The sequence below is a fragment of the Erwinia sp. S38 genome, assembly GCF_016624545.1.
Lineage (GTDB): Bacteria > Pseudomonadota > Gammaproteobacteria > Enterobacterales > Enterobacteriaceae > Erwinia > Erwinia coffeiphila.
Map to the genome: position 1 here is coordinate 57,672 of NZ_JACVTS010000007.1, position 115,343 is coordinate 173,014.

The 115,343-nt window shown below is 55.2% G+C and carries 91 protein-coding genes and 1 pseudogene (2 of these 92 cut by a window edge); 32 read left to right on the forward strand and 60 right to left on the reverse strand.

Translation table 11 applies throughout. The annotated features are described in order from the left end of the window. The 6 genes from IBT46_RS10050 to IBT46_RS10075 form a co-directional block, all read left to right on the forward strand. Positions 1-67: the end of a beta-glucoside-specific PTS transporter subunit IIABC gene (locus IBT46_RS10050; RefSeq protein ID WP_200545563.1), read on the forward strand. 1,841 nt of this gene lie to the left of the window's left edge; only the last 67 of its 1,908 coding nucleotides appear in the window; its start codon lies off the left edge, out of view; it ends in the stop codon at positions 65-67. Between the two features lie 10 nt (positions 68-77). Continuing rightward, positions 78-1,550, forward strand: a complete 1,473-nt coding sequence (locus tag IBT46_RS10055) for a glycoside hydrolase family 1 protein (RefSeq protein WP_200545564.1) — start codon at positions 78-80, stop codon at positions 1,548-1,550. Between the two features lie 108 nt (positions 1,551-1,658). Then, positions 1,659-2,582: an AEC family transporter gene (locus tag IBT46_RS10060; protein WP_200545565.1), complete on the forward strand. Its 924-nt coding sequence runs from the start codon at positions 1,659-1,661 to the stop codon at positions 2,580-2,582. Between the two features lie 133 nt (positions 2,583-2,715). Next, complete coding sequence (locus IBT46_RS10065; protein WP_200545566.1) at positions 2,716-3,090, forward strand: ArsC family reductase; 375 nt, start codon at positions 2,716-2,718, stop codon at positions 3,088-3,090. A 2-nt stretch (positions 3,091-3,092) separates the two neighbouring features. Continuing rightward, the gene (gene dapE / locus IBT46_RS10070; protein WP_200545567.1) at positions 3,093-4,220 is read left to right on the forward strand and encodes a succinyl-diaminopimelate desuccinylase; all 1,128 of its coding nucleotides are present in this window, start codon (positions 3,093-3,095) and stop codon (positions 4,218-4,220) included. Between the two features lie 18 nt (positions 4,221-4,238). After that, the gene (locus IBT46_RS10075) at positions 4,239-4,427 is read left to right on the forward strand and encodes a YpfN family protein (RefSeq protein WP_200545568.1); all 189 of its coding nucleotides are present in this window, start codon (positions 4,239-4,241) and stop codon (positions 4,425-4,427) included. Positions 4,428-4,532: 105 nt separating this feature from the next. Here IBT46_RS10075 and ypfH read toward each other — a convergent pair whose 3' ends face one another. The 6 genes from ypfH to dapA all read right to left on the reverse strand — a co-directional run bounded on the left by ypfH (position 4,533) and on the right by dapA (position 11,145). Next, positions 4,533-5,210: an esterase gene (gene ypfH / locus IBT46_RS10080; RefSeq protein WP_200545569.1), complete on the reverse strand. Its 678-nt coding sequence runs from the start codon at positions 5,208-5,210 to the stop codon at positions 4,533-4,535. An 81-nt stretch (positions 5,211-5,291) separates the two neighbouring features. Next, positions 5,292-7,283, reverse strand: a complete 1,992-nt coding sequence (locus tag IBT46_RS10085) for a tRNA(Met) cytidine acetyltransferase TmcA (RefSeq protein ID WP_200545570.1) — start codon at positions 7,281-7,283, stop codon at positions 5,292-5,294. 6 nt (positions 7,284-7,289) lie between these two features. After that, on the reverse strand, positions 7,290-8,147 hold the full coding sequence (locus IBT46_RS10090; protein WP_200545571.1) for a neutral zinc metallopeptidase: 858 nt from the start codon (positions 8,145-8,147) through the stop codon (positions 7,290-7,292). Positions 8,148-8,319: 172 nt separating this feature from the next. Next, positions 8,320-9,033, reverse strand: coding sequence for a phosphoribosylaminoimidazolesuccinocarboxamide synthase (gene purC / locus IBT46_RS10095; RefSeq protein ID WP_200545572.1), 714 nt, complete (start codon positions 9,031-9,033; stop codon positions 8,320-8,322). Positions 9,034-9,222: 189 nt separating this feature from the next. Continuing rightward, positions 9,223-10,251 carry an outer membrane protein assembly factor BamC gene (bamC, locus tag IBT46_RS10100; RefSeq protein WP_200545573.1) on the reverse strand — a complete coding sequence of 343 codons (1,029 nt, stop codon included), beginning with the start codon at positions 10,249-10,251 and terminating at the stop codon, positions 9,223-9,225. A gap of 15 nt (positions 10,252-10,266) precedes the next feature. Further along, entirely contained in the window at positions 10,267-11,145 is an 879-nt protein-coding gene (dapA, locus tag IBT46_RS10105) for a 4-hydroxy-tetrahydrodipicolinate synthase (RefSeq protein ID WP_200545574.1), read from the reverse strand. Positions 11,146-11,282: 137 nt separating this feature from the next. Here dapA and IBT46_RS10110 point away from each other — a divergent pair, with 137 nt between their 5' ends. Beyond that, the gene (locus tag IBT46_RS10110; RefSeq protein ID WP_370569431.1) at positions 11,283-11,840 is read left to right on the forward strand and encodes a glycine cleavage system transcriptional repressor; all 558 of its coding nucleotides are present in this window, start codon (positions 11,283-11,285) and stop codon (positions 11,838-11,840) included. Between the two features lie 76 nt (positions 11,841-11,916). Next, a complete protein-coding gene (gene bcp / locus IBT46_RS10115) occupies positions 11,917-12,384 on the forward strand; it encodes a thioredoxin-dependent thiol peroxidase (protein ID WP_200545575.1) in 468 nt (155 codons plus the stop codon). 63 nt (positions 12,385-12,447) lie between these two features. Here bcp and IBT46_RS10120 read toward each other — a convergent pair whose 3' ends face one another. Both IBT46_RS10120 and IBT46_RS10125 read right to left on the reverse strand, forming a co-directional pair. Then, positions 12,448-13,506: an AI-2E family transporter gene (locus IBT46_RS10120; RefSeq protein WP_105593257.1), complete on the reverse strand. Its 1,059-nt coding sequence runs from the start codon at positions 13,504-13,506 to the stop codon at positions 12,448-12,450. A gap of 82 nt (positions 13,507-13,588) precedes the next feature. Next, positions 13,589-15,196 carry a sensor domain-containing diguanylate cyclase gene (locus IBT46_RS10125; protein ID WP_200545576.1) on the reverse strand — a complete coding sequence of 536 codons (1,608 nt, stop codon included), beginning with the start codon at positions 15,194-15,196 and terminating at the stop codon, positions 13,589-13,591. 344 nt (positions 15,197-15,540) lie between these two features. Here IBT46_RS10125 and IBT46_RS10130 point away from each other — a divergent pair, with 344 nt between their 5' ends. Next, positions 15,541-17,004: a M48 family metallopeptidase gene (locus IBT46_RS10130; RefSeq protein ID WP_105593255.1), complete on the forward strand. Its 1,464-nt coding sequence runs from the start codon at positions 15,541-15,543 to the stop codon at positions 17,002-17,004. 38 nt (positions 17,005-17,042) lie between these two features. Further along, complete coding sequence (gene arsC, locus IBT46_RS10135; RefSeq protein ID WP_200545577.1) at positions 17,043-17,396, forward strand: arsenate reductase (glutaredoxin); 354 nt, start codon at positions 17,043-17,045, stop codon at positions 17,394-17,396. 101 nt (positions 17,397-17,497) lie between these two features. Here the strand turns inward: arsC and hda are convergent, their stop codons facing one another. The 3 genes from hda to upp form a co-directional block, all read right to left on the reverse strand. Further along, positions 17,498-18,205, reverse strand: a complete 708-nt coding sequence (gene hda / locus IBT46_RS10140) for a DnaA inactivator Hda (RefSeq protein ID WP_123335939.1) — start codon at positions 18,203-18,205, stop codon at positions 17,498-17,500. A gap of 296 nt (positions 18,206-18,501) precedes the next feature. Then, the gene (uraA, locus tag IBT46_RS10145) at positions 18,502-19,791 is read right to left on the reverse strand and encodes a uracil permease (protein WP_200545578.1); all 1,290 of its coding nucleotides are present in this window, start codon (positions 19,789-19,791) and stop codon (positions 18,502-18,504) included. 61 nt (positions 19,792-19,852) lie between these two features. Further along, on the reverse strand, positions 19,853-20,479 hold the full coding sequence (gene upp / locus IBT46_RS10150; protein ID WP_200545579.1) for a uracil phosphoribosyltransferase: 627 nt from the start codon (positions 20,477-20,479) through the stop codon (positions 19,853-19,855). A 248-nt stretch (positions 20,480-20,727) separates the two neighbouring features. On the opposite strand from upp, the gene purM reads away from it, so the two are divergent. Then, positions 20,728-21,768, forward strand: a complete 1,041-nt coding sequence (purM, locus tag IBT46_RS10155) for a phosphoribosylformylglycinamidine cyclo-ligase (RefSeq protein ID WP_200545580.1) — start codon at positions 20,728-20,730, stop codon at positions 21,766-21,768. Next, entirely contained in the window at positions 21,765-22,403 is a 639-nt protein-coding gene (gene purN, locus IBT46_RS10160; RefSeq protein WP_200545581.1) for a phosphoribosylglycinamide formyltransferase, read from the forward strand. The genes purM and purN overlap by 4 nt, the downstream gene beginning before the upstream one ends. 34 nt (positions 22,404-22,437) lie before the next feature. Here the strand turns inward: purN and pstB are convergent, their stop codons facing one another. Genes pstB through IBT46_RS10175 form a run of 3 tightly spaced genes read right to left on the reverse strand, consistent with a single transcriptional unit; the run spans position 22,438 to position 27,089 of the window. Continuing rightward, positions 22,438-23,214, reverse strand: coding sequence for a phosphate ABC transporter ATP-binding protein PstB (pstB, locus tag IBT46_RS10165; RefSeq protein ID WP_105593248.1), 777 nt, complete (start codon positions 23,212-23,214; stop codon positions 22,438-22,440). A 12-nt stretch (positions 23,215-23,226) separates the two neighbouring features. Next, on the reverse strand, positions 23,227-24,873 hold the full coding sequence (pstA, locus tag IBT46_RS10170) for a phosphate ABC transporter permease PstA (protein WP_200545680.1): 1,647 nt from the start codon (positions 24,871-24,873) through the stop codon (positions 23,227-23,229). Then, on the reverse strand, positions 24,873-27,089 hold the full coding sequence (locus IBT46_RS10175) for an ABC transporter permease subunit (protein ID WP_234480065.1): 2,217 nt from the start codon (positions 27,087-27,089) through the stop codon (positions 24,873-24,875). The genes pstA and IBT46_RS10175 overlap by 1 nt, the downstream gene beginning before the upstream one ends. Before the next feature lie 211 nt (positions 27,090-27,300). On the opposite strand from IBT46_RS10175, the gene ppk1 reads away from it, so the two are divergent. The 3 genes from ppk1 to tehB all read left to right on the forward strand — a co-directional run bounded on the left by ppk1 (position 27,301) and on the right by tehB (position 31,573). Then, positions 27,301-29,361 carry a polyphosphate kinase 1 gene (gene ppk1 / locus IBT46_RS10180; RefSeq protein ID WP_200545582.1) on the forward strand — a complete coding sequence of 687 codons (2,061 nt, stop codon included), beginning with the start codon at positions 27,301-27,303 and terminating at the stop codon, positions 29,359-29,361. Positions 29,362-29,370: 9 nt separating this feature from the next. Then, positions 29,371-30,897 carry an exopolyphosphatase gene (gene ppx, locus IBT46_RS10185; protein WP_105593246.1) on the forward strand — a complete coding sequence of 509 codons (1,527 nt, stop codon included), beginning with the start codon at positions 29,371-29,373 and terminating at the stop codon, positions 30,895-30,897. A gap of 70 nt (positions 30,898-30,967) precedes the next feature. Next, complete coding sequence (gene tehB, locus IBT46_RS10190; protein ID WP_200545583.1) at positions 30,968-31,573, forward strand: tellurite resistance methyltransferase TehB; 606 nt, start codon at positions 30,968-30,970, stop codon at positions 31,571-31,573. On the opposite strand, the gene IBT46_RS10195 is transcribed toward tehB, so the two are convergent. Further along, on the reverse strand, positions 31,574-33,805 hold the full coding sequence (locus IBT46_RS10195; protein ID WP_200545584.1) for an EAL domain-containing protein: 2,232 nt from the start codon (positions 33,803-33,805) through the stop codon (positions 31,574-31,576). A 603-nt stretch (positions 33,806-34,408) separates the two neighbouring features. Here IBT46_RS10195 and mgtE point away from each other — a divergent pair. From mgtE to denD, 3 genes are all read left to right on the forward strand, one after another. Then, on the forward strand, positions 34,409-35,842 hold the full coding sequence (gene mgtE / locus IBT46_RS10200; RefSeq protein WP_200545585.1) for a magnesium transporter: 1,434 nt from the start codon (positions 34,409-34,411) through the stop codon (positions 35,840-35,842). A 259-nt stretch (positions 35,843-36,101) separates the two neighbouring features. Continuing rightward, positions 36,102-37,421, forward strand: a complete 1,320-nt coding sequence (locus IBT46_RS10205; protein ID WP_200545586.1) for an MFS transporter — start codon at positions 36,102-36,104, stop codon at positions 37,419-37,421. Between the two features lie 17 nt (positions 37,422-37,438). Further along, positions 37,439-38,416 (forward strand): D-erythronate dehydrogenase, encoded by a 978-nt coding sequence (denD, locus tag IBT46_RS10210; RefSeq protein ID WP_200545587.1) that lies wholly within the window; start codon positions 37,439-37,441, stop codon positions 38,414-38,416. A gap of 35 nt (positions 38,417-38,451) precedes the next feature. Here the strand turns inward: denD and IBT46_RS10215 are convergent, their stop codons facing one another. From IBT46_RS10215 to IBT46_RS10220, 3 genes are all read right to left on the reverse strand, one after another. After that, complete coding sequence (locus IBT46_RS10215) at positions 38,452-38,946, reverse strand: AlpA family transcriptional regulator (protein WP_200545588.1); 495 nt, start codon at positions 38,944-38,946, stop codon at positions 38,452-38,454. Then, on the reverse strand, positions 38,925-39,218 hold the full coding sequence (locus tag IBT46_RS27285; RefSeq protein WP_234480066.1) for a hypothetical protein: 294 nt from the start codon (positions 39,216-39,218) through the stop codon (positions 38,925-38,927). The genes IBT46_RS10215 and IBT46_RS27285 overlap by 22 nt, the downstream gene beginning before the upstream one ends. Before the next feature lie 229 nt (positions 39,219-39,447). Then, positions 39,448-40,224 (reverse strand): DUF3750 domain-containing protein, encoded by a 777-nt coding sequence (locus tag IBT46_RS10220; RefSeq protein WP_105593352.1) that lies wholly within the window; start codon positions 40,222-40,224, stop codon positions 39,448-39,450. A 332-nt stretch (positions 40,225-40,556) separates the two neighbouring features. Here IBT46_RS10220 and IBT46_RS10225 point away from each other — a divergent pair, with 332 nt between their 5' ends. Together IBT46_RS10225 and IBT46_RS10230 are read left to right on the forward strand one after the other, a co-directional pair. Then, complete coding sequence (locus tag IBT46_RS10225) at positions 40,557-41,429, forward strand: AraC family transcriptional regulator (RefSeq protein ID WP_200545589.1); 873 nt, start codon at positions 40,557-40,559, stop codon at positions 41,427-41,429. A 39-nt stretch (positions 41,430-41,468) separates the two neighbouring features. Beyond that, on the forward strand, positions 41,469-41,876 hold the full coding sequence (locus IBT46_RS10230; protein ID WP_200545590.1) for a DUF2000 domain-containing protein: 408 nt from the start codon (positions 41,469-41,471) through the stop codon (positions 41,874-41,876). Between the two features lie 186 nt (positions 41,877-42,062). Here the strand turns inward: IBT46_RS10230 and IBT46_RS10235 are convergent, their stop codons facing one another. Continuing rightward, a complete protein-coding gene (locus tag IBT46_RS10235) occupies positions 42,063-43,478 on the reverse strand; it encodes an FAD-binding oxidoreductase (protein ID WP_200545591.1) in 1,416 nt (471 codons plus the stop codon). 1,001 nt (positions 43,479-44,479) lie between these two features. On the opposite strand from IBT46_RS10235, the gene murP reads away from it, so the two are divergent. Then, positions 44,480-45,922 carry a PTS N-acetylmuramic acid transporter subunit IIBC gene (gene murP / locus IBT46_RS10240; RefSeq protein ID WP_200545592.1) on the forward strand — a complete coding sequence of 481 codons (1,443 nt, stop codon included), beginning with the start codon at positions 44,480-44,482 and terminating at the stop codon, positions 45,920-45,922. A gap of 152 nt (positions 45,923-46,074) precedes the next feature. On the opposite strand, the gene guaA is transcribed toward murP, so the two are convergent. Continuing rightward, entirely contained in the window at positions 46,075-47,655 is a 1,581-nt protein-coding gene (guaA, locus tag IBT46_RS10245) for a glutamine-hydrolyzing GMP synthase (protein WP_105593233.1), read from the reverse strand. 81 nt (positions 47,656-47,736) lie between these two features. Beyond that, positions 47,737-49,203 carry an IMP dehydrogenase gene (gene guaB / locus IBT46_RS10250; protein ID WP_200545593.1) on the reverse strand — a complete coding sequence of 489 codons (1,467 nt, stop codon included), beginning with the start codon at positions 49,201-49,203 and terminating at the stop codon, positions 47,737-47,739. 170 nt (positions 49,204-49,373) lie between these two features. Here guaB and xseA point away from each other — a divergent pair, with 170 nt between their 5' ends. After that, entirely contained in the window at positions 49,374-50,756 is a 1,383-nt protein-coding gene (gene xseA / locus IBT46_RS10255; RefSeq protein WP_200545594.1) for an exodeoxyribonuclease VII large subunit, read from the forward strand. A gap of 817 nt (positions 50,757-51,573) precedes the next feature. On the opposite strand, the gene IBT46_RS10260 is transcribed toward xseA, so the two are convergent. Beyond that, positions 51,574-54,006: a glucose/quinate/shikimate family membrane-bound PQQ-dependent dehydrogenase gene (locus tag IBT46_RS10260; protein WP_200545595.1), complete on the reverse strand. Its 2,433-nt coding sequence runs from the start codon at positions 54,004-54,006 to the stop codon at positions 51,574-51,576. 305 nt (positions 54,007-54,311) lie between these two features. Further along, the gene (locus IBT46_RS10265; protein WP_200545596.1) at positions 54,312-56,207 is read right to left on the reverse strand and encodes an ATP phosphoribosyltransferase regulatory subunit; all 1,896 of its coding nucleotides are present in this window, start codon (positions 56,205-56,207) and stop codon (positions 54,312-54,314) included. 369 nt (positions 56,208-56,576) lie between these two features. On the opposite strand from IBT46_RS10265, the gene hdcC reads away from it, so the two are divergent. From hdcC to hisS (IBT46_RS10280), 3 genes are read left to right on the forward strand one after another with little or no spacing between them, the layout of a single operon-like run. After that, the gene (gene hdcC, locus IBT46_RS10270; RefSeq protein ID WP_200545597.1) at positions 56,577-57,929 is read left to right on the forward strand and encodes a histidine-histamine antiporter; all 1,353 of its coding nucleotides are present in this window, start codon (positions 56,577-56,579) and stop codon (positions 57,927-57,929) included. A gap of 38 nt (positions 57,930-57,967) precedes the next feature. After that, a complete protein-coding gene (locus IBT46_RS10275) occupies positions 57,968-59,104 on the forward strand; it encodes a histidine decarboxylase (protein WP_200545598.1) in 1,137 nt (378 codons plus the stop codon). A 27-nt stretch (positions 59,105-59,131) separates the two neighbouring features. Beyond that, positions 59,132-60,406, forward strand: a complete 1,275-nt coding sequence (gene hisS / locus IBT46_RS10280) for a histidine--tRNA ligase (RefSeq protein ID WP_200545599.1) — start codon at positions 59,132-59,134, stop codon at positions 60,404-60,406. A 30-nt stretch (positions 60,407-60,436) separates the two neighbouring features. Here hisS (IBT46_RS10280) and der read toward each other — a convergent pair whose 3' ends face one another. The 11 genes and pseudogenes from der to IBT46_RS10335 form a co-directional block, all read right to left on the reverse strand. Further along, the gene (der, locus tag IBT46_RS10285; protein ID WP_200545600.1) at positions 60,437-61,942 is read right to left on the reverse strand and encodes a ribosome biogenesis GTPase Der; all 1,506 of its coding nucleotides are present in this window, start codon (positions 61,940-61,942) and stop codon (positions 60,437-60,439) included. A 172-nt stretch (positions 61,943-62,114) separates the two neighbouring features. Continuing rightward, positions 62,115-63,296: an outer membrane protein assembly factor BamB gene (bamB, locus tag IBT46_RS10290; RefSeq protein ID WP_123336797.1), complete on the reverse strand. Its 1,182-nt coding sequence runs from the start codon at positions 63,294-63,296 to the stop codon at positions 62,115-62,117. A 104-nt stretch (positions 63,297-63,400) separates the two neighbouring features. Continuing rightward, entirely contained in the window at positions 63,401-64,021 is a 621-nt protein-coding gene (locus IBT46_RS10295; RefSeq protein WP_200545601.1) for a YfgM family protein, read from the reverse strand. A gap of 36 nt (positions 64,022-64,057) precedes the next feature. Next, positions 64,058-65,335 carry a histidine--tRNA ligase gene (gene hisS / locus IBT46_RS10300; protein WP_200545602.1) on the reverse strand — a complete coding sequence of 426 codons (1,278 nt, stop codon included), beginning with the start codon at positions 65,333-65,335 and terminating at the stop codon, positions 64,058-64,060. An 82-nt stretch (positions 65,336-65,417) separates the two neighbouring features. Next, the gene (ispG, locus tag IBT46_RS10305; protein WP_200545603.1) at positions 65,418-66,539 is read right to left on the reverse strand and encodes a flavodoxin-dependent (E)-4-hydroxy-3-methylbut-2-enyl-diphosphate synthase; all 1,122 of its coding nucleotides are present in this window, start codon (positions 66,537-66,539) and stop codon (positions 65,418-65,420) included. Between the two features lie 39 nt (positions 66,540-66,578). Then, positions 66,579-67,580, reverse strand: coding sequence for a cytoskeleton protein RodZ (rodZ, locus tag IBT46_RS10310; protein WP_200545604.1), 1,002 nt, complete (start codon positions 67,578-67,580; stop codon positions 66,579-66,581). Then, a complete protein-coding gene (gene pilW, locus IBT46_RS10315) occupies positions 67,570-68,286 on the reverse strand; it encodes a type IV pilus biogenesis/stability protein PilW (protein WP_370569434.1) in 717 nt (238 codons plus the stop codon). Before pilW ends, rodZ begins: the two co-directional genes overlap by 11 nt. A 110-nt stretch (positions 68,287-68,396) precedes the next feature. Beyond that, positions 68,397-69,566, reverse strand: coding sequence for a bifunctional tRNA (adenosine(37)-C2)-methyltransferase TrmG/ribosomal RNA large subunit methyltransferase RlmN (locus IBT46_RS10320; RefSeq protein WP_200545606.1), 1,170 nt, complete (start codon positions 69,564-69,566; stop codon positions 68,397-68,399). Between the two features lie 203 nt (positions 69,567-69,769). Beyond that, the gene (gene ndk, locus IBT46_RS10325) at positions 69,770-70,201 is read right to left on the reverse strand and encodes a nucleoside-diphosphate kinase (protein ID WP_062744669.1); all 432 of its coding nucleotides are present in this window, start codon (positions 70,199-70,201) and stop codon (positions 69,770-69,772) included. Between the two features lie 216 nt (positions 70,202-70,417). Continuing rightward, on the reverse strand, positions 70,418-72,757 hold the full coding sequence (pbpC, locus tag IBT46_RS10330) for a penicillin-binding protein 1C (protein WP_200545607.1): 2,340 nt from the start codon (positions 72,755-72,757) through the stop codon (positions 70,418-70,420). Positions 72,758-72,765: 8 nt separating this feature from the next. Further along, a pseudogene (locus IBT46_RS10335) lies at positions 72,766-78,735 on the reverse strand (alpha-2-macroglobulin). A 240-nt stretch (positions 78,736-78,975) separates the two neighbouring features. Between IBT46_RS10335 and sseA the strand changes: the two are divergent. Then, positions 78,976-79,833, forward strand: a complete 858-nt coding sequence (gene sseA, locus IBT46_RS10340; protein WP_200545608.1) for a 3-mercaptopyruvate sulfurtransferase — start codon at positions 78,976-78,978, stop codon at positions 79,831-79,833. Between the two features lie 61 nt (positions 79,834-79,894). Here the strand turns inward: sseA and sseB are convergent, their stop codons facing one another. The 5 genes from sseB to trmJ form a co-directional block, all read right to left on the reverse strand. Further along, positions 79,895-80,671, reverse strand: a complete 777-nt coding sequence (gene sseB / locus IBT46_RS10345) for an enhanced serine sensitivity protein SseB (RefSeq protein ID WP_200545609.1) — start codon at positions 80,669-80,671, stop codon at positions 79,895-79,897. 70 nt (positions 80,672-80,741) lie between these two features. Beyond that, positions 80,742-82,034 (reverse strand): aminopeptidase PepB, encoded by a 1,293-nt coding sequence (pepB, locus tag IBT46_RS10350; protein WP_200545610.1) that lies wholly within the window; start codon positions 82,032-82,034, stop codon positions 80,742-80,744. A gap of 222 nt (positions 82,035-82,256) precedes the next feature. Further along, entirely contained in the window at positions 82,257-83,456 is a 1,200-nt protein-coding gene (locus IBT46_RS10355) for an IscS subfamily cysteine desulfurase (protein WP_200545611.1), read from the reverse strand. Positions 83,457-83,574: 118 nt separating this feature from the next. Further along, positions 83,575-84,072 carry a Fe-S cluster assembly transcriptional regulator IscR gene (gene iscR, locus IBT46_RS10360; protein WP_105593213.1) on the reverse strand — a complete coding sequence of 166 codons (498 nt, stop codon included), beginning with the start codon at positions 84,070-84,072 and terminating at the stop codon, positions 83,575-83,577. Between the two features lie 164 nt (positions 84,073-84,236). Then, complete coding sequence (trmJ, locus tag IBT46_RS10365) at positions 84,237-84,962, reverse strand: tRNA (cytosine(32)/uridine(32)-2'-O)-methyltransferase TrmJ (RefSeq protein ID WP_105593212.1); 726 nt, start codon at positions 84,960-84,962, stop codon at positions 84,237-84,239. Positions 84,963-85,137: 175 nt separating this feature from the next. Between trmJ and suhB the strand changes: the two genes are divergently transcribed. Then, positions 85,138-85,941: an inositol-1-monophosphatase gene (gene suhB, locus IBT46_RS10370; protein ID WP_105593211.1), complete on the forward strand. Its 804-nt coding sequence runs from the start codon at positions 85,138-85,140 to the stop codon at positions 85,939-85,941. A 52-nt stretch (positions 85,942-85,993) separates the two neighbouring features. Here suhB and IBT46_RS10375 read toward each other — a convergent pair whose 3' ends face one another. Both IBT46_RS10375 and IBT46_RS10380 read right to left on the reverse strand, forming a co-directional pair. Then, entirely contained in the window at positions 85,994-87,004 is a 1,011-nt protein-coding gene (locus IBT46_RS10375) for a nickel/cobalt transporter (protein ID WP_200545612.1), read from the reverse strand. Then, a complete protein-coding gene (locus tag IBT46_RS10380; protein ID WP_234480075.1) occupies positions 86,995-87,603 on the reverse strand; it encodes a DUF1007 family protein in 609 nt (202 codons plus the stop codon). Before IBT46_RS10380 ends, IBT46_RS10375 begins: the two co-directional genes overlap by 10 nt. A 169-nt stretch (positions 87,604-87,772) precedes the next feature. Here IBT46_RS10380 and csiE point away from each other — a divergent pair, with 169 nt between their 5' ends. After that, on the forward strand, positions 87,773-89,044 hold the full coding sequence (gene csiE, locus IBT46_RS10385) for a stationary phase inducible protein CsiE (RefSeq protein ID WP_200545614.1): 1,272 nt from the start codon (positions 87,773-87,775) through the stop codon (positions 89,042-89,044). Here the strand turns inward: csiE and IBT46_RS10390 are convergent, their stop codons facing one another. Both IBT46_RS10390 and glyA read right to left on the reverse strand, forming a co-directional pair. Next, positions 89,045-90,181: a 3-phenylpropionate MFS transporter gene (locus tag IBT46_RS10390; RefSeq protein WP_200545615.1), complete on the reverse strand. Its 1,137-nt coding sequence runs from the start codon at positions 90,179-90,181 to the stop codon at positions 89,045-89,047. A 122-nt stretch (positions 90,182-90,303) separates the two neighbouring features. Next, the gene (gene glyA / locus IBT46_RS10395; protein WP_105593206.1) at positions 90,304-91,557 is read right to left on the reverse strand and encodes a serine hydroxymethyltransferase; all 1,254 of its coding nucleotides are present in this window, start codon (positions 91,555-91,557) and stop codon (positions 90,304-90,306) included. Between the two features lie 319 nt (positions 91,558-91,876). On the opposite strand from glyA, the gene hmpA reads away from it, so the two are divergent. Beyond that, a complete protein-coding gene (gene hmpA, locus IBT46_RS10400; protein ID WP_200545616.1) occupies positions 91,877-93,058 on the forward strand; it encodes an NO-inducible flavohemoprotein in 1,182 nt (393 codons plus the stop codon). 81 nt (positions 93,059-93,139) lie between these two features. Here hmpA and glnB read toward each other — a convergent pair whose 3' ends face one another. The 5 genes from glnB to purL form a co-directional block, all read right to left on the reverse strand. Then, positions 93,140-93,478 carry a nitrogen regulatory protein P-II gene (gene glnB, locus IBT46_RS10405; RefSeq protein WP_056238873.1) on the reverse strand — a complete coding sequence of 113 codons (339 nt, stop codon included), beginning with the start codon at positions 93,476-93,478 and terminating at the stop codon, positions 93,140-93,142. 137 nt (positions 93,479-93,615) lie between these two features. After that, positions 93,616-94,950, reverse strand: a complete 1,335-nt coding sequence (gene glrR / locus IBT46_RS10410) for a two-component system response regulator GlrR (RefSeq protein ID WP_105593204.1) — start codon at positions 94,948-94,950, stop codon at positions 93,616-93,618. Beyond that, the gene (qseG, locus tag IBT46_RS10415; RefSeq protein WP_200545617.1) at positions 94,947-95,687 is read right to left on the reverse strand and encodes a two-component system QseEF-associated lipoprotein QseG; all 741 of its coding nucleotides are present in this window, start codon (positions 95,685-95,687) and stop codon (positions 94,947-94,949) included. Before qseG ends, glrR begins: the two co-directional genes overlap by 4 nt. Positions 95,688-95,689: 2 nt before the next feature. Continuing rightward, positions 95,690-97,117, reverse strand: coding sequence for a HAMP domain-containing sensor histidine kinase (locus IBT46_RS10420; RefSeq protein ID WP_200545618.1), 1,428 nt, complete (start codon positions 97,115-97,117; stop codon positions 95,690-95,692). A gap of 1,321 nt (positions 97,118-98,438) precedes the next feature. Beyond that, positions 98,439-102,323, reverse strand: coding sequence for a phosphoribosylformylglycinamidine synthase (gene purL / locus IBT46_RS10425; RefSeq protein WP_200545619.1), 3,885 nt, complete (start codon positions 102,321-102,323; stop codon positions 98,439-98,441). Positions 102,324-102,592: 269 nt separating this feature from the next. Between purL and mltF the strand changes: the two genes are divergently transcribed. Beyond that, positions 102,593-104,050, forward strand: a complete 1,458-nt coding sequence (gene mltF, locus IBT46_RS10430) for a membrane-bound lytic murein transglycosylase MltF (protein WP_105593200.1) — start codon at positions 102,593-102,595, stop codon at positions 104,048-104,050. Positions 104,051-104,052: 2 nt separating this feature from the next. Here the strand turns inward: mltF and tadA are convergent, their stop codons facing one another. The 3 genes from tadA to murQ form a co-directional block, all read right to left on the reverse strand. Beyond that, on the reverse strand, positions 104,053-104,547 hold the full coding sequence (tadA, locus tag IBT46_RS10435; protein ID WP_105593199.1) for a tRNA adenosine(34) deaminase TadA: 495 nt from the start codon (positions 104,545-104,547) through the stop codon (positions 104,053-104,055). Between the two features lie 61 nt (positions 104,548-104,608). Beyond that, the gene (gene yfhb, locus IBT46_RS10440; RefSeq protein ID WP_105593198.1) at positions 104,609-105,247 is read right to left on the reverse strand and encodes a phosphatidylglycerophosphatase C; all 639 of its coding nucleotides are present in this window, start codon (positions 105,245-105,247) and stop codon (positions 104,609-104,611) included. 182 nt (positions 105,248-105,429) lie between these two features. Continuing rightward, the gene (gene murQ / locus IBT46_RS10445) at positions 105,430-106,326 is read right to left on the reverse strand and encodes an N-acetylmuramic acid 6-phosphate etherase (RefSeq protein WP_200545620.1); all 897 of its coding nucleotides are present in this window, start codon (positions 106,324-106,326) and stop codon (positions 105,430-105,432) included. A 276-nt stretch (positions 106,327-106,602) separates the two neighbouring features. Here murQ and IBT46_RS10450 point away from each other — a divergent pair, with 276 nt between their 5' ends. Both IBT46_RS10450 and IBT46_RS10455 read left to right on the forward strand, forming a co-directional pair. Then, positions 106,603-107,442 carry a MurR/RpiR family transcriptional regulator gene (locus tag IBT46_RS10450; protein WP_105593196.1) on the forward strand — a complete coding sequence of 280 codons (840 nt, stop codon included), beginning with the start codon at positions 106,603-106,605 and terminating at the stop codon, positions 107,440-107,442. Between the two features lie 181 nt (positions 107,443-107,623). After that, positions 107,624-107,878 (forward strand): YfhL family 4Fe-4S dicluster ferredoxin, encoded by a 255-nt coding sequence (locus IBT46_RS10455; RefSeq protein ID WP_105593195.1) that lies wholly within the window; start codon positions 107,624-107,626, stop codon positions 107,876-107,878. Here the strand turns inward: IBT46_RS10455 and acpS are convergent. From acpS to rseB, 9 genes are all read right to left on the reverse strand, one after another. Continuing rightward, complete coding sequence (gene acpS / locus IBT46_RS10460; RefSeq protein WP_105593194.1) at positions 107,875-108,255, reverse strand: holo-ACP synthase; 381 nt, start codon at positions 108,253-108,255, stop codon at positions 107,875-107,877. The two genes, IBT46_RS10455 and acpS, sit on opposite strands and share 4 nt — an antisense overlap. Next, positions 108,255-108,986, reverse strand: coding sequence for a pyridoxine 5'-phosphate synthase (gene pdxJ / locus IBT46_RS10465; protein ID WP_200545621.1), 732 nt, complete (start codon positions 108,984-108,986; stop codon positions 108,255-108,257). The genes acpS and pdxJ overlap by 1 nt, the downstream gene beginning before the upstream one ends. Positions 108,987-109,058: 72 nt before the next feature. Next, a complete protein-coding gene (gene recO / locus IBT46_RS10470) occupies positions 109,059-109,796 on the reverse strand; it encodes a DNA repair protein RecO (protein ID WP_200545622.1) in 738 nt (245 codons plus the stop codon). 5 nt (positions 109,797-109,801) lie between these two features. Further along, on the reverse strand, positions 109,802-110,707 hold the full coding sequence (era, locus tag IBT46_RS10475) for a GTPase Era (RefSeq protein ID WP_200545623.1): 906 nt from the start codon (positions 110,705-110,707) through the stop codon (positions 109,802-109,804). Continuing rightward, a complete protein-coding gene (rnc, locus tag IBT46_RS10480) occupies positions 110,704-111,384 on the reverse strand; it encodes a ribonuclease III (protein WP_105593190.1) in 681 nt (226 codons plus the stop codon). Before rnc ends, era begins: the two co-directional genes overlap by 4 nt. 140 nt (positions 111,385-111,524) lie before the next feature. Continuing rightward, complete coding sequence (gene lepB, locus IBT46_RS10485) at positions 111,525-112,478, reverse strand: signal peptidase I (protein ID WP_105593189.1); 954 nt, start codon at positions 112,476-112,478, stop codon at positions 111,525-111,527. A gap of 30 nt (positions 112,479-112,508) precedes the next feature. Then, positions 112,509-114,308 (reverse strand): translation elongation factor 4, encoded by a 1,800-nt coding sequence (gene lepA / locus IBT46_RS10490; protein ID WP_200545624.1) that lies wholly within the window; start codon positions 114,306-114,308, stop codon positions 112,509-112,511. A gap of 238 nt (positions 114,309-114,546) precedes the next feature. Further along, positions 114,547-115,011: a SoxR-reducing system protein RseC gene (gene rseC, locus IBT46_RS10495; RefSeq protein WP_105593187.1), complete on the reverse strand. Its 465-nt coding sequence runs from the start codon at positions 115,009-115,011 to the stop codon at positions 114,547-114,549. Then, positions 115,008-115,343 carry the end of a sigma-E factor regulatory protein RseB gene (gene rseB / locus IBT46_RS10500; RefSeq protein ID WP_200545625.1) on the reverse strand. It continues 618 nt past the right edge of the window, so 336 of the gene's 954 nt are visible here — the last part of the coding sequence; its start codon lies beyond the right edge, outside the window — the gene reads right to left on this strand; it ends in the stop codon at positions 115,008-115,010. Before rseB ends, rseC begins: the two co-directional genes overlap by 4 nt.

Below are 115,343 nucleotides of genomic sequence, written 5' to 3' on the forward strand. Positions count from 1 at the left end.
TAGTTTGATGGCGAAGGGCGATATTAAATCACAGGAAGAATTCTTAAAACTTTCCGTTGCGGCTTAAGGAGTAAATAATGACTTTCTCTAAAAATTTCCCCGATAACTTTCTATGGGGCGGCGCCACCGCGGCCAATCAGCTTGAAGGCGCGTTTGATGTTGACGGTAAGGGCCTGTCGGCCTCTGATGTTTTCATTTTTGATATTAATTCACCGAAAGAGCGCTGGCTCGATCAGTGGGCCGGAATGACCCATGCGCAGGTTGCCGAAGCGCAAAATCCTGACAGCAAAAAATATTATCCCAAGCGTCGCGGTAATGACTTTTATCACCACTATGAGAAAGATATTGCGCTGTTTGCCGAGATGGGATTCAAGTGTTTCCGCATGTCGATTGCCTGGACACGCCTTTTCCCACGTGGGGATGAAGCCGAACCGGTAGAGGCAGGTCTGGCCTTTTACGATAGGGTATTCGATACGTTGCGCTCCCACGGGATCGAGCCGGTGGTTTCGCTTTCTCATTATGAAATGCCGCTGACGCTGGTAACAGAGTACGGCGGCTGGCCAAACCGCCAGGTGATTGATTTTTACCTGAAGTTTGCCACCACCGTTTTCACCCGCTACCGGGAAAAAGTGAAATACTGGATGACGTTTAACGAAATCAACTGCGTTAAACACCATCCGTACGTCAGCGTCGGCGTGATTGAAGAGAACCACCCTGACCTTGAGCAGGCCAAATATCAGGGTGCACACCACCAGTTTGTGGCCAGCGCGCTCGCCACCAAAGCCTGCCACGAAATCATCCCTGGTTCACAGGTCGGCTGCATGATCAGCTACCAGATCCTCTATCCGCATACCTGCCATCCGGACGATCTGCAGGCCTGTGAGGAAGCCCAGCGCGTGTCATTGTTCTTTAGCGACGTGCAGGCGCGCGGTGCTTATCCGGCGTGGACGGAAAGAATGCTGGCCGCTAAAGGCGTAACGTTACAGATTGAACGCGGCGATGAGGAAATTCTCAAGCTGTATCCTGTTGATTTCGTCTCGTTCAGCTACTACATGTCCAGCACCATCAGCGCGCACCCGGAAAGGCTGGAAGGGGTCAAAGGCAATCTGATCACCGGTGGCATCCGCAATCCGCATTTGCCGGAAAGCGACTGGGGCTGGCAGATCGATCCGAAAGGCCTGCGGCTGGCGCTGAATCAGCTTTATGACCGCTACAAAAAGCCGGTGTTCGTGGCTGAAAACGGCCTGGGAGCTGTGGATAAGGTCGAGCCGAATGGCGAAATCCATGATGACTACCGCATTGATTATCTGCGCCTGCATATTGAGCAGATGCAGGAAGCCATCGCTGACGGCGTTGAGCTGTTTGGCTATACCTGGTGGGGGCCTATCGATATGGTCAGCGCCAGCACCTCACAGATGTCAAAGCGCTATGGCTTTATCTATGTCGATCAGGACGATATGGGGAATGGATCGCTGGCGCGCTCGCGTAAGAAGAGCTTTTACTGGTATAAAAAGGTCATTGCCTCTAACGGTTCCGACCTGAGCAATTAATTCTTAGGAAAGTACGCTACATGGACTGCATCCCAAACGTTGGTTATCCGACGGAGTAAGGTGCAGTTTTTATTTGAGTATTTTGATTTTTCAGGGATACCTGAGTTAATGATTGTCATCAACGTTCTGCTGCCTATTTTTGCCCTGATCCTGATTGGCTATGTCTGCCGTAAAACCCTGCGTCTGGGAGCCACGGCGGCCTCCGAGCTTAACCGTTTTGTGGTCTGGCTTTGCCTGCCTGCCCTGCTGTTTAAATCAACGGCGACGGCAACCCTGAGCCAGATCTGGCATCCGCAGTTTATTGCCGTTTTCTGTCTGAGCACTCTGTCGGTATTTATCGTTACGCTCTTAATACGCTTTCGGGCAAAGAAAAACCTCGCCGAAGCCAGCCTTGATGGCCTGAGTGCCTCCTATGCCAACACCGGGTATATCGGCATCCCGCTCTGCCTGCTGGTCGCCGGACCTGCGGGCCTTGAACCCGCGCTGATTGCCACGCTGATTGTGGTTTGCCTGCTATTTTCCCTGTCGGTTATCTGCATTGAAGTTGCGCTGCAAACGGAAAGCAGCTGGCATCAGGCGGCGCGAAAAGTGCTGATTTCACTGTGTAAAAACCCGCTGGTGGTCTCGCCTATTCTGGGGGCGTGCTGGGGCGTTTCCGGGGCTGAACTTCCTGCCGCTTTATTGCAGTTTCTGACCATGCTGGGTGTGGCAACCACGCCATGCGCGCTGGTTTCGCTCGGCGCGTTTTTAGCCCACAGGCAGACAGGGTCCGGCAGAGGTTCCATGCAGCTGGTCGGGATAAAGCTGATTGTTCACCCGCTCATGACCTGGGTCCTCGCCTTTTATGTGTTTCACTTGCCGCCGCTGTGGGCTAAAACGGCCCTGCTGCTCAGTGCTCTGCCGACCGGCACCGGTCCATTTATGCTGGCGGAATACTACCGGCGTGAAGCGTCCGTTGTATCTCGCGTGATTCTGCTGTCCACCCTCGGTTCGCTGATTACGCTTTCGCTCTGTATTTATCTTATTGGGTAAGTGCGCCTCAACGGCCGCCCGATGGATTTTTCGGACGGCAATCCTTGATACATATAGCGATTCCGCCATCCCAACAGCGTGATTCTGTGGAATAATACCTTTTTGAACGTTTCCCGATGACAGGTAGAGTTTTATGACCTCTGAAAATACGCTGACCATGTACGGCATTAAAAACTGCGACACCATTAAAAAAGCGCGCAAGTATCTGGAAGCCAACAATACCGACTATCGGTTCCATGATTACCGTGCCGACGGGCTGGACGCGGCGCTGCTGGGCCAGTTTATTGCGGTTCTCGGCTGGGAGCCGCTGCTGAACACGCGCGGCACCACCTGGCGCAAACTGGATGAAGCCACGCGCGAAGCGGTGAATAATGCAGCAGCCGCACAGGAACTGATGCTGGCAATGCCCGCAATCATTAAACGCCCGTTGCTCTGCGCCGCAGACGGCTCTATGCTGCTGGGCTTCAGTGAAGCCACGTATCAGCAGTTTATTCAGGAGAAGTGTTAATTATGTATTGTCCGGTCATTGAGTTGACGCAGCAGCTTATTCGTCGCCCTTCCCTCAGCCCGGATGATGCCGGTTGCCAGGCTATTCTCATTGCTCGCCTTGAGGCACTGGGCTTTACCGTTGAGCCAATGAACTTTGGCGATACCCTGAATTTCTGGGCGTGGCGCGGTCAGGGCGAAACGCTGGCCTTTGCCGGACACACCGATGTGGTCCCAACCGGCGATGCCAACCGCTGGATCAATCCTCCGTTCGAACCCACTATTCGCGACGGCATGCTGTTTGGCCGTGGTGCCGCGGATATGAAAGGTTCGCTGGCGGCGATGGTGGTTGCAGCCGAGCGATTTGTTGCCGCACATCCGCGACATAAAGGTCGCCTGGCCTTCCTGATCACCTCCGACGAAGAAGCCAGCGCCGCCAACGGCACCGTTAAGGTGGTTGAGGCGCTGATGGCGCGCAACGAGCGCCTGGACTACTGCCTGGTCGGCGAACCTTCCAGCACCGAAGTCGTGGGTGACGTGGTGAAAAACGGCCGTCGCGGCTCGATTACCGCTAACCTGACCATCCACGGCGTGCAGGGCCACGTTGCCTATCCGCACCTCGCCGATAACCCGGTGCACCGTGCGATGCCTGCGTTGAACGAGCTGGTCGCCACTGAGTGGGATCGCGGCAACGAGTTCTTCCCTCCTACCAGTATGCAGATTGCCAACGTGCAGGCGGGAACCGGCAGCAACAACGTCATCCCAGGTGACTTTTTCGTGCAGTTCAACTTCCGCTTCAGCACCGAACTGACCGATGAGCTAATCAAACAGCGAGTACAGGAACTGCTCGATCGCCACCAGCTGCGCTACAGCATCGAGTGGAAACTTTCCGGTCAGCCGTTCCTCACTTCACGCGGCAAGCTGGTTGATGCGGTAGTTAACGCGGTTGAGCACTATAATGAAATCAGGCCACAGCTTGAAACAACCGGCGGTACGTCCGACGGGCGCTTTATTGCCCGCATGGGTGCTCAGGTGGTGGAGCTGGGACCGGTGAACGCCAGCATTCACAAAATCAACGAGTGCGTGAAGGCCGCCGATCTCCAGCTGTTGAGCCGTATGTACCAGCGCATTATGGAACAGCTGATCGCGTAAGCGTTCTGAGGTGAGGATATGGAATTTTTTAAAGAGTACTGGTGGGTCCTGGTGATCCTGCTGATGGTCGGCATTCTGATGAACGTGTATAAGGATCTGAAGCGCATCGACCATAAAAAGTTTCTCGAAAACAAGCCGAAACTGCCGCCGCATCGCGACTTCAATCATAAATGGGATGATGAAGACGACTGGCCGAAGAAGAAGTAACCTGCCTTTCACTCACTAATTTATCTGCATCACTCTCGAAACGGCTCTGGAATTGCTTCCAGAGCCGCTATTGACGCGCTCATGACTCCGTCTTGCTGAATAGCATTACATCAGCGCGATCACATCATCATCACCCGGCCGCCCGCCGCCAAGCGCTTCATCAAAGTAGCGGCGCGGCACGGTAAACTGCAGCCGCTCAAGCGCCATCTGCATCGCCCGGTCATCTACGGCGTGGGTCAAATCGTCCACGATATCCAGCGTGACGTCACCGCCAATGGCCGTTAATCGCTCCTGCGCATCAACCGCATGCGTCAGCGGAACGGTAACGTCATTATCACCGTGAATCAGGTGGATGGTGGTCCGCGTACTCGCTTTCTGCGGTAAAGCCGCATAGCGACCGCTGAAGGCCACAACCCGAGAGGCCAGATCCGGGTGCTGAGCAACGGCCTCGAGGATCATCGTGCTGCCCTGGGCGAAACCAATCAGCGCGGTGGCCTCGGCACGCACGCCATTCTGCTGCTGCTGTTGACGCACGGCGTCGATAAAGCCGGGCAGCACGGCGGCTACGCGGGCCTGCTCATCTTCGCTGCCTGACGCCGGATACCATTGGCTATCCGGCTCTGGCGCGCCAATACTGACCACCTGCGCCCGCGGGAAGGCTTTGGCAAACTCAGTACCGATCTGTGCCATCGCCACCGGTTTATCCCCGGCTGCGTGAAACAGTAAAAACAGCTGAGTGGCCGGAAGCGACGGGCTATGTACAACAACGTGGTCATATTTCATGGTGCTCTCCTTATTCGGTAAAGCGATCATACGCCTCTTACCGACGGAGAAAACGGCAGATTTTTGACAGAGATGTTGGATTTATTGCAACAAGATAACCCGCTGCTGCCAGCTCAGCGCCCGTTCAGCATCAATGATCGCCAGCGCCCGCTGAGCTTCAGTACGCCACGCCAGTAGCAGCGCCTTACGCCCGGCAAGACGATACTGGCGGCATATTTCCGTCGCAGATTGGCGCTGTAGCAGCGCGGCACAGAGCAGCGGTGCGCTTTCCGGCATCAGCTGCGCCAGCCGCCCCAGCGCGGCAAGGCTGGCTTCAAACGGCCGGTGAGCCCAGGCGAAACCCGCCAGCTCACACCAGTCGTCTTCGTCTACATAGTTATCGCCTTGCTGGCGGTTGAGCGGCAGCGTTTGGTCTTCCAGCAGATGACTTAACCAGTAACCCTCGCGCTCAAGCCGGAGTGCGCCACGCACCAACAACGCCCAGCCGGCGTCGCTGAGCGGCAGGATCGCCATCGCCGCATAGCAGCCACTGCTGGCTTCCCGCTGAGTGCCAAAGCGCACCAGTTGGAAGCCGCAGCGCTGCCAGAATCGCCACAGATCGGTGGTGAAACCAAAGCTGACCGACAGGAAATCCAGTCCCTCGCTTTGCTCGCGGCAGATCGCAATCAGCCGCTGGCCACAGCCCTGTCCACGCTGCGGCGCGCTAACCGCAATACGGCTGATGCGCCGCGATCGCAACTGTGCCGCTTCGGGTAGTCCGGCATGCGCCGCCAGAGACTGCGCCACCAGATTGCCGCGCGGGCGGCGGTATCCGGCCCACACCGCCCAGGCCAGATCGGCGGATAGCCCGCCTTCATCAACGGCCCACAGCGCACCCTGCACGGTTTCGCCCTGAAGCGCGGCGGTAAAATGCATGCCCGGCGCGTCCATCATCCGTCGCAGATCCAACGGCGAGGTACGATAGTGGGCGCTGGTCAGCAGCTGATAGACGGCGGCCATACGATCGGGCTGGCGCGTCCAGTCGTCCTGCTCCAGCGCCTGATAAACAATATCCTCCTGCCTCACCGGTGACTCAGCGTCGTCAAACAGCAGCGCTTCGCCAATGAGTTCTTCCAGCGGATCGTTTTCCGCCCAGCGCACCGGCATATCCAGCTGATAGTGCTTCACCTGCGGCAGCGAGGCGCAGAACTTCAGCAGGAAACCGCGCCCGGTTCCTTCGTAACCCTGAACGGTGGTGGTGAGCAGCACGCGGGGGTATAGCGAAACCAACTGCCGTAGCAGCGGTGCGGGGATCGCAGCGGCTTCATCGATCAGCAACCAGTCGGCATGATGCAGCCCTGCCTCGGCCAGCAGGCGATCCGGGGCGATAAAGGCATAATTATCTCCGGCAAAATCGGCCAGCACCGCCGTCGAAACCTTCGCAGGCGCGGTGACCAGGCAGCGCCCCGGCCAGCGAGCGGCCAGCATCCCCGCCAGCGCGGATTTGCCTCGTCCGCGCGGTGCCGTCAGCACTGAGACGCCCGGTTCGCTTTGCAATAAGGCGCTGATGATCTGCTGCTGTTGCTGGCTGTCGCTGCGCCATGCGGGAGTATTAACCAGCAGCGAAAGGTTTAATGGCTGATACTGACGCCAGACGGCAACGCGATCGTCGGCCAGCAGGAGCTGCTGTAGCCGCTGTACAAAGCGCGTGCTGGCAAGGGGAGCATCACTCTCACTCCAACGCTGTGCGTCAGTATCTGCCTGCTGCGGCCAGTGCTGCCACTCGGGAACCAGCAGCAGCAGCCAGCTTCCCGCTTTCAGGGTTCCAGCCAGCGCCGCCAGCGCTTCGGCATGAAAACCTGAGCGAGCATCAAATACCGCGTGCTTAAATTCCCGCCCCAGCAGGGTTCGCATCGCGCCCGGCAGGCAGTTCAGTTCACTACGCGGCGTTTCGCCCACCCATAGCCAGTCGCCGGGGAGTTGATTTATCCAGCGAGTCGCCTGCTGTTCCGCCCACTTCCCTTCACCGCTAATGACCAGTAAGCGACGCCAGCCCTGCCGCAGCAGCTGTGCGGTGGCTTCCATTTCCGTCATCTTCGATCAGCCTGCAAAGGTGTTGCACTGGCCGGGATCGCCGCTGTCGAAGCCCTTTTTAAACCAGCTGTAGCGCTGCTTAGAAGTCCCGTGAGTGAAACTGTCCGGCACTACGCGCCCCTGACTTTGCTGCTGTAAACGATCGTCGCCAATCGCTTCAGCAGCATTCAGGGCCGATTCGAGGTCACCGGTTTCCAGTATATTTTGCTGCTGCATATAGTGGCCCCAGACGCCGGCGAAACAGTCCGCCTGCAGTTCCATTTTTACCGACAGTTGATTGACGGTTTTCTGACTGGCCCCCTGCTGCATCTGGCGTACTTTGCTGTCAATGCCCAGTAGATGCTGCACGTGATGGCCCACTTCATGAGCAATGACATAGCCCTGAGCGAATTCACCGCCGGCGTGCAGTTTGGTTTTCATCTCGTCGTAGAAGGAGAGGTCGATATACACTTTGCTGTCGGCAGGGCAGTAAAACGGCCCCATCGCCGACTGCCCGCGCCCGCAGGAGGTCGACGTCTGTCCACGGTACATCACCAGCGTAGGCGGGCGCCAGGTTTCGCCCATCTGCTTAAACAGCTGCTGCCAGGTATCTTCGGTCAGCGCAAAAATCGTGCGGCTGAACTTTGCGGCTTCATCATCGTTAGCGCCCACTCGCTGCTGGCTGGATGACTGCGTTAATGAGCTGCCGTCACCGGTTATCAGCGGCGTCAGGTCGTAGCCAAAGAAGCCCGCTCCGACAACCACCACCAGCAGGATAATGCCCGCCTTGCCGCGCGGCAGCCGAATGCCCCCACCGCCTGCCGAACCCGACTGGTTACGGCGATCTTCCACGTTGTCGCTCTCGCGACGTCCCTGCCAGCGCATAGGCGGCCTCTTATCTGTAAAGGGTCAACACATTGAATATGTCGATTTTAGTCGTGCGGCAGGCGGAAAACCAGAAAAGTGAACTTCAGGCAGGGACCATACAAAAGGCCAGGAGAACCTGGCCTTAAAGAAAGCGTGCTTTTTCAGGGGCTGAAGCGCCCCGTGGCAAGAATCAGTCGAGCTTCACGCCCAGACGAGTCGCCACTTCTTCATAAGCTTCAATCAGGCCACCCAGGCTCTGACGATAGCGGTCTTTGTCCATCTTGTTCAGGGTGTCTTTATCCCACAGGCGCGCGCCGTCCGGGGAGAATTCATCACCCAGCACCACTTCACCGTTAAACAGACCAAACTCCAGCTTGAAGTCAACGAGGATCAGGCCCGCGTCGGCAAACAGCTTGCTCAGCACGTCGTTAGCTTTGTAGGTCAGGTCGCGCATTTTCGCCAGGTTTTCTTTGCTGACCCAGCCGAAGGTTTCGCAGTAGGATTCGTTGATCATCGGATCGTGTTTGGCATCGTTCTTCAGGAACAGGTCAAACAATGGCGGATTGAGGATCAGACCCTCTTCAACGCCCAGACGCTTCACCAGTGAACCGGCAGCACGGTTACGCACCACGCATTCAACCGGCACCATATCCAGCTTTTTCACCAGCGCTTCGTTATCCGACAGCAGGGCTTCCATCTGGGTTGGGATTCCGGCTTCCTGCAGCTTAGTCATAATGAAATAATTGAACTTGTTGTTAATCATTCCTTTACGATCAAACTGTTCGATACGCTCACCGTCCAGCGCTGACGTATCGTTACGGAATTCGAGTACCAACAGATCCGGGTTTTCGGTGCTGTAAACGGTTTTCGCTTTGCCGCGATACAACTCAGCTTTCTTTTGCATCTTGTTTAACTCCAACGTGTATCCCCTGAAAAATCGACGGGGTAGAGAACGGTTACTGTCCGGGCCGCCTTCGGCGACCCGCTAAAAATTTTCTGCCGGGCGAATTATATGTTCTGCGCGTAAAAAACCGAAGCAATCGTTTACGCAGCGGTAAATAAAAAGGCCGGGAGAGATTCCCGGCCTTCGGATTTACTTAAATGCCGCCTGGAAAACGGCGACCAGCGCGTCGTTTTGCGACTGCGTTAGCGGATGTCCTTTCGGATCGAGGAACTGCAGGCTACTACGGTTATCCAAATCACCGATCTGGAGTTTGTAGTTACCGTTGGTCAGCTCAGGATCTTTCGCTCCCAGCGCATCCCAGGTGCTGCTGCCCGGCGCTTTGTAGGTGACGTTCAGGCTACCCTGCGAACGGTTGCTGTCGGTCACTTCCATGCCCACACGCTTCAGCGTTGCTGGCAGACGCTGCCATACGGCGTTGAACGGCGCACGTACGATCAGATTCGGCAGGCCGGTATCATCGGCACCGCTCTGCACGTCGATCTGCGTCACGCTGCGGTTTGCCGCGGCATCTTCACGGGTGGTTTCAATCTTATCCAGTTTGGTACTGATGTCGTTCAGCATCTGCGCGGTGTAGCGCTGAAGCTGGATCGGCGCAGTCACGTTTTTGCCTTCCTGCTCAAGCTCCAGCAGCTTCACGTTCAGCACCTGCTGATAGCCCTGCTGCTGCACGCTCAGCTGGTAACGGCCACGATACTGATTGTCTTCATCAGCACGGTTCCACTGTACCCAGTCGGTGGTCAACGTCTGATTGCCGTCCTGACGGTCAACAATCGGATAGTTGTAGGACTGTACGGCACTGACGACCTGCGGCCAAATTGAACCGGTGCGTGAATCCACCAGCAGAGTACCGGTATTACCGGCAAACTGGGTGCGGGTACCGTTCATCAGCGCCAGCGTTTGCGCCGGTGGACGAATATCAAGTTGCTTACCCACCTGCCCTTTATCGCTGACGTTCGGGATATCAAATTCACCGTTTTGCAGCGGCAGGATCATGCCAGCAGGAGCGTGCAGATCGCTGAGATCGGCTGCCTGCAGGTAGGATTCGTCACCGCTAACCTGACGCTTGTAACGCTGATCGTTAGAACATGCTGCCAGCAGCATCACTAACGACAGTCCCACCACTTTCGCTACCGTGGACTTTTGTACTGAGTAAGCCATCAATTCTCCCTAGATTTACAGCAGGCCGGCGTTTTTAAGAGCCTGCTCTACAACCGGACGACCGGCATCGGTCAGCGGCGTCATTGGCAGACGCAGCGTGTCGGTTGCTATTAATCCTAACTTTTTCGCGGCCCATTTGACCGGAATAGGATTGGGTTCAACAAACAGCTTCTGATGCAGCTGCATCAGGCGCTGGTTAAGGCGGCGCGCTTCAGCAAAGTTACCCTGCTGCGCCAGAGCACAAAGCTCTGCCATTTCGCGCGCGGCGATATTCGCCGTTACGGAAATAATCCCGTGTCCACCCAGATGCATGAAGTCCAGTGCCGTCGCGTCATCGCCGCTAACCAGCACGAAATCTTCATCAACCAGCTCTTGGATCTGACTTACCCGTGATAAGTTCCCGGTAGCCTCTTTGATTCCGATAATATTTTTAATTTTCGCCAGGCGACCAACGGTTTCCGGCAGCAGATCGCTTCCCGTGCGCGACGGCACGTTGTACAGCATCTGCGGCAGCTCGGTGCTTTCCGCGATGGTTTTGAAGTGCTGATACAGCCCTTCCTGCGTAGGACGGTTGTAATACGGCGTCACGGTCAGGCAGCCGACAACACCGGATTTTTCAAAACGTTTAGTCAGAGAGACGCCTTCCGAAGTGGCGTTTGCGCCGGTTCCGGCGATGATTGGGATGCGGCCATCGGCCAGCTCCAGCGTCATCAGTACCACGTCGCCATGCTCGTCATGGCTCAGGGTGGCGGACTCACCGGTGGTTCCTACAGAAACAATTGCCGATGTACCGCTGGCAACATGATAATCAATCAGTTTTTTCAGACTCGCACGGCAGACATTACCTTTGTCATCCATTGGCGTAACGAGTGCTACAAGACTTCCCGTAAACATTGGCGATCCCCTCGACAAACAAGTGCTTCATGGTACGTTTGACCGAGCATTAAAAGCAAGCGGACAAGGCGGCTCAGGCCCTTGTCAGCAGTTTTTTTTATGTTTACCTTATGGTTATTAGCATTTAGACAGGAAGCATGATTTTGCCGCAGTCACCCGAGCACCACCTGGTTATCACCGCACTTGGCGTTGACCGCCCCGGAATCGTCAATACCATTACACGCCACGTCAGCAGCTGCGGGTGCAACATTGAAGACAGTCGGCTGGCGATGCTCGGCGAAGAGTTCACCTTTATTATGCTGCTCTCCGGTAGCTGGAATGCGATTACGCTGATTGAATCCACGCTGCCGCTGAAAGGTGCAGAATTGGAGCTGTTGATTGTGATGAAACGCACCGGTGCCAGCGCGCGGCCGCCGATGCCGGCCACAGTCTGGGTACAGGTAGAGGTTGCCGATTCACCGCACATTATTGAGCGCTTTACCGACCTGTTTGATTCGCATCAGATGAATATTGCGGAGCTGGCCTCAAGAACCCAGCCCGCCCAGGATAATCAGCCGCCTTTGCTTTATATTCAAATGACGGCACACAGTCCTGCCAGCCAGGATGCGTCACATATCGAGCAGGCGTTTAACCGCCTATGTACAGAACTTCATGCTCAGGGCACTATTAAGGCGGTTTCGCACCACGGTTCCTGAATGGTCCGTCCACCACTGCGGAAAGAAACTGTTCTAATTAGCCCACAGCATAAATGATAAAAAACGGAGTGTAGTGATGAATCCACTGAAAGCCGGTGATATTGCACCGAAATTTAGCTTGCCCGATCAGGATGGCGAGCAAGTAAATTTGACCGACTTCCAGGGGCAGCGCGTTCTGGTTTATTTCTACCCGAAAGCGATGACGCCGGGCTGTACCGTACAGGCGTGCGGGCTGCGTGACAGCATGGATGAGCTGAAAAAAGCCGGTGTTGAAGTTTTGGGTATTAGCACGGATAAACCGGAGAAGCTCTCCCGCTTTGTTGAAAAAGAGATGCTTAATTTCACCCTGCTGTCAGATGAAGACCACGCGGTCTGCGAACAGTTTGGTATCTGGGGCGAGAAAACCTTTATGGGTAAAACCTATGACGGCATTCATCGCATCAGCTTCCTGATTGGCGCTGACGGCAAGGTTGAGAAGGTGTTTGACGACTTTAAAACCAGCAATCACCACGACATCGTGATGGATTATCTGAAAGCGGCCTGATTCGCAGCGGCAGATTGTACCTGATTAAACGGGCGGGCCAGCATAACGCGGCCCGCTCTATCATTACTCTTTATACAGTTCGTCCGGCCAGGCATGGACCACCGCTTTGATCAGCGTCGCCAGCGGAATGGCGAAGAACACGCCCCAAAAACCCCACAGCCCGCCAAAAATCACCACTGACAAAATAATCACCAGCGGGTGAAGATTGACCGCTTCCGAAAACAGCACCGGCACCAGAATATTGCCGTCCAGCCCCTGAATAATCAGATAGATAATCATCATAGTCCAGAAATCGCCGGTCAGCCCCCACTGCCCCAGACCAACACCAATGACCGGAATAGTCACCACCATGGCACCGATATACGGAATCAGTACAGAAACGCCAACCAGCACCGCCAGCAGCAACGCGTAGTTCATGCCGATCGCCAAAAATCCTATCCAGCTGGCAATGCCGACAACAACCATTTCCAACACTTTTCCGCGTATATAGTTGGAAACCTGCTGGTTCATCTCAATCCACACCTGCCCGGCCAGACCGCGATTGCGCGGAAGCACCCGGCGAACCGCATTCAGCAACTGCTCTTTATCTTTCAGCAGGAAGAAGACCATCAGCGGTACCAGCACCAGATAGATAGCCAGCGTCATCAGCCCGACCAGCGAGGCCAGCGAATATTTCACGACCTGATCGCCCAGACCGCTCAGCCGGGTACGCAGGTTTTCCACGACGATATCCACGATGCCGACATCCATCAGCGTAGGAAACCGCTCCGGCAGGCGGGTAGCAAACTGGTAGAGGCGGGTCAGCATGCTGGGCAGTTCGTGAGTCAAATTAATCCCCTGCTGCCAGGCGACCGGCACCACCACCAGCAGTAAAATCAGTAACAGCGCAGCAAAGACAATCAGCACCAGGGTGGTCGCCCAGCTGCGGGAACAGCCCAGTCGTTCAAGCCGTACCGTTGGCCATTCCAGTAAATAAGCCAGCACAATTGCCACCAGCAGCGGGGCCAGCAGGCCGTTAAAGAAAAACAGAATGCAGAACGTTGCCAGCAGGATCGCCAGCAGAGCAATGGCCTGCGGGTCGGTAAAACGACGGCGATACCACTGCAGTAAAAGTTCCAGCATGAAGGAGTCCTTGCCTTGGAAAGATGAGGTGAGTGTAACTGAAACTCACCGCCCTCGCTGCGGTGCGGGGCGGGAGTCAAGATCAGAACGTGGCTGAATGAACGGCTTCCGGCTGCACGGCAGCTTTTTGCAGCGTCATTACCCGGTTACGACCGGCGTTTTTGGCCTGATACAGCGCTTCATCGGCCTGTTTAAACGTGTGTTCCATGGTTTTCATCTCTGGCGTCCAGAAAGCTACGCCGATTGAAATAGTAATACTGCCAACTCTGTCCAGTACCTGAATTTCAATACGTCGGCGCACGCGTTCAGCAATAGCCAGTGCCGTTTCGCTGTCGGTCGCAGGCAGGATCATCAGAAACTCTTCACCGCCGTTGCGACAGATAACATCGGTCTGCCGCGCGCCGAATTCCAGCTGACGCGCGACGTTTTCGATCACATCGTCGCCCACATCATGGCCGAAGGTATCGTTCACTCGTTTAAAGTAGTCGATATCCAGCGCCAGCACGGCAAAAGGCTGCTGGGTAGCCAGGAAATACTCCAGCACGGCATTCAGACCGCGTCGGTTGAGCAGCCCGGTGAGCGGATCGGTTTGTACCTCACTTTTCAGCCGCCCGATCTTATCCTGCATCAGCCCGATACCGGCCAGCATCGCCCGTTTGATCTGCGAAGCTTCATAGTACCAGGAGCGGATGCCGCTAATTTCACGCGAGGCCTCAGAGGTGTCCATCTGGCTGGCTTTACGCGCCAGCTGCCAGAGCGGCAGAGCAATACGCTGTGCGAGTATCAGAGCAAGAATCAGCGTCAACAGCGCAAAAGGCACAGAGTGTTTCAGCACCTGCAGCAGCAGGCTGTTCAGCGGTGCCAGCGTCGCTTCTTTCGGTTTCATCGCCACAATCATCCAGCCCGAAGCCGGAACAATCGCGTAACCCGCCAGCATCGACTGCCCGCCGTCACCTTCCAGTTGAAGCGAACCATTGCTCTCTTTTTTCCGCTGCTCGTCATCAATAATCGGCGGGATAGTTTTACCAATCAGATTACGATCCTGGTGATAGAGCACCTGATTCCCGGCATCCACCACATAAAGCGAGGAACCATCACGGTAGAACTGTTCCCCCAGCAGGGCATTAAGAATGCTTTTCTTTTTCAGATAAATCGATCCGCCGACGTAGCCAAGATAACCGCCGGTTTTCGACCACACCGGCCAGGAGATAAACACCAGCAGGTTATTGGCGGCAGAGATCGTCGGATCGCTAATCATCGGCTTGCGCTGGGTCAACGCCTGTTTGGCAGCGGAAGAGGTCAGCTTCATGCCTTTTAACATCAGCGACTCCGGTGAGATGGCTTTCACCCAGCCGTTGGCATCAACAATCACCACCGAGTTAAAGCTGCTGGTTTGTTCACGCAGACGATCGACTTCTTTTTGCAGCAGCGTTTCATTATCCAGCCCTCCTTCCAGCATTTTCGCGCTATAGGAAAGCTGCGACTGGGCCAACTGGAAGAAAACTTCCGAGGTTGCCGCCAGCTTGGTGGCATAAACTCGGTTAGACTCCAGCGTATTCCCGATCAGCACATCACGCTGCACGCGCCAGCTGGCGTACAGAGAATTCGCCAGCGTGATGACAATACTTGCCACGGCCAGCAGCGTGATCAGCGTGCGCAAATCCGTCTTAGGGCGTAATTGCCTTAACATGGATTCACCATAGTGAATAATTTCATTTTTTTAGCGCCTTGTAGTTTTTATGCGCGTTTGTTAAAAAGTGCGAGATATGCCCTGGTAAAGCACTCTACGATTGTACACCTCCCAACTGTTTTGGGAATATTCTAACGTCCACAGTCCGAATTAATTATTGATAGCACCTCTGAAATGCCAGCCCATCAGTCATTCCGAGCGTTGCCCGATACTTCACGCGGTTTTACCATTTCATTCCCCCCAACCACTGGTTAAGATGTCGATGGGTGCGGAGTTTTCACCCTTTGCAGAACATTTCGGCATCCTGCCGGTCAAAAACTGGACGTCCTTGTTAGGGTTTACCTATGTTCAACCGATTGAAGAAAAGCCTGCTGACTTCGCTGGTTATCTCCCTGTTGGCTGGTGGTGCTACGCCGGTCCTGGCCGATGTGACTGACAATCTGCCGGATATTGGTACGACGGCGGGTGGCACGCTGTCGGTTAATCAGGAGCTGGCAATGGGGGACTTTTACGTTCGCCAGCTGCGTGCCAGTGCGCCAATCATCAACGACCCGTTAATGAATCAGTACATCAATCAGCTCGGACAGCGGCTGGTTGCCCACGCCTGGTCGGTGAAAACACCGTTCCATTTCTACCTGATCCGTAACGATGAAATTAACGCCTTTGCCTTCTTTGGCGGCAATGTCGTGCTGCATTCCGCCCTGTTCCGCTACAGCGATAATGAAAGCCAGCTGGCTTCGGTAATGGCGCACGAAATCTCGCACGTTACCCAGCGACACCTGGCGCGCGCCATGGAAGAACAGCAGCGTAACGCGCCGCTAACCTGGGTGGGTGCACTGGGTTCGATTCTGCTGGCTATGGCCAGCCCGCAGGCGGGGATGGCGGCGCTGAGCGGAACGCTTGCAGGCACCCAGCAGGGAATTATCAGCTTTACTCAGCAAAACGAGCAGGAAGCCGACCGTATTGGTATTCAGGTATTGCAGCGGGCGGGATTCGATCCGGAAGCGATGCCTGCATTTCTGCAAAAGCTGGCCGACGAGTCGCGTTTTTCCTCCAAGCCGCCGGAAATCCTGTTAACTCACCCCCTTCCCGACAGCCGACTGTCCGATGCCCGCAACCGTGCTAATCAGATGAAACCGGTGGTGGTGCAGTCGTCTCAGGATTTCTATATGGCTAAAGTCAGGGCGCTGGGGATGTTTTCTACCGGGCAGAACCAGCTAACCGAAGATTTGCTGGATTCCCTGTCGAAGGGGAACAGCCGCGAACAGGCCGCCGCGCAGTACGGTAAAGCGGTACAAATGCTGGAGGCCAAAAACTATGCCGGTGCGAAAAACATCATTGCCCCGCTGCTGGCGAAACAGCCGGATAACGTCTGGTATCTGGATATTATTACCGATATCGATATCGGTCTGAACCAGCCGCAGCAGGCCATTAATCGTCTGGTGGCCATTAAAGCCAGCAGCAGCAATCCGGTACTTCAGCTCAACCTGGCGAATGCCTATGTGGAAGCGAAACAGCCCGCTAACGCCAGCAAAGTGCTGTATCGCTATACCTGGGCAAATAAGGACGATCCCAACGGTTGGGATTTGCTGGCCCAGGCTTCCGCAGCGCAGGGCCTGTCGGATGAAGAACAGGCCGCACGGGCCGAAGGTCTGGCGCTGGCCGGGCAGCTCGATCAGGCGATCCGCAGCCTGAGCAGCGCCAGTTCTCAAGTGCCACTCGGTAGCCTGAAGCAGGCGCGGTACGATGCGCGCATCGACCAGCTGAGACAGTTGCAGGAACGCTTCCGTCAGTATCAAAAGAGATAATAAAACGGGCCCGAAATGAAGAGGCCGGAGGAAATGAGATGAGTGATGTACAGATTTACCATAACCCGCGCTGTTCCAAGAGCCGCGAAACGCTGGCACTGTTAGAGGGTCGGGGCATCCAGCCGCAGGTGATCCGCTACCTGGACACCCCGCCGGATGCGGCAACGCTGAAAGCGCTGGTTAAGCAGCTGGGTTTTAGCAGCGCACGTCAGCTGATGCGCCATAAAGAAGATGAGTATAAATCCGCAGGGCTGGATAACCCGGCGCTAGGTGAGGATCAGCTGATTGCCGCAATGATCGCTCAGCCGAAGCTGATTGAGCGTCCGATTGTAGTAGCTAACGGCAAGGCCCGGATTGGCAGGCCGCCTGAGCAGGTGCTGGAAATTCTGTAACCGCCAGCACCATTACGTGCATTCAGGTGCTGGAAATTCTTCAATCGCTCGCCTCATTACGTGCATTAATGAGGCGGGCGAGTCAGGCTTCAGCCAAAAAATCAGAGATCCAGCGCTTCTTTGACAAACGGAATGGTCAGCTTGCGCTGCGCGCTGATCGAAGCGCGATCGAGCTGATCAAGGGTCAGAAACAGCGTGCGCATCTCGCGATCCAGCCGCTTCAGCAGGAAGCGGCCAACGTCTTCCGGCAGTTCAAATCCGCGCAGCCGCGCGCGCAACTGTAGCGCCTGGAGCTTATCTTCGTCGGACAAAGGCTGAAGCTTGTAAATTTGCCCCCAGTCAAGGCGTGATGCCAGATCGGGCAGCTTGAGGTTGAGCTGGCGAGGGGGACGATCTCCGGTAATCAGCAGGCGGGTTTTACCGGTTTCAAGAATACGGTTATAGAGGTCAAAAATCGCCATTTCCCACGGCTCATCTCCGGCAATGCATTCGATATTATCAATGCAGATCAGCGCCAGCTGCTCCATCCCGTCGAGCACTTCAGGGACAAACCAGGTGCGTTTATCCAGCGGGACGTAACCGACGGCTTCTCCGGCCGCCGAAAGCTCGGCGCAGGCTGCATGCAGGAGGTGGCTTCGCCCTCCCCCCTCGCGTGACCAGAAATAGAAGTAACTACCGTGTTCCTGATGAAGTGCACTCTGCAGCGCGGCCAGCAGGGACGGATTTTCACCTGGCCAAAAGCTGGCAAAGGTCTCGTCATCGGGCAGATAAAGTGGCAGTGAAAGCTGTGCCGGCGTGTTCAGAATCACCTCAGGGTTTACGCATGCAGAAATCACGAAAAGTCTAACACAACTCCTTCGCGATCATGAAACGTAAAGCCGTTGATGGGATCAACCGCAGTAATAAAACCGACATCTACCTTCAGGCACGGTTGAAAAATAGCATCGGCGATCGGAAAGCGGCTGGCGTTACGCCAAATGCCGGGATGAAGGGGCTCGTTGTGCAGCAGAGTAAGCGGCTGTCAATCGTCATACGAAAAGCGCCCCTTTAACGGCAGCGGATAGCTGGCATCCGTTAAAGGGGCTGCGGAGTCTGTGCGGCAGCGTTACTTAACGTCGGAACGCTCATCCGCCACGTCAATAATCTCTTCTTCTTTACGCATCAGGCTGATGACTTTGAAGATCAGGCTCAGGCCCACGCCAACGATAGTCGCCAGCGCCATGCCTTTCAGCTCGGCGGCACCGATGTGCACTTTTGCGCCGCTGACGCCGATGATCAGAATCACCGAAGTCAGGATCAGGTTCTGCGCTTTGTTGTAGTCGACTTTCGATTCAATCAGCACACGGATACCTGATGCACCGATCACCCCGTACAGCAGCAGCGACACGCCGCCCATCACCGGCACCGGCACGGCCTGAATTGCCGCCGCCAGTTTACCCACGCAGGAGAGCAGGATCGCCAGGATTGCCGCACCGCCGATCACCCAGGTGCTGTAGACGCGGGTGATGGCCATCACGCCGATATTCTCACCGTAGGTGGTGTTCGGCGTTGAGCCGAAGAAGCCGGAGAAGACGGTCGAGATGCCGTTAGCAAACATCGAACGATGCAGGCCAGGATCTTTCAGCAGGTCTTTCTTGACGATATTCGCCGTGACCACCAGATGCCCGACGTGCTCGGCAATGACCACCAGCGCCGCTGGCAGGATGGTGAAGATGGCGTACCACTCGAAGCGCGGAGTGTAGAAAGTTGGCAGCGCAAACCAGTGCGCTTCACGGACCGGCGTCCAGTCAACGATACCCATAAAGAAGGATAACGCGTAGCCCACCAGCACCCCGACCAGAATCGGGATAATGGCCAGAAAACCGCGGAACAGCACGGAGCCGAACACCGTCACGCCCAGCGTCACCATCGAAATAATGATGGTTTTGCTGTCGGGAGAGGTGCCGTCGGCAGGCAGCAGGCCGGCCATATTTGCCGCCACGCCCGCCAGCTCCAGGCCGATAACCGCCACAATCGCGCCCATCGCCGCTGGCGGGAACATCACATCCAGCCAGCCGGTACCGGCTTTCTTAACGATTAGCGCCACCAGGCAGAACAGCACGCCACACATAATAAAGCCGCCCAGCGCCACTTCATATCCCAGCGGCAGCAGCAGCAGTACCGGAGAGATAAAGGCAAAGCTTGAGCCGAGGTAAGCCGGAATTTTGCCTTTACAGATAAACAGGTACAGCAGCGTACCGATTCCGTTAAACAACAGCACCGTGGCCGGGTTGATGTGGAACAGAATCGGAACCAGCACCGTGGCACCGAACATTGCGAACAGGTGCTGGAAGCTGAGTGGAATGGTTTGCAGCAGCGGTGGCCGCTCGTGTACGCCTATTGCGCGACGCGTCATGTTTCACTACCCCTTGATATGTTTGCCATAAAAAAGCCGACTCTGCGGTCGGCTTGATAATTTATTTAGTACCGAAGATCTTATCGCCAGCGTCGCCGAGGCCAGGGATAATGTACCCCTTGTCGTTCAGCCCCTGATCCACCGATGCAGTATAGAGTTCAACATCCGGGTGCGCTTTCTCCAGCGCGGCGATCCCTTCCGGTGCCGCAACCAGAACCAGCACCTTAATGCTGTTACAGCCGGCTTTTTTCAGCAGGTCGATAGTGGCGATTATTGAGCCACCGGTGGCCAGCATCGGGTCAACGACCAGCGCCATGCGTTCTTCAATGTTTGAAACCAGCTTCTGGAAATACGGAACTGGCTCCAGCGTTTCTTCGTCGCGGTACACGCCGACGACGCTGATGCGTGCGCTCGGTACGTGCTCCAGCACGCCTTCCATCATGCCCAGACCGGCACGGAGGATTGGCACAACGGTAATCTTCTTACCTTTGATCTGTTCGATCTGCACAGGACCATTCCAGCCCTCGATGGTCACCGTCTCGGTTTCCAGATCGGCAGTCGCTTCATAGGTCAGCAGGCTTCCCACTTCTGACGCGAGTTCACGAAAACGCTTGGTGCTTACGTCGTTCTCACGCATCAGACCCAGTTTATGTTTGACCAGCGGGTGTTTGACTTCCACGATCTTCATTGTTGTACTCCCGGAGTGTTAAGCAGCAAAAAAAAATCGCGAGATTATAGCGCCATTTATCCGCAGCGCCATATGACTTCGTGCAATAGTTTAGTTAATCTCGGCGATCGGTGTCAGGATTAGCTAAAATTCAGCTATCCGTCATGCGGGATAAGATGGCACTCGCAAACGTTTGCCTGCACTGGTAGAATTACGGCGCTTTATTTTTACCACCACACCACCAACCGCAAACGCGTGGGGATTTCGCAGTGACCGACAAAACCTCTCTCAGCTATAAAGACGCCGGCGTAGATATCGATGCTGGTAATGCTTTAGTCGACCGTATCAAAGGCGTAGTGAAAAAAACCCGCCGCCCTGAAGTGATGGGTGGACTGGGCGGTTTCGGTGCCCTTTGTGCGCTGCCGCAAAAATACCGTGAACCTGTTCTGGTTTCCGGCACTGACGGCGTTGGCACCAAGCTGCGTCTGGCGATGGACCTGAAGCGCCACGATACGATCGGTATCGATCTGGTCGCCATGTGCGTTAACGATCTGGTGGTACAGGGCGCAGAGCCGCTGTTTTTCCTCGACTACTACGCAACCGGTAAACTGGATGTGGATACCGCAGCCAGCGTGATCACCGGCATCGCAGAAGGCTGTTCACAGTCTGGCTGTGCGCTGGTCGGCGGTGAAACCGCTGAAATGCCAGGTATGTATCACGGTGAAGATTACGACGTGGCAGGCTTCTGCGTCGGCGTGGTCGAAAAATCCGAAATTATCGACGGCAGCAAAGTGACCGACGGTGACGTGCTGATCGCGCTGGGTTCCAGCGGCCCGCACTCTAACGGCTACTCGCTGGTGCGTAAAATTCTGGAAGTCAGCAAAACCGACCCGGAAACTACCCAGCTGGAAGGCAAATCCCTTTCCGACCACCTGCTGGCACCAACCCGCATCTACGTGAAAAATATCCTCAGCCTGATCGAACAGGTTGACGTGCACGCTATTGCCCACCTGACCGGCGGCGGCTTCTGGGAAAATATCCCGCGCGTACTGCCGGATAACACCCAGGCCGTGCTTGAAGAGTCAAGCTGGGAATGGCCAGCGGTGTTCGGCTGGATGCAGCAGGCCGGGAACGTCAGCCGTCATGAAATGTACCGCACCTTTAACTGTGGCGTGGGCATGGTGATCGCACTGAGCGCGGCGGAAGCGGATAAAGCCGTTCAGCTGATGAACGATGCGGGTGAAAAAGCCTGGAAAATTGGTACCATTAAAGCGTCTGATTCTGAAGAGCGTGTGGTCATCAATTCATGAAACGTATAGTCGTGCTGGTTTCCGGGAATGGAAGCAATTTACAGGCAATTCTGGATGCCTGTCAGCAGGGGCGGATTAACGGCAGCGTGGCTGCCGTATTCAGCAACAAGGCCGATGCCTATGGCCTGGAGCGCGCGCGCGAAGCGGGCGTTCCGGCCCATGCGCTGGCAGCTTCTCAATTTGCTGACCGCGAAGCGTTCGACCGCCAGCTGATGCTGGAAATCGATGCTTATGCCCCTGACCTGGTGGTACTGGCTGGCTATATGCGCATTCTCAGCCCGGCGTTCGTGCAGCGCTACACCGGACGCATGCTGAATATCCACCCTTCCCTGCTGCCGAAATACCCGGGGCTACACACCCATCGCCAGGCTATCGAGAACGGCGATGATGAGCACGGCACCTCCGTGCATTTTGTGACGGAAGAGCTGGATGGCGGTCCGGTGATTTTACAGGCGAAGGTTCCGGTATTCCGTGAAGACACCGAAACGGATGTGACCGCGCGCGTTCAGCATCAGGAACACGCGATTTATCCGCTGGTGGTTAGCTGGTTCATTGAAGGCCGGCTGGCAATGCGCGAGGATCGCGCCTGGCTGGATGACCAGCTGCTGCCTGCCGAAGGGCACGCGTTCGAATAGTTGCTACAGGGCGGAAAATATTCCGCCCTTATTTTTAGCCGAACCGACCGGTAATGTAGTCCTCGGTCTTACGCTGCCGTGGCGCAGTAAACAGATCGTCGGTCAGTCCAAATTCCACTACGCTCCCCTGATGCATAAACGCGGTATAGTCTGAAACGCGGGCGGCCTGCTGCATATTGTGCGTCACCAGCACCAGCGTAAAGTGCTGCTTCAGGGTGCTCATCAGCTCTTCAATTACCAACGTTGAAATCGGGTCCAGCGCGGACGTTGGCTCATCCAGCAGCAGGATCTCCGGTTCAATCGCAATCGCGCGGGCAATCACCAGCCGCTGCTGCTGACCGCTGGAAAGCGTCAGCGCATTTTGCCACAGATTATCCTTCACCTCGCTCCACAGCGCCGCAGCACGTAGCGCACGCTCTACCGTTTCATCCAGCACCCGTCGATCGCGAATGCCCTGCAGGCGCAGGCCGTAAACCACATTGTCATAGATGGTCTTGGGGAAAGGGTTGGGGCGTTGGAACACCATCCCAACGCGGCGGCGCAGCTGGGAAAGATCGCGATCGGGGCCGAGGATCGACTGCTGATGCAGACGAATATCGCCTTCCACCCGGCAGTTGTCGATCAGATCGTTCATGCGGTTAAAGCAGCGCAGCAGGGTCGATTTGCCGCAGCCTGACGGACCGATCAGCGCGGTAATGCGATTTTTCGGTATCCGCAGACTGATGTTATTCAGTGCCGGTTTCGCCCCGTACCACAAACTCAGATTATCCAGCTCAAGCGCGGTTTCCGCATCTTCAAATATGACAGCCATAACCATCCCGTATTAGTGCATCAGCGCACGGTAGCGCTCGCGCAGACGATGGCGAAGGATCATCGCCACCAGATTTAATCCCAGGATCAGCAATACCAGTAACAGCGCCGTGGCGAACACCAGTGGGCGATCGGCCTCGGCGTTGGGGCTCTGGAATGCCAGATCGTAAATTTGAAAACCAAGGTGCATAAACTTACGGTCAAGGTGCAGATAGGGGAACAGCGAATCAATCGGCAGTTCAGGCACCATTTTGACCACTCCGACCAGCATTAACGGCGCGGTTTCGCCAGCGGCACGCGCCACGGCCAGGATTAGCCCGGTCAGCATCGCCGGAACCGCCAACGGCAGCGTGACATGCCACAGCGTTTCGGCCTGTGTGGCCCCCAGCGCCAGCGAACCCTGCCGCAGCGCGGGCGGAATACGCGACAGCCCTTCCTCGGTGGCGACGATCACCACCGGCAGCGTCAGCAGTGCCAGAGTCAGTGAGGCCCATAATAAGCCGGGCGTACCAAAGGTCGGGTTCGGCAGCGTACCGGCGAAGAATAACCGATCGATGCTGCCCCCCATCAGCCAGACAAAGAAGCCCAGACCAAACACGCCGTAAACGATTGACGGCACGCCAGCCAGATTAACCACCGCGATACGTACCAGGCGGGTGAGCATATTGCGACCGGCATACTCATGCAGCCAGATTGCCGCGATCACCCCCAGCGGCATGACCACCACGGACATCAGCAGCACCATCAGTATGGTGCCAAAGATCGCCGGAAATACCCCGCCGTCTCGCTGCCCGTCACCGCTGCTGTCGCTGACAAAATGCCACAGCTGGTCGCCGAAGTGCTGCCATTTCTGCCAGGTACTCATTGTATTCGGCTGCCAGGCCGAAATAATCTGCCCAAGCGGGATACGCTGGGTAACACCGGCAGCATCGCGCAGTAGCAATACCGTGTTGTTGCTTTCAACATGCAGGGCAGAAAGGCGCGATGCGAAGCGCGCAAACTGCCGCTGTAGCTCCGCTCGGTCTGCCTCATACACCGACTGTGCCTGGGCATCAAAATTCCTGCGGGCGACCTGCTTACTGCGCTGCTTTTCCAACGCTTCCAGCTGGGTATTCACTCGTGCCATCGATACCCGGCGGAGTTTTTCCGCTTCGGCAATATGCTGGCGAGCCTGAACCAGGCGCTGTTGCAGCGTCTGGTTGAGATCGCGTGCCATCAGCGTCTGTCCGCCCTCCTGCAGTCCATCAAACCAGCCGTAGGCATTTCCACCGCTGAGGCGCTGTAACACAATTACCGGGCCTGGAGTGGTGCGGTTGACGATCTCCGCTGACAGAATGGTACGGAAATCCGGTGCGGCGAAGTCGCGATTGCCGGTTTTAATCAGATAGCGGGTGACACTCTCCGGAAGATCCGGTGGCAGCGGCTGGCCGCTGGCTTCAAGCTGCTGCCGTGAGACCTGCTGCTGCCCGGCGACTTCACCCAGCAGCTGCTGCTGTCCTGACGGCGTATTGATGGTAAACAGCTCCACCGGCTGCGGCCAGAAATAGCGCAGTCCCTGCCAGCCCAGCAGGGCTATCAGCAGCATAAAGACCAGCAGGCTGACGGCGACGGCACCGCCGGTCAGCCAGCGCCAGCGATGGTTGTTACGTTCAGCATTCATCATCCCTGTACCTCCTGCTGACTGTAACGCTGCCGGAGCCTTTGTCTGACTATTTCTGCAATCGTATTCACGACCAGCGTAAACACCAGCAGCACCAGCGCAGAAAGGAACAGTATCCGGTAATGCGCACTGCCCGCCGCCGCCTCGGGCATTTCAACGGCCACATTTGCCGCCAGCGATCGCAGCCCCTGCAGCAGGCCGCCGTCGGTCACCGGCGTATTGCCGGTAGCCATGAGTACAATCATCGTTTCACCCAGCGCCCGGCCAAAGCCGATCATCAGCGCGGCAAAAATACCCGATGATGCCCCGGGTAGCACTACCCGGGTCAGGGTTTGCCACTGTGTTGCGCCCAGCGCCAGCGATCCCTGCCCCTGCGAGGCCGGAACGCTAAAGATTGCATCTTCCGCCAGCGTAAAGATCAGCGGCACCAGCGCAAAGCCCATCGCCACGCCGGCTACCAGCAGATTACGTTGTTGATAGCCCGAACTGAGGCGATCGGCCCACACCTGTCCCCAGATAGCCTGCTCCACCATGGGTACAATCCACAGGCAAAAAAGGCCGGTCAGCAGTAACAGCGGCAGCAGAACCACCACTTCGCGCCCTTCGGTCAGCCAGCGCCTGCGCCAGCGCGGCGGCAGTTTCTGCCGCCCCCAACTGCACAGCAGCAGCACAGCAGCCAGCATCAGCGGCAGTAGCATCACTCCCGACAGTTTGTCCCCCAGCCTTGGAGCCAGCCACAGTCCGGCAATCAGTCCAATCACCACGCTGGGCAGCGCCCCCATCATTTCGATGGCCGGTTTCACCCAACGACGCAGCCGGGGTGACATAAACCACGCCGTGTACATTGCCGCCGCCAGCGCCAGCGGGGTGGCAAACAGCATCGCCAGCGCCGCCGCTTTCAGCGTTCCTACCACCATCGGCACCAGGCTATATTTTCCCTGGTAATAGTCATTTGCCGAAGTCGACTGCCAGACATAGTCCGGTTCAGGATAGTTTTCATACCAGACCTTTTGCCACAGGCTGCGCCAGCTGATATCCGGCCACGGGTTCTGCATACGATAGTGCTGCCAGTTGCCTTCTCGCTCCACCAGCAGTCCGTCACCTTCCGGTGAAAACTGCGCGCGCTGAATTCCTGCCGACAGCTGCCGGGTCAGGATAGCGCCCTGCTGTTTACTGGCGTACAGCTTCAGCTCGCCCTGTGGGCTGAGGGTAGCGAAGACGCGGCGATGAGCTTCGCCGAACAGCAGCGGCTGCCAGCGGGCACCGTCGAAGTCACGAATCTGCCGCAGATGTGGGCCATCGGCACTGGCGATGTCAAACCACTGCGAAATCCCCCGATCGTCCGCGACCAGCAGAGAACTCCCGCCGCTGAGCAAAGCCAGCGATTTTGCCGGTCTCGGCAGCGTCACCGCATCACGCAGCGTGGGAGCCCCCTCACCCAGCGTCCAGACGCGCAGCTGCGAGCCGGAAAGGGTAAACAGCAGTCCGCCGTCGGGTGAGAGCAGCAGCTGATTCACATTGCTGATGGTTAAATTTGTGTTTTGTGCGGGCTGCTGCGGCTGGAGTTGCCACAGGGTAATACGATCGGTCCCGGCCAGCGCAACAACCCAGCGATTCTCTGCACTCTGCGCCACGCTGATTTGCCCTGCCCCGGCATCACCGGAGGCAACAGGAATATCACCCAGCGGGAAGGCCCACTGTGGTTTCTGCGGCAGGCTGAAGTCGGGGCGCACCAGCAGCATATTGCCGCCGTTATCCAGCAGCAGCGTCGTCAGGTTATCCGCGCTGGAAGCGGCGCGAACCGGCCCCGCCAGCAGCGTCTGTGGCTGAAGTTGCAGCGTCGGCTCAGACTGTAGCTGAGGGCGCTGATCCGACGTTGGCTGCGGCAGAGCCGCATTTTGCGCCTCCAGAGAAATAAACTGGCCGCGACCGTCTTGATCAATACGCCAGCCCCAGCGCTGAACCTTATCCGTCCCCAGCGCTACCGACTGACTGTGAGAATCCAGTTTTATCTCGCCGACATTCTGAAAGCCTGGCGCGGAAAATAACGGTATAACCACCCAAATAAGCCAGAAAAACAGCAATAGCATCACTAAAAGGATGGCTACCCCGCACGCGGTCACCACGCGCCGGGTCAAACGATCGGCAAATCGTCGGCTGCGGGCGTTATCGTGTACGGGAATCGGGTTATCGATCATGCCTGGTCTGTTTTCCATTTTGCTGTAAAGCCGCTATGTTGCCCGTATGCGGTTAATAAGACAATTAGACAGTGCGATACAATGACATATGCCTGCCGCAGTAAGGGTTCCTCACCGTCTTTGTCACAAAACTGTCATACATCTGCCGTTGGACATTATTGCCATACTCTCGCCATAATGTTGCAGAACAATGGATATCTTCATCCTGAATCAGCCGAACGGAGTAAAAATGGGTCAGGAAAAGCTTTACATAGAAAAAGAATTAAGCTGGCTGTCCTTTAATGAACGTGTGCTACAGGAAGCTGCTGATAAAACTAACCCGCTGATTGAGCGCATGCGTTTTCTGGGTATCTATTCCAATAACCTGGAAGAATTCTATAAAGTCCGCTTTGCCGATTTAAAACGTCGCATTCTAATCGGTGAGGAACAGGGGTCTCCCAGCACGCCACGACATTTGCTGAAAAAAATTCAGGCACGCGTTCTGAAGGCCGACCAGGAATTCGATAGTCTCTACAACGACCTGCTGCTGGAGATGGCGCGTAATCAGATCTTCCTGATTAACGAACGCCAGCTTTCCCCTAATCAGCAAACCTGGCTGCGACACTACTTCAAACACCATCTGCGCCAGCACATCACCCCGATCCTGATCAATGAAGACACCGATCTGATTGAGTTCCTCAAGGATGATTACACCTACCTGGCGGTGGAAATCATTCGCGGCGAAGAGATCCGCTACGCCCTGCTGGAGATTCCGTCCGATAAAGTACCGCGCTTCGTCAATCTGCCGCCGGAAACGCCTCGCCGCCGTAAGCCAATGATTCTACTTGATAACATCCTGCGCTATTGCCTGGGTGATATCTTCCGTGGCTTCTTCGATTACGATGCGCTGAACGCTTACTCGATGAAGATGACCCGTGATGCGGAATATGACCTGGTCAACGAGATGGAGTCCAGCCTGCTGGAGCTGATGTCTTCCAGCCTGAAGCAGCGCCTGACCGCAGAACCGGTGCGCTTTGTTTACCAGCGCGACATGCCCGATGCGATGGTCGAACTGCTGCGTAAAAAGCTGAACATCTCCAACTATGATTCGATCGTTCCCGGCGGCCGCTATCATAACTTCAAGGACTTTATCGGCTTCCCTAACGTCGGCAAAGCAAACCTGGTCAATAAACCGCTGCCGCAGCTGCGCCATATCTGGTTTGACCGCTTCCGCAACGGCTTTGATGCCATTCGCAATCGCGATGTACTGCTCTACTATCCGTACCACACCTTTGAGCACGTACTGGAGCTGCTGCGCCAGGCCTCGTTTGACCCGTCGGTTTTAGCCATCAAGATCAACATCTACCGGGTAGCCAAGCACTCACGCATTATGGATGCGATGATCCATGCGGCTTACAACGGTAAGAAAGTTACGGTGGTGGTCGAATTGCAGGCCCGCTTCGATGAAGAGGCCAACATCCACTGGGCCAAGCGCCTGACCGAAGCCGGCGTACACGTTATCTTCTCCGCGCCGGGTCTGAAGATCCACGCCAAGCTGTTCCTGATTTCCCGCCGGGAAAACGGTGAAATCGTTCGCTACGCCCATATCGGTACCGGTAACTTTAACGAAAAAACCGCCCGTATTTATACCGACTACTCGCTGCTGACCGCTGATGCACGCATCACCAATGAGGTGCGACGGGTCTTTAACTTTATTGAAAACCCATATCGCCCGGTCAGTTTTGAACATCTGATGGTGTCGCCGCAGAACTCGCGCAAAATGCTCTATCAGCTGATTGATGCGGAAATCGCCAACGCGCAGAACGGTATTCAGGCGGGTATCACCCTGAAGATTAACAACCTGGTGGATAAAGGCCTGGTCGATCGCCTGTATACGGCGTCTAGCGTTGGGGTGAAGGTAAATCTGCTGGTGCGCGGAATGTGCTCGCTAATCCCGGATCTGGAAGGTATCAGCGAAAATATTCGCGTGATCAGTATCGTTGACCGTTATCTGGAACACGATCGCGTCTATATTTTTGATAACGGCGGCGATAAAAAGGTCTTCCTCTCCTCCGCTGACTGGATGACGCGAAATATTGACTACCGTATTGAAGTGGCCGTCTCCATTCTTGATCCTATTCTGAAACAGCGTGTGCTGGATATTATTGCCATTCTGTTAAGTGATACGTTGAAGGCCCGTTATGTCGATAAAGAACTGAGCAATCGCTATGTGCCACGCGGCAACCGCCGCAAGGTTCGCGCGCAGCTGGCTATTTACGATTATATTAAATCTCTTGAGCAACCTGACTGACACACAACTATGCCAATATCCCATAAAAGTACGCCTAAACCGCAGGAACTTGCCGCTATCGACCTCGGTTCTAACAGTTTTCACATGGTGATTGCCCGCGTAGTGGACGGTGCCATGCAGGTTCTGGGTCGCCTGAAACAGCGGGTCCATTTGGCCGATGGCCTGGACAGTAATAATGTACTGAGTGAAGAAGCGATCCAGCGCGGCCTGAGCTGCCTGGCGCTGTTTGCAGAACGTTTGCAGGGGTTCAGCCCAAGCAACGTAACCATTGTTGGAACGCATACTCTCCGTCAGGCGGTGAATGCCGAGGATTTTCTGCAGCGTGCTGCGGAAGTGATCCCCTACCCGATTGAAGTGATTTCGGGCCATGAAGAAGCGCGCCTGATCTTTATGGGCGTGGAGCACACCCAGCCGGAAAAAGGCCGCAAGCTGGTGATCGACATCGGCGGCGGATCGACCGAGATGGTGATCGGCGAAGACTTTGAGCCAAAGCTGGTTGAGAGCCGCCGCATGGGCTGCGTCAGCTTTGCGAATCTCTACTTCCCCGGTGGCACCATCAGTAAAGAAGCCTTCCGCCGCGCACGGCTGGCGGCGGCGCAGAAGCTGGAAACCCTGGCCTGGCAGTATCGCCTGATGGGCTGGCAGTATGCACTGGGCGCTTCAGGCACCATCAAAGCCGCCTGCGAAGTGCTGGTCGCGATGGGCGAGAAAGACAAGCTGATCACTCCTGAGCGGCTGGAAAAGCTGTATGACGAGGTCATCAAGCACAAATCATTCGATGCCCTTAGCCTGCCGGGGCTGTCAGAGGAGCGTAAAGGGGTCTTTGTTCCCGGCCTGGCGATCCTCTGCGGCGTATTTGATGCGCTGGCGATCCGCGAGCTGCGGCTTTCTGACGGTGCGCTGCGTGAAGGCGTACTGTATGAGATGGAAGGCCGCTTCCGCCATCAGGATATTCGCAGCCGCACGGCGCAGAGTCTGGCCAACCACTACGCTATCGACAGCGATCAGGCCCGCCGGGTGCTGGAAACCACGGAACAGCTGTTCGAGCAGTGGCGCGAGCAGAATCCCAAACTGGAAAATCCACAGCTGGCTGCGCTACTGAAGTGGGCTGCAATGCTGCATGAAGTGGGACTGACCATTAACCACAGCGGCATGCATCGCCATTCAGCGTACATATTGCAAAATACCAATATGCCCGGGTTTAACCAGGATCAACAATCGCTGCTGGCAACGCTGGTACGCTTCCACCGCAAAGCGGTTAAAGTGGACGAAATGCCACGACTGACGCTGTTCAAACGCAAGCAGTTCCTGCCGCTGGTATTCCTGCTGCGCCTGGGAACGCTGCTGAACAATCAGCGCCAGGCCACCACCCGTCCCAGCGACTTGCAATTGCAGACCGACGACGGTCACTGGACGCTGACGTTCCCGCGCGATTATTTCAGCCAGAACAACCTGGTTCAGCTGGATCTGGAGCGCGAGCAAAGTTACTGGAACGACGTAACCGGCTGGCAGCTGACGATACAGGAAGAGCAATAACGTAGTTGGTTAATGCTCATGTGGGGTTCAGGCTGGCCTGAACCCCTTTTTTACGGATTCAAGAAGCAACATGATGATAAGACCCGATAGTTTCTTTACGGAAAAGTACCAGCTCACCGCCCCCCATTCAGAAATCGTCGCCGCACTTCCCTATCTTGCAGGCGGAACCGCGCTGGATGTTGGCTGCGGTAACGGCCGCAACAGCCTTTATCTGAACAATCATGGCTTTGACGTCACGGCGTGGGATAAAAACCCCGTCAGTCTGGCGCGGCTGAATGAGATTATCGCCGCTGAAAATCTGACCGGTATTCACACCGCAGAGCACGACCTCAACGCCCTGCGCTTTAACGGTTCCTATAACATGGTACTGTCGACGGTGGTGATGATGTTTCTACAGCCGGAAACCATTCCGCAGCTGATTGCCGATATGCAGGCGAGCACGGCCAGAGAGGGTTTTAATCTGATCGTCGCCGCTATGGATACCCCTGATTATCCCTGCACCCTCGGTTTTCCGTTCGCCTTTAAATCGGGTGAGCTGAGCAATTACTACCGTAAATGGCACATCATCAAGTACAACGAAAACGTGGGTCAGCTGCACAAAACCGACGAAAACGGTCAGCGTATTTCGCTGCGTTTTGCCACCATCCTGGCGCAGAAAGCAAGCGTAAAAGACTGATTACCGCACTTCTTCAGGAGCCGCGACCAGATTGGCCAGCGGCTCCGGTATGCCGATAACAAACCCCTGTAAATAATCCACACCCAGCTTACGCAGCGCCATGGCGACTTCTTGCGTCTCAACATATTCGGCGACGATCTGCATACGCTTCAGGCGTGCTACCACACAAATTGACTCAATAATCTGATAATCCAGGCTGCTTTGCAGCATATTGCGTACAAAGCTGCCGTCAATTTTCAGCATATCCACCTGCACCTGCTTCAGGCGTGAGTAGCTGGCATAGCCCGTACCAAAATCATCGATCGCCACCCGGCATCCCAGCTGGCGGAGTTGAGAGATCGTACGATTTCCCCAGCTGTAATCACTCAGCATCGGCGACTCGGCAACTTCAATGATCAGCTGCCAGGGTTCAATATTGCTTGCCTTCAGGCGGGCCGCGATTTCTGCCGCCAGCTGAGGCCGACACAGCGTTGCGGCAAACAGATTTACCGCAAAACGAATCCCCGGGAGCTGTTCACGATGGCGATCGATAAATGCCAGCACCTGATCCAACACCAGCTGATCGACCTCCCACGTCAGGCCAAACTCCTGCACAACCGGGATAAACTGGGCGGGTTTGATGTGTTCCCCCTGCGAATTCACCATCCGCAGCAGGATTTCATGATAATCATCGCCGCGCATGCCGTGGATCTTCTGCGTCATCAGATAGAAGCCACCGTTCTGCATCGCCAGCTGAATATCTTGCAGCATCGCCAGCTTTTCAGTCAGCTGGCGCTGTACCGGTACCTTATCCTTTTGCTGCAGGTTTTCCGCGTGGCCGCTGTGCAGGGCAATCTCCGCCATTGCACTCATTTCTCCGAGCAGCTCATAGAGATAATTCACCGGCGGCATCACGCTACAGTAGCTGATACCTACGTCAGGATGGATCGGCAGACCATCCCAGCTAAGATGATAATCTTTCAGTCGCGCTTCCAGGCTTTCGATACGCGCCAGATTAGCGGAATGCTCCAGGCGCAGCGCAAGGTCAAATCCGGGAAGCTGATAGACGTTTTCCGATGGCAGCAGCCAGGGTTTAAGATGCGCGGCGAGGCTGCGCTTATATTGAATACGCAACTGTAAACCATAGGTGCGACTCAGGCGGTCAAGGTCGGGTATCCGCAGAAAACAGAGCACGGCCCCGGTATTACTGGTCAATGCCTGGCTCAACGCACGCACATTGGGCAGCCCGATAACGGGATCGGTTATCGCCATGCGCCGCGCTTTATCCAGCAGCCGCCGCTGTCGGGTACTGATAGCGGACATCAGCAAAATTGTCAGTGTGAAAACCAGCAAATTCGCCGATATAACCGCCAGATGATATCCCTCAGTTGTCGGGCTGAGGTAGCGGTCACGCAGCTGATAGAGCACGATAAGCAGAATACCCCAGCTCAACGAAGTAAACAGATAGCCAAAACGCGTCGCGGCCCAGAGCATCAACGGCAGCAGCAGAGGAATACCGTAGTCGGTCGTTAACAGGTTTTCCTGCGTAGTGTGAAACTGAGTGAGCATCAGCAGCAGAAACAGCACCAGACTCAGCCACAGCATCCACTCCCTGAACGTTACGCCGGACGCAAACTGATTACGGCAGCGCCGCCGCAGCGTGTAAAAGAAACGGGGATTACGGACTATCCGCAGCGCAAAATAAAACAGCTGCGCGCTCGCCAGCAGGGCCAGCATGGCGGACTGATAGTTAAGCAGGGTATGTATCGAGAACGGATCGCTGGAGAAAATCGAGTTACTCAGAGGCAGAATATTCATCGGCGTCACAATTTGCATCAGCACGATAAACAGCGTTGGCATAGCAAAGGCCAGCCAGAACAGCCTGACGGCTACGGTACGCAGCTCACCGATACCCGCCCGCCAGCGGCGATTCGACTGCAGGCTGTATCCTCCCCAGCACATCGACAGCGTGATCAGAAAAACTGAAATGATGGTGACCGCCTGAATGGGCGTATAGCGATGGAAATAATGCCAGCAGAGTGCAATCGCGATGCCTGGCAGCGCAGCCCAGTTAAACACCATCAGTAGCGCAATCATCAACGCCAGAGGAAGATAGATTAGGTAAACATAACCTTCCGGAAGCCATAGCCGCACTGAAAGAGCGGATGCCAGCGGCAGCGTAACCAGCGACAACAGCAAAGGCAGGCCCCAAAATCGGGCAGAAAACTTTTTCAGAAAAACGGATTTCTTCATTTTTGTAATGTGCTTTTTAACGTGCTGCGCAGGTTTTAAAAGTTTCGATAACAATAAGACAGGATGATAATAAGTAATAATGTCCTGATGCTATTATATGTTGAAAACATGACCACAGGTTGATTACTGTCAATCTTACTATAATTCCCCTCGACCGTAGTTGATTCTGCCGTTGAGCTCATTTTTCAATATACAAAAATCTTGCCAACTGATTGAAACACAGCGCCCGCAGCCATTGACCTGACAGCCCTGCTGTGTCTAAATTAATCATCGCCCGTCAGGGTCTTACTGGATTAAAGTGCGTGAATAGCGCTATGTCATTTCGAAAACGTCAAAAAACCGGAACCATAACCCGTATCATTCTGTTCGTCAGCTTTATCATTTTGTTAGGCAGGCTGATTTACGTGGTGCCCGGTGCGATTGAACATCATAAACAAAAAAAAGCCGCTCCTGCTACGTCCGTCAGCGCCGTTAAAGATAACTAGCGTATCCGAGTGGACTGCATAGCGGGCCGTCGTTTGCGTCTGCCGCTTCTTCAGTGGCTTTAATCGACTAAGCTATAACCTCACATTGCCTGTTCATCGCCAGATTAAAGGACGTTGTATGTCAGCCCTCTCCCATGTTCAACAACTGGCTGAAATTCGTGGCCGCCTTCTGAACCTGCTGCTTAACGATAAAGATCTGGTTGATACGCTGTTGGGGCATCCGCTGCAAGAGTCAGCGGCCGAAGCCGAAGCCCACCGCGAACAGATTGACGAAATCAAGCAAACCCTCCCTCTGCTCCATGCCGCGGATATTGCCGACCTGCTGGAAGCTCTGCCGGGAGAAGAACGTCTGGCGCTGTGGAGCCTCATTGGTAATGACCGTCGCGGTCAGGTGCTGGTAGAAGTTTCCGAAAGCGTCTGGGAAAGTTTGATTGAAGAGATGAGCGACCGCGATCTGCTGCGCGCCATCGAACCGCTTGATATCGACGAACAGGCTTATCTGGCACGATATCTCTCCCGTGATTTAACCGGACGCCTGCTGACCTCTCTGGCGCCAAATCTGCGCTCCCGCGTGCTGGACGTGATGCATTTTGACCGCGACCGGGTCGGCCGCATCATGGACTTTAATCTGGTGACGGTACGTTCCGATGTCACCCTTGCCACCGTACAGCGTTTTTTGCGGCGCAGAAAAATTATTCCTGCAGGTACCGATAAGATTTTTGTTACCGACAAAAATAACACCCTGTTGGGCGAACTGCCGCTAACGGAAATTCTGCTGAATACGCCGGATAAAAAAGTCCTGCAGGTGATGAACGACAGTCCGACTACCTTTCTTATCGACGATAAAGCCGAAGATGCGGCGGGCTCATTTGAACGCTATGACCTGATTTCCGCTGCCGTTATTGATGCCAAAGGCAAACTTATCGGCCGTGTTACCGTTGAAGATGTGATTGATCTGGTCAATGACGAGAACGACAGCAATATCCGTAAAATGGGCGGTGTGAACCCGGATGAAGATGTTTTTGCACCGGTCAGAAAAGCGGTTCGCACTCGCTGGACCTGGCTGGCGATCAATCTCTGTACTGCATTTATCGCCTCGCGGGTAATTGGCCTGTTTGAGGACACCATCTCTCAACTGGTCGCGCTGGCAACACTGATGCCTATCGTGGCCGGAATTGGCGGCAACACCGGCAACCAGACGATTACCATGATTGTTCGCGCTCTGGCGCTGCATCAGGTCGAACCGGGTAACTTCTCTTTCCTGATTGCACGTGAACTCGGCGTTGCGCTGATAAACGGTGTGTTCTGGGGGGGAATTATGGGCGGCGTAACCTGGGCCATGTACGGTAATGCTGCGCTGGGTGGTGTGATGATGCTGGCGATGGTGCTGAACCTGTTGCTCGCAGCGCTAATGGGTGTGCTGATACCGCTGCTGATGACTAAATTCAAACGCGACCCCGCCGTGGGTTCCAGCGTCATGATTACCGCACTAACTGATACCGGCGGCTTTTTTATCTTCCTCGGACTCGCCACTCTCTTCCTTCTTCACTAAGCCTTCCCCCGGATGTCATCCGGGGAACCACCGTTTCTCATCTTAAAACTGTTATAAAATGATAATTAATGGTCTGTAATGTGACTTATCACGCAGATCAAATTCTCCTTCACCGCTAATCTAACAAAAAATAACAAAGCTTCACCATTATTAACGTTCCCAGTCGCCGGACGAAAACTGAACCGGAGTTGCAGGATCGTCGTTTCACTACCCGAAGAACGGATTTTCCTCTGACTCTTCCCTACACGAAGGATGAATTATGAATATGCAAACATCGGCACCGCCGCTCAGCAGCCATATCAGCGATCGGGAGGAAAATGCATGGAAGCGAGCGGTTTGGCGTATCCTCCCAATACTGATGATCAGCTACATCTTCGCCTATCTCGATCGTATTAACGTCGGTATTGCCAAGCTGCAAATGTCGAGCGATCTGGCATTTTCAGAAACGGTATATGGATTAGGTGCAGGTATCTTCTTTATCGGCTTCTTCTTTTTCCAGGTACCCAGCAATATTGTTCTTCAGCGCTTTGGCGCACGCCGTTTGCTGGCTGCACTACTGGCATGCTGGGCGGTTATTGCCCCGCTGACCGCGCTGGTCACTACGCCATTCCAGTTTTATGCCGTGCGCTTTATGCTTGGCCTGACTGAATCAGGCTTCTATCCCGGGGTGATCCTGTATCTCTCGTTCTGGTTCCCGTCCTACCGTCGCGGAAAGATGTTTGCACTGTTCGCCGCTGCCGTCCCACTCTCTGGTCTGCTGGGTGGCCCAATCTCAGGCTGGATTATGGATCATTTCCATAATATGCATGGGCTTGCCGGCTGGAAGTGGCTGTTTATCCTGCAGGGGACGCCATCACTGCTGGTTGGCCTGCTGGTATTAAAAATGCTGCCCGATCGCATCAACGACGCCAAATGGCTCAGCGCCGAAGAGAAAGCAATAATGAATGCCCGCGTACAGGAGGATGCCGTAGAGGATTCACCACATGAGCAGGCAAGCCTTGGTGCGGTACTGCGCAACGGCAAACTGTGGCTGCTGACCCTGATCTACTTCTGCCTGATCGCTGGTTTCTACACCGTCAGCTTCTGGTTGCCAACGCTGGTTCGCAACGCCGGGGTTGAAGATGTCTTCACGGTTGGCATGCTGACGGCTATTCCCTACGCCGCAGCCATTGTCACCATGATTGTCGCCTCACGCAGCGCAGATAAACACCGTGAACGCCGTTGGCACCTGGCCGTCATTGCCATCATGAGCGGCGTCGGCATGGTTATTTCAGCCCTCTATGCCGACAACCTGTGGATTGCGATGTTTGGCCTGACTCTGGGTGCGGCCGGTGGGCTGAGTACGCTGCCGCTGTTCTGGAGCCTGCCTACTGCCTTCCTCGGCGGCACCATGGCCGCCGTAGGTATCGCCCTGATTAACTCCTTCGGTAACCTGGCAGGTTTTGTCGCCCCTTACCTGATGGGCTTCCTGAGCGATCTGACTCATTCGACCCTGGCCGGTATGTTGATCATTTCCTGCACGCTTTTTGTTGGTGCTGCTGCGATCTTCCTGATCCCCGGCCGTGTTGTTAACCGCTAATTCTAACGAGGAAAACTATGAATATCGTCATCACCGGAGCCGCCGGATTCCTGGGAAAAAAACTGGTTAAAGCGCTGCTGGCTAAAGGTTCACTGCTTAACCGCCAGGGCCAGATGCAGAACATCACAAAAATTACCGCTTTCGATATCGCGCCGCTGGCAGGTATTGACGATCCGCGCCTGCAAGTTGTCTGCGGCGATATTAGTAACCCGGTTGAACTGGCTAATTTGATTAACGAACAAACCGACAGCGTGTTCCATCTGGCAGCCATTGTTTCCGGCCAGGCAGAACAGGACTTCGACCTCGGTATGAAAATCAACGTCGACGCTGCACGCCAGATCATGGAGCGCCTGCGCGCATTACCGCAGCGAATTCGCTTAGTCACCACCAGTTCGGTGGCGGTGTTCGGCGGAAAACTGCCGGATAAAGTACCGGATGAGCAGGTGTGGATGCCGCAAAGCTCCTACGGCACGCAGAAAGCAATGAACGACCTGCTGCTGTCAGACTACAGCCGCCGCGGGTTCCTGGATGGCCGTAGTCTGCGTATGCCAACAATCGTCGTTCGCCCCGGCAAACCGAACGCTGCCGCATCCAGCTTTGCCAGCGGTATTATCCGTGAGCCGCTAAACGGCGAAGCGGCAAACTGCCCGGTCAGCACCGATACCCGCCTGTGGCTGATGTCACCGGACAAAGCCGTTGCAGCACTCATCCGCGGCCATGAGCTTGATAGCGAGAAACTGGACCAGGGGCGCGTCATCAATCTGTGCGGCCTGTCGGTAACCGTAGAAACAATGATTGGGTCACTGCGCAAAATTGCCGGTGATGACGTTGTTGCCCGCATCAGCTATCAGCCAGACCAGGCGATTATTAATATCGTTAACTCCTGGCCCGGTGATTTCCATGCCGATTACGCCCGCCGTCTCGGCTTTGAAGCCAATGCCTCATTTGACGAAATGGTCAGAGAATATCTTGCAGAGAAAGAAGCCACTGCATGATGTCACCAGGGCCGGTGTTGGCCGGCTCCGCTGACCTACTCTTGTCGGTAACGCCGCTTCTGATTGAGCAAATTGATACTTAACGCCACCAGAGCGGCTTCCTGTACTCCCGCAGGTAAACGATAGCTTCCCCGCCCTTCCAGCCAGGACAATACATCTGCAAGATGCCAGAAAGCCGTTGAGCCTTCATGGACCGGAGCGGGAAAAGTCAGATGATGTGCCAGCATCAGCTTGCGCATATTCTGCCGGGAGACGCCGATAAGATCGGCCACATCGGTCAATCCGACATAATCCGGTGAAACTTCAAACAGCACCGCATCGGATAACACGGCAGAAATTTGCTGCATTGCGCTGTAAATGGCCTGCTGTGCAGAATCTGACTCACGGATAAATTCCAGTGCGATACGCCCCGGTATCCCCAACCCAATCAGCGCATCATCACAGCCTGCCTGTGCCAGTTTTTCAACCAGCTCATCCGTGTCGCTTACTGTCTCTGATAGCTGATACTTCAATGTAAATGTGTATTCCATGGTGTTCCTCTTCCTGACTGTGCCTCATATTGCTGACGAAATGTGCAGTGCTCAACGACTCGCCGGAGCTGTCGGGCATGATTAACGGCATTCCTAGGCGTACTCCATATGCAGGAAATGCAAAATTCCCCACATCGACTGGCAACGCTGTTCCACGGACAGTACATTTTTCCCCATGCATGTCCGCCTTTGCTTACCACACGCCAGCCCTGCTCTTCTGCATACCGGAGTACGGCTTCAATTTCTTTTATGGCATGGCAATGTCGTTCCATCTGTTCCTCCATAGTGCATTCAGGCATCAAAGTTGTCAAGTGACAACCTGATTATTCTTTCCCCTACTTTGCCAGGACTGAATTGAAAGAACCAGTGTGAACAAGCAACTGCTGGAGGGCTGCCGTAAAAAGAAAGGTGAATTTACACTGATGAGAATGATGTTGCGGGCCAGCTCGCAAATTGTAACCAGCCACAGCAAACGGGAGATTAACGGTGAGAACAGGACGGCTAGTTTTGCAGACGATCGCTTTGCAGATTCTCGCCACCAATCCCGCCGATAAAAGGCAGACGCGGGCGCAGCGGGGCAAACTCCAGTCCCAGATTCAGTCCCAGAATATTGATTTCAATCCCCTCTTCGGCTCCCAGCGTAACGCCGGCAAGGCCAAGCAAAGACACCTGCAGCCCACGTCCGGAAGGCGGCAACCCTATCGGATTAAGCAGGGAGCGAAAATCTTTTCCCACTGCGTTTGCCGGCATATCAAGCTGTAAATCTGGCACTTCCCGCCCGATATGAGCAAGGAAGGTGTTACTGTTAGGCCCGGGCCAGGCGTGATAAGTCTGCGGCCACGGATAAGAAGCAATCGCCGCCTGAATTTTCGGGATCATTGCCTCTGCCGCAGGCCCTCGATGCTCTACCAGCAGACGTGGCTTCGCGCCGTACCAGTATCCATCCGGTGGGTTAGCATTCAGCCGCACTTTGTCGCCGTTGCCCCAGCCAATCACTTCATAGCGGCTAAAATGAGTTTCACCCGCACGCTTAAAAATAATCCAGGGATGCACGGCCACCTTGCCTTTCCAGCCATAGGTGGGTGCAACATACACCTGCACAATCGCCAGATTTGCCAACCGGGCCGGATCGGGTGCCATCCCTGAGGAATCACGCCGGGCCGACCACCAGCCCTGACCGGCTGACTCCGCGTGATGGGTTGCCTGTGCCAGGCTGATACCCAGCGATAGCAGCATAATGCAGAGAATAATCAGGCTCAGCGCTTTCAATGGCAGCATGGCCGGCTCCTTTATTAGTTCATAGTTCAGGGTGAATACCGCGCACAAAATTTCACATACCCTGCCATTCAGGCCTGTTTTCAGACGTGCGAACACATGGCCCAGAATCGGAAATAAGCAGGAGGTGGTACTGAACGTTTGCAGATTGATGCGGAACAGATTTGCAGCATCTGTCGCTAAATTGACATAAAAGCCACAGGTCGTCTATTGCAGGACCGCGCTTATTACATAGCTTGACAGTAGGTGGACGATTCCCCCGTTCGGTGGCACGATAAGGGATAATCCGCACTTTTCTGATTTCATACTGCGGGCATAGTTCGAGGATATTCCTGATGAATACGCCGGGCAATACGGGCGCTGGCAAAGACTGGGTCAATTTCCGTCGCGATGATGAGACCGGCATAGAAAGCATCAACGCGCATTTTCGTGGCCACGCCTACGATCCGCACGATCATGACGAAGTGCTGGTCGGGGTAACAATGCAGGGTCTTCAACGGTTTAACTGCCATCGCACCCTGCATACCAGCCAGCCGGGGCGCGCGATTCTGATTGAGCCAGGTGCCGTTCACGACGGCCACGCGCCGGACGTCGACGGCTTTACCTACGTGATGCTTTACCTACCGCAAAGCTGGGTCACAGAGATGATGCAGCGTCGCGGGCTGGGCGATGTTTCGGTGATTGAAGCCGCGTTTCGCCATACTCTGACCGATGATTCACAATTAATCACAGCCATTCAGCAGGCATTTTTTGCCGTTCATCATCAGGAAGGTCGGCTGGCTCGCGATCAAACGTTAGATCACCTGCTGTATCTGCTCTCCCGCCATATCGGCAACAGGCCGGCCGTCAGCCTTGATGATTCTTTGATGCAAATGTATCAATTACGCGATTATCTGCACGACCGTATGCACCTGGATATCGGGCTGGATGAGCTTTCTCAGCACGCTGGCCTTGACCGCTTTCGCCTGAGCCGTCAGTTTAAGAAGGTCTTCGGCCAGTCACCACACGCTTACCTGGTCCGGCTTCGGCTGCGCACCGCGCGGCTACTGCTCGCTCAGGGCATTGAACCCGCACGGGTTGCCTCAGACGTCGGTTTTTCCGACCAAAGCCATATGGGGCGCTGGTTCCAGCGCGCTTATCGCCTTTCACCGGCGGGTTACCAACGCCATTGCACAAACGTTCTAGATCGACAGGCCCGTCATCTCTGATGATGTCATCTCATACAGATGACCGGAGAATGGCTACCGATGTTTGATACAAAAATCGCCTTTATCGTGCGTGATGATTTGCCCACCTGGCAGCGTTTAAATGTTGTGGCATTCCTGGCAACGGGGGTTGCCGCCACGGCCCCCGAAATTATGGGCGCGCCTTACGTTGATGCCAAAGGTCGCCAGTACGGCAATATGTCCGGCCAGCCTATGCTGATTTTTTCAGCGGATATCAATGGATTGCAGACGGCACATCGCAAAGGGCTGGAGCGTGAGTTAACGCTGATCCCCTACGTGCATGCGATGTTTTCAACCAGACACGATGAAGCTAACCGCGATGTCTTTATGGCTGAGGACGCAGACAATTTAAATCTGGTCGGGCTGGGCGTACGTGGGCCGAAAAAGATCGTGGATAAAGTGATTAAAGGGCTAAGGCTGCACGATTAAAGCCTGATATACGGCCGTTCCTGCGCCGTATCCCGCGACTTTCGCGGGATTTTTTACTGGTGCGGCAGTGCTTTTAAACCCGGATACCTCTCAGACAGAACCTGCACACTCTGGCTGACTGGCGCAACGCCCGGTCAGTCAGAGTGTGCAACGGTGCCCTACTGGCGAAGCACCCGGTTTTACCCGTTAGAAACGATAGAGGCTGAATGGCTCAGGATTAAGCACCGGCGTATTACCAAGCAGCAGATCGGCGGTGATCTCGGCTGAAACCGGGCTTTCCGTCATTCCCCAACCGGTAGCAGTGTTGATCACCATGCCCGGATACTCTTTCACCACGGAGATGATTGGGTCCTCATCCGGCGCAATCGACATCGCGCCACTCCAGCGATCGATAAGTTTTGAATCTTTGAACGCCGGGAACTCCGCTTTCAGTTTCTCCAGTGAACTTTCCAGCTCAGGAACGTCCGGAGCCGCGGTCATATCGCGATATTTCTCGAACGGCGACACTTCATTCAGCGCCCAGTGTTTTGGCTGCATAAAGGTATTGATTAGCTGCTCGTTGAGTGAAATATGCACCGGGAAGTCAGGCTGGGACATCAGCGGCAGATACTTGTAGCCGTACATGAATGATTCCTGCACAACAGGAGCAACAATCACACGCGGCGAGGTTGCATAGCTGCCGTCGGCCTGTTCACGGAAGTAAATATTCCCCGGTAATGCAACGTTACCGCCAGGTGCACCAGGCGCAGCACTGATCAGCTGCTGTGACTGATAGGCCGGCAGCGTTGGCACATTGACATTCAGATTCTGCATAAACAGTCGGGACCAGGCCCCACCGGCAACCACAACCTGCGACGTTCTGATTGCGCCCTTTTCAGTCACCACATCGGAAATGGCACCGGCCTGGGTTTCAATCCCCCTGGCGGCACAGTTGGTGTAAATTTTTACACCGATCTTCATCGCGTATTCAGCCATCACGAAGGCGGCGATTTCCGGATCGAGACTGCCTGAGTCTTCTTCAAATCCGGCGATTTTCCAGCTGGACGTGGCACCTTTTAAGCGCTGGTTCAGTTCATCACCTTCAATGATTCGGGTTTTGAATGGGATATCTGAACCCACTTCTTTATGTTTGGTATCAATCCACTGTCTGACGTGTGCTAAATCTTCATCATCCAGTGGAACTTCAACCCTGCCCTGCGTGCGATAACTGGTATCGGCACCCACTTTAGCATTCATCTCGCGCCAGCGCTGCTTCGCCATATGGTGCAGCATGAATGTGGCATCCGGCATTTTATAGGTCATTACCTGACCATAAAAACGGCTCGACTGCTCACCGGCAATATTCCCTTTTTCAACAACCACAACCGACAGGCCGCGCTCAGCCAGGTTGATTGCGGTCATAATCCCCTGAATCCCGCCCCCCACAACGACCACATCGGACTGCTTTGGCAACGGCCCGTTCAGACCGTTAACAAAGCCAACTCGCGGTTTACCCGGGATCAGGCGACCTTCGCGAGTTAGCATCGGAGTCAATATCCCGGCACCACCGGCAGCAACCACGGCTGCACCACCAATCAAAAATTTTCTTCTTGTGATATTCATTTTAGATTTTCCTTTTAAATAACAGGTATTCAGCTTTTCCCCGCCCTGCTACCTGTAAAATTTATCTGACGTGGTTGATAGCGAATAAATTCCCCCACATCTCCCGGTTGTTTTGCTTAAAATATAGATATCTGGTGAAGATCGTATTTTTGTAGAAAGCCATGCCACTCCCCGAAAAATAAAAAATGGGGATGCAGCCATTATTGATCTAATCAATATTAGCTTTTCAGAAATTTATAATTGAGTTTCCAGCTACCTTTGGCCGTGCGCATACAACTGAAATCCACTCAACTCGTGGACGGCATCAAGGATATTGGCGAAATCTCTACAGCGGAAAAACTATTTTCCAGGACCGCGTATACGAGTACACATTCCTAACAATCTCCAGCCCAACTGTGCGTTGCAGTGCGGCATTTCAGGGGGCAGACAGTATCTATCGGTGCGCACATTAACAAACTTGCCACATAAAAACACCCTTTTATGCACTTTATGATAACCACAAACTCCCTGAAAAACGGCTAAAAACATCAACCCTATTCACTTTAATGAATAAAAAGTGCATAAAAAAACGTAAAATAGTGTAAATATAATGATTAATTATTCATTCAAAAAAAAACAAAAATAATTTAAAAAAATGAATGATGGAATTAATAATGGATAATTAAATAGCGCTGGCAATAAGGGTAATGGCTCATTAACAACCTGCATTGTGTTGTAAAATTCGCCATTCCCTATCGTCATGGCTATTTATACTCAGAAGCTGTAGGGTGATTTATGTCCATTATTTAACTAAAGTTATCAGCTATTGATAACAGCTCTATATTTTCCCATACATTTCTGGGGGACATCCCACGTCCTGGTCTACACTCACCTGATGCTTCAGGATTTCATCTTCAGGTCATAACCGCGCGCACACTTTCTGGTGTTGTTTGTAGTAGAAATCATCCCGTTAAGGGATCATCGGCCTGTGCCCAAACGAGGGCCGCTACGGAGAACGATTTATGGCAAAGATTACGGAACGGTTGATTGCTGAGATCCTGCAACAGGTCGGTGGGAAAAACAACGTCGTGGCCTGCGGAAACTGCATGACCCGCTTGCGTCTGACCTTAAGTAACGACCAGCTTGTCGACCGCGAAAAACTGAAAGCGCTGCCGGGTGTTCTTGGCGTGATTAATACTGAAGATCAGCTGCAAATCGTTCTCGGGCCGGGTAAAGCGCAGACCGCCGCTGAAATGATGAATACGCTGCTGGCCAGCGGTACGGCGGCTGATGCTGAAGGCCCGGCTATTGACGCAGTGGCTCGCGATAACAAGCAAAAGATTAAAGCCAGCCAAACCAGCGCCGTGCATCAGTTCCTGGCGAAGTTCGCTACGATCTTTACACCGCTGATACCCGGCTTTATTGCCGCCGGGATGCTGCTGGGTTTTGCAACGCTGCTCGAACAAAGCCTGCTGGCAAATGCCGCAGAGAAGAATGTGACGCTGGTGCAGCTTGACGGTTACATGAAAATTTTCGGCAAGGGGCTATTTACCTTCCTGCCGATACTGATTGGCTATAACGCGCAAAAGGCCTTTGGCGGAACAGGTGTCAACGGCGCAATTATCGCCTCGCTGTTCGTGCTGGGCTACAACCCCGATGCGACGGTGGGCTACTTCTCCGGGATCGATAACTTTTTTGGCATGAGCATCGATCCGCGAGGGAATATTATTGGCGTGCTGATTGCCTCAATCCTCGGCGCGTGGATTGAACGGCAGCTCCGCCGCGTTATCCCCGACAATCTCGACATGATCCTCACTTCCCTGCTGACGCTGGTTATTACCGGCGCAATCACCTTTACCTTGATCATGCCGATTGGCGGCGAGCTGTTTAAAGGCATGTCCTGGCTGTTCCTGCACCTGAACGGCAACCCGTTTGGCTGCGCGATTCTGGCCGGTTTGTTCCTGATTGCAGTCGTTTTCGGCGTGCACCAGGGCTTTATCCCGGTTTATTTCGCGCTGATGGATGCCCAGGGCTTCAACTCCCTGTTCCCGATACTGGCGATGGCCGGGGGCGGACAGGTCGGTGCCGCGCTGGCGCTTTATTTCCGTTCGGCCAGGCACTCAGCCACGCGTAATCAGGTGAAGGGCGCAATTATTCCCGGCCTGCTGGGCATTGGCGAACCGCTGATTTATGCCGTGACGCTGCCTCGGGTAAAACCGTTTGTCACCGCCTGCCTGGGCGGTGCCTGCGGCGGCTTCTTTATCGGCCTGGTGGCATGGCTTGGGTTACCGATTGGCATGAACACCGTGTTCGGCCCGTCCGGGCTGGTGACGCTCCCGCTGATGACCTCTAACGAAGGGATCTATACCGGCATGGCGGTTTACTCGGCGGGGCTTCTTGTCGCCTACGTGAGCGGTTTTATCATCACGTGGTGCTTTGGCTGGAAGGATGTGGATTTGAGCTGAAGGTAATCCAACTATCAAAACGCTGAAGGAAATCACCCGTGCTGCGGGAATCCGCTTAACATCGAGTCGCCCTTAAAAAGAAAAAGCCTCTGTAAGAACAGAGGCTTTTTGCGGTATTGAACAGAAGTGATTAGCCAGGAACTGGCGTTAAATCATTCCCACTCAATCGTGGCCGGTGGTTTACCGGAGATATCGTAAACCACGCGGGAGATGCCGTTCACTTCGTTGATGATGCGGTTGGAAACGCGGCCGAGGAAGTCATACGGCAGATGCGCCCAGTGTGCGGTCATAAAGTCGATGGTTTCTACCGCACGCAGGGAAACAACCCAGTCGTATTTACGGCCATCGCCCATCACGCCGACGGAACGAACAGGCAGGAAGACGGTAAACGCCTGGCTGACTTTGTTATACAGGTCGGCTTTGTGCAGCTCTTCAATGAAGATAGCGTCCGCACGGCGCAGCAGGTCACAGTACTCTTTCTTCACTTCGCCCAGCACGCGCACACCCAGACCCGGGCCCGGGAACGGATGACGGAACAGCATCGCGTGCGGCAGGCCCAGCTCCAGGCCGATTTTACGCACTTCGTCTTTGAACAACTCACGCAGCGGTTCAACCAGGCCCATCTTCATCTCTTTCGGCAGGCCGCCCACGTTGTGGTGAGATTTGATGACGTGCGCTTTGCCGGTGGCAGATGCCGCCGACTCAATCACGTCCGGATAGATGGTGCCCTGTGCCAGCCACTTCACGTCTTCCAGCTTCAGCGCTTCTTCATCGAACACTTCAACAAACACGCGGCCGATGATTTTACGCTTGGCTTCCGGATCGTTTTCACCCGCCAGCGCATCCAGGAAGCGCTGCTCGCCTTCAACGTGGATGATGTTCAGACCAAAGTGGTCACCAAACATCTCCATTACCTGCTGGGCTTCATTCAGGCGCAGCAGACCGTTATCCACGAAGACGCAGGTCAGGCGATCGCCGATGGCGCGGTGCAGCAGCATCGCGGTCACAGATGAGTCAACACCGCCGGACAGGCCGAGGATCACCTTATCTTCGCCAACCTGCTCGCGCAGGCGCTCAACGGCATCTTCGATAATCTTCGCCGGGGTCCACAGTGCTTCGCACTCGCAGATATCGCGCACAAAGCGCTCCAGCAGGCGCTGGCCCTGACGGGTATGGGTCACTTCCGGGTGGAACTGCACGCCGTAGAAACGTTTCTCTTCGTTGGCCATAATGGCAAACGGACAGGTATCGGTACTGGCAACGGTCACAAAGTCGGACGGAATCGCGGTAACCTTGTCGCCGTGGCTCATCCAGACGTCCAGCAGCGGCTTACCGGCAGCGCTCAGGGCGTCTTCGATATCGCGGGTCAGCGCGCTCTGGGTTTTCACTTCTACCTGCGCATAGCCAAACTCACGCTCGTTAGAACCTTCAACCGCGCCGCCCAGCTGCATTGCCATGGTCTGCATGCCGTAGCATACGCCCAGCACCGGCACACCAGCGTTAAACACGTACTCCGGCGCACGCGGGCTGCCGTGTTCGGTGGTGCTTTCCGGACCGCCGGAGAGGATGATGCCGCTCGGTTTGAAACCGCGGATCTGCTCTTCGGTTACGTCCCACGCCCACAGTTCGCAGTACACGCCCAACTCACGCACGCGGCGCGCAACCAGCTGAGTATACTGTGAACCGAAATCGAGGATCAGAATGCGGTGTTTATGAATGTTTTCCGTCGTCATTGGCTATTCCAGGGCGATGTAATTCAAAATACGGGAAGTAGTAAAACGCCCGGCTAAACCGGGCGCACAGTACAGGGTTTATCAGGAACCCATACGGTAGTTCGGGGACTCTTTGGTAATGGTCACGTCGTGAACGTGGCTTTCCTGAATCCCGGCACCGCTGATGCGAACAAATTCCGCTTTGGTACGCAGGTCGTCGATAGTACCACAGCCGGTCAGGCCCATACAGGAGCGCAGACCGCCCATTTGCTGGTGCACGATCGCTTTCAGGAAACCTTTGTAGGCCACGCGGCCTTCGATTCCTTCCGGCACCAGTTTGTCAGCGGCGTTGTCGGTCTGGAAGTAACGGTCAGAAGATCCTTTGGACATCGCGCCCAGGGAACCCATACCACGGTAGGACTTGAATGAACGGCCCTGGTAAAGTTCGATTTCACCCGGTGCTTCATCGGTACCCGCCAGCATGGAGCCCACCATCACTGCAGAAGCACCGGCAGCGATAGCTTTCGCAATATCACCAGAGAAGCGGATGCCGCCGTCGGCGATAACCGGAATACCGGTTCCTTCCAGTGCGGCCACCGCGTCGGAGACGGCAGTGATCTGCGGTACACCTACGCCGGTCACGATGCGGGTGGTACAGATTGAGCCTGGGCCGATACCCACTTTCACTGCGCTCACACCGGCTTCAGCCAGCGCCAGCGCACCAGCGCCGGTCGCCACGTTGCCGCCAACGATCTGCAGGTCAGGGTATTTAGCACGGGTGTCGCGAATACGCTGCAGAACGCCTTCGGAGTGGCCGTGTGAGGAGTCAATCAGCAGCACGTCAACACCGGCCGCTACCAGCGCATCAACGCGCTCTTCGTTACCGGCACCGGCACCAACAGCGGCACCAACGCGCAGGCGACCGTGTTCGTCTTTACAGGCGTTAGGTTTACGCTCGGCTTTCTGGAAGTCTTTTACGGTGATCATGCCCAGCAGGTGGAAGCTGTCATCCACGACCAGCGCTTTCTCAACGCGTTTTTCGTGCATTTTCTGCAGAACGATGTCACGGGCCTCGCCCTCTTTCACCGTTACCAGACGCTCTTTCGGCGTCATTACAGCAGAAACCGGCAGGGTCAGATCGGTGACGAAACGAACGTCACGACCGGTGATGATACCCACCAGTTCGTTTTCGCCGTTAACAACCGGGTAACCGGCAAAACCGTTGCGCTCGGTCAGGGCTTTCACTTCGCTCAGGGCGGTAGTTGGCAGCACGGTCTGCGGTTCGGTTACTACACCGCTCTCGTGTTTTTTCACCTTGCGAACTTCATCCGCCTGGCGCTCAATGGACATATTTTTGTGGATAAAGCCCAGGCCACCTTCCTGCGCCAGCGCAATGGCGAGACCGGCTTCGGTCACGGTATCCATGGCAGCGGACAGCATAGGAATGTTCAAACGAATAGTTTTGGTAAGCTGGGTGCTGAGGTCGGCAGTGTTCGGTAGTACGGTAGAGTGAGCAGGAACGAGCAGAACGTCGTCGAATGTCAGGGCTTCTTTAGCGATTCTTAGCATGGCAATATCTCAACCTCAGGGTGAATGAGAACTTGTAAAATATTGCCGCGGCATTATACAGGCCGTAATCGATTGCCTCCAGTACTTTTTAATAAAAACTCTTGAAACCTTCGTTCAGCCATGTAGTATCGGTTGATTAACCTCCTGATTTAAAATTTGATCTTCATCACATGTCGCTACCGCCAACCGCTAATATTTTTACCGTCAGCCGTCTTAATACCACAGTGCGTAAGCTGCTGGAGATGGAGATGGGCCAGGTGTGGCTGAGCGCTGAGATCTCCAATTTTTCCCAGCCCTCTTCCGGCCACTGGTACTTCACGCTGAAGGACGACGGCGCCCAGGTGCGCTGTGCAATGTTTCGCAACAGCAACCGCCGCGTTGATTTTCGGCCGCAGAATGGTCAACAGGTGCTGGTGCGCGCCACCATCACGCTGTATGAACCGCGCGGCGACTATCAGCTGATTGCAGAGAGCATGATGCCTGCCGGTGACGGGCTGTTGCAGCAGCAGTTTGAGCAGCTTAAACAGCGCCTGATGGCGGAAGGCCTGTTCGAACAGATTCACAAGCAGCCTCTGCCCGATCCGGCCCGTCAGGTCGGGGTCATCACCTCCGCCAGCGGTGCCGCTCTGCACGATGTGCTGCGCGTGCTGCATCGCCGCGATCCCTCCCTACCGGTGGTGATCTATCCGACTCAGGTTCAGGGGGCTGAAGCGCCTGCCGGTATTGTCCGCGCGATTGAGCTGGCGAATGCGCGGGGCGAGTGTGATGTGCTGATCGTCGGTCGCGGTGGTGGTTCGCTGGAAGATCTGTGGAGCTTTAACGACGAGCGCGTGGCGCGGGCGATTTTTGCCAGCCGTATTCCTATTGTCAGCGCCGTCGGCCATGAAACCGACGTCACCATCGCCGATTTTGTCGCTGACCTGCGCGCGCCAACGCCTTCTGCGGCTGCCGAACTGGTCAGCCGTAATCAAATTGAGTTGTTGCGCCAGCTTCAGTCCCAGCAGCAGCGGCTGGAGATGGCAATGGATTACTATCTCGCGCAGCAGCAGCGCAGCTTTACCCGCCTGCATCACCGCCTTCAGCAGCAGCATCCACAGCTCCAGCTGGCGCGGCAGCAGAATGCGCTGATTAAGCTACGCCGCCGTCTGGATGATGCCGTGCAATTGCAGGTACGTCAGGCCGTTCGCCAGCAGGAGCGTGCGGAGCAGCGCCTGGGTGCCATTCGCCCGGAGATGCGCGTGGAGCGTCTTCGTCAGCAGCTACAGCAGTGGCAGTATCGTCTGCAGCAGTCGATGCAGCAGCAGCTTAACGGTATTAAGCAGCGCTTCAGCAATCTGGCCGCTCAGCTTGAGGGCGTCAGCCCGCTGGCTACGCTGGCACGCGGCTTTAGCGTCACCACTGCGGCGGATGGTCAGGTGGTGAAGAAAACGCAGCAGCTTCATCCTGGCGATACGTTGAAGACGCGGCTGGATGATGGTTGGGTGGAAAGCGAAGTGACTGCGGTTACGCCGATAGCACCGGTTAAGAAACCGCGTAAGCGTTCTGCTTCCTGATGAGTTAGCGCGGGCTGACTGTGCCCCCGAGCGGGCTGGTCCTCGCGCCGCGTTGCGGTCCCCTCACTTCGTTCGTCAGCCTCCCAGACCGCTACAGAAAGGTATTAGCTGTGTGTGTTATTTAGAGGACAGGAGTTGGCGCAGGCTGGCTGTGCCCCCGTTCGGGCGGTCCTCGCGCCGCTTCGCGGTTCCCTCACTCCATTCGTCAGCCTGTCGGACCGCCACAGACGGGCCGTCCTGGCCCGGCTGTGACTTTTGGCCGCGTCCATGCGGCCGAATCCTGGCTTCCTCTCTGCGTTCAGCGCTGTGGATTGCCCGATCGAGGGCACTGCCAGCCTGCTTTCAAGCTTTCGCGTTGTCTGAAAATCAAAAGCGACGAAATTGTACAGAGGGGACAGCCTCTGCTGCTGCGCAAGGGCATCCGCAGCGCTGAGGTGGAAGCTGATGGCCAGGAGATGCCAGCAGGACGCTGGCATCAGGCGGGGTCGGTATAGGGATATACCGTCTCCGCCGGTCCGACAGGCCAGCAGCTGTAACCGAGGGCACCGCATCGCGGCGCGAGGACCGCCCAGGAGCAGCAGCAGAGGCTGAACCCCAACCCGCTGTTCCACAGCAACGTGTTACTCACGAAATACCGGCTTTCAGCTTGTTAAGCGATGTAGGCCTTAAAGCAGGTTTACAACCAAGTATTCAATGCATAAAAAAACCGCCATCTCAAAGAGACGGCGGTTTTTTAGGATTCCCCTCCGGCCAGCATAACGCTTTTACAGAAGGGAGTGCTGCATTACAGAACGCTCAGTCCAGTAAGTCGCTCGACTTATTTATCCAGCGCGTAGGCAATCACGTAGTCACCGCGATCCGGAGACTGACGCGCACCGCCCGCCGAAATCAGGATGTACTGCTTACCTGTTTTCGGCGACTTGTAGCTCATTGGGCCACCCTGGCTGCCAACTGGCAGACGGGCTTTCCACACTTCTTTACCGGTTGAGGTATCGAAAGCACGCAGGTAGTAGTCCTGAGTACCGGCGATGAACACCAGGCCGCCCTGAGTTGCCAGCGTACCGCCCAGCGTTGGCATGCCCACCGGCATCTGCGCTTTCATTTTGATACCAAATGGACCGGTATCCTGCACCGTACCAACCGGCACCTGCCACACAATTTTCTGCGTTTTCAGGTCGATAGCAGACAGCGTACCGAACGGTGGTTTCTGGCAAGGGATGCCCAGCGGTGACATAAAGCGGTTTTTGTTCACCGCATACGGGGTGCCTTTCAGCGGAACTGCGCCCATACCGGTATTCACCGCTTCGCCGCCGTTGCTGGCAGGACCAGAGGTGGTTTTCGCCGGGATCATCTGTACCCACAGGCCCAGACGCATATCGTTAGCGAAGATGTAATGGTTGTTCGGATCGGTCGACAGGCTGCCCCAGTTCATACCGCCCAGTGAACCCGGGAAGCTGAGGGACAGGTCGGTACCCGGAACGGTGAACAGACCATCGTAGCGCATAGATTTGAAGCCGATACGGCAGGCCAGCTGATCGAACGGCGTAGCGCCCCACATATCAGACTCGGTCATGGTATCCGCACCGATCTGCGGCATACCAACAGACTTAGGCTGAGTCGGCGTGTACTGCTCGTTTGGAATGTTGCCAGGCTTAACCGGCACTTCTTTCACTTCGGTCAGCGGTTGACCGGTCAGGCGATCCAGCACGAAGATCTGACCTGCTTTGGTACCAAATACCACCGCTGGCTTGCTGCTGCCGTCTTTCTGTGGGAAGTCGATCAGGCTTGGCTGCATTGGGATATCGAAGTCCCACAGATCGTTATGAACGGTCTGATACACCCATTTTTCTTTACCGGTAGTCGCATCCAGCGCCAGGATAGAGGCACCATATTTATGGTCCAGCGCGTTACGGTTGGCACCCCACAGGTCAACGGACGAGCTACCCATCGGCAGGAACACGGTGTTCATCGCCGGGTCGTAGGACATCGGAGCCCAGGAGTTCGGCGTACTGCGAACGAAGGTTTTACCCGCTTCCAGCTTGGCCGTTGGGTCCGGATTGCCCGGGTCAAACGCCCAACGCATTTCACCGGTGATCACGTCAAAGCCGCGCAGTACGCCGCCAGGCATATCGGTCTGCACGTTATCAGCCACGCGTCCACCCACAACGACGGTAGTACCCGCCAGGGTTGGCGCTGAGGTCAGCTGATATTTTGGATCACCCGCATCACCCAGACCGGCTTTCAGGTCAACAAAACCTTTATCGCCGAAGTTCTGGCACATTTCACCATTGTCGGCGTTGATCGCCACCAGACGTGCGTCGATGGTGTTCATCAGCAGACGGCGCTGACAGGTATCACCGGCTGCCAGAGCCACCGCCGTCACCGGCGTTGAATCCGGCACGCTTGGCTGCTGCAGCGGTTTAGTGGCATCAAAGTAAGCCAGACCACGGCAGCGGTTCCACACCTGGGACTGCGCGTTGATTTCGGTTTTCCAGATCTCTTTACCGGTATCCGCATCGACGGCAATCACATTGTTATGCGGCGTACAGAGATACAGACGATCGCCTACCTGGAGCGGAGTTTGCTGATCTTCAGCACCGTTACCGGTAGGGCTTTCCGGAATATCACCGGTGTGGAAGGTCCAGACAGGTTTCAGATCTTTCACGTTATCACGCGTGATCTGGTCCAGCGCCACAAAGCGACTTCCTCCGGCAGTGTTACCGTAGTTGTCCCAGTTTTTCTGCTCGGTTGATTTATCCACCGGCACCAGCGGCAGTTCCTGACCGTTTGATGCAACCGGAGGATGCGGCTGGAACATTTCGAATGCGGTAACCAGCAGACCAACCACGGTCACTGCACTCAGACCGTAAGAAAGCTTAGAGGCAGAAGGTTTGCCTTCGCGCTTGCGCAGCGCCGGGTAAGTAATCAGCGCCAGCAGCAGCATGCCAGCGAAAAATACCACGCGGGAAACCAGCGGCCAGAAATCAATACCGGCATCCTGAACGGCCCAGATTACGGTACCAATAAACACCAGAGCAAAAATCAGCACTGCGGAAGATTTACGACGGAAGAACTGAATCGCGGAAATAGCGGTAAAAATACCGGCAATCGCGAAGTACCAGCTACCGCCGAGTGAAATCAGTTTTACACCACCAATGACAAAATACAGGCCTGCTGCCAGCAGAATTAACCCTAGCAGGAAACACCACAAGCCCAGCCATTTTGATGACCCGGCATTTGTATGAGACATACAAAAACACTCCTGGAGAGAATAAGACGTCATTATTGCTGGCAGAAACCGCCGAATGCGGCGGTTGCCATCCCGCTCATAACGATGAGCTACAATAAGTTTAGATGTCTTATTTTTATTAACAATATTACGCGGGACCAGCCCGTCCGGTGTTAAACGCTGAAGCTCACAAACCCGTCAGACCTGGGCTGACGGACATAAGCTCCCGCAACTAACGCCAAAATTGTACCACCAGGTTCATTCTGTGATAAACAAAAAGTTAACATCCAACTAAAAAATTATCCATATGGTTCATTTTTTGCTCCTCAACAAACCGGTAACGCATTGAGGCTGCGGCTCAATATGTTTATCGCCTTAGCGATGTTGACCGTTTGTTCTTCCCCGCTGTCGCGATCGTAAAGGACAACTTCTGTGGCCGCTCCGTCAGGAGGAACCACAATAATAAACCGCCCGCCCAGCCGTCTGGCATTTCGCACGCAGGTATTGACCCGCATGTGGGAAAAATCATTGGCGATACTCATCTGCGGGAATGTTTTCCTGAGCGACCGACCGATGTTTAATGCCTGGGTGCTGGCGGCAGGAGAACCCGGAATGATGACCACATCCGTGACCTGCTGCTTAAGCAGATGCTTATCCGTCAGACGCAGCAAACGCATTATCGGGTCCAGCATTAACGCAAAGCCGCAGGCCTGAATCGGCGTTTCAAGAACGCTAGTCGCACATTCATCATAGCGACCACCGCGACATAACAGGCTGTGTTCCATCAGCCTCTCGCAGTGCCATTCAAAATGGGTATGGCAATAGGCATTTGAGGGATAAAGCCACCGATCCACCACAAAGGGAACGTGGATTTTAGTCAGAGACTCCAGCAGACAATCAAAACGCTTCCGCGATTCCCCCCCAAGGAAATCGCCGATCACCGGCGCGATGGAACGAAGCCTGGCCAGCAGAGGATGGTCTGAGCGCAGCAGTCTTTCCGGCTGCATTGCCAGGCACTCCGCCCATTCCGGTTCGAAAATACTCGTAAAAGGCTGATAAAAAGCGCGTAAGGCCGCGCGAAAAGCAGCAAACTCCTGCTGAGTTCCAGTACTGTTGATTTTCAACTCAACATTTTCCTGAAGGCCCAGCGACCTGAAAAAATCATACTGCAGGACCAACTGCTCCAGTTCGATATCCACTTCCGCAAAACCAAACGCTTCAACGCCCAGCTGCTGGTACTGTTCGATATGTTCGCCCGTATTCTCTGTACTACGGAACATGACCCCCTGGTACCATAGTTTGCTCGTGGACTGCAGATGAGGATGCTGATTAATCATTTGCAAACATCCCATCGTTCCCTCTCCGCGCAGCAGTGCACTGTGGCTACCCGTGAGGGGAAACGGCTCATTCGTGGCAGTAAATGCGGCGTTATTTCCTTCTCTTTCAAGGAGCGGCAGCCGAATCTCCTGGTAGCAGTAGCGTGACAGCAGGCAGGCCGCCTGATTTTCCAGCCATGTCCAGTCTGCGACCTGATTATGAAAATACTTACGCGGTCGCCCGGCTTGCCTGGGCTGTACAGGCCGATGAAGCTGCCTTTCTAACCGCTGGCAATACTGCGGCGTACCCAGCAGTCGATTCTGATTCAGACAATCCTGCAGGCGTTTTTCAATAGAGGGGCTAAGGGGCGACTGAATAAAGCGCGCATACTGGATGGCGCGTTCCTGGGGAGTATTACCTAAACGCAAATACTGTTCATGCGGGGTAATCATTTGCTGTTGCTCCCCGCTAATATTATACCGGTAGCTACTCCACGCTGGTCGTTTTCCCTCGAGGGAATGTCGCTCTCCACGACGGGTATCAACAAATTTTTGTGCAATAAGCAGGTAGGCTTCCGGTTCAATGAGCGAACTATTATATCGGCCTTCCCACAGGCTACCGCTGCGATGATACTTTTGATTAAACCAGGGAACATAGCGTCTGCCGATATGCTGAACCAGCCGACTAAGATCTTCTTTTGTCCCGGGTGTTAATAACATCATCAGCTGATTTGGCAATAGAGTCCATGCGTGCAAAGCGAAGTCAAAATTTTCGCCTGCTTTCCTTAAACAGTTAAGGAAAGTTAAATAATCCTCGTCATCATGAAACACAATATCATTATTATGCCCGTTAAGCTGAATAAGTTGTGGCAACCCCTGAACATAAACCCTCGACGTTCTGGACATGGGTAGCTCCCATTTAATTTATAAAATTGAATTTAAAAATATTAACCATGAAACTCTTAACTCGAAAATCTCATGAAGGAATAATCCATCATCTTCACAATCATTGTCAAGCGCCCAAAAAACACACCACTGCGATTCATCCGTTTTTATATTCCCCGCGCCATCAAGAAGTAAATAAAAAAGGGGACAGATCGAGTTTTTAATGTTTTCAGAAAGAAATTCCGCGCTGTCTCACAGAAAAAAAACAAAGACAGAAAATAAATGATCTAAATCATCATTCCCGCCACCTCTGTTTTTAAACTCCGTGCATCACATTAATTTCAAGCCGCCTTCTTAATATTAATGGCACCACGTTACAGGATATTTAAAATGGATAAAATCAGCGCAAAATCCGCCCATAAAATGGGCGTCGTGGCCCTGACACTTGTCACCGCATCGAACATGATGGGGTCAGGGGTGTTTATGTTACCCACCAACCTTGCCGGTATTGGGTACATCTCCCTGTGGGGATGGTTGTTCACCATTATCGGGGTTATTGCCATCGCGCTGGTTTTCGCGAAAACCAGCCTGCTGACGCCGCGTAACGGCGGCATTGTCGCTTACGCCAGCGATGCTTTTGGCCCCTTTGTCGGGTTTCAAACCACCGTCTGCTACTGGATAAGCGCCTGGATTGGCAACGTCGCTCTGCTGGTGGCCGGTATTGGCTATCTCAGCTACTTCTTCCCACAGCTCAAAGATCCCACGGTGGGCTGCATAACGGCTATCGTGATCCTCTGGGCTTTTATCGCACTCGGCAGCTTTGGCGCGCGCGTGGCCGGCCGTGCCCAGTCATTTACTGCCAGCTGTATGCTGGTTGTGGTTCTGGGCATCGGCGTTGTCGGCTGGTTCTGGTTTGATCCGGCGATGTTCAGCCAGGTCTACAACGGCACGGGAAGAAGTGACAGCTCGGCGATTATCTCTGCCGCATCCATTGCCCTGTGGGGATTCCTGGGCGTGGAATCTGCAGTCGTTTCAACCGGCCAGGTTGATTGCCCGGAACGGACGGTCCCTAAAGCAACGGTTATGGGTTTGCTGATCGCCTCAGTCTGCTACGTCGGTAGCTGTACGGTAATTATGGGCCTGGTTCCTCACGCAGAGCTGGTGAACTCCTCCGCACCTTTTGCTGATGCTGCCCGCTATATGTTCGGTAATACCGCAGGCAATATCGCCTCTGCGCTGAGCATCATCGCCTGCTTTGGTTCTATTTCAGGCTGGCTGATTCTGCAGTCGGAAGGCCCACGTGCAGGTGCACAGCAGGGATTGTTCCCACAGTTTTTTGCCGATGTGAATAAAAATGATGTTCCGATGAAAAGCCTGATTTTTACCGGCGTATTGATGAGTGCCATCTTAATGATGACCGCCTCACCCAACCTGGCAAAACAGTTTGAAGTGGTCATATTAATGTCCGTTTTTGCCTCCCTTTTGCCTTACATGTACGCGTTAATCTCTCTGCCAATCATCATGATGTCGAAAAAAATAAATCGCGGGCCCTCTTTTATGTTTTACAGCGTAATGGTGGTTATTGGGATGATTTATAGCATATTCGCATTACTTGGCTCGGGGACTGATTCAATGTTTTGGGGAATAGTCATGATGATGTTCACCATCCCTTTATTCTGCTTCGTTGCCGCCGGTCGCAATAAAAAAGGCGATGACATTCTTTATCTTGATAAAAAATCCTGATTTAAACACCGTTCTCAACCAAAAAAGGAATGAATACTATGACTCTGTCAATTGAAAGCCAAAACAAACTGGATGCATTTTGGTCACACTGCGTTAAGAACCAATATTTCAACCTGGGTTACCCGGAGTCCGCGGATTTTAATTACACTAATCTTGAACGTTTTATGCGTTTCTCTATTAATAACTGTGGCGACTGGGGTGAGTATTGCAACTATCTGTTGAATTCTTTCGAGTTTGAAAAAGAGGTAATGGAGTACTTCGCCACTCTGTTCAAAATTCCTTTTGCAGAAAGCTGGGGTTATATCACCAATGGGGGAACCGAGAGCAATATGTTCGGCTGTTACCTTGGACGCGAAATTTTCCCGGACGGCACGCTTTATTACTCTAAGGATACGCACTATTCCGTAGCGAAAATCGTCAAGCTGCTAAGAATTAAATCCAGCGTTGTGGAATCGCTGCCGAATGGCGAAGTAGATTACGACGATCTGATGAGTAAGATCGCTCGCGATAATGAAAAACATCCGATTATTTTTGCCAATGTCGGGACGACCGTGCGCGGGGCAATTGATGATATCGCACTGATCCAGCAGCGGCTCAAGGAAGCGGGCTTCAGGCGTGAGGATTATTACCTGCACGCAGACGCCGCGCTGAGCGGCATGATCCTGCCTTTTGTTGACGATCCTCAGGCCTATTCTTTTGCTGATGGCATTGATTCTATTGGTGTTTCTGGCCACAAAATGATCGGTTCACCGATCCCCTGCGGCATCGTGGTCGCCAAGAAAAAAAACGTTGACCGTATATCCGTTGAGATCGATTACATCTCTGCCCACGATAAAACCATCTCTGGGTCACGCAACGGGCACACTCCGCTGATGATGTGGGAAGCCGTCCGCAGCCACAGCCATGAAAGCTGGGTACGCCGCATTGAACGCTGCCTGAATCTGGCCGAGTACGCCGTTGAACGCTTCCAGAAAGCGGGAATCAATGCGTGGCGCAACAGAAACTCTATCACCGTGGTCTTCCCCTGCCCTTCCGAAGACGTCTGGAAAAAACATTGCCTGGCAACCTCTGGCGACATCGCTCACCTGATCGTCACCGCACATCATCTGGACTCCAGCCAAATCGACCGGCTGATTGATGATGTTATTGCCGACCGTCAGGCCAACGCCGCTTAAAAATCGGCTGCCACGTAAGGAAAGAAAATGAGCAAAATTCAGGCAATCAGAGGAATGCGGACCATTCTTCCTGAAGAAGCGCCGGTCTGGCAATGGCTGGAGAGTAAGGTGAGAAGCATCACCTGGCGCTACGGCTATCAGGAAATTCGGCTGCCAATACTGGAACCCGTTTCACTTTTTGAGCGGGCAATCGGTGAGTCTACCGATATTGTGTCAAAGGAGATGTATAACTTCCTTGACAAAAGCGGCGAACATATCACCCTTCGGCCGGAGGGCACCAGTGGCTGTGTGAGAACCATCATTGAAAACAATATGTGTTACAACAGCACGCAACGTTTGTGGTATCTGGGTCCGATGTTTCGCTATGAGCGGCCACAAAAAGGCAGGCTGCGCCAGTTTACTCAGTTTGGTGTAGAAACCTTTGGCATGCCCGGTGCCGATATTGATGCTGAACTGATCTATATGGCTAACGATATCTTTAAAGCGCTTAAAGTAGAACGTTATGTACGGTTGGAGATTAATTCTCTCGGCACACTATCAGAACGGCATGAGCATCGCCATCAGTTGGTCAGCTACTTTGAGCAGCACCGCGACCTGCTGGATGAAGACAGTCTGCTGCGTTTGCAGAGTAATCCATTACGGATCCTCGACAGTAAAAATCCGGATATGCAGTGCATGATCGAAGGTGCGCCAAAACTCCTCGACTATCTTGGTGATGAATCACATCAGCACTTTGACGAGCTGTGTCGACTGCTGGATAGCGCCGGTATCTGCTATACCATCAATCCCCGCCTTGTTCGGGGGCTGGACTACTACACGCGCACGGTTTTTGAGTGGATAACCGATGAGCTGGGGTCACAGGGGACGATCTGCGGCGGGGGGCGATATGACGGACTGGTTGAGCTGTTCAGCAATAAAGCATTACCCGCTTCCGGCTTCGCTATTGGCGTTGAGCGCCTGCTACTGCTGCTGGAAACCGTAGGCGTTACGGATAATGTCAGCAATCATCCCGATATTGTGGTCACCTTTGAGGAACCTGGGCAGAACATCGACGCGCTGCTTCTGGCAGACCAGCTGCGACGCCATCTTCCGGAATTTAAAGTTTTGAGTGACTTCACGGGAGCCAAAATCAAACGCCAGCACTCGAATGCCCTGAAAACAGGTTGCCGCTATATTGTTACGTTGAACGGTGACAACCGAACGGGGCTTTGGGACCTTAAGGCTAACTTACAGGAAACCATGCGGCCAGATGATATCTGGAAAAAACTGTCCCACAGGCCAGCTAAAGCCGCGGTGGACTGAAAAAAAAGGGGGCCGATGGCCCCCTTTTCATTAACGCTTGTTCTTCTTCAAATGGCTGAGCAGGCGTTTACGCTTGCGAAGCTGATTTGGCGTAAGCAAGTTGCGTTTCCCTTCAAACGGGTTCTCACCCTCTTTGAACTGAATGCGAATTGGCGTACCCATCACTTCCAGTGAACGACGGAAGTAGTTCATCAGGTAGCGCTTATACGAGTCCGGCAGATCCTTCACCTGGTTACCGTGAATGACCACGATTGGCGGGTTATAGCCACCGGCGTGGGCATACTTCAGCTTAACGCGACGGCCGCGCACCATCGGCGGCTGATGATCGTCAGCGGCCATATTCATAATGCGCGTCAGCATTGAGGTGTTTACACGACGTGTTGAACAGTCATAGGCTTCGGTGACGGATTCAAACAGGTTGCCGACTCCGCTGCCGTGCAGCGCAGAAATAAAGTGCACGCGAGCGAAATCGATAAAGCCCAGACGGAAGTCCAGCGTCTCTTTCACTTCGTCACGAACTTCCTGGCTCAGGCCATCCCACTTGTTCACCACGATCACCAGCGAACGTCCGCTGTTGAGGATAAAGCCCAGTAGTGACAGATCCTGATCCGAGATCCCCAGGTGGGCATCGATCACCAACATCACCACGTTGGCATCTTCAATAGCCTGCAGAGTCTTGATTACCGAGAACTTCTCGACCGTATCGGTCACTTTACCGCGCTTGCGCACGCCGGCGGTATCAATCAGGACGTAATCACGACCATCACGCTCCATCGGGATATAGATACTGTCGCGGGTAGTACCCGGCATATCGTAAACCACGACGCGGTCTTCGCCGAGAATGCGGTTAGTCAGCGTTGACTTACCGACGTTAGGACGACCGACAATCGCCAGCTTGATCGGCAGATCCAGCGGGTTAAAGTCATCTTCCTCTTCTTTTTCGTCTTCAATCACTTCGCCGCGCGCTTTCGCTTCTTTGCGCTCCAGCGCTGCCCAGTAGGCGGCATTTTCTTCTTCTTCGGTGACTTCGCGCGGATCAACTTTATCCATCCACGGCAGGAGAACCATCTCCAGCAGGCCGGTCACACCGCGACCGTGCGAGGCCGCGATCGGATGAATTTCACCCAGGCCCAGCGACCAGAAGTCCAGCACTGCGGCATCCGCATCCAGGCCATCGGTTTTGTTGGCGACGAGGAACGTCGGTTTTTCACGCGAACGCAGGTGGTTAGCAATAGCCGTGTCCGCAGGCATTAACCCGGCACGGGCATCAACCATAAACAGCACAACGTCAGCTTCTTCAATCGCCAGCAGCGACTGTTCCGCCATACGCGTTTCTACGCCCTCTTCGGTACCATCAATACCACCGGTATCGATGCAAATAAACTCGCGGCCTTCAATTTCGGCACGACCATATTTGCGATCCCGGGTAAGTCCGGGGAAATCCGCCACCAGCGCATCTCGCGTGCGCGTTAAACGGTTAAAAAGGGTGGATTTTCCCACATTGGGACGCCCGACCAGCGCGACCACAGGTACCATATTGAAGCCTCATAACTGAAAATTACGCCTGGCTGCGAATACTATTCTCTGCGTCAGACAGATTTTTCCGCCGCAGGGCTCAGGACAATGGCGTAAGGATAACACGCCAGGAGAAAAACGAAACGGCCCCTGAATCATCAGGAGCCGCTATATAACGTAAAGCAGAGGGAAATTAGCGCGTAAACGCGTAAACCTCACCATCTTTAGTCTGAATCAGCAGTTTATCGCTCGCCACCACCGGTTCAGTCTGGAAGCCGGAGCTGTCCACTTTCTGCTGGGCAACAAAACGACCGTCGTCGGTGTTGAGCCAGTGCAGGTAACCTTCGCTATCGCCCACGACCAGGTATCCGTTATACAGAACCGGTGCGGTCAGGTTACGGTGCAACAGATCGCTCTGACGCCAGATAGAGACGCCGCCGTCAGTGCTCAGTGCGATAACGCGATCGTCCTGATCCACCAGGTAGATACGACCACCGTCAACGATCATGTCGTGAACGGAGCCGATTTCGCGTTTCCACAGGATCTGACCAGAGCGCAGATCCAGCGCGGTCAGGTTACCGTTGTAGGCCAGAGCATAAACCACACCGTTAACGATCACCGGAGTGGTATCCACATCGGACAGGCGATCGATTTCGGTCGCGCCGCTCGGCTGTGAAATACGCTGCTGCCAGATAATCTGGCCCTGGTTCATGATAACAGCGCTAACGCGGCCGTTATCACCACCCACAATCGCAGCACCAAACGCGGTAGCTGGCGCAGACTCACCGCGCAGGCTCAGAGCCGGTACGTCGAGATTAACTGACCACTTCACCACGCCGCTGGACTGATCCAGCCCCTGGAGCATACCGTTGCTGGTGTGGACCAGCACCAGACCGTCACTGATTACCGGGCGGGATAAAACTTCCCCGGCGGCTTTGGTCTGCCAGGCAACGCTGCCATCGTTAGTATTTAATGCGTAGACCTGGCCGCGTTCGCTACCAACGTAAACGTGGGCACCATCAACGGTCAAACCACCGGAAAGCAGCGCAGGCAGGTTGCTGGAGAAGAAACCGGTCTTCTCTGACAGGTCAACTTTCCACTGCTCTTTCCCATCACCTGAATTCAGCGCTTTAACAATACCATGGCGATCGGCCGCATAAACGGTGCTGTCAGCCCAGGCCGGGTGCAGGTTAGAGTAAAAATCACCCACGCCATCACCGACCGAGGTGCTCCAGACTTTTTCTGGAGTGAACTGGTTTTGTACGGTCGGCAGTGGTGACATTTTAACCACGTCTTCTTCGCCGCTAAACCATGAACATCCGCTGAGTAAAGTGACTGAAATCAGTCCCGGCAGAAGTATCTTACGCAATTCCATGAAGTCCCTCTTGTGCCCTGTTCAGGCCAAATATTGGAGCCTTATTCACTTATAACCCGATCCGCGGCCGCGCAAAACGCCGCTAGCGGTGGTCCTAAACGTGATTAACCCGGCAGATTATTCATTTTCATTTGCAGCATTTCTTTCAGCGTCGAAGACGCATCAGAAGCAACACCTTTGCTCCACGCTTCGCGTGCACCCTGGGTATCGCCTTTGCTTAACAGCGCTTCGCCGCGGATATCCGCCACGATGGCCGTCCAGCCTTCACCTTTGATGCTTTCCAGCGTTTTCAACGCCACATCAGGCTGCTTCTGCTGGAGCTGAATGCGCGCCAGGCGCAGATTCAGCACAGCCTGAAGGTTGGCGTCTTTTGCATCCTGCAGGCCGCTCTGCAGCTGAGTGGCTGCTTTATCCAGCTGGTTGTTATCGATATAACGCTTTGCCAGATCGAGGGAGGCCAGAGCACCGTAGGTATTGTTGTTGTCGTTGGCAAACTTCGCAGCCGCTTCAAGCGTTGCCGGCTTGCTGGCGTCCAGCGCAGAAGATACCTGCTGATAGGCGGCAGATACTTCACGCGATGCGCCATCCTGGTGATTGTTCCAGTAACGCCAGCCGACCAGAGCACCTACGCCCAGTACCACGCCAACTACCAGCGCTTTACCGTTCTGGGCAAAGAAATTCTTCAGCGCGTCTACCTGTTCGTTTTCGTTGCTATACACTTCCACGCAGTCCTACTCCTTTAAATCGTGCTTTGCTCAGGCTCAGTTCTGTAGCATTGAAGCCAGCAGGGTTGCAGCATCACACTGCGCCAGAGTTTGTTGTTCGCCGTTGCGTAAATCTTTAACCGTTACCTGACCGTTAGCGACTTCATCTTCACCGAGAACCAGAGCAATGCGGGCTTTCCACTTGTCGGCTCGGGTAAGCTGCTTCTTAAAGTTGCCGCCGCCAAAGTTGGTCATTAGCTTCAGCTCAGGCAGCGCATCTCGCACCTGTTCCGCCAGCAGCATCGCAGCTGACTGCACGCCCTGACCCGAAGCGATAACATAGACATCAACAATTCGTGTCGGTTCAAAATCTGGATTAACTGCCTGCACCAGCAGAACAAGGCGCTCCATTCCCATGGCAAAACCAACTGCTGGCGTAGCACGCCCGCCCAGTTGCTCAACCAGGCCATCATAGCGCCCACCGGCACACACTGTACCCTGTGAACCCAGACTGGTGGTCACCCATTCGAAAACGGTACGATTATAGTAGTCAAGACCGCGCACCAGACGCTGGTTGACAGTATAAGCGATGCCGGCAGCATCCAGCAGCGCACACAGGCCGCTGAAATGCTCGCGGGAATCGGTGTCCAGATAGTCGCCCAGCGTCGGCGCGTCGTTTAACAGCGCCTGCACGTCCGGGTTTTTACTGTCCAGCACGCGCAGCGGGTTAGTGTACATACGGCGTTTGCAGTCTTCATCAAGCACATCAACATGCTGCTCAAGGAACGCTACCAGGGCATCACGGTAGTTAGCACGCGCTTCCAGCGAGCCGATCGAGTTCAGCTCCAGCTTAACGTGGTCTGCAATGCCCAGCGCTTTCCACCAGCGCGCAGTCATCAGGATCAGCTCGGCATCAATATCCGGGCCCTGCAGGCCAAAGACTTCGGCACCAATCTGATGGAACTGGCGATAGCGGCCCTTCTGAGGACGCTCGTAGCGAAACATCGGTCCGATGTACCACAGACGCTGTTCCTGGTTGTACAGCAAACCGTGTTCGATGCCGGCACGCACGCAGCCTGCAGTGCCTTCCGGACGCAGAGTCAGGCTTTCGCCGTTGCGGTCGTCGAAGGTATACATCTCTTTTTCAACCACGTCGGTGACTTCACCAATAGCGCGTTTGAATAACGGGGTTTGCTCTACAATCGGCAGACGTATTTCGCTAAAGCCATAGCTGCCCAGCACCTGCTTCAGGATCTGTTCAATGCGCTGCCACACCACGGTATCGGCAGGCAGGTAATCATTCATGCCACGGATGGCCTGGATATTCTTCGCCACTGTTTTTTCCATTTTTTGTGTCTGGCAGCGTGCCGAATCGCGAATCAATTCGCGATATCAGCCGCGGCCAGACGCGATAAATTTATTTCTCGACCTGATGAACATCAATGCGACGTGATGCATCCAGGATGGTCGCCTTGGCACGGATACGCGCTTCCAGCTGGTCGATCATATTATTGTTATCAAGACGGTCTCGCTGGCGAACACCGTCTTCATAAAAGCCGCTTTTCTTATTGCCACCGGTCACACCCATGGTGGAGACCGTTGCCTCACCTGGGCCGTTAACCACGCAGCCGATAATGGAGACATCCATCGGCGTGATGATATCTTCCAGCCGCTCTTCCAGCGCATTCACCGTACCGATCACGTCAAACTCCTGACGGGAACAGGTCGGGCAGGCGATAAAGTTGATACCGCGTGAACGAATGCGCAGGGATTTCAAAATATCGAAACCGACTTTAACTTCTTCAACCGGATCGGCCGCCAGCGAAATACGCAGCGTATCGCCAATGCCTTCAGACAGAAGTAAACCGAGGCCGATAGCAGACTTAACCGCACCGGCACGTGCGCCACCCGCTTCGGTGATACCGAGATGCAGAGGCTGGTCGATCTGCTTAGCCAGCAGGCGATAAGATTCAACGGCCAGGAAAACGTCTGAAGCTTTAACGCTGACTTTAAACTGATCGAAGTTAAGACGATCGAGATGATCCACGTGACGCATTGCCGATTCCAGCAGCGCCTGCGGCGTTGGCTCGCCGTACTTTTCCTGCAGATCCTTTTCCAGCGATCCACCGTTCACACCGATACGAATCGGAATGTTGTAGTGTCGTGCGCAGTCAACGACCTGGCGTATACGCTCTTCGTTACCGATATTGCCCGGGTTAATGCGCAGGCAGTCCACGCCATATTCAGCGACCTTTAAAGCAATACGGTAGTCAAAATGAATATCGGCGACCAGAGGAACGTTCACCTGCTGTTTGATCAGGCGGAACGCTTCGGCAGCATCCATCGTAGGTACGGATACACGAACGATATCAACACCGACGCGCTCCAGTGCTTTAATTTGAGCAACTGTCGCAGCAACGTCGGTGGTCTTGGTATTGGTCATAGACTGGACGGCGATAGGTGCTCCGTCGCCCACGGGCACCTTGCCGACGTAAATGCGCTTTGATTTGCGACGGGTAATGGGTGCTTCATTATGCATATTCTTTCTCCACAATCGCTCGCGCCCAGAGAAGATGCGTTATGGCGCACCTACTGTCAGACGAGCAACCTGGTTAGTACGGATAAAACGACTCAGATCGACAGGATTGCCCTGATACTGGATCTGTACTGCGGCTGGCGCACCAATTTTCAAGCGATAAGGTGCGGTACCAGCAAGGCTAAGTTTACCACCGCTGCGCTGAATCCCGCTGAACAGTTTTTTCCCTGCGGCATCGGTCACTTCCAGCCAGCAATCTTGGGTGAAGTTCATCACCAGTGCATTTGGATCAACGGCCGGCTGGCTAACGCCAGCGCTGCTCGTTGGCAACGGGCTGCCGGTGGTGTTATCAACCGAAGCCTGGCTTGGTGAAACAACGGCAGGCTGATTCTGACTGGTTTGAGCAGAGGCAGCAGGGGCAGAAGCAACGGGGGCGGTCGCAGCTGGGGCAGCCGCAGTTCCGTTATTGTCTACCGGTTCAACGGGGGTAGTCTGAGCCGAAGCCCCCTCTTCAGGGGACTGCGGCTGAGCTGAGGCGTCCGGAGAGGTGCCTTCCAGCTGAATAGACTGGCTGTTGTCATCGCTGACGGAACTGTTTTGATCGGACAAAGTAACCAGATCGTCCTGTGCGGCTTTATGATTCTGCCACCACCAGGCGCCGGTCAGACCGACAACTACGAACACCACCAGCCAGGTGAAGATCATTAACCAGCCGTCTCGTTTTTTGCGACGTTTACCCAGTGCAAAACTCTGCATGGGTTCAACTTTCGCCGCCCGGATCGGGGCCTGTTTTGCCATCATCGGCAACAGGTCCTCTTCCGGGATATGCACGAGGCGGGCATAAGAACGGATATAGCCGCGCAAGAAGGTCGATGCCAAATCAGCCGGCGTCTTATCTTCTTCAAGGTCGCGAACGGTGGAAAGTTTCAGGCAGAGGCGCTCAGCAATGTTCTGCTGAGTCAGGCCCATTTTTTCACGGGCGCTACGCAGGCGCTCGCCTGTTGAATTTACGTTAGATTTTTCTTGAGTGGCTTCAGTATTCATTAGCTAGAAAGTGCTGGTACTGTATCGATTGTGGAAAAATTCGCGCAAGTTGGCCCCCAAAATGTTTAACATCAGCAGTGCGGCCTTCCTGCACGGCGAAGCGAATCTCTAGCCACAAACTTTCCGCTGAAACAGGAAAGCTGTGTTGATAAATTTCTAACAGGATACGTGAATCCTCACGTTTCCCCTTTCCAAATCGCCTTTCGGCTTCTGCCAGCATGGGCATTCCCTTGGCGGGATCGGCTGTTACCGCTTCCGCCAGCGCATTACGCGCTCTCTCTCGTTGCCCGGCATTCAGATAACAGTAGCCTGAATTTTCAACGCTGTCGGCACGAGTCCCATTTGCTGAATCTTCAGCAGCCTGAATGAAATGCCGTTGTGCCGCATCATACTGCCCTAATCTGCAAAGAAACGCACCGTAATTATTAAGCACATAGCCGTTTTGCGGTGCCAGCGTCAGCGCGCGATGATAGTACTTCGCGGCCAGCGTATCATCGCCTGCCTGATGCTGGTAACGAGCTTCCGCCAGCTGAGTACGATAATCATTCGGAGCCAGCGCCAGCGCCCGTTGCAGATTTCTCTGCGCGGCATCTAACTCGCCGCGCGCCAGATAGGCCAGACCCAGCTGTAACCGGGTTTCAACCAGTGCTTTACTCTGCTGTGACGTCTGGCAACCCAGCAGCAGCAGCGCTGCCACTATACTCATCCTGATACGCATTCTGCCTCTCCCTGGGCTGTGATATACCGTCAGGGTACGTCAATCAGCCCAGGGCAAACAGCCAGCGGCAGCGTTTCTTTATCGGAAAAGACCGGGTTTCAGAGCGCCTTCACAGATATCGCTTCACCGGCCATTTTCTTTTTCAGCGTACGCTTGGTTCGGTCAATCACGTCACCGGCCAGCTGACCGCAGGCGGCATCGATATCATCGCCGCGCGTCTTACGGACAATAGTCGTAAATCCGTATTCCATCAACACCTTAGAGAAACGGTCAATGCGGCTGTTCGAGCTACGGCCATACGGCGCACTTGGGAACGGGTTCCATGGGATCAGGTTAATTTTACACGGCGTATCTTTCAACAGCGCGGCCAGTTCATGGGCGTTGTCGGTGCTGTCATTGATGTGATCAAGCATCACGTACTCAATGGTCACGCGCCCCTGGTTAGCGTTGGACTTACCGATATAGCGGCTGACGGCACCCAAAAACGTTTCAATATTGTACTTTTTATTGATCGGAACAATTTCGTCACGAATTGTGTCATTCGGTGCGTGAAGCGAAATAGCCAGCGCCACATCGATCATATCGCCCAGTTTATCCAGCGCGGGAACCACGCCCGACGTTGACAGCGTCACGCGGCGTTTAGACAGGCCAAAACCAAAATCATCCAGCATGATTTCCATTGCCGGAACTACGTTGGTCAGGTTCAGCAACGGTTCACCCATCCCCATCATCACCACGTTGGTGATAGGACGCGAACCGGTCACTTTCGCGGCGCCAATGATTTTAGCGGCACGCCAGACCTGGCCAATAATTTCCGAGACGCGCAGGTTGCGGTTAAAGCCCTGCTGCGCGGTAGAGCAGAATTTACATTCCAGTGCGCAACCAACCTGTGAGGAAACACACAGCGTGGCGCGATCTTTTTCAGGGATATAAACGGTTTCAACCTGCTGACCGCCTACCTGGATGGCCCACTTGATGGTGCCATCCGCAGAGCGCTGTTCTTCAGCCACTTCAGGCGCGCGGATTTCAGCCACCTCTTTCAGCTTGTTACGAAAGACCTTGTTGATATCGGTCATTTCGTCGAAATCATCGCAGCAGTAGTGATAAATCCACTTCATGACCTGATCGGCACGAAACGGTTTTTCCCCCAGGCTGGCGAAAAATTCGCGCATTTGCTGGCGATTCAGATCGAGCAGGTTAATTTTGTCTTTTTTAGGCTGGACGGTTACAGGCGATGCGGACGACGGCGTCACAATAGTATCTGACATAATGTTCTCTGGCCTCGTTATTACACGTTATGGCGCTGTTTTGGTGAATTCAGGTGAATAGAATAAGAAGCGCCCCGGAGAGCAAGCTCTACCGGGGCGCATAATTGTACTCGCGACTAACGTAAGGTTAAAGCGGCTGACAAAAATAAATTGTAAACCGCAGGGTTATTCACCACACCTGACGCCGGTCTGGCATCCGCTGATTAGCGGGTGCGTGGGCAGATTTCGCCTTCGCCGAAGAAGTAGGCGATTTCACGTGCTGCTGATTCAGCAGAGTCAGAACCGTGGGTGGCGTTCTCGGTGAAGCTGTCAGCGTAGTCAGCGCGCAGTGTACCCGCCAGAGCGTTAGCCGGGTTAGTTGCGCCCATCAGATCGCGGTGACGCTGAACGGCGTTTTCGCCTTCCAGTACGGAAACAACAACCGGACCAGAAGTCATGAACTCTACCAGACCATCAAAGAACGGCTTACCCTGGTGCTCAGCATAGAAACCTTCGGCCTGCTCTTTGCTCAGGTGCAGCATTTTGCTGCCAACGATTTTGAAGCCAGCGCTTTCAAAACGGTTGAAGATGGCACCGATTACGTTTTTTGCCACAGCGTTAGGTTTTACGATGGAGAAGGTACGCTCAATAGTCATGTTGACCCCTGTTTTATACGTCGAGTTTAGCCGTGAAAAGTGTCCCGGCCGGGAAAATGGCCGCAGATTATAAGGGTGCATAAGCGGAAATGCCTATCGGAGTTTCAAGAAAATGTTGAAAAACACGATCGGCGTCGCGGCTTTTTTCGCCACCTGACGCCATTTTACCCAGCCCGTGGCTGATTAACCACTCGACGGCGGTAAAACCGCATGAAATCAGTTAATGATTTCTACCCTCACTGTACGACTGTCGGCACGGCCGCGATCGTCAACCGCGCGAATTCGGTACCTTGCGGAACGTGCTGGCTGCCAGTCCAGCGGCGTTTTGCTGGCGCTGCTGCCAAGGTAGATATCATCGACAAACCAGTAAACCGTGCGGCTGTCGGCGTCGGTCACTGCGCTGAAACTGATATTTTCGCGCCCGCGCTGTGACTGACGGAGCGTGTAGGTGGTGTTTTTTAGCGGCGAGGTAATACGCGGCGCTGAACCGCTCTGCGACTCCGGCTGACACTCTCCGCGAGGCGGCGGCCGTTTTGGCAGACCCGCGCTGGCAAAAACGTTTGCCAGGTCGGAGGGCCAGAACTCGAAGACCTCAACGTGGCTGCTGTGTTCATCCCAGGGTGCGCAGGCCACTTTACCGCTCAGGTTATCAATCCGCAGCGGACGATAAACCGTATCGACGGTAATCGGGGATTTACCAGGAATAAACCAGCTGCTGCCGCGCTGCTGGCACCATTGGGTCGGCAGGTTACCGCTGGGCAGGCAGATATCCACCTTTTTGAGATGAGGGGGAAAGCGGTGCCGCGGCTCCCGCAACTGAGGGTAACTGGCGGCCACGCTGTCGATAATATTGAAGAACAGCGGCGCGGCGGCTTCCACGCCAATAAACGCATTCTTCCCCTGACCGGAGAAATTACCTTGCCAGACAACCAGCACGTAAGGCCCGAAAATCCCTACGCTCCAGGCATCGCGAAATCCCCAGGAGGTCCCGGTTTTCCAGTATACCGGCAGCGTTGAAGGCCGCTGGGCCAGCGTATCGCCGGGGCGACGATGCTGCCTCAGAATATCAAGAGTCATAAAGCTGGCTTCTTCACTCAATAACCGGGCACCGGCATCAAGCGGATCGCTTTCACGCATCCTCAGCGGCCGCAGTTCACCGCGGTTTGCCAGCATGGCATACAGCCTTGCCAGCTCCTGGGCCGTCACCTCGCCACCGCCCAGCACCAGCGACAGTCCGTAGTGCTTTTCACTCGCCATATTGCTGATACCGGCCAGCCGTAAAAACTGATAGAAACTCGGCTGACGCAGCTGCGCCGCAATTGCCACGGCGGGAATATTACGGCTGAAGTTCAGCGCATCGGTTGCCGTCACCGGCCCCAGAAAACGCCGGTCAAAGTTTTCCGGTGCGTAACTGCCAAATGTAGACGGTACATCTTTAAGCACGGTCATGGGATGCAGAACGCCCTGCTCCATGCCCAGCGCGTAAATAAATGGTTTCAGCGTGGAACCGGGGGAACGTTTTGCCGTCGTGCCGTTAACCTGCCCCTGAATCGGCCGGTTGAAATAATCCGCCGAACCGACCAGCGCCCGCACGCCCATATCACGGCTGTCCACCAGCATCACCGCTGCGTTATGAATTCCCCGATTCTGGTTGCGTAAGATATAGGCGCGAACCTGTCGCTCAACCAGCGTTTGCAGCGTGGCATCCAGGGTCGTGTCAACCCGAAGCGCACGTTCTCCAGGCTGGAGCTGTTCAATAAAATGTGGCGCGATAAACGGCAGCGCCTGCGGCTGGCGCAGAGTCATCGGCAGGCGAAACAGCGCCTGCTGGGCGTTATCAGTCGGATAATGTTGCTGCCAGCGGGCAAACAGACGATTGCGCGCCTGCATCAGCGCCGGGCTGAGTTCGCCGCTGCGCGGGTCGATGCGCAGGCTGGGCGACTGCGGCAGCACGGCCAGCGTTAATGCCTCGGCCAGCGTCAGCTTTGCGGGTGGTTTATTAAAGTAGATCAGACTGGCGGCACCCAGACTTTCAATATTACGACCGTAAGGGGCGTAATTCAGATAGGCTTCCAGAATATCGTGCTTGGAGTAGCTCAGCTCAAGCTGCACGGCGCGCAGCAGCTGCACCAGCTTTCCTCCGGGGGTTCGTGTATTCAGCTGCCACTTCATGCGCGCCAGCTGCATGGTGATTGTCGATCCCCCCTGCTTGCTGCCACCGGTGATATAGCTGCGCCAGAACCCACGCAGCAGGCTGACCGGATTAAAACCGGGATTAGCGTAAAACCAGCGATCTTCATGCAGCAGAATACCGTCGATCGCCAGCGGCGACATGTCCGCCAGCGGCGTCCACTGACGGTAGCGATCGTCAGTGGCGAGCTGTAAACGCAGCAGCTGGCCATGACGATCGTACCAGGCCGTCGACAGCGGTAACCCCTGCGAAAGCGGCGGGTGCGGCCACAGCCGCCAGCCCAGCAGAAACAGGGCCAGCAATACCACTACTGCGGCAGCATTTTGCAACAGCCGCTTTAAACCAGCCCGATTTGTTAACTCCATCAGCCGCGTTACGGTGCAGCTGACGGCTCAGCCGCCACCACCTGAATTTTCCCCTGCGCGGCGGACATCGCCTGAATATCGCGATCGTACATCGCCTCGCCGTAGGCTGGCGGGATCACGAAGCTGCCGGTATTGGTGGCTTTAATCTGATAAACAAACTCCTGTACCTCACGTGTGGCGCTGCCATAAACGATCACCCGATCTTCGCGGATATCACTGTAGTCCACCGACCAGGTTGAGCCACTGGCAGCAAGCGGTGAGGTCCATCCTCCACTGCTTTCGCTTTCACCCTCCTCCTCAGCGTTTTCCGGCGGCGGCGGGGTCTGCTGTACGACTTCAAACCCACCCGGCAGCAGATCGACGACGGCAAGGTTACTCAGCGCCTGCTGGGAATTCGCCCTGACCTTCAGATGAACCGAGATCGTCTGGCCCAGCGTCACTTTATCAATCGGTTTTCCAGCCGCATCGGTATAGTCGCGGGTAATTTCCAGCCCGCGTGAGATCGCTTTCTGCGGCGCAGCAAGGTCGTATCCGGCCTGCGTCACTACATACCATGCCGGTGCGCTGTTCGGATTGCCGAACTGAATCGAGCGCGCAGCGGAACTGAACTCACCCTGGCTGAACTGGCCTTTAATTGAAGAAATGAGCTGCGGAACCTTATTGTCACCGCCGATCTGATTAATCTTCAGGCCCTGCACATCATTGTGCTGCGCCACCTGCCCGGCATAGCTTTCCAGCGCCAGGATGCTCATCGCCGACGAGAAGGTGGTGTAGCGTTCTTCACGCAGCGCCTGCACCATATTTTCCAGCACCTGAGGTGGGATGGCATCCACTTTCTCCGGGAAGTGGCGAACAATCAGGTACAGCCGCGTGGCGTCCGTCACCAGCGGATCGTAATAGTTCTGCGTCCACCAGCTCTTGTCATAAGCCTTGCTCAGCGCCTGCCAGCTGGGCTGCAACAGTCGCTCTGCTTCATCATCCGCTTTCAGCAGTTTCCACGAAGAAGCCAGGTACAGCGAAGCGAGGTCGGTTTTCCAGCCGTCAGGGAAGCGCTTTTACAGCGTTTCCTGCACCGAAGCGAGCGCGTTCGTGGTGATTTCGCCCTGTCGCGTCAGCAGGTAAATCGCCCAGGCGCGCAGGCGCAGATGATACAGATCCTCATAGCCACTGCTGGCAAGGGTCCGCAGCGCCACGTTGGCCTCATCCAGCATATCGGCAGGCTGCGGATAGCCCGCCGCTCTGGCCTCCAGCAGGTACTGAACCACGTACGGCGTCACGAACGGATCGGCCTGCGGCGATGCTGTCCAAAGCCCGAAAGCCCCATCGCCGTTCTGCCGCGATCGCAACACGTCGAGAATACCTTTAAGCTGCTGCCGGACTTTATCGTTCGACAGGCTGCCACGGAGTTCCGGGTGTTCACTCTGCAACAGCAGCGGGATGGACTGGCTGACGATCTGTTCAGAACAGTAATAAGGATAATCCGCCAGATAGCGGGCCAGTCCGCTGGTCAGTACCAGTGGTGAATAAGACACTGCCGCCTGCCGCTGTGCATAGGCATCAAACATCTGGCGCAGGTTATCCACCTGTTGCTGGCTGCCGTTCATGCGCCCCATAACCGACTGAGTACGATAAGGCATCGCCGGCCGCACCGAGGTACTCAAGGTTCGCTGACTGGTTTTATCGCCGTAACCGGCGCGGAACACCAGCGGAGCATCGCCGAGCGCAGCTTTCGCCCGCAGGCGGAAGGTCACCACGCCTTCATGCTTCGCCGCCAGCGGCAGGGACTGCTCTGCGCTACCGACCACCTCCAGCTGTGGCGGTGGCGTGACGCTGAGCTTGACGGGCAGCGCTTCACTTCCCTGTCCCTCAAGGTTGTTGCTGACGCCGACGCTGACGTCAAACTCATCACCCGGTGCCACCATCGCCGGAACGTTCGGCGTCAGGATAAAGTCATCGCGCACGGTGGTGGAGGTCTGTGCCTTACCGATTTTTCCGGCGGTAGCAGAAATCGCCATCACGCGGATTTTGCCGTTGAAGTAGTCCGGGACCGGCCAGGTAAACTGCGCCTGTCCGTTCACCTCGGTAATGCCGGACCAGAATGCCACCGGTTTATCACGCTTGCGTTTAAACGGGTTCAGATGCAGATCCAGGCTTTCACCGCCGTCACCGCCCGGTGCGGATGTCAGCGACATCAGCTTGCTGAACTCCGGCAGGATCAGGTCGAGGATCTGCGAACTTTCCACGTTCAGCTCGCGCTTACGGAAGAAGTAATCCAGTGGATCGGTCAGGCGATAGCGCGCCACCTGCAGAATTCCTTCATCAACTGCAAATACCGCAACCTGCTGCGGGCCGTCGGTGGTGACCGTAACAGGCAGGTTATCTCCCGGCTTGATCACGTCCGGCACGCTCAGCGCCAGCGCATTTTTCCGCGCCTGGTTGCTGATTTTAAACGGCATCACACCGTAGCTGAGCGGGCTCATAAAGATTTCATCAGAGTTGATATCGCGCACAAACTGCACGTTGATATAGGCATTGCCCTCCAGCCCGGCCGGAATGCGAATCTTCTGCACGGAACTGGTGGTCGTGGTATGGAACCACTGCCAGCTATACACCTTTTCCCGCTCGATGGTGATTAGACCGCTGCCGGTATAAGGTGCATTGATGGCCACTTCAATTTCATCGCCCGGCTGATATTCAGCACGATCTAGCTTCAGCTTCAACTCGGCGTTACGATCCAGCGAACGGCTGATATTGGCGTCGCCGGTAACACTGTAGGCGATACGGTTAAGCACATCCCCTTTGGCGTTTTTCACCACCAGCACGTAGTCACCCGGCTGGTTGGTCATCAGCGGTAAGGTCGTACCGGATGCCCCCAGCTCAAGTCGGTTCTCACTGACCGGAATTTCCTTCAGTTTCGACTGGTATTTATAAACGCCGGACTCCTGCCGCGTCAGCACCGACAGATATTTTTGCTCCAGCAGTTCCAGCTTCAGGTCGCCAAGCGCTATGGGCTCAAGCGACGGGTCGATCGCCAGCAGATTTACGCTGCGCTGCGTACCGAGGCGAATAAAGCTGAGATCGCCGTCAGGCTTGAAGCCCACCAGATAGTCCCAAGGTGAAACCAGCGTGCGTGCCGTAGCAGCGACGGAGCGCCCACCGCCGGCAACAAAGGCTTCCGACAGCAGCTGCAGCTGCCAGGTCGCATCTTCCCAACCGCTGAGATCCAGCGCGATATTTGCCGCACCGCTGTCGTCCGTGGTGCTGTCCTGCAGCTCCGTTTCAAATCCTTCACCGGCCGGGCGCGCCTCATAGAAGGCATAGTCGGGGTAGCGATCAAAGGCCGGATAGACCGGGCGCAGCGTCAGCTTCGAGGCAACGCGTCGCCCCTGTGCCGGCGTGCCAAACAGGTTCTGCACATCAATACTGGCCTTCAGCTCGCCGGGTTTGACCCAGCCTGAATGCCTGTCCGGCGTCAGCGCCAGCTTAACCTTTAGCTGATCCGGCTCGAACTCTTTGATATTCACCGCCGTACTGCCCAGCAGACGGGTGGAATCATCATCCTTGCCCGGCAGATAGAGGTAGATCATCCATTCGCCGGTTGGCGCATTTTCGTCAGTGGTAAAGCTCAGTTCATTGAAACCGCTGGCGTTGAGGGTCAGCGGTACCGTGCGCATCAGCTTGTCGCGAGGATCGTGAATTTCTGCCCGCACCGGAATGCCGTTGAGCGGCACTGACCAGTCGGCGGCGCGGGTAATCAGGCCGATATTAAAGGTATCACCGGGGCGATAAACACCGCGATCGGAGAACAGGTAGCTGCTGAGGGTTCGCGAGTCTTCCGGTGTGGATTCGCCATAAACATCAAAACGCGAGAAGTCGAGGCTGCGATCGTTGTCACGCCCGCTGGGCAGGAACGACACGTCTCCCTCTTTTTCCACCAGGAACATCACCGGCTGGCGCTCGTTGGTATAGGCTTCCAGCGGCGGGAAGCTGACGTGACCGTCCCCGCCTGTGCGGCGGGTGAGCAGTTTCTCACCGTTTTTAGCCACCACGGACACCAGGGCATCCGCTACCGGCTGACCGCTGCTGATGGACTGAACGAACAGGTCGCGGGATTTATCCTGCGCGCGCTTGGCAATGATTCCGAGATCGGTCACCACCACGAAACGCGAGTCGCCGATACTCTGCTGCTCTTCATCCCCTTCCTGATATTCATCTTCACCCGGCTGCGCATCTTTTTGCTCAGGCGACCACGGCGACAGGGAAAGCAGGAACACCCCGCGATGGGACGCGCTGTCGGTAGAGAGGTAGCGCGAAAGATCGATCCCCTGATAGCTGACTTCCCCCGGCTTTTGATTGCCAATTGCGGTCTGATAACGGAAGTGTTCAGTGAAATACTCATCGTTCAGCCGGTTAAAATCAGCGGAGGCATATTCACGGCTTTTAAAGGAGACGATGTGCTGCAGCTGACTCGGGATCACACGCTTGATATCCAGCCTCATCCCCGGAACGTTACGCGCCGCCACACTAATATGCTTATCGCCGTTCACCGGCAGCAGCGCCCCCTGGGCGGCAAAACTCAGCATTTGCGGATAGTCAGGCACCTGTACCACCTGCCAGACTTTTTGCGGCATTTTGTAGCCGCCGCTGGAGGTCACCAGCGCATCAACCTGCACCAGCAGATAGCGCTGGGCCGGCGCATCAAATTTAAAGCTGAACTGAGGCTGATAATCCTCTTCGGCATCATTTAGGCTTAATGGAAGCTGCGGTGATTTCTGTAAAACGGCCCGATCGATATTGTCGAGATTCCATTCGGTGAACTCACTTTGATCCGCATTTTTTGCCTCAGGACGCGGATCGTGCTGCGGCAGTAGCCAGGCTTTGACCGCTTTGCCAACCTCATTATCCGCCACTGCATCGCTGAAACCGACGATCAGCGCCCTTTCACTCGGGCTGCCCGGTTTATCAACCACCTGCGCACTGACATCGCTGACGCTCAGGCTGTAAAGGTTTGGCACGCTAACCCAGCTTTCACCTTTGCGCTCTATACTGTTTCCCGGCAACGACGATTTTAGCGGTTCACCGATTTTCAGATGCACCACACCACCGTGATCCATCGCCACCAGCGGTTCGGAGCGTACCCAGGCGTTAAGTTTTTTATCATCCCAGTTGACGGTGAATTTTAGCGGCTTTTCAGCCTGTCCCTTCGCGCTTGAAACACCCAACGAAAGCTGTTTTTCAACGCTGGCGGCATCCGCTGGCGCAGTAAAACGCAGGTTAAAAATGGCACTGTGCTGGCCGCGATTCTGTGGGTCCTGGTAATATTCAGCCTCACCGGGCTGATAATCGAAAGCGGGTACGCTGAAGTCATAGCGGGTTTGTTCCAGCTGGATCTGCGGAGCAAGCAGCGTCTTCGGATTGAGGTCTACCTGATAACTGGCACCCAGCGGCAGCGGGACTTTCGGCGTAAAAATAAGCGTTTGCGCATCGGACCATTTCCATTCGCCATCCAACGCCGGTTTAATGCTGATACCTTTATCAACCGACTTGCCGACGCGTTCAATCGGTGCGGCAGAGGTATCAAAGCTGAGAGTCAGAAGCTGTTTAGGGAGGGTTGCCGCTTGATAATCCAGCGCCTGCGGGTTGGAGGCTTCGACATGAGTTTGCTGTACCGCGATCGGCGCAACGTCTATTGGCTTAGGGCGGTTTTGCCAAAGGTTCCAGCCATACCAACCCGCCGCCGCCAGGCCCAACAGCAGGATAAGACTCAGGCTGATGACTTTAGGATGGCGAATAACGCCCTGCTCCAGACGGTTAAAACCGCGGCCGAATGCCGCCGCCCAGCGTGGTGCCTGCCAGTTAATCTCACCAAGCAGCGGGCGAAGAATACATCCCAGCAGCCACAACAGGCGAGAAATCAGCCAGCAAAGGCCCTTCAGCAGCAGAAAAGGTAAACGCAGTAGCAGCCTGAGCACATCCATCAGAACCAACCTTATATTCCATTATGCATTTATTCTGACAGTTTCCCTTGCCTGGCCGCTGCATCTGGATGACCGTCAACCCGTGTTACAATTTCTCTAAAATAGTAATAGGTAATCTGTGCAATTTCTATTCCTCCACGCAGGCATTTTGCCAGCTGTCTCGCAGTACCGGGATTTACCCTTGTGGTAGAGGGTAAAATCGCTGACACTCAGCAAAACACTGTCAACGATGAGGACGCTATGACGACCCGTTCCCTGTTTGTGACCGCCGAGTGGCTGGCGGAGCATATTACCGATGAAAATGTTCAGGTTCTGGATGCGCGCATGCTGCCGCCCGGCCAGGAATTAACGCGTGATGTGACCGCTGAATACCTGGCTGCCCATCTCCCCGGTGCACCGTTCTTTAATATCGAAGCGCTTTCCGACCACAGCACCGCCCTGCCTCATATGCTGCCGCGTGCTGAAGCTTTTGCCGTTGCCATGCGTGAACTGGGCGTCAGTGCAGATAAACATCTGGTGGTTTACGATGAAGGCAATCTGTTTTCCGCACCGCGCGCCTGGTGGATGCTGAACTATTTTGGCGCGGAGCAGGTGTCAATTCTGGCCGGTGGGCTGGCTGGCTGGCAGAAAGCGAACTTGCCGCTGGAAAGCGGTGAAGTCAGCCTGACGGAAGGTGATTTTGACGCGAAAGTCACAGACGGCGAGCGGGTTAAACGCGTGACCGATGTGCTGCTGGTCAGTCATGAAGGCGGCGCACAGATTATTGATGCCCGCGCGGCAAACCGCTTCCACGGTGAAGTTGACGAACCCCGTCCGGGTCTGCATCGTGGCCGTATCCCCGGCAGTCTGAACGTACCGTGGAATAGCCTGGTCAGCGAAGGCCAGTTGAAACCCGCCGCCGAACTGCGCGCTATCTTCGATCGGCAGGGTGTCGATTTGGCCCAGCCGGTTATCGCCAGCTGCGGCTCCGGGGTGACGGCAGTGGTAGTGATTCTGGCGCTGACCAGTCTGGGCGCGAAAGAGGTCACGCTGTATGACGGTTCGTGGGGAGAATGGGGCAGCCGCAACGATCTACCGATCGTCAACGATTCGCTGTAAGCCCCCCTTTAGTACTTCAGTAGAAAGGCGACCCGACTGGTCGCCTTTTTCATGCAAGAACTCAGATGTTGACCACTTTGAAATCGCGCAGGAAGCTGCCCCAGCGGCGTTCGTAGAAAGGCTTGATATGGGCGATAAAGAAGTGGCTGATGCCCTTATCGCCTTCCACAACATGGCAAATATCGATCGGCTCATCTTCCAGCATGGTATCGGTCGCCACGCTTCCCGCCGCCTGAATGATCGCGTCAATGTCGCCGTCGGCTTCGATACCAATCAGCAGGTTTGCTGGCTGGTCAGCACTCTCTTTAATGTGAGCTACATAAGCGCGGCGTACCGATTTGTATTTGGCAAACAGCTGGGTCAGCGAGTCAATCATCTGCGCAGGCGGCTCGGCAATTTCCGACAACAGCAGGGATGTTCCCCCTTCCAGCACGGTCTGCTGGCTGAGCGCGCTGCCGTGATCGCCCAGTAAATCGGCAATTTCACGCGGCGAAAACTCTTTCCCCTCCGGCAGTTTTGGATTCAGGAACAGCGTTTCACCGAGCGTCATTTCAAACAGCGTACGCAGCGGCATCACCAGATAAGCCTGCTCACCGCTGACCGCCTGCTCCAGCGCGCTGACCGAGGTGAAGCAGGGGATAATGCTGGTGCCGTCGTCTTTTTCCCAGTGCTGTAAATCTACCGGCGTGCTGGCATCAATAGCCGAACCGGCCTCGGCGCTTTCGCCCGGTACTACCACGCTGGCATCCATCAGCAGGGAGAAAAACTCGGGACGGTGTGCCGGTTCACCGGCGGCCAGCTTCAGCACCTCTTCAAGGCGCGGGTTAAGTTCGTTCATCGTCAGGTTCTTTTCGTTTACGGGCTATGTTTTAGCGGGCGATCCGTAAAGGGAGATCGCCCGATCGCCATCATTCGTGGCTGAGCAGCAGGTTAGCGACGGTACGCACACCCAGACCGGTTGCACCCGCAGACCACTGATCCACCGCACCTTTACGGTAGGTGGCTGAGCAGTCAATGTGCAGCCAGCCGGTCTTATATTCGCTGACAAAGTGTGACAGGAATGCAGCGGCGGTGCTGGCACCGGCAGAGTGTGCCGGACTGGCGATGTTGTTGAGGTCGGCAAAGTTTGACGGCAGATGGCTGCGGTGGAATTCCGCCAGCGGCAGGCGCCAGAACGGCTCGCTCTCTTTTTCAGCACAGCTTAGCAGCGACTGTGCCAGCGCATCGTCAAAGCTGAACAGCGCGTGATAGTCGTTACCCAGCGCGGTTTTCGCCGCACCGGTCAGGGTGGCAGCATCGACGATCAGTTTTGGCTTCAGCGCGCTGGCGTCAATCAGACCATCGGCCAGAACCAGACGGCCTTCAGCATCGGTATTCATCACCTCAACGGTTTTGCCGTTGCGGTAGTGGATGATGTCGCCAAGCTTGAAGGCATTGCCGCTGACCATATTATCCGCGCAGCAGAGGATCAGCTTCACGCGCTTATCCAGGCCACGGGTAATAGCCAGCGCCAGCGCGCCGGTCAGGGTAGCAGCGCCGCCCATATCCGATTTCATGGAGTCCATAAAACCGCTCTGCTTAAGGCTATAGCCCCCGGTATCGAAAGTAATACCTTTGCCGACCAGGCAGGCGAATACCGGCGCGTCTTCTTTACCCGACGGGTTAAAATCCAGCGTCAGCAGCACCGGGCTACGGGAAGAACCGCGCCCGACGGTGTGCAGACCGGCATAATTTTGCAGGCGCAGGTCTTCGCCTTTGGTGATGCGGTAGCTGACGCTGTCGCAGGCAACATCACACAGCAGATCCACCGCGCGGGTTGCCAGCTGTTCTGGCCCCAAGTCTTCCGCCGGCATATTGATGGTATCGCGGACCCAGTCAACGATCTTCAGGCGGCTGTTCAGTTCTTTCGTATCAGCGTCATTCAGCGCCGCCCATTTAACCTGACGAGACCCTTTTGGTGCACGATAGCCCTGCCAGAATGCCCAGCTGTTTTCCAGATCCCAACCGTCGCCGCTCAGGCTGATATTACGTATCCCCTGCCCGCCAATTTTTCTCGCAGCGCGCTGGATGATGCTCGGTGCATCTTTGCCGGTGAGATGGATCGTCATTCCACTGTCGTTGCTAGTGAGGATCGCTTTTTCGCCCCAGCGCGGATCGGCCGCAGCCGTTGACAGGGTAATGTTCATAACAGAGGTGGTCATCGCATGGCTCCTTATCATTTTTTCACGTCGTGGACCGGAGATCCCCGGCCTCTGCGATTTGCCGCAGTACAGATGCTATTCAAAATCGACGCACCAGACTAACAGAAATGCGGGAAAGATGTTTTCACCGCATGCTCTCATGCCGTGCTTTTATGCTGAATGTGAAACGGGCCGAAGAGTTAATCCGGCCCGTTGGCATAACGCGAATCTGTAAGCTAACGTCTAGCTGGCAGCAGCAACGCCTGCCGCTTTAAACGCCGCCCACTGTGGGGAAACCTCACGCATCCGCGCAATTGACTTCACGATCAGCGCGATCGCATAGTCTATTTCTTCAACGGTGGTGAAGCGGCCCAGCGAGAAACGCAGTGAACTGTAGGCGAGATCGTCGCTCACGCCCATTGCACGCAGCACATAGGAAGGCTCCAGGCTGGCGGAGGTGCAGGCGGAGCCGGATGAAACGGCCAGATCCTTCAGCATCATAATCAGCGATTCGCCGTCAACGTAACCGAAGCTGACGTTGAGAATATTTTGCGCGCCGTGTTCAAACGAACCGTTGAGGTGAACCTGCTCAATCGCACTGATACCCGTCCAGAAACGTGCGCGCAGTGAAGCCAGGCGCGCCATTTCTTCGGCCATCTCTTCTTTGGCAATACGATAGGCTTCACCCATGCCGACAATCTGATGCACCGGCAGCGTGCCGGAACGCATACCGCGCTCGTGGCCACCGCCGTGAATTTGAGCCTCAATTCGTACCTTAGGCTTGCGGCGGACATATAGCGCGCCAATGCCTTTTGGGCCGTAAATCTTATGGCCGGATACGGACATTAAGTCGACGCTCAGCGTAGTGAGATCGATCGGCAATTTTCCCACGCTTTGAGTAGCGTCAACATGGAAAAGGATGCCACGGGAGCGGCACAGTTCGCCGATGGCGGCAATATCCTGAATCACACCGGTTTCGTTGTTAACGTGCATAATCGACACCAATACGGTGTCATCACGCAGCGCGGCTTCAAGCTGAACAAGATCGATAACGCCGTCAGCCTGTGGATTGAGCCAGGTGACGCTGTAGCCTTCGCGCTCAAGCTGTGCGCAGGTATCCAGTACGGCCTTATGTTCCGTGGTACAGGTAACAATATGACGGCCTTTTTCCTGATTCGCCTCAGCGGCACCTTTAATCGCCAGGTTATTGGCTTCGGTTGCACCGGAGGTAAACACGATTTCACGGGGATCGGCACCGATCAGTTCGGCAATCTGGTTACGGGCGATGTCTACGGCTTCTTCTGACTGCCAGCCAAAACGGTGAGAACGGGAGGCCGGATTACCGAAGGTTCCATCAAGGGTGAGGTGCTGCATCATCTTCGCGGCAACGCGGGGGTCGGCCGGAGTGGTGGCGGAGTAATCGAGGTAAATCGGTAATTTCATTGCGCGTTAAGCTCCGTACAGGTTTTCCCTGAGCTTTCAACCCGCTGTCACCGGACGACAATCTGAAAGCTCAGGGATACATAATCTGCACGACGCTGGAAACGCGATTGAGTGAGGATCAGGCGCGCAGATTAACGTTAATTGTTTCGTGCATACGACCGTTCGGGATGCGACGAATTTCATTATTGTTCTGGCGGTCGGCAACTTCCAGGATTTCCTGGTTGTTCACCAGCTCGGCCAGCGTAATATTATTCAGGAAGTCGCTGATGCGCTCGCTCAGATCGCGCCACAGCACGTGGGTCAGGCAACGTTCGCCGCCCTGGCAGCCTTCTTTGCCCTGGCATTTGGTGGCGTCAACGGATTCGTCAACGGCAGTAATCACTGCGCCAACCGCGATCGCATCAGAACCTTTACCCAGCAGATAACCACCACCCGGACCACGTACGCTGGCAACCAGACCATGCTTGCGCAGACGAGAGAACAGCTGCTCAAGATAAGAAAGGGAGATGCCCTGACGCTCTGAAATATCAGCTAAAGGTACAGGACCTTCGTGAGAGTGCAGTGCAACATCAAGCATAGCGGTAACAGCATAACGGCCTTTGGATGTCAGTCTCATGGCTTTACGACCTCGGTTATAACCCTGGATGGGTGTTAACAAAATATGGACGCAAGTCTGCCATTCCTGAGTAATTTGGTCAAGTATTTAACCGAGTAAAACACTCAACTATTTAACCAAGTGTTTTACTCAAGTATTAACTTATTGATTTAAATGAAAACCAATCAATTTTCCCGCTTTTTTTCAAGGGATGAAAGCATGCCGCGAAGGATATTTAGCTCATCTTTTTCCGGGCGGGCACGGGTAAACAGACGACGCATTTTGCTCATCACCTGTCCTGGCGTCGCCTCGCGAATGAAGCCACTGGCTACCATCATCTTCTCCATATGCTGGTAAAAACGCTCAAGATCGTCCACCAGTGGATAAGGTGATTCGGTGACTTCGGCGGCTTCGGTTTCCTGCGATTGTAGCCAGGCCATGCGCACTTCATAGGTAATCACCTGAACGGCCATCGCCAGATTTAGCGAGCTGTATTCCGGGTTCGCGGCAATCGCCACGTGGTAGTGGCATTTTTGCAGCTCTTCATTGGTCAGACCTACGCGTTCACGGCCAAACACCAGTGCAACCGGCGCTTGCTGCCCTTCTTCCACACTCTTCAGGCCACATTCACGCGGGTCCAGCATCGGCCAGGGCAGCGAACGGGAACGCGCGCTGGTGCCGACAACCAGACTGCAGCCGGCAATCGCTTCATCAAAGGTATCAACGATGGTGGCATTGCCAATCACATCGCTGGCACCGGCAGCCAGAGCGATGGCCTGCGAGTCAGGCTTAACCAGCGGATTGACCAGATAAAGGTTTGTTAAACCCATGGTTTTCATGGCACGGGCTACGGAGCCCATATTGCCGGTGTGGGACGTTTCAACCAGTACGATTCGGATATTTTGCAGCATGAGAGTGTCAGGTGTGAGGAATAATTTAACGATGCTATCATATTTTCAGGACATTTGCCGTTCTCCCTGCTATAGTACGCGCCGTTTTATATCCAACTACTGCGGCGGCCAATAAACCGGCAGGCTGGCGGTAGTAAGAGATACCGTTCTTTAACATCCAGTGAGACGACACTACATGCATCCGATGCTCAACATCGCCGTGCGCGCTGCGCGCAAGGCCGGAAACGTAATTGCTAAGAACTATGAAACCCCGGACGCAGTCGAAGCCAGCCAGAAAGGCAGCAACGACTTTGTGACTAATGTTGACCGCGAAGCGGAACGCCAGATTATCGAGGTGATTCGCAAGTCTTACCCGAAACACACCATTATTACTGAAGAAAGTGGTGAGTTAGCCGGTGAAGACCAGGATATACAGTGGATTATCGACCCTCTGGATGGCACCACCAACTTTATCAAACGCCTGCCTCACTTCTCTGTTTCTATCGCCGTGCGCATTAAAGGCCGCACCGAAGTGGCGGTAGTTTATGACCCAATGCGTAATGAACTGTTCAGCGCCGTTCGCGGCCAGGGCGCACAGCTTAACGGCTACCGCCTGCGCGGCAGCACCGCTCGCGATCTGGATGGCACCATCCTGGCGACCGGTTTCCCGTTCAAGCTGAAACAGCACGCCACCCCTTATATCAACATCGTCAGCAAACTGTTCACCCAGTGTGCAGATTTCCGCCGTACCGGTTCTGCTGCGCTGGACCTGGCCTACACCGCCGCCGGCCGCGTTGACGGTTATTTCGAAATCGGCCTGAAGCCGTGGGATTTTGCCGCCGGTGAACTGCTGGTTCGTGAAGCCGGTGGTCTGGTCACCGACTTTGTTGGCGCGCACGGCTATATGCTTTCAGGAAACATCGTTGCCGGTAACCCGCGCGTGGTGAAATCAATCCTGGCTAACATCCGTGAAGAGCTGAGCGAAGCGCTGAAGCGTTAATTTTTACCCGTCTCACGAAGGCCGACCTGACGTCGGCCTTTTTTGCCCAAAATTAACGGGCAAACAGCGGGCGGATGCCCCCCGAAATATCTGGCTGCGCGCTCAGCCACAGTACGATACCCGCCGCCAGCAGCAGTATCCCTCCGCTCAGTGCAAGGCAGTTCAGTGCGACCTTCTGCCAGCCCGCAGCAGGACGATCGCGGCTCAGACGTAGCGCCAGAATTCGGGAAATTTGTACCAGCAGCGCCATGCCGGAAACGGTCAGCGCCGTACCCAGCGCCATCGCAATCGCCGACAGTACGCCCCAGCCGTATACCCCGATCACCTTCGAGAACAGCAGCATCATGATCGCCCCGGAACACGGACGCATCCCCATCGACATCACTACCAGACTTTTCGTTTTCCAGCCCACGGCGGCGGCAAGCTGGGCGCTGTCCGGTACGTGCTGATGCCCGCAGCCGCAGCTTTCGCTGTGCTGATGATCGGTTGGCACAATGCGATGAATAGTGATGCCGCCAGTCTTGCCAGAAGTCCGCAGCGTGCGCATCAACTTCCTGGCCGCACGCCAGCACAGCCATACTCCCAGACCGGCCACCAGCAGATAGCTGCTTTTTTCCAGCCAGTAGCTGCTGAGATGCAGCTGCCGCGAAGAGAGTTTCAGCACCACCAGCATTATCGTCACCAGCGCAATGGCCACGCCGCCCTGCACCACCGCGGCCATCATCGTCAGCTGCAGGCTGGTTTTTACCCGGGTAGGATGCGTGGCCAGGAAGGTAGCGATCACGACTTTGCCATGCCCCGGGCCCAGCGCGTGCAAAACGCCATACAGCAGGCTGAAGCCCATCAGCGTCAGCCCCGCCTTTTGAGGGTGACTGGCAACCTGTTGCAGCAGCGCAGTCATCTGCTGGTGCAGATTTTTCTGCCAGAGCACGCTTTGTAACAGGATCTGCGGCCAGAACTGCCACACCAGCAGCGCACAGGCTAACAGTAAAATTATCAGCAGATACAGCGGCCACAGCTGCCGCCAGCTGCGTGCCTGCATAGACAGGATATTTACTGACATACCAGCGTGACCGTTTGAGCAAACTGACGGCCCAAATCCATCTCTTCCGCTGGCGCATCCGCCTTATCCAGCGATAGCGCATACGCCTGCATCGAAGCATCAGGTTTTGGCGTTTTCAGCTCAAAGTGGCACTCTTTCGCCAGTTCATCAGGGATTTTCAACGATTTTTCCGAGTCGTAATACATATCAACGAAGTAGGTTGGGTCAAAAGTGGAGAAGACAAAGCGCTGGCCTTTCAGCGGCTGCGGATGCGCCAGCGGCAGCACGAATTCCAGTACAGCCTGGTGGCCCTGCCGCGACAGATGATACTCCGGCGGCAGATTTTCAAATTTCACCGGTTGCTTCTGATGCCAGAACTCGGTGAAGTAGTGCTGACCCAGCACGTTAGCCATCACTTCCGCCGCCAGTTTCTTCCATACAACCGAACCGGGTTTAGCGTCGGCGGCATCATACAGCAGATCGGCGGAGGTAATTTCATCCATCACCCAGCGCATTCTTAACCCGGTAATAGTGTCACCCTGATGGACCAGCGTGGTTTGCATATCAATAAAGCTGTGCGGATGCGACCACGCCGCCGGTACGGAACCCACAACCAGCATCAGCCCAACAATGTATCTGTTATAACGTAACAAATTCAACCCCATTCCAGGATTTCCCGATTATTTTTGTGACCTGTCTTTAAAAGCGCCGAATAAACGTCCGCAGATCCTCCACAGCCGCAGGGAGTCAGGCTAGGATTAACACTAGGTACGTTTAGCGGGAGTGCAGATGACGAGTGATTACTCACCAGAAACTTCTGTTTTTTCCCGTCAGCAACGGCGCTGCCACCTCATTTTAATGCTTTGTCTTCCTGAACCTGACGTTACGCTGGAAATTTACTGCCAGCTGAACGGGGTAGAAGACGCGGTAGCCCGGCAAGATATAGCGGAGGTTACGCTGGAGATCCAGCGTTATCACCAGCTGATTATCGAACAGGATCAACAGGGGTCACTACGGCTGATCGGCGCACAGCTAAATCAGCGCCTGTGTCTGCTGCACGGTTTACGCCGTGCACTGCGGCTATCGCCTGATTTTGTCTGCCACTATTTCACCCCGAAGATTAAACACCGCCTGCAGCGTAACGAGGTTAGTAAGGCGCTGTATGATGAGCATAATTTACAGGCGCTGATTCAGCACTGTTCCCGGCAGCTTATGCGGGATTTCAACGTGCGCGACCGCCACTTTTTGCAGATATACCTGCAGTACTCCCTCGCCCATGACTGCCTTGTGGACTTTAACCCTGAACAGACAAGCTGGCTGAGTGCCAAAGCGGAATACGTACTGGCGCAGGAGATCCTTCGCTGCTGGCATCGGCAAGGCTATCAGCAAACCTCGGCGGATGATGCCATCCCGCTGGCGCTATTGTTTAGCCAACTGCACATCCCCAGCATCAGCCAGCCGATTGGGGACTATGAAGCCCGGCTACTGCTGGCGATTCAACAGCTTATTCTACGTTTTCAGCAGCTATCGGGTATGCAGTTCAGCTGCCATGATGAACTCTGTGCCCAGCTGTTCAGCCATCTGGCGCAGGCGCTGGAGCGTGTACGGTTTGGTGTGGGAATCGATCACAGCCTGGTGGAAGATGTGGCGCGGCAGTATCCGCGCCTGCTGCGAACGACCCGTGCTGCACTGGTTGAGTTCGAACAACAGTTCTCGCTGCGATTTTCAGAAGAGGAGCTGGGGCTGACGGCGATTATCTTTGGGGCCTGGCTGATGCAGGAGAACGCCCTGCAGGAAAAGCAGGTCCTGCTGCTGACCGGTTATGACCAGGAACTCGAACGCTGCGTTGAGCAGCAGCTGCGAGAGCTAACGCTGCTGCCGTTGAATATCAAATACCTGACGGTTGATGATTATCAGCGTAACAGTGCACCAAAGGGAATTTCTCTGGTGATTACTCCCTATGTCACCACCCTGCCGCTGTTCTCACCGCCGCTGATCCACGCAGAGCTGCCGCTGGGCGAGCACCAGCAGCGCAGCATCCGTGCGCTGCTGGAATCCTGACTAACGGATCGTTGGCCGCAGGAACAGAGCCGGCACCACCAGCAGCGCCATCACCCAAAAGACCCCGCCGTGCAGATGCTGGAATAACACGCCGCAGACCATAGTCATAATCGCAATGCCGCCGCCCATCGCCAGCGCTGAGTAAAGAGACTGCAAACGAATAACCTCCGAGCCCTCACGGGAAGCAATAGAGCGCATTGCCGCCAGATGACAAACGGTGAAACTGCCGCAGTGAAGGATCTGCGCCACAATCAGCCAGCCCAGATCGGTGGTGGCTGCCATCAGGCTCCAGCGAACAATCGCCGCAATGCCGGAGAGCAGCAGCAGATCGCGGGCGCGCCAGCGGCGAAACAGCCGGTTACTGGAAGCAAAAATAACAATCTCAGCCACGACGCCCAGCGACCACAAATAACCCACGACGCTGGCCGAATAGCCCGCCTGCTGCCAGTAGATCGCGCTAAAACCATAATAGGCCGCATGCGCTCCCTGCATCAGCGTCGCGCACAGCATAAAGCGCCAGACGGCATTCTCCCGCAGCATCTGCAGCCACACCTGCCAGCCAGCGTGGCTGCCCTGCTTCGAGTTGCCCTGCGGCATCACTGCCGGTCGCAGCAGCATCCCGGCCAGCATCGCGCCGCAGCCTGCGCACAGCAGCATCAGAATCGCCTGGTAAGAGAATTGATTGACCAGTACACCGGTCAATGCCGAGCTGATAACAAACGCCAGCGATCCCCACAGCCGCACCGGCCCGTAGGGCAGCGCGATTTGCCGCTGCCAGGTGGCGGCCAGCGCATCGCTCAGCGGCACCAGCGGTGAGAACACAAGGTTAAAGCCCACCATCACGAAAAGCAGCCAGAGCCACTGCGAGCCGAAGCAGAATCCCAGGGCGAACAGCAGGGTAATCAGCGCCAGCAGGCGCAGCGCATTGACCAGCTGGGAAGGATTGGTGACGCGGGAGGCAATCAACAGGCTGCCGGTAAAGCGAGCGATCATGCCGCAGCCAAGCAGCAGACCGATCTGCTCAGGCTTCATGCCGCTGCCCTCAAGCCAGACGCCCCAAAATGGCAGGTAGATGCCGTAGGCAAAGAAATAAGTGAAGTAGCCCAGCCCCAGCCAGTACGTCGATCGTATCGTCATGTTCCATCCGACAGAGTAAGTTTCGGCGGTACTCTACACCGTGCGGACAGATAAAAAAATAACGGGACACAAAGTGCCCCGTTATCTGTGCAACGGCTCGCAGTAAAGGAGCTGCTAGCGAATTATGCGTATACCGGGAAGCGGGCGCAGATATCCAGAACCTGCTTCTTCACTCGCTCGCTCACACCTTCGTCATTGATATTGTCAAGAATATCGCTGATCCAGCCAGCCAGCTCGCGCACTTCAGCTTCTTTGAAACCACGGCGGGTGACGGCTGGAGAACCGATGCGGATACCGGAAGTCACGAACGGGCTCTTCGGATCGTTAGGCACGCTGTTTTTGTTGACGGTGATGTTAGCACGGCCCAGAGCGGCGTCGGCTTCTTTACCGGTCAGGTTTTTGTCAACCAGGTCCAGCAGGAACAGGTGGTTATGGGTGCCGCCGGAAACGACGTTGTAGCCACGCTCCAGGAACACTTCAACCATCGCTCGTGCGTTTTTAGCAACCTGCTGCTGGTAGGTTTTGAACTCTGGCTCCATCGCTTCTTTGAACGCCACCGCTTTACCGGCAATAACGTGCATCAGAGGGCCACCCTGGCCGCCAGGGAAGACCGCTGAGTTCAGCTTCTTATACAGATCTTCGTCACCACCCTGAGCCAGGATCAGACCACCGCGAGGACCCGCCAGGGTTTTATGGGTAGTCGAGGTCACGATGTGTGCGTGTGGAACCGGATTAGGGTAAACGTCAGCAGCGATCAGGCCAGCAACGTGGGCCATATCGACGAACAGGTACGCGCCAACGCTGTCAGCGATTTCACGCATTTTAGCCCAGTCACACACGCCAGAGTATGCGGAGAAGCCGCCTACGATCATTTTCGGCTGGTGCTGTTTAGCCAGTTCGGCCAGCTCGTTGTAGTCGATTTTGCCGGTTTCATCGATACCGTAAGGAATGACTTTATATAGCTTGCCGGACAGGTTAACCGGGGAACCGTGGGTCAGGTGACCACCGTGTGCCAGGTTCATACCCAGAATGGTATCGCCCGGCTGTAGCAGCGCGGTGTAAACCGCGAAGTTCGCCTGTGAACCGGAATGCGGCTGCACGTTGGCATAGTCGGCACCAAACAGCGCTTTAGCACGGTCGATAGCCAGCTGCTCAACGATATCCACGTACTCACAGCCACCGTAGTAGCGTTTACCCGGATACCCTTCGGCATATTTGTTAGTCAGCTGGGACCCCTGAGCCTGCATTACACGTGGGCTGGTATAGTTTTCTGAAGCAATCAGCTCGATGTGCTCTTCCTGACGCACTTTCTCCTGCTCCATCGCCTGCCATAAATCGGCATCGTAATCGGCAATGTTCATATCACGCTTTAACATCTGCATCTCCTGACTCAACTGACTTTTAATAAGGAACTTCGGGGTGTTGGGCAACAGTTTAAACTGTTACCCAGCCGTTGAATAGCGTCATGACTGCCTTTTTGCGCAAACGATTGGCTTCAGAGCCAGCAAGGCTTAGATATCATTTTTGCAAGCAGTTGGTTACGGAGTTTTGCTCATTATCAACTTGCAGCTTGTTCATCAAGCCCACGCCATCAGCACGGATAAACAACCCTGATTCTTGAGTGGGTATTTACAATGCAATCTCTCGCCAATTAAATGCATTTGAAATACACGTTATAAGATCAGGGAGTTCACTATGCTAGATAGCCAAACCATTGCCATCGTCAAATCCACCATTCCCGCCATTCTTGAACTCGGACCAAGCCTGACGGCCCACTTTTACGATCGTATGTTCAGCCATAATCCCGAACTGAAAGATATTTTTAATATGAGCAATCAGCGCAACGGCCACCAGCGGGAAGCGCTGTTTAATGCCATCTGCGCCTATGCCAGCAATATTGATAATCTGGCGGCGCTTGGCCCCGCCGTGGAAAAAATAGCCCAAAAGCATACCAGTTTTGCCATTCGGCCCGATCAGTACAACATTGTCGGTACGCACTTGCTGGCCAGCATTGATGAAATGCTGCATCCGGGTGAAGAAGTTCTTGAGGCCTGGGGCAAAGCCTATGGCGTGCTGGCCGGAATTTTCGTGCAGCGTGAAGAGCAGATTTATGAACTTTCCGAGCAGAAACCCGGTGGCTGGAGGGGAACGCGAGAATTCGTCATCAGCGAAATTACCCCACAAAGCGCGGTAATCAAAAGTTTTGTGCTGACCCCGGCCGACGGCCAGCCTGTCGCGAGCTATCGCGCGGGGCAGTATCTTGCCTTGTGGGTGGACGATCCTTCATTTGAAAACAAAGAAATTCGTCAGTATTCACTTACCCGCTCACCGAACGGCAAAAATTATCGTCTTGCCGTACGCCATGAACAAGGCGGGACGATGTCCAGCTGGCTGCATCAGCAGAAAGTGGGCACGCATCTGCGCGTTGCTCCTCCGGCCGGAGATTTCTTCCTCGACGTGAAGCCAGAAACACCGGTTACGCTGATTTCTGCAGGCGTGGGGCTAACGCCGATGCTGGCGATGCTGCATCAGCTGGCGGAGAGCCGACATCCGTCGACGGTGCAGTGGTTCCACGCCGCCGATAACGGCAGCACGCACGCCTTTGCGAAAGAGGTCACGGAAACCGGAGCGCATCTGCCGCGGTTTACGCAGCATATCTGGTACAGTCATCCCACAGCTCAGGATAAAGAGAAGTTCGACACCCATGGACTCATCAACCTGTCACCGCTGGAGTCCATGCTCAGCGATCCGGCCATGCAATATTATTTATGTGGGCCGGTAGGCTTTATGGAAGCGGTAGAGCAGCAGCTACAACAGCTGGGCGTTTCGCACGATCGTATTCATTATGAAGTTTTTGGCCCGCACAAAGCGCTGTAACCAACCTTTCTGCCGATCGTAACGCCAGAAATGAGCAGGGCCTGAATATTCAGGCCCTGTTACGCAAGTGAAAGACAGCGATTAAATCGCTTCTTCGTCTTCTTCACCGGTGCGGATACGCACAACGCGCGCCACATCAAACACAAAAATCTTACCGTCACCGATTTTACCGGTTTGCGCCGTGTTCATAATAGTATCGACGCAGGTATCGACAATATCATCAGCCACAACGATTTCGATTTTCACTTTTGGCAGAAAATCGACCATATATTCAGCACCACGATACAGCTCGGTGTGGCCTTTCTGACGGCCAAAACCTTTAACTTCCGTTACCGTCATACCGGTGATGCCGACTTCCGCCAGCGCTTCGCGCACGTCATCCAGTTTGAACGGCTTAATAATTGCATCGATCTTTTTCATAGCAGACCCTTATTTCTCCCTCCGGTAACGGACGGGTAATCAACGATTAACTTCACCGGACAGGTCACGCGGCGCGGTCTGTCTCTTTTTTCAGGCAGCTAAACTACCATAATTGATAGCAAAAACGGCACTGAAAATTATTCTTTAAAATCGCCAGCGTCCAGTTCATGTCGCGACAACAGTTTATAAAACTCGGTGCGATTGCGCCCTGCCATTCGGGCGGCATTGGTGACATTTCCTTTGGTCATCTGCAGCAGCTTGCGCAGGTAGTTAAGCTCGAACTGATTACGCGCTTCCGCGAATGTAGGCAGTGCGGTATTTTCTCCGGCCAGCGCCTGCTCGACCAGCGCCTCACCAATGACCGGCGCCGACGTCAGCGCCACGCACTGTTCAATCACATTCACCAGCTGGCGGACATTTCCCGGCCAGCTGGCGGCCATCAGGCGATGCATCGCATCGCTGGAGAAACTGCGGACAAACGGTTTGTGCCGCGCGGCCGACTGCTTCAGCAAATGATTGGCCAGCAGCGGAATATCCTCGGCTCGCTCATGCAGTGCGGGGATTTTCAAATTGACCACGTTTAAACGATAGAACAAATCTTCGCGAAACTCTTTTTTCTCCATCGCTTTTGGCAGATCGCGATGGGTGGCGGAGATAATACGCACGTCGATATCCAAATCGCGATTGCTGCCCAGCGGGCGCACTTTACGCTCCTGCAGCACACGCAGCAGTTTGACCTGCAGCGCCTGCGGCATATCGCCAATTTCATCGAGGAACAGCGTTCCCCCTTCCGCGGCCTGGAACAGCCCTTCCCTGCTGCTCACCGCCCCTGTAAAAGCCCCTTTCGCATGGCCAAACAGCTCGGACTCCAGCAGTTGCTCCGGCAGGGCACCGCAGTTAATCGCGATAAACGCTTTGCCCGCACGCGGGCTGGCCGCATGGATCGCCTGCGCCAGGATCTCTTTTCCGGTTCCGCTCTGGCCGTTAATCAGCACGCTAACGTCAGAGTGCGCCACCATCCGCGCCTGTTCCAGCAGACGCAGCATTAGCGGACTGCGGGTGACAATATTTTCGCTCCACGACTCATCCGTCGTTGGCACCCGATGCGCCAGCGCCTCATCAATGGCTTTATATAGCGCATCGCGATCCACTGGCTTGGTCAGGAAGCTGAACACACCCTGTTGCGTAGCAGCAACGGCATCGGGGATAGAACCGTGAGCGGTAAGAATGATGACCGGCATGCCGGGATGACGTTTCTGGATTTCGGCAAACAGCGCCATCCCGTCCATCTCATCCATGCGCAGATCGCTAATCGCCAGATCGATAGTTTCGCGGTCCAGCACCCGCAGCGCTTCCGGCCCGCTTTCGGCGGTAGTGACGGCAAAACCTTCACTGCTGAGGCGCATACCAAGGAGTTTAAGCAGGCTGGGGTCGTCATCCACCAGCAGTAGCCGGGCTGATTTTTTTATCATGGCGTTGCATCATCTTCTGATTTACTGCCGGACGATGTCGCATCGTCCGGTGCGGATTTATCCGCCGCGTGGCTGCTGTCGGTCGCATCGGGCGAGCGGCGTGAGGAGAGCTGACGTTCAATATCAGTCAGAGAATCCAGCTTGCGCCGGGTCACCGCCAGTTCCTGATTCAGCGCGATGTCCTGCTGGCGCAGCGCATCAAGCTGCGCATCGCTGGTTTGTTGCAGCGTCGCGTAGCGCGTGCGCTCTGCGGATAGTTGCAGCAGCGATCCCTGCCCTTCCCGCCACAGGGTCAGCAACGGGCGCACGGCGGTGGGGTAATCGTAGCTGTAATCATCAAGCCGCTGCAAATACTGGCGACGTTCCACCGGCGTGATATTACCGTTGCTGAGCAATACGGCCTGTTTAAAACGGCTCTGCCAGTTATCCGCCGGCCAGCGACGCGCTTCTGCACGCGCTTCGGCTGGTGTCAGGCGTTCAGCACAGTTCATCGCGCGCAGCCAGTAAAGCGGGTTATTGACCACCGATACGCTGTTAAAGGTCCAGACCTGGCCGCAGGAGACCGCCTGAAAATCCACAACGCGGCGTTCAGCTTCGCTGAACGAATCATGCGTCAGGATGCTGTTCTTCTCCGGCACCTGGCTGCAGCCAGATATCAGTGAAGTCAGCAGTGACACCGCAGCGAGTTTACCGGTTCGATCCAGAGACAACAGAGCAGATAAAGGTGAAAAACGCATGACTAGTTATTCCCGGCGGTGGTATTTAATTCGATACGGAAGCAAACATCCGCTTCCTTGCTGTCAACCAGCTGTACATCACCCTGCAAACGCTGCAGGCAATCTTTGGCAATGCTCAGCCCCAGCCCACTGCCTTTAACGGCCCCCTTCCGCTGCATGTTGCCCTGGAAGAAAGGTTCAAAGATCATCGCCCGCTCTGCGGCCGGGATAGGCGTGCCGGTGTTGGCAACTTCAATAATTGCCCGGCCTCCCTGCTGGCGGCTGCGGACCCATATACGGCCTGATTCTGCGCCGTAGTGTACAGCATTGGAATAAAGATTATCGATCGCCCGCAGTAACAATGTCGGCTCAGCCCGGCAGCTGGCGAGCTGAAGATCGACTTCGGTATGCATCATCTTAGCGCGAGCCGTCAGGTTGTGGCTGGCAATCAGCGTTTCAACCAGCGGTGCCAGCGGCACATCCTCAAGCGGCAGCGGGCCATCGGCTAACTTACGGTTGTAGTCCAGAAGCTGCTCAATCAGCGTTTGCAGGCGGCGGCTGCTGTCATTGAGAATGCTCACCACCTCTTTCTGGTCGGTGGTTAAAGGTCCAACTATCTGATCGGCTAGCAGTTCTGTGCCTTCACGCATGCTGGCCAGCGGCGTTTTTAGCTCATGAGAGATATGGCGCAGAAACTCATGCCGCTGGGACTCAAGCCAGGTCAGCCGCTCGCTCAACCACAGTATGCGCTGCCCCAGAGAGCGAATTTCGCGCGGGCCTTTAAACATCAGGTTCTGTTCCAGCTGCTGCCCTTCACCCAGGCGATTAATCATCCGTTCTACGGCTTTCACCGGCCCGATAATCATGCGGGTAAACAACACCACCAGCCCGAGGCTGAGCAGGAACAGCGTCAGCGCCTGCCAGCCAAAATACTGACCCCGATCGGCAATTTCACGCTGTAACTGTAGACCGCGCGAGAAGACCACTTCACGAGTTGTCTGAACCAGCTGCGCGTTGGCGGAAGAAAATGCCTCCAGCTGCTCGGCTGCCGCCTTTACCGGTGCACTGTTGTCGCATTTTATCTGGCTTAACTGAGTCAGACTTTGACGCAGCGCCTGATAGGTTCGGATGTCCGGCAGCACCGGCGCGTGGGCATCAAGCATTTGCGAATAGCGGCTGTGCTGAGTTTGATAGAGCTTTTGCAGCATCGGGTTATCCAGCACGCAGTACTGTCGATAGCTGCGCTCCAGTTCCAGCGCGGTACGCGCCATCGCTTCACTGCGCCGCACATCAGTCAGGGTGGTGCGGTTAGTATCCGCAGCGCGATCGCTCAGCGCCGACAGGCTTTCCCAGGCCTGCCAGGCCAGCACCAGCAGCGGTAATAACACCAGTAAAAACGCCATCAGCACCAGCTGACGCAGGGATCGTGGAAACAGACGCCATTTCTTCACGGAAAGATCTCTTGTTCAGGTTATCAGTGATGCTAGCGGAGAGTGGGCTGCGAGGAAAGTCAGGCGATGAAATGAAAATGGCCGGTTCACTGAACCGGCCATCGGGCGACGCTGCAGATGAGCAGCGAGGCTGAATAGGTGGAGCCTAACTCAACGTTGCGTCCGATGTTTGATAACGTCACAGAGTGAACGATTATCGGTGGGGTGGACGACAGGCTCCGTTTTGTGCGTCATTCTGGGCGTTATGGGCACTTGACCGCTTGCGCAGGGCTGTCATAACCAGGTGAATGAGCCGCTGAATAGATTATAGCAATCATCGTGCCAGTTTTTCAAATTATGTTTTAACTTATTATAAAATGGTGATTTTTTATGATGCAGTTCTCTTTTATTCGCGATCGTTTTGACCAGCCGGTCTGGCTGAGTGTCGCTGAAAAGTAACACTTTTAGCGATGTACGAATCGTGCTATTTAAATCAATGAGTTAAGTGTCGCCGTTTGGAGACAGTGATTTAAGGTGATTGTCGGGGAAATGCAACAGAGGGCTGTTGGTGGGCACCAGGGGGATTGCGGGGCTGGATTGCGGGGCTGGTGCAGACGGGTTGGCCCTGGAAACGGGCGGGTCCTCGCGCCACGCGTTGCGTGGTGCCTTCTCTTCAGTCGGGAGCCTTTGCGGACCGCCGCAGACGGAGCTTCCTGCCCCGGCTGCGCCTTTTGCTCGCGTCCATGCGAGCAAATCCTGGCTCCCTCGTTACGTTCAGCGCTGCGGATTGCCCGTTTTCGGGGCCAACCCGTCTGCGCTTTGCTATCGAAGTCGCTGCTTTAATAGATCGCTTTTCGACATTCCTTCGATTTTCCAATGATGGAAATGGCCCACATTGCCCTCTCCAGATAACGAGACAGTCCGGGAAACCAACCGGCCATTCAGCTAATGAAAGCGAAATCAGCTTGCCGACCAGTTAATACTTATGACTGAACCCGTCTCAATTCAGATAAGAAACGACGGCAATTTCCGGAAGAGGGCCAGCCTGGGCGGCTGCCGGGCAATCCGCAGCGCTGAGGTGCAGGCAGCGGGACCGGAGAGAACGGCAGGGATGCCGGGCTCAGGCGTGGCGCGGGCAGGACGCCCGCTCCACGCCGATCCGCAAGGCCCGATGCCGAAACCGAAGGCACCGCAAAGCGGCGCGAGGACCGCCCGGCAGCCGCCCAGGCTGGCCCTCGTTAACTGCAATTCCAGCAACAAAAAAACCACCATCCCAAAGGACGGTGGCTTTTTCAAACCTGCCATTAACCCGCTGATTTACAGCAGGCTACTCACACAGGTATCAGCCCAGCTGCTTACGCGCATTGCGGAAAATACGCATCCACGGGCTGTCCTCGCCCCACTCTGCCGGGTGCCAGGAGTTGCTGACGGTGCGGAACACGCGCTCCGGGTGCGGCATCATAATCGTTACGCGACCGCTTTCGTTAGTCACAGCCGTAATGCCGTTTGGAGAACCGTTCGGGTTAGCCGGGTACTGCTGGGTCACGTTGCCGAAGTTATCGACAAAGCGCAGCGCCACCAGACCTTTCTGCTCAAGCTGTGCCAGGTGCGCATCGCTGCGCACTTCCACAAAGCCTTCACCGTGCGAAACCGCAATCGGCATACGGGAACCGACCATACCATCCAGCAGCAGCGACGGGCTGGCCGCCACTTCGACCAGGCTGAAGCGCGCTTCAAAACGCTCGGACTGGTTGCGTACAAAGCGCGGCCACTCTTCGCTACCCGGGATCAGCTCGCGCAGATTCGACATCATCTGGCAGCCGTTACACACGCCCAGCGCCAGCGTCTGTGGACGGTGGAAGAAGGTTTCAAACTCGTCGCGCACGCGGCTGTTGAACAGAATCGATTTCGCCCAGCCTTCACCCGCGCCCAGCACATCGCCGTAAGAGAAGCCGCCGCAGGCAACCAGTGCCTGAACGTCGGTCAGACCACGACGGCCCGCCAGCAGATCGCTCATATGCACGTCAACCGCATCAAATCCGGCACGGTGGAAGGCAGCCGCCATCTCAACGTGGGAGTTAACGCCCTGTTCGCGCAGCACGGCAACCTTTGGACGCGCGCCGGTGGCAATAAACGGTGCAGCGATATCTTCTTCTGGTTTGAAGGTCAGTTTGACGTTCAGACCCGGATCGCTGTTGTCTTTCTTAGCTTCGTGTTCCTGGTCAGCGCAGGTCGGGTTATCACGCAGGCGCTGCATCTGCCAGGTGGTTTCTGCCCACCAGGTACGCAGCGTGGTACGGCTTTCGCTGTACACAGCAGAATCGCCGGAGGTAATCACAAAGCGATCGCCCTCTACCGCACGGCCCAGCACGTGAACGCAGTCGCCCAGTCCGTTGGCAGCAAACACCTGTTCAACCGCCGCGCAGTCTGCGGCAGCAACCTGAATGACCGCACCCAGCTCTTCGTTAAACAGCGCAGCCAGGCTATCGCTGCCCAGCGCGGCAATATCTGCCTCAACGCCGCAGTGACCGGTAAAGGCCATTTCTGCCAGCGTTACCAGCAGGCCGCCGTCTGAACGGTCGTGGTAAGCCAGCAGTTTGTCATCGGCCACCAGCGTCTGGATAGCGTTCCAGAACCCGGCCAGCTGTTTCGCATCACGCACGTCGGCAGGTTTGTCACCCAGCTGACGATAAACCTGAGACAGTGCCGTTGCGCCCAGCGCGTTAACGCCCTGACCAAGGTCGATCAGCAGCAGGCGGTTATCCACGGTTTGCAGCTGCGGCGTAGCGGTTTTGCGCACGTCTTCCACACGGGCAAAGGCGGTGATCACCAGCGACAGTGGAGAGGTCATCTCGCGCTGCTCGGTCCCTTCCTGCCAGCGGGTTTTCATCGACATGGAGTCTTTGCCTACCGGGATAGTGATACCCAGCGCCGGGCACAGCTCTTCGCCCACGGCTTTGACCGCTTCATACAGGCCCGCATCTTCACCCGGGTGACCAGCTGCGGCCATCCAGTTAGCGGAAAGTTTAATACGCGTCAGTGGGCCAATCTGCGTGGCCGCGATGTTGGTCAGCGCTTCACCCACGGCCAGACGACCGGATGCCGCGAAGTCCAGCAGGGCAACCGGCGCACGTTCGCCCAGCGCCATTGCTTCACCGTAGTAGCTGTCGAGGCTGGCGGTGGTGATCGCGCTGTTAGCGACCGGGATCTGCCACGGTCCCACCATCTGATCGCGCGCCACCATACCGGTAACGGAACGGTCGCCGATGGTCACGAGGAAGGTTTTCTCCGCAACGGTCGGCAGGTGCAGGACGCGGTTGACCGCATCAGCAATAGAAATGTTGTCGCGAACCAGCGCGTCGCCTTTCGCCTTCAGGGTGGCAACATCGCGGGTCATTTTTGGCGTTTTGCCCAGCAGCACGTCCAGCGGCAGATCGATTGGCGTATTGTCGAAATGACTGTCGGCCAGCGACAGGTGCATCTCTTCGGTAGCTTCGCCGATCACCGCATACGGAGCGCGTTCGCGTTTGCACAGCTCGTCAAACAATTCGATACTCTCCGGTGCAACCGCCAGAACATAACGCTCCTGCGATTCGTTACACCAGACTTCCAGCGGGCTCATGCCCGGTTCGTCATTGAGAATATCGCGCAGATTGAAACGACCACCGCGCTCGCCGTCGCTGACCAGTTCCGGCATGGCGTTGGACAGACCGCCCGCGCCGACGTCGTGGATAAACAGAATCGGGTTAGCTTCACCCAGCTGCCAGCAGCGGTCGATCACTTCCTGGCAGCGGCGTTCCATTTCCGGGTTGTCGCGCTGTACGGAGGCGAAGTCGAGGTCGGCATCGGACTGGCCGGAAGCCATAGATGACGCAGCACCGCCGCCCAGACCGATATTCATCGCCGGGCCACCCAGTACGATCAGCTTGGCACCCACGGTGATTTCGCCTTTCTGCACGTGATCGGCACGGATGTTACCAATACCACCGGCCAGCATGATCGGCTTGTGGTAGCCGCGCAGCTCTTCGCCGTTGTGGCTGTTAACGCGCTCTTCATAGGTACGGAAGTAGCCGTTCAGCGCCGGGCGACCGAATTCGTTGTTAAACGCCGCACCGCCCAGAGGGCCTTCGGTCATGATATCCAGCGCGGTAACGATACGTTCCGGCTTGCCGAAATCCTCTTCCCACGGCTGTTCAAAGCCCGGGATACGCAGGTTAGAAACGGAGAAACCGACCAGGCCGGCTTTCGGCTTCGCACCGCGTCCGGTTGCGCCTTCATCACGGATTTCGCCACCGGAACCGGTCGCGGCACCCGGCCACGGAGAAATTGCCGTCGGGTGGTTATGGGTTTCTACCTTCATCAGGATGTGCGTATCTTCCTGATGGAAGTCATAGGCACCCTGACGGTCAGCGTAGAAACGGCCGACCTGAGAACCTTCCATCACCGCGGCATTGTCTTTATAGGCAGACAGCACGTGGTCCGGGGTTTTCTCGAAGGTGTTTTTGATCATCTTGAACAGCGACTTCGGCTGCTGCTCACCGTCAATCACCCAGTCGGCGTTGAAAATTTTGTGACGGCAGTGCTCGGAGTTTGCCTGGGCAAACATATAGAGCTCGATGTCGTTCGGGTTGCGCCCCAGTTTTTCAAACGCGGCCAGCAGGTAGTCGATCTCATCCTCGGCCAGTGCCAGGCCCAGCTTGATATTGGCCTGAACCAGTGCATCACGACCTTTACCCAGCACATCCACGCTCTGTACCGGCGCGGGCTGATGGTGTGCGAACAGCTGCTCGGCCTGATTCAGATCCGTAAACACGGTTTCCATCATGCGATCGTGCAGCAGAGCGGCCAAAGCCCCCCACTGTGCATCGGTCAGCTGTGGAGCCTGAATATAGAAGGCCAGGCCGCGCTCAAGGCGCAGAACCTGCGGCAGGTCGCAGTTGTGGGCGATATCGGTCGCTTTGGATGACCACGGGGAGATCGTGCCGGGACGCGGGGTCACCAGCAGCAGGCGGCCTTCCGGGGTATGCTCAGCGAGAGAAGGACCGTATTTCAGCAGGCGCTGCAGGCGCGCTTTCGCATCCGCATCAAGCGGCGCGCTGACATCGGCGAAATGGACGTACTCGGCGTAAATATCACTCACCGGCAGGTGAGCGTCCTGAAAGCGGGTCAGCAGTTTGTTAATACGAAATGCCGACAGGGCGGGCGAACCACGCAGAATTTCCATCATTAAAGATCTCTCGTCTCGAAGCGCCGGGCGACGCTTCATTGGGCGCAACAGGGAAAACGGGCGCTATTATAGAGAATCCCCACAGGTTACGAAACCGTTTGCGCAGAATTAATCGACATCCAGAATTGGCTGAAAATTACACGATTCAGGTTGATTTAAGTTGCGATGCCACGCGGACTTGAGCAAAATGCCCCACGCTCAGGAGCAATTATAGCCAATAAATACTGCCGTAAAAGACAGATACCTGAGAGCTACCGAGAGATAACTATTTGAAACGCCTAAAATTAAATTACCTGCTCATCGGGCTGGTTATGGTGCTGCTCGCGCTTGCACTGTGGCCGTCGATACCCTGGTACGGCGGTGCAACCGACCGCATCGCGCAGATAAAATCGCGAGGAGTTTTACGTGTGAGCACGATAAATTCTCCTTTGACTTATTACACCGTCAATAAATCACCGGCCGGTATGGACTACGAGCTGGCAAAACGCTTTGCCGATTATCTCGGCGTGAAGCTGGAAGTAACCGTGCGCCCGAACCTGAGCGATCTGTTTGACGATCTGGAAGATGACAAAGCTGATGTGCTGGCGGCCGGTTTAATTTACAACAATGAGCGTCTGGCACATTTTCGCGCCGGTCCGACCTACTATTCCGTTTCGCAGCAGCTGGTGTACCGCATCGGCGCAGCCAGACCGAAGAACCTCGGCGATCTGAAAGGACGGCTGATCGTCGCATCCGGCTCAGCCTATCTTTCCACCCTGCGCGGTTCGAAAGAGAATCAGTACCCGGACCTCGACTGGGCGATCTCCACCGATCAAACGCCGCAGACGCTGCTGCAGGCGGTTGCCGATGGCAAAATCGATTATACGGTGGGTGATTCGGTCACTATTGGCCTGATGCAGCGTATCCACCCGCAGCTGGCGGTGGCGTTTGATATCACCGATGAAGAGCCCGTCACCTGGTATATCCAGCGGGAACAGGACGACAGCCTGAATGCGGCGATGCTCGACTTCTATAACGAGATGGGTGAAGAAGGTGCGATGGCGCGGCTGGATGAGAAGTATCTCGGCCACGTCGGTACTTTTGACTATGTTGATACCCGGACATTCCTGCGTGCCATCGATGGCACGCTACCGGCGATCCAGCCGCTGTTTGAAAAATATGCGCAGAGCATCGACTGGCGACTGCTGGCGGCTATCTCTTACCAGGAATCACACTGGAACCCCCAGGCTACCTCGCCAACCGGCGTGCGAGGGATGATGATGTTAACGCGTAATACCGCAGACAGCCTGAATGTGACGGACCGTACCGATCCCGAGCAAAGCGTGCGCGGCGGCAGCGAGTATTTGGTAAAGATGATGGAGAAAGTGCCGGCAGGAATTCCGGATGATGAACGCATCTGGTTCGCCCTCGCCGCTTACAATATGGGTTATGCCCATATGCTGGATGCGCGCAAGCTGACGGAAAAACAGCAGGGTAATCCTGACAGCTGGGCAGATGTAAAGCTGCGTCTGCCGATGTTAAGCCAGAAGCGTTACTACAGCCAGACCACCTATGGCTATGCGCGCGGGCACGAAGCCTACGCGTATGTCGAGAATATTCGTAAGTATCAGATAAGCCTGGTGGGATACCTGGAAGATCAGGAAAGAAAGCTGGCGCAGAAGGCCGCAACCGAGGCCGAGTTGGGTAACGCCTACCCTGCCGTTCCGCCGCAGCTGGCGATGAACTGAGGCTAAAGCAATTTTCCCGCCTGGCGCTGCGCTTTTTTCTCCGCGCGGCGATGGCGGAAAAAGTCGCTGAGCATTGCCGCACACTCCGTCGCCAGAATGCCTTCTTCTATTTGCACCTGATGGTTCATGCCGGGATGCCCCAGAACATCAAGCAGCGAGCCTGCCGCACCGGTTTTTCCATCACGTGCACCAAACACCAGCCTGCCGATGCGGCTGTGAACCATCGCCCCCGCGCACATCACGCACGGCTCCAGCGTTACGTACAGCGTAGTGTTAAGCAGCCGGTAATTTTCAATGACTTTCCCACCCTGCCGTAATGCCATGATTTCCGCATGCGCGGTAGGATCGTGATGACCGATTGGCCGGTTCCAGCCTTCGCCGATCGCCCGCCCTTCATGGACCAGCACCGCGCCAACCGGAACTTCGCCTTCGTCCCAGGCACGGCGGGCCAGCATCAGCGCGTGGCGCATCCAGTATTCATCATTATTGTCGCTCACCTGAGTCTCCAGCGGAAAAAAAGCGCGACATTATACACTGATTACGCCCGACAGACCGCGCTTATTCCAGCTGTTGCAGCTCCCCCACGGGGGTTACGCGGAAACGATGCTGGCAGAAGAACAGCAGCGGGTTATCCTGATTACTGTCACTGTACCCACTGTAGAGCTGAAGTGGCGTGCCAATCTGCTCTTCCAGCTGCGCAACCTTTTCGTGCCCCAGGCAGCGAAGCGCCAGCACCCGTCCGCCCCTGGCACGGGACATCTGGCTGGCGATAAGTTTAACCTTCGGCAGAAACGCGGAATCGAAATACACCTGCTCCACCAGCGGCTGCGGCGATCCGGTGATTAACCAGACGTCGGCATCATCGCTGTTGAGGTAGTCCGTCAGGCGCTGCTGCACCACCGGAAAAGCCTTCACACGCTGGCGAAACCAGCTGGCGAACTCATTTTCCCGCTGCTGCAGACGCTGCTCGCTGTGACCAAAGGTAATGGACCACAGCAGCAGGCTCATTGGCCAGCGGGCAGCACGGCCGCGCAATAACAGTCCCCCAGCCACCACCGGCAGCAGCGGTAATACCAGCAGCAGGTTTAATGGCTGACGACGCAGCATCCAGCGCATGTAGGTACCAAACATATCCTGCTTGTGCAGCGTACCGTCGAGGTCAAAAAAAATAACGCGTCGTTCCTGACCGGTTGTCAAACCTTACTCCTCGCAGTCAATGAATCTTAAAATTGGGTGAAGAGGAAGCTGTTGTTCAGCCTCCCCAATCGGCCCGTTACTCACGTTCTTCGCCGTCGGGCTGAGTTCACCAGCAGCAAAGCACGCTACACCCGTAGCGTACAGAGAATAAGTGTAGTCAGAAGTGAGTGAAGAACTCGCTTTTAGCGCTCGTTAAGCGCGGCGCGAAGAAAACCACCGTGCCTGGCAAGCCGCTCGCGCGCCTCGGAGCCTGGCAGATCGGCCAGGATCATCAGGATGGCCGTTTTAACTTCATAGTCGACCTGTCCTAACGCCTCATCGGCCTGCTGCTGCGTGCAACCGGTCGCTTCGCATACCATTCGGTGCGCGCGATCCACCAGTTTGATATTGGTGGCTTTCATATCGACCATCAGGTTTTGCCAGACCTTGCCGATTTTCACCATCGCCCCGGTGGAGATCATATTCAGTACCAGCTTTTGTGCGGTGCCGGACTTCAGGCGGGTCGATCCGGTTAGCGCTTCCGGTCCTACTACCGGCGAAATGGCAATTTCGGCTTCGCGAGCAATCGGCGATCCGGGATTACAGGAAATTGCTGCCGTGCGACATCCGTGCTGGCGGGCATAGCGTAGCGCACCGATGACGTAAGGCGTGCGGCCGGAAGCGGCCAGACCGATCACCATATCATTAGAGCTAAGACCCAACGCCTGCAAATCGCTCACGCCGAGCTGTTCGTCGTCTTCAGCGCCCTCGACGGCCTTAAACATCGCCCCTGGCCCCCCGGCAATCAAACCAATCACCAGATCGTGCGATACACCAAAGGTCGGCGGACATTCGGATGCATCCAGCACGCCAAGGCGGCCGCTTGTACCTGCTCCCATATAGATGATGCGACCACCGGCAGACAGTGCGGCGGCGGCAGCGTCAACGGCCTTTGCTACCTGCGGCAGAGTCAGGCTTACCGCCGCAGCCACGGTGGCATCCTGCTGGTTAAATTTGCTGACCATCTCCAGCGTTGACAGGCTGTCGAGGTCAAGAGTGTCCGCATTGCGGGTTTCTGACACCAGTGAACCCAGATCCATTCTTCCCCCTTGACTGAATTTTTAATTCGAACAGATATTTCATTTGTTGAATATTTTATTCAAAATAAACCGTTTTTACACTAAGATCATTGTAAACGTTAGTAGAACGACGAGATGCAGAAAAATCCGGCACGCAAATCGGCCTGCCCTGAGGGCATTGCATTTTGGCCCGGTAAAGAATGGAAACTGCTAATCAATAGGTTAGACTTTGCGTCATGCCTGTTATCATTGCTGCCAATTCAACGTGATGAGTTCGAATTGGCAAGAGGAAAAGAGATGAGTTCACTGCTGCGTATTCGTCAGCTGTATCCCAGCCTGGCACTCAATGAGCGCCGCCTGGCTGACTACCTGCTGTCGCAGCCGGACCGCGCACGCCACCTGAGTTCACAAAAGCTGGCGGATGAATCCGGCGTCAGCCAGTCCAGCGTGGTGAAGTTTGCCCAAAAGCTGGGCTATAAAGGTTTCCCGGCGCTGAAACTGGCACTCAGTGAGTCGCTGGCGGACAAAGACGCGATTACCGTGCATAACCTGATTCTAAGCGACGACCCCCTTAAAACCGTGGGCGAAAAGCTGTTTACGGAAAAGATGTCTGCCATTCGCGCCACACTGGATATCAACAGTGAAGAGATGCTGCTGGAGACGCTGCGCCTGCTGCGAAACGCGAAGCGTATTGTTCTGGTGGGTATTGGCGCTTCTGGTTTGGTGGCAAAAGATTTTTCGTGGAAGCTGATGAAGATTGGTATCAGCGCGGTTGCAGAGCAGGATATGCATGCGCTGCTGGCCAGCGTGCAGGCGATGAGCCCCGGCGATGTGCTGCTGGCGATCTCCTACACCGGCGAGCGACGGGAAATCAACCTGGCGGCGCAGGAAGCACAACGGATTGGTGCCACGGTGCTGGCTTTTACCGGCTTTACGCCGAACACGCTGCAGCAGGCGGCGTCGCACTGTTTATATACGGTGGCAGAGGAGCAAACCACCCGCAGTGCCGCGATATCTTCAACTATGGCGCAGCTGGCACTGACCGATCTGCTGTTTATGGCACTGATCCAGCGCGACCCTGAACGTGCAACCAGCCATATCCGGCACAGTGAGGCGCTGGTTAAGAAGTTGACTTGAAGACAGAACCAGAAAGTTAATAACCGCCTTACTATGCGGCTAAAACATCGACGTTATTGGGGCTATCAGCTAATTGTGATACAGTGCGCGGCATTGAATTTGCAACAGTAAGTTAATGAATTCCAGATTTATCAACTTGTTAACCTACTGATTAAATTAATTTAACGGCACCTCATCCAAGATGGCTCTACTGATCACCAAACGCTGTATCAACTGCGATATGTGCGAACCTGAATGCCCCAACGAAGCGATTTCGATGGGCATGGAGTATTACGAGATCGACACCGATCGCTGTACAGAGTGCGTAGGCCATTACGATGCCCCCACCTGTCAGCAGGTCTGCCCGATTGATAACACCATTATTGTTGACCCACAGCGGGTAGAGACGAACGACCAGCTGTGGGATAAATTCGTGGTGCTGCACCCTGCGGGTTAGCTTTCAATAATTACCGTCGCACAGGCATAGTGGCGCTCATCTGCCAGGGTAACGTGAACGTGCATCACGCCCAGCTTTTTTGCCACTTCCTGCGCGTGCTGGAAGAATCTCAGACCCGGCTTGCCTAACTCGTCGTTGTAAACCTCAAACTGATTAAACGCCAGACCGCCACGAATGCCGGTGCCGAAGGCTTTTGCCGCCGCCTCCTTCACCGCGAAACGCTTGGCCAGGAACCGCACCGGCTGCTGATGAGCCTGGTACTGCGCCCACTCATTGGGGCTGAGCACCCGCTTCGCCAGCCGATCCCCCGAGCGGGAGATCACCCCTTCGATGCGGGCGATCTCCACAATATCCGTCCCCAGGCCAAGAATAGCCATTAGCGACGCGCTTCCCGCATCAGCTGCTTCATCTCTTTGACTGCATCCGCCAGGCCACTGAAAACCGCACGGCCAATGATCGCGTGACCGATGTTCAGCTCGTGCATCTCCGGAAGCAAGGCAATGGGCTGGACGTTGTGATAGGTCAGGCCGTGACCGGCATTAACCTTCAGTCCTTTACCTGCAGCATAGGTTGCCGCTTCGGCAATGCGTGCCAGCTCGGCATCGCGCGCCGGGCCTTCTGCCGCTTCGGCATAAGCCCCGGTATGGATTTCAATATAAGGTGCACCGGAAGCCACGGCGGCGTCGATTTGCCCACGATCGGCGTCAATAAACAGAGAAACGAGGATGCCGGCGTCGTTCAGGCGCTTAACCGCAGCCGTCACTTTTTCCAGCTGACCGGCCACATCCAGCCCGCCTTCGGTGGTCACCTCTTCACGTTTTTCTGGGACCAGGCAGCAAAAGTGAGGCACGATCTCGCAGGCGATATCGACCATCTCATCGGTAACGGCCATTTCCAGATTCATACGAGTCTGAATAGTCTGGCGCAGAATACGCACATCGCGATCGGTGATGTGGCGACGGTCTTCACGTAAATGGACGGTAATACCGTCAGCACCCGCCTGCTCTGAGACAAATGCCGCCTGAACCGGGTCGGGATAATTAGTACCGCGAGCGTTGCGTACGGTAGCAACGTGATCGATGTTTACGCCTAACAGTAACTCAGCCATGGGGTCCTCTGGGAATCGCGAATGTTTTATCGAGTGTACAACGTTCGACGGGCGCAGGGGTATGACCTGTCGCTATTCGTCTGCCGCAGGCGGAGTGTCCGCTCGTTTTCTCGGCAGAAACTGGCGAAACAGCTCAGTGCTTTTTAGCGGCCGACCGCCGAGATAGGGTTTGAGTGCAATACGGGTAAAACGTTTGGCTGCCCGTAGGGTGTCCGCATCGGGGAATTCTCGCTGCCAGAGCGCGCGCAGCTGTCGACCGGTGAAGCTTCGGTTGTTGACCACCAGGCTGGCAATAAATCCTTTCTCTTCCCGATAGCTGTAGGTCATCTCATCGGCGACCTCTTCCCCACTTCCGGCACAGTGCATGAAATCCACGCCGTAGCCGAGATGCCCCAGCATGGCCAGCTCAAAGCGGCGTAGTGCAGGCTCCGGCGAGCCGGATGCTGCCGCCAGCGCCTGGATACAGTGCAGATAGTCAAAGAAGAGTTCGTTAAAGGCGGTTTCGTGCTCCAGCACGCGGGTGAGCAGTTCGTTGACGTACAGGCCACAGTAGAGGGTGGTGCCGCTGAGCGGAAGCGCCAGCGAAACAGGTTCAGCGCCGCGCAGGGTTTTCACCTCGCCGCGCCCTCCCCAGCGCACCAGCAGAGGGGTGAAGGGTTGCAGAGCCCCCTTCAGGCTGGAACGTTTGGAGCGGGCACCTTTCGCCATGACCCGCACCCTGCCGTGCTGTTCAGAAAACAGATCGAGCAGCAGGCTGGTTTCGCTCCACGGGCGTGCGTGCAGAACAAATGCGCGTTGCCAGCCTTCCATCAAAATCAGAGGTCGTCAGTATAGCCCAGGCTACGTAGGGCACGTTCATCATCCGCCCAGCCGGACTTCACTTTAACCCACAGCTCAAGGTGCACCTTCGCCTCGAACATCTCTTCCATGTCTTTACGTGCTTCAATGCCGATAGTTTTGATCTTCGCGCCTTTATTGCCGATGACCATTTTCTTCTGCCCTTCACGCTCAACGAGGATCAGGCCATTGATATCATAGCCACCACGCGCGTTAGAGACGAACTGTTCAATCTCAACGGTCACTGAGTACGGCAGTTCAGCCCCCAGGAAACGCATCAGCTTTTCACGGATGATTTCAGAAGCCATAAAGCGCTGAGAACGATCGGTCACGTACTCTTCCGGGAAGTGATGCTCCGCTTCCGGCAGCAGCTTATGCACGATATTGGCAATCGTATCAACGTTATTGCCTTTTTCAGCCGAAATCGGCACCACGTCCATAAAGTTCATCTGCTCGCTCAGGAACTGCAGATGCGGCAGCAGAATGCTTTTATCAGTGATGTTGTCGACCTTGTTGATCGCCAGCAGCACCGGTACTTTGTTGTCTTTCAGTTTGTTCAGCACCATTTCGTCGTCGGCGGTCCATTTGGTGCCCTCAACGACAAAAATTACCAGCTCAACGTCGCCGATAGAACTGCTGGCTGCACGGTTCATCAGGCGGTTAATCGCCCGCTTTTCTTCCATATGCAGACCAGGGGTATCCACGTAAATCGCCTGATAGGCACCTTCGGTGTGGATGCCCATAATACGGTGACGGGTGGTTTGCGGTTTACGCGAGGTAATGGAAACCTTCTGCCCCAGAAGCTGGTTCAGCAAGGTCGATTTACCGACGTTTGGACGGCCTACAATAGCAATAAAGCCGCAATGGGTGGTTTGTTCGCTCATTCAATTCCCAGCTTAATCAGCGCCTGTTCGGCCGCTGCCTGCTCAGCTTTGCGACGGCTTGAACCGGTTCCCACAACCGGATCTGCCATGCCGCTCACCTGGCAGTGGATAGTAAATTCCTGATCGTGCGCTTCGCCACGGACCTGCACCACCAGATAGGATGGCAATGGCAGATGGCGACCCTGCAGAAACTCCTGCAGGCGCGTTTTCGGATCTTTTTGTTTATCGCCCGGGCTGATCTGCTCAAGACGGCTGGCGTACCAGCTGAGGATCAGCTGCTCAACCGTTCTGATATCGCTGTCGAGGAATACCCCTCCGATCAGCGCTTCGACCGTATCAGCCAGAATCGATTCACGACGGTAACCGCCGCTTTTCAGCTCGCCCGGCCCAAGGCGCAGGCATTCACCGAGGTCAAACTCTCGTGCCATTTCCGCCAGCGTATTACCGCGAACCAGCGTGGCTCGCATACGGCTCATATCGCCTTCATCCACGCGCGGGAAGCGATGATAAAGGGCATTGGCGATGACATAGCTCAGAATAGAGTCGCCCAGAAATTCCAGTCGCTCGTTATGTTTGCTGCTGGCGCTACGGTGAGTCAGTGCCTGCTGTAACAATTCCTGATGAGTAAAAGTGTAGCCCAACTTGCGTTGAAGCTTGTTAATTACGATGGGGTTCATGCGTTACCAATTTCTGAATGCGTCAATTATGCTGCACACGGAACAGGGCTGAGCCTGAACACCAACACGATCTGTTTCGTGTGCAGTGGCTCCCCAAAGCGGGAAGCCAACCGTTAAATATACTCACCCTACGATGAGTATTAGTGAATGCCACCAATCCGGCTCAGACGTACACCGGTCGGCCATTCGCCTTCCTGTTTTTCGAAGCTCATCCAGATAGCCGTCGCTTTACCCACCAGATTGCGTTCCGGGACAAAGCCCCAGTAGCGGCTGTCGGCGCTGTTATCTCGGTTGTCGCCCATCATAAAGTACATGCCCTGCGGCACAACCCACGTGGACTGCTCCTGGCCTGGCTGCTGATAGTAAGAAGCGGCCTGGCTTGGCATCTGAGTCACCAGCAGAATCCGGTGAGTCACGTCGCCAAGTGTTTCATTACGCGTTGCCAGGCGCAGACCGCCAGGCATGGATTCACCCTGCGGCACCTGGAAGAAACCATTGCCGGCTTCATTGCCGTTAAAACCGCTGAAGGTCTGGATAAAGTCGCTTGGCTCTACGTCGGAGTAAGTCACCGGCAGCGCGGTTTCACACTTGCCACCACCGCAGCCAGGCGTGACTGATACCGTTTTACTCAGCGGATCGTAGGTTACCCGATCGCCGGGAACACCGATGGCACGCTTAATATAGTCCAGACTTGGATCTTTCGGGTATTTAAATACCACCACGTCACCACGCTTAGGATGCCCGGTTGGGATCAGCGTAGTCTGGGTGATCGGGTCTTTGATGCCATAAGCATATTTTTCCACGAGGATAAAATCCCCGATCAGCAGCGTCGGCATCATCGATCCTGAAGGGATCTGGAACGGCTCAAAAATAAATGAACGCACTACGAAAACCACCAGCAATACCGGGAACACCGATGCCGTAGTTTCGACCCAGCCCGGCTGTTTATCCGCTTTGGTTTCTGGCGTGCCTTCGGCTTTTGCCGCTGCGCGCTTCGCCCGGCGGGCCGGTGCCCATTTATACTTGTCGATACACCAGATAATCCCGGTGACCAGCGTTGCTATCGCCAGAATCAGGGCGAACATATTAGCCATTCCAGTTCCCTCAAAGCCCTAAATGTGGGCTTATTTACTGTCTTTACCTACGTGGAGAATGGCAAGGAACGCTTCCTGCGGAAGCTCAACGTTACCCACCTGCTTCATGCGTTTCTTACCGTCTTTCTGTTTCTGCAGCAGCTTTTTCTTACGGCTGACGTCACCGCCGTAACACTTGGCGAGAACGTTTTTACGCAGCTGTTTAACGGTTGAACGGGCGATAATGTGCGTACCAATCGCCGCCTGAATCGCAATGTCAAACTGCTGACGAGGGATCAGATCTTTCATCTTCTCGACCAGTTCGCGGCCGCGATACTGCGAGTTATCACGGTGGGTGATCAGCGCCAGCGCATCAACACGCTCGCTGTTGATCAGCACATCCACGCGCACCATGTCAGAGACCTGGAAGCGCTTGAAGTTGTAATCAAGTGACGCATAGCCACGAGAAGTCGACTTCAGGCGGTCGAAGAAATCGAGCACCACTTCCGCCATTGGAATTTCATAGGTCAGCGCAACCTGATTACCGTGGTAAACCATGTTGGTCTGCACGCCGCGTTTTTCAATACACAGCGTAATCACGTTTCCGAGATACTCCTGCGGCAGCAGCATATGGCATTCTGCAATCGGCTCACGCAGCTCTTCAATATTGTTCAGCGGCGGCAGTTTGCCCGGGCTGTCGACATAGACAATCTGACCATCGGTGGTTTGTACTTCATACACTACGGTTGGCGCCGTGGTAATCAGTTCGAGATCGTACTCACGCTCCAAACGTTCCTGGATAATTTCCATGTGCAGCAGACCAAGGAAGCCGCAGCGGAAACCAAAGCCCAGGGCCGTTGAACTTTCCGGCTCGTAGAACAGAGAAGCGTCATTGAGGCTCAGCTTGCCCAGCGCGTCGCGGAAGGCTTCATAGTCGTCGGAGCTGATCGGGAACAGACCGGCGTAGACCTGTGGCTTCACTTTTTTGAAGCCAGGCAGCGCTTTATCCGCCGGGTTACGTGCCAGCGTCAGGGTATCGCCCACCGGCGCACCGAGAATGTCTTTGATCGCACAGACCAGCCAGCCTACTTCGCCACAGTTCAGCACGTCGGTATCTTCACGTTTTGGTGTGAAAATACCTAAGCGGTCGGCGTTGTAAACCTGACCGGTGCTCATCACCTTGATCTTGTCGCCCTTGCGCATGGTGCCGTTCTTGATACGCACCAGCGACACAACGCCCAGATAGTTATCGAACCAGGAGTCGATAATCAGCGCCTGCAGCGGGCCTTCCGGATCGCCTTCCGGCGGTGGAATATCACGTACCAGACGTTCCAGTACGTCCGGCACGCCAACGCCGGTTTTCGCCGAGCAGCGCACAGCGTCGGTAGCGTCGATACCAACGATATCTTCAATCTCCTGAGCAACACGCTCAGGGTCGGCCGCAGGCAGGTCGATCTTATTCAGAACCGGCACGACTTCCAGATCCATTTCCATCGCGGTATAGCAGTTTGCCAGCGTCTGGGCTTCAACACCCTGACCGGCATCGACCACCAGCAGTGCGCCTTCACACGCCGCCAGAGAACGGGAAACTTCGTAAGAGAAGTCAACGTGTCCCGGGGTATCGATGAAGTTCAGCTGGTAAGTCTGTCCATCAGGAGCGTGATAATCGAGGGTAACGCTCTGCGCTTTAATGGTAATGCCGCGCTCACGTTCTAAATCCATGGAATCCAGAACCTGTGCAGCCATTTCACGTTCGGTCAGGCCACCGCAAATCTGAATCAGACGGTCAGAGAGCGTCGATTTACCGTGGTCAATGTGGGCGATGATCGAAAAGTTTCTTATGTGCTTCATTATTGAGGTTTTTCTGCCTTACAAATTCTGGAACTCTCGCGATATAAAATCATGAGAGCGTGATATCACAGGCGAACAGAGGCCCGAAAGGCTGCATTCTACACTACATATCAAAGGGGTGGAATCATCGCGGGGTGCCAATAGTACCAGCAACGGCGTGGAAACAAAGAATTGCGCAAATATTAGGCGAGGTATCACTCTGCCCGCCAGGTACTGACCGGGGCAGAGGCGATAAGGATCAGGCATCGGTGGAGACGTGCAGTGCATCCGGCGGCAGTGCCACGCTGAGAATTACCGGCTGGTACGATGCGGAACGGCCCAGCACGCTGGAAATACCGCGGGCGATGATAAAGCCGCCAATACCGCCCAGCAACGCACCGCAGGCAGCGGCCAAATCGCTGTGGAACAGCATCTGGAACAGCCCGGCAAGAATAAACAATCCGACCAGCGGCGACATATAAACCAGCAGCGCCGAACTCAGCAGGCTGGATTCAGCAATACCCAACTCAATACGCTGGCCTGGAATCAACGGCTCGGCACTGGCAATTTTCATCACATGGGCATTTTTCGGCCCAAGCTTGTTCAGCATATGGCTGCCACAGCCTTTACGCGCGGAACAGCTGCTGCAGGAGGTTTTAATTTCCGAATGCAGCGTAGCCACGCCGTTTTGCCATGAGACAACCGTAGCCCATTCTCTCATCATGGTGTCGTACCTAAAGTAATGCTGTCAGCAATGCGTTTGGCAGTAGCAGGTGGCAATTCACCCACTACGGTAATTTCCGCATTATTACGCACTTCAGTTTGCACCGTACGACGCCCAGTGCGCAATTGCTGAGAGGTGCTGTTTTTATCGGCAAGGGTAATATTTACCGAGAAGCTGAACAGACCATCAGAGTAGAGGCGCGATTCTACCGGGCGGTTTAGTGATGGGATCTGGCGTCGGCTCTGCGCCACTTCCTTCATTCCGGCCGGTAACCATCCTGCTTTCCAGTTGAACGCCACCTTGTTACCCGCAGGCACCGACAGCGAAGGCGG

What these genes read in the sequence shown, in the direction of transcription:
- IBT46_RS10055 (WP_200545564.1), top strand. Translation starts at nt 78, where the DNA reads ATGACTTTCTCTAAAAATTTCCCCGATAACTTTCTATGGGGCGGCGCC.
- IBT46_RS10060 (WP_200545565.1), top strand. Translation starts at nt 1,659, where the DNA reads ATGATTGTCATCAACGTTCTGCTGCCTATTTTTGCCCTGATCCTGATT.
- IBT46_RS10065 (WP_200545566.1), top strand. Translation starts at nt 2,716, where the DNA reads ATGACCTCTGAAAATACGCTGACCATGTACGGCATTAAAAACTGCGAC.
- dapE (WP_200545567.1), top strand. Translation starts at nt 3,093, where the DNA reads ATGTATTGTCCGGTCATTGAGTTGACGCAGCAGCTTATTCGTCGCCCT.
- IBT46_RS10075 (WP_200545568.1), top strand. Translation starts at nt 4,239, where the DNA reads ATGGAATTTTTTAAAGAGTACTGGTGGGTCCTGGTGATCCTGCTGATG.
- ypfH (WP_200545569.1), bottom strand. Translation starts at nt 5,210, where the DNA reads ATGAAATATGACCACGTTGTTGTACATAGCCCGTCGCTTCCGGCCACT.
- IBT46_RS10085 (WP_200545570.1), bottom strand. Translation starts at nt 7,283, where the DNA reads ATGACGGAAATGGAAGCCACCGCACAGCTGCTGCGGCAGGGCTGGCGT.
- IBT46_RS10090 (WP_200545571.1), bottom strand. Translation starts at nt 8,147, where the DNA reads ATGCGCTGGCAGGGACGTCGCGAGAGCGACAACGTGGAAGATCGCCGT.
- purC (WP_200545572.1), bottom strand. Translation starts at nt 9,033, where the DNA reads ATGCAAAAGAAAGCTGAGTTGTATCGCGGCAAAGCGAAAACCGTTTAC.
- bamC (WP_200545573.1), bottom strand. Translation starts at nt 10,251, where the DNA reads ATGGCTTACTCAGTACAAAAGTCCACGGTAGCGAAAGTGGTGGGACTG.
- dapA (WP_200545574.1), bottom strand. Translation starts at nt 11,145, where the DNA reads ATGTTTACGGGAAGTCTTGTAGCACTCGTTACGCCAATGGATGACAAA.
- IBT46_RS10110 (WP_370569431.1), top strand. Translation starts at nt 11,283, where the DNA reads ATGATTTTGCCGCAGTCACCCGAGCACCACCTGGTTATCACCGCACTT.
- bcp (WP_200545575.1), top strand. Translation starts at nt 11,917, where the DNA reads ATGAATCCACTGAAAGCCGGTGATATTGCACCGAAATTTAGCTTGCCC.
- IBT46_RS10120 (WP_105593257.1), bottom strand. Translation starts at nt 13,506, where the DNA reads ATGCTGGAACTTTTACTGCAGTGGTATCGCCGTCGTTTTACCGACCCG.
- IBT46_RS10125 (WP_200545576.1), bottom strand. Translation starts at nt 15,196, where the DNA reads ATGTTAAGGCAATTACGCCCTAAGACGGATTTGCGCACGCTGATCACG.
- IBT46_RS10130 (WP_105593255.1), top strand. Translation starts at nt 15,541, where the DNA reads ATGTTCAACCGATTGAAGAAAAGCCTGCTGACTTCGCTGGTTATCTCC.
- arsC (WP_200545577.1), top strand. Translation starts at nt 17,043, where the DNA reads ATGAGTGATGTACAGATTTACCATAACCCGCGCTGTTCCAAGAGCCGC.
- uraA (WP_200545578.1), bottom strand. Translation starts at nt 19,791, where the DNA reads ATGACGCGTCGCGCAATAGGCGTACACGAGCGGCCACCGCTGCTGCAA.
- upp (WP_200545579.1), bottom strand. Translation starts at nt 20,479, where the DNA reads ATGAAGATCGTGGAAGTCAAACACCCGCTGGTCAAACATAAACTGGGT.
- purN (WP_200545581.1), top strand. Translation starts at nt 21,765, where the DNA reads ATGAAACGTATAGTCGTGCTGGTTTCCGGGAATGGAAGCAATTTACAG.
- pstB (WP_105593248.1), bottom strand. Translation starts at nt 23,214, where the DNA reads ATGGCTGTCATATTTGAAGATGCGGAAACCGCGCTTGAGCTGGATAAT.
- pstA (WP_200545680.1), bottom strand. Translation starts at nt 24,873, where the DNA reads ATGAATGCTGAACGTAACAACCATCGCTGGCGCTGGCTGACCGGCGGT.
- IBT46_RS10175 (WP_234480065.1), bottom strand. Translation starts at nt 27,089, where the DNA reads ATGGAAAACAGACCAGGCATGATCGATAACCCGATTCCCGTACACGAT.
- ppk1 (WP_200545582.1), top strand. Translation starts at nt 27,301, where the DNA reads ATGGGTCAGGAAAAGCTTTACATAGAAAAAGAATTAAGCTGGCTGTCC.
- ppx (WP_105593246.1), top strand. Translation starts at nt 29,371, where the DNA reads ATGCCAATATCCCATAAAAGTACGCCTAAACCGCAGGAACTTGCCGCT.
- tehB (WP_200545583.1), top strand. Translation starts at nt 30,968, where the DNA reads ATGATGATAAGACCCGATAGTTTCTTTACGGAAAAGTACCAGCTCACC.
- IBT46_RS10195 (WP_200545584.1), bottom strand. Translation starts at nt 33,805, where the DNA reads ATGAAGAAATCCGTTTTTCTGAAAAAGTTTTCTGCCCGATTTTGGGGC.
- mgtE (WP_200545585.1), top strand. Translation starts at nt 34,409, where the DNA reads ATGTCAGCCCTCTCCCATGTTCAACAACTGGCTGAAATTCGTGGCCGC.
- IBT46_RS10205 (WP_200545586.1), top strand. Translation starts at nt 36,102, where the DNA reads ATGAATATGCAAACATCGGCACCGCCGCTCAGCAGCCATATCAGCGAT.
- denD (WP_200545587.1), top strand. Translation starts at nt 37,439, where the DNA reads ATGAATATCGTCATCACCGGAGCCGCCGGATTCCTGGGAAAAAAACTG.
- IBT46_RS10215 (WP_200545588.1), bottom strand. Translation starts at nt 38,946, where the DNA reads ATGGAATACACATTTACATTGAAGTATCAGCTATCAGAGACAGTAAGC.
- IBT46_RS27285 (WP_234480066.1), bottom strand. Translation starts at nt 39,218, where the DNA reads ATGGAACGACATTGCCATGCCATAAAAGAAATTGAAGCCGTACTCCGG.
- IBT46_RS10220 (WP_105593352.1), bottom strand. Translation starts at nt 40,224, where the DNA reads ATGCTGCCATTGAAAGCGCTGAGCCTGATTATTCTCTGCATTATGCTG.
- IBT46_RS10225 (WP_200545589.1), top strand. Translation starts at nt 40,557, where the DNA reads ATGAATACGCCGGGCAATACGGGCGCTGGCAAAGACTGGGTCAATTTC.
- IBT46_RS10230 (WP_200545590.1), top strand. Translation starts at nt 41,469, where the DNA reads ATGTTTGATACAAAAATCGCCTTTATCGTGCGTGATGATTTGCCCACC.
- IBT46_RS10235 (WP_200545591.1), bottom strand. Translation starts at nt 43,478, where the DNA reads ATGAATATCACAAGAAGAAAATTTTTGATTGGTGGTGCAGCCGTGGTT.
- murP (WP_200545592.1), top strand. Translation starts at nt 44,480, where the DNA reads ATGGCAAAGATTACGGAACGGTTGATTGCTGAGATCCTGCAACAGGTC.
- guaA (WP_105593233.1), bottom strand. Translation starts at nt 47,655, where the DNA reads ATGACGACGGAAAACATTCATAAACACCGCATTCTGATCCTCGATTTC.
- guaB (WP_200545593.1), bottom strand. Translation starts at nt 49,203, where the DNA reads ATGCTAAGAATCGCTAAAGAAGCCCTGACATTCGACGACGTTCTGCTC.
- xseA (WP_200545594.1), top strand. Translation starts at nt 49,374, where the DNA reads ATGTCGCTACCGCCAACCGCTAATATTTTTACCGTCAGCCGTCTTAAT.
- IBT46_RS10260 (WP_200545595.1), bottom strand. Translation starts at nt 54,006, where the DNA reads ATGTCTCATACAAATGCCGGGTCATCAAAATGGCTGGGCTTGTGGTGT.
- IBT46_RS10265 (WP_200545596.1), bottom strand. Translation starts at nt 56,207, where the DNA reads ATGTCCAGAACGTCGAGGGTTTATGTTCAGGGGTTGCCACAACTTATT.
- hdcC (WP_200545597.1), top strand. Translation starts at nt 56,577, where the DNA reads ATGGATAAAATCAGCGCAAAATCCGCCCATAAAATGGGCGTCGTGGCC.
- IBT46_RS10275 (WP_200545598.1), top strand. Translation starts at nt 57,968, where the DNA reads ATGACTCTGTCAATTGAAAGCCAAAACAAACTGGATGCATTTTGGTCA.
- hisS (WP_200545599.1), top strand. Translation starts at nt 59,132, where the DNA reads ATGAGCAAAATTCAGGCAATCAGAGGAATGCGGACCATTCTTCCTGAA.
- der (WP_200545600.1), bottom strand. Translation starts at nt 61,942, where the DNA reads ATGGTACCTGTGGTCGCGCTGGTCGGGCGTCCCAATGTGGGAAAATCC.
- bamB (WP_123336797.1), bottom strand. Translation starts at nt 63,296, where the DNA reads ATGGAATTGCGTAAGATACTTCTGCCGGGACTGATTTCAGTCACTTTA.
- ispG (WP_200545603.1), bottom strand. Translation starts at nt 66,539, where the DNA reads ATGCATAATGAAGCACCCATTACCCGTCGCAAATCAAAGCGCATTTAC.
- rodZ (WP_200545604.1), bottom strand. Translation starts at nt 67,580, where the DNA reads ATGAATACTGAAGCCACTCAAGAAAAATCTAACGTAAATTCAACAGGC.
- pilW (WP_370569434.1), bottom strand. Translation starts at nt 68,286, where the DNA reads ATGAGTATAGTGGCAGCGCTGCTGCTGCTGGGTTGCCAGACGTCACAG.
- IBT46_RS10320 (WP_200545606.1), bottom strand. Translation starts at nt 69,566, where the DNA reads ATGTCAGATACTATTGTGACGCCGTCGTCCGCATCGCCTGTAACCGTC.
- ndk (WP_062744669.1), bottom strand. Translation starts at nt 70,201, where the DNA reads ATGACTATTGAGCGTACCTTCTCCATCGTAAAACCTAACGCTGTGGCA.
- pbpC (WP_200545607.1), bottom strand. Translation starts at nt 72,757, where the DNA reads ATGGAGTTAACAAATCGGGCTGGTTTAAAGCGGCTGTTGCAAAATGCT.
- sseA (WP_200545608.1), top strand. Translation starts at nt 78,976, where the DNA reads ATGACGACCCGTTCCCTGTTTGTGACCGCCGAGTGGCTGGCGGAGCAT.
- sseB (WP_200545609.1), bottom strand. Translation starts at nt 80,671, where the DNA reads ATGAACGAACTTAACCCGCGCCTTGAAGAGGTGCTGAAGCTGGCCGCC.
- pepB (WP_200545610.1), bottom strand. Translation starts at nt 82,034, where the DNA reads ATGACCACCTCTGTTATGAACATTACCCTGTCAACGGCTGCGGCCGAT.
- IBT46_RS10355 (WP_200545611.1), bottom strand. Translation starts at nt 83,456, where the DNA reads ATGAAATTACCGATTTACCTCGATTACTCCGCCACCACTCCGGCCGAC.
- iscR (WP_105593213.1), bottom strand. Translation starts at nt 84,072, where the DNA reads ATGAGACTGACATCCAAAGGCCGTTATGCTGTTACCGCTATGCTTGAT.
- trmJ (WP_105593212.1), bottom strand. Translation starts at nt 84,962, where the DNA reads ATGCTGCAAAATATCCGAATCGTACTGGTTGAAACGTCCCACACCGGC.
- suhB (WP_105593211.1), top strand. Translation starts at nt 85,138, where the DNA reads ATGCATCCGATGCTCAACATCGCCGTGCGCGCTGCGCGCAAGGCCGGA.
- IBT46_RS10375 (WP_200545612.1), bottom strand. Translation starts at nt 87,004, where the DNA reads ATGTCAGTAAATATCCTGTCTATGCAGGCACGCAGCTGGCGGCAGCTG.
- IBT46_RS10380 (WP_234480075.1), bottom strand. Translation starts at nt 87,603, where the DNA reads ATGCTGGTTGTGGGTTCCGTACCGGCGGCGTGGTCGCATCCGCACAGC.
- csiE (WP_200545614.1), top strand. Translation starts at nt 87,773, where the DNA reads ATGACGAGTGATTACTCACCAGAAACTTCTGTTTTTTCCCGTCAGCAA.
- IBT46_RS10390 (WP_200545615.1), bottom strand. Translation starts at nt 90,181, where the DNA reads ATGACGATACGATCGACGTACTGGCTGGGGCTGGGCTACTTCACTTAT.
- glyA (WP_105593206.1), bottom strand. Translation starts at nt 91,557, where the DNA reads ATGTTAAAGCGTGATATGAACATTGCCGATTACGATGCCGATTTATGG.
- hmpA (WP_200545616.1), top strand. Translation starts at nt 91,877, where the DNA reads ATGCTAGATAGCCAAACCATTGCCATCGTCAAATCCACCATTCCCGCC.
- glnB (WP_056238873.1), bottom strand. Translation starts at nt 93,478, where the DNA reads ATGAAAAAGATCGATGCAATTATTAAGCCGTTCAAACTGGATGACGTG.
- glrR (WP_105593204.1), bottom strand. Translation starts at nt 94,950, where the DNA reads ATGATAAAAAAATCAGCCCGGCTACTGCTGGTGGATGACGACCCCAGC.
- qseG (WP_200545617.1), bottom strand. Translation starts at nt 95,687, where the DNA reads ATGCGTTTTTCACCTTTATCTGCTCTGTTGTCTCTGGATCGAACCGGT.
- purL (WP_200545619.1), bottom strand. Translation starts at nt 102,323, where the DNA reads ATGATGGAAATTCTGCGTGGTTCGCCCGCCCTGTCGGCATTTCGTATT.
- murQ (WP_200545620.1), bottom strand. Translation starts at nt 106,326, where the DNA reads ATGGATCTGGGTTCACTGGTGTCAGAAACCCGCAATGCGGACACTCTT.
- IBT46_RS10450 (WP_105593196.1), top strand. Translation starts at nt 106,603, where the DNA reads ATGAGTTCACTGCTGCGTATTCGTCAGCTGTATCCCAGCCTGGCACTC.
- IBT46_RS10455 (WP_105593195.1), top strand. Translation starts at nt 107,624, where the DNA reads ATGGCTCTACTGATCACCAAACGCTGTATCAACTGCGATATGTGCGAA.
- acpS (WP_105593194.1), bottom strand. Translation starts at nt 108,255, where the DNA reads ATGGCTATTCTTGGCCTGGGGACGGATATTGTGGAGATCGCCCGCATC.
- pdxJ (WP_200545621.1), bottom strand. Translation starts at nt 108,986, where the DNA reads ATGGCTGAGTTACTGTTAGGCGTAAACATCGATCACGTTGCTACCGTA.
- recO (WP_200545622.1), bottom strand. Translation starts at nt 109,796, where the DNA reads ATGGAAGGCTGGCAACGCGCATTTGTTCTGCACGCACGCCCGTGGAGC.
- era (WP_200545623.1), bottom strand. Translation starts at nt 110,707, where the DNA reads ATGAGCGAACAAACCACCCATTGCGGCTTTATTGCTATTGTAGGCCGT.
- rnc (WP_105593190.1), bottom strand. Translation starts at nt 111,384, where the DNA reads ATGAACCCCATCGTAATTAACAAGCTTCAACGCAAGTTGGGCTACACT.
- lepB (WP_105593189.1), bottom strand. Translation starts at nt 112,478, where the DNA reads ATGGCTAATATGTTCGCCCTGATTCTGGCGATAGCAACGCTGGTCACC.
- lepA (WP_200545624.1), bottom strand. Translation starts at nt 114,308, where the DNA reads ATGAAGCACATAAGAAACTTTTCGATCATCGCCCACATTGACCACGGT.
- rseC (WP_105593187.1), bottom strand. Translation starts at nt 115,011, where the DNA reads ATGATGAGAGAATGGGCTACGGTTGTCTCATGGCAAAACGGCGTGGCT.